Annotated in this window: 75 protein-coding genes, 1 rRNA gene and 1 pseudogene (1 of these 77 running past the window's edge); 11 read left to right on the forward strand and 66 right to left on the reverse strand. The window is 49.3% G+C overall.

Annotated features, from left to right (window positions below; genetic code table 11):
- The 3 genes in view from F456_RS0112605 to F456_RS0112615 are tightly spaced (at most 58 nt apart) and all read right to left on the reverse strand, a layout consistent with a single transcriptional unit that may run on beyond the window.
- Positions 1-679 carry the 5' portion of an ABC transporter ATP-binding protein gene (locus F456_RS0112605; RefSeq protein WP_026293859.1) on the reverse strand. The gene continues 287 nt to the left of window position 1, outside the view, so 679 of the gene's 966 nt are visible here — the first part of the coding sequence; its start codon is at positions 677-679; its stop codon lies beyond the left edge, outside the window.
- Positions 680-684: 5 nt separating this feature from the next.
- On the reverse strand, positions 685-1,797 hold the full coding sequence (locus tag F456_RS0112610) for a hypothetical protein (RefSeq protein WP_018977399.1): 1,113 nt from the start codon (positions 1,795-1,797) through the stop codon (positions 685-687).
- A 58-nt stretch (positions 1,798-1,855) separates the two neighbouring features.
- A complete protein-coding gene (locus tag F456_RS0112615; protein WP_018977400.1) occupies positions 1,856-2,383 on the reverse strand; it encodes a sigma-70 family RNA polymerase sigma factor in 528 nt (175 codons plus the stop codon).
- Between the two features lie 193 nt (positions 2,384-2,576).
- On the opposite strand from F456_RS0112615, the gene F456_RS0112620 reads away from it, so the two are divergent.
- Positions 2,577-3,587 carry an alpha/beta hydrolase family protein gene (locus F456_RS0112620; RefSeq protein ID WP_018977401.1) on the forward strand — a complete coding sequence of 337 codons (1,011 nt, stop codon included), beginning with the start codon at positions 2,577-2,579 and terminating at the stop codon, positions 3,585-3,587.
- A 141-nt stretch (positions 3,588-3,728) separates the two neighbouring features.
- On the opposite strand, the gene F456_RS0112625 is transcribed toward F456_RS0112620, so the two are convergent.
- The 5 genes and pseudogenes from F456_RS0112625 to F456_RS0112645 form a co-directional block, all read right to left on the reverse strand.
- Positions 3,729-4,175: a CBS domain-containing protein gene (locus F456_RS0112625; RefSeq protein ID WP_018977402.1), complete on the reverse strand. Its 447-nt coding sequence runs from the start codon at positions 4,173-4,175 to the stop codon at positions 3,729-3,731.
- A gap of 395 nt (positions 4,176-4,570) precedes the next feature.
- Positions 4,571-5,164, reverse strand: a pseudogene (locus tag F456_RS23645) (DUF1775 domain-containing protein); the annotation flags it as partial.
- A gap of 76 nt (positions 5,165-5,240) precedes the next feature.
- Positions 5,241-6,923 (reverse strand): copper resistance CopC/CopD family protein, encoded by a 1,683-nt coding sequence (locus F456_RS0112635; RefSeq protein ID WP_018977404.1) that lies wholly within the window; start codon positions 6,921-6,923, stop codon positions 5,241-5,243.
- A gap of 87 nt (positions 6,924-7,010) precedes the next feature.
- Positions 7,011-7,673 (reverse strand): response regulator, encoded by a 663-nt coding sequence (locus F456_RS0112640; RefSeq protein ID WP_018977405.1) that lies wholly within the window; start codon positions 7,671-7,673, stop codon positions 7,011-7,013.
- Positions 7,670-8,704 (reverse strand): sensor histidine kinase, encoded by a 1,035-nt coding sequence (locus F456_RS0112645; protein WP_018977406.1) that lies wholly within the window; start codon positions 8,702-8,704, stop codon positions 7,670-7,672. Before F456_RS0112645 ends, F456_RS0112640 begins: the two co-directional genes overlap by 4 nt.
- Before the next feature lie 216 nt (positions 8,705-8,920).
- Between F456_RS0112645 and cls the strand changes: the two genes are divergently transcribed.
- Positions 8,921-10,393, forward strand: a complete 1,473-nt coding sequence (cls, locus tag F456_RS0112650; protein ID WP_018977407.1) for a cardiolipin synthase — start codon at positions 8,921-8,923, stop codon at positions 10,391-10,393.
- A 166-nt stretch (positions 10,394-10,559) separates the two neighbouring features.
- Here the strand turns inward: cls and F456_RS0112655 are convergent, their stop codons facing one another.
- The 5 genes from F456_RS0112655 to F456_RS0112675 all read right to left on the reverse strand — a co-directional run bounded on the left by F456_RS0112655 (position 10,560) and on the right by F456_RS0112675 (position 15,267).
- The gene (locus F456_RS0112655; RefSeq protein WP_018977408.1) at positions 10,560-11,201 is read right to left on the reverse strand and encodes a flavin reductase family protein; all 642 of its coding nucleotides are present in this window, start codon (positions 11,199-11,201) and stop codon (positions 10,560-10,562) included.
- An 82-nt stretch (positions 11,202-11,283) separates the two neighbouring features.
- The gene (locus F456_RS0112660) at positions 11,284-11,895 is read right to left on the reverse strand and encodes a kinase (protein ID WP_157060087.1); all 612 of its coding nucleotides are present in this window, start codon (positions 11,893-11,895) and stop codon (positions 11,284-11,286) included.
- A 201-nt stretch (positions 11,896-12,096) separates the two neighbouring features.
- Positions 12,097-12,984, reverse strand: coding sequence for an aldo/keto reductase (locus F456_RS0112665; protein ID WP_018977410.1), 888 nt, complete (start codon positions 12,982-12,984; stop codon positions 12,097-12,099).
- 196 nt (positions 12,985-13,180) lie between these two features.
- Positions 13,181-14,212: a FecCD family ABC transporter permease gene (locus F456_RS0112670; RefSeq protein ID WP_018977411.1), complete on the reverse strand. Its 1,032-nt coding sequence runs from the start codon at positions 14,210-14,212 to the stop codon at positions 13,181-13,183.
- Positions 14,212-15,267 (reverse strand): FecCD family ABC transporter permease, encoded by a 1,056-nt coding sequence (locus F456_RS0112675; RefSeq protein WP_018977412.1) that lies wholly within the window; start codon positions 15,265-15,267, stop codon positions 14,212-14,214. Before F456_RS0112675 ends, F456_RS0112670 begins: the two co-directional genes overlap by 1 nt.
- Positions 15,268-15,772: 505 nt before the next feature.
- Between F456_RS0112675 and F456_RS0112680 the strand changes: the two genes are divergently transcribed.
- From F456_RS0112680 to F456_RS0112690, 3 genes are all read left to right on the forward strand, one after another.
- A complete protein-coding gene (locus F456_RS0112680) occupies positions 15,773-15,964 on the forward strand; it encodes a hypothetical protein (protein WP_018977413.1) in 192 nt (63 codons plus the stop codon).
- A 403-nt stretch (positions 15,965-16,367) separates the two neighbouring features.
- On the forward strand, positions 16,368-18,488 hold the full coding sequence (locus F456_RS0112685) for a methyl-accepting chemotaxis protein (RefSeq protein WP_018977414.1): 2,121 nt from the start codon (positions 16,368-16,370) through the stop codon (positions 18,486-18,488).
- A 294-nt stretch (positions 18,489-18,782) separates the two neighbouring features.
- On the forward strand, positions 18,783-19,370 hold the full coding sequence (locus tag F456_RS0112690) for a GNAT family N-acetyltransferase (RefSeq protein ID WP_018977415.1): 588 nt from the start codon (positions 18,783-18,785) through the stop codon (positions 19,368-19,370).
- A gap of 74 nt (positions 19,371-19,444) precedes the next feature.
- Here F456_RS0112690 and F456_RS0112695 read toward each other — a convergent pair whose 3' ends face one another.
- From F456_RS0112695 to F456_RS0112735, 8 genes are all read right to left on the reverse strand, one after another.
- Positions 19,445-19,720, reverse strand: coding sequence for an HPr family phosphocarrier protein (locus F456_RS0112695; RefSeq protein ID WP_018977416.1), 276 nt, complete (start codon positions 19,718-19,720; stop codon positions 19,445-19,447).
- Between the two features lie 326 nt (positions 19,721-20,046).
- Positions 20,047-20,883, reverse strand: a complete 837-nt coding sequence (locus F456_RS0112705) for a hypothetical protein (RefSeq protein WP_018977418.1) — start codon at positions 20,881-20,883, stop codon at positions 20,047-20,049.
- Positions 20,876-22,372, reverse strand: coding sequence for an aminotransferase-like domain-containing protein (locus F456_RS0112710; RefSeq protein ID WP_018977419.1), 1,497 nt, complete (start codon positions 22,370-22,372; stop codon positions 20,876-20,878). Before F456_RS0112710 ends, F456_RS0112705 begins: the two co-directional genes overlap by 8 nt.
- Before the next feature lie 134 nt (positions 22,373-22,506).
- Positions 22,507-23,343 (reverse strand): archaetidylserine decarboxylase, encoded by an 837-nt coding sequence (gene asd / locus F456_RS22520; protein WP_018977420.1) that lies wholly within the window; start codon positions 23,341-23,343, stop codon positions 22,507-22,509.
- A 123-nt stretch (positions 23,344-23,466) separates the two neighbouring features.
- Positions 23,467-24,021, reverse strand: a complete 555-nt coding sequence (gene pssA, locus F456_RS0112720; RefSeq protein ID WP_018977421.1) for a CDP-diacylglycerol--serine O-phosphatidyltransferase — start codon at positions 24,019-24,021, stop codon at positions 23,467-23,469.
- Between the two features lie 241 nt (positions 24,022-24,262).
- Positions 24,263-26,032: a sensor histidine kinase gene (locus tag F456_RS0112725; protein WP_018977422.1), complete on the reverse strand. Its 1,770-nt coding sequence runs from the start codon at positions 26,030-26,032 to the stop codon at positions 24,263-24,265.
- A complete protein-coding gene (locus tag F456_RS0112730; RefSeq protein WP_018977423.1) occupies positions 26,029-26,709 on the reverse strand; it encodes a response regulator transcription factor in 681 nt (226 codons plus the stop codon). Before F456_RS0112730 ends, F456_RS0112725 begins: the two co-directional genes overlap by 4 nt.
- A gap of 24 nt (positions 26,710-26,733) precedes the next feature.
- Positions 26,734-27,222, reverse strand: a complete 489-nt coding sequence (locus tag F456_RS0112735; RefSeq protein ID WP_018977424.1) for a DedA family protein — start codon at positions 27,220-27,222, stop codon at positions 26,734-26,736.
- A 284-nt stretch (positions 27,223-27,506) separates the two neighbouring features.
- Between F456_RS0112735 and F456_RS0112745 the strand changes: the two genes are divergently transcribed.
- Complete coding sequence (locus tag F456_RS0112745) at positions 27,507-28,418, forward strand: helix-turn-helix transcriptional regulator (protein ID WP_018977426.1); 912 nt, start codon at positions 27,507-27,509, stop codon at positions 28,416-28,418.
- A 211-nt stretch (positions 28,419-28,629) separates the two neighbouring features.
- Here F456_RS0112745 and F456_RS0112750 read toward each other — a convergent pair whose 3' ends face one another.
- Positions 28,630-30,327 carry a M3 family oligoendopeptidase gene (locus F456_RS0112750; RefSeq protein ID WP_018977427.1) on the reverse strand — a complete coding sequence of 566 codons (1,698 nt, stop codon included), beginning with the start codon at positions 30,325-30,327 and terminating at the stop codon, positions 28,630-28,632.
- Positions 30,328-30,461: 134 nt separating this feature from the next.
- Entirely contained in the window at positions 30,462-31,235 is a 774-nt protein-coding gene (locus tag F456_RS0112755) for a class I SAM-dependent methyltransferase (RefSeq protein WP_018977428.1), read from the reverse strand.
- A 233-nt stretch (positions 31,236-31,468) separates the two neighbouring features.
- On the opposite strand from F456_RS0112755, the gene F456_RS0112760 reads away from it, so the two are divergent.
- Positions 31,469-32,095 (forward strand): nitroreductase family protein, encoded by a 627-nt coding sequence (locus F456_RS0112760; RefSeq protein WP_018977429.1) that lies wholly within the window; start codon positions 31,469-31,471, stop codon positions 32,093-32,095.
- A 212-nt stretch (positions 32,096-32,307) separates the two neighbouring features.
- Here F456_RS0112760 and F456_RS0112765 read toward each other — a convergent pair whose 3' ends face one another.
- From F456_RS0112765 to F456_RS0112820, 12 genes are all read right to left on the reverse strand, one after another.
- The gene (locus F456_RS0112765; RefSeq protein WP_051086741.1) at positions 32,308-33,741 is read right to left on the reverse strand and encodes a DHA2 family efflux MFS transporter permease subunit; all 1,434 of its coding nucleotides are present in this window, start codon (positions 33,739-33,741) and stop codon (positions 32,308-32,310) included.
- A 127-nt stretch (positions 33,742-33,868) separates the two neighbouring features.
- Positions 33,869-34,453 (reverse strand): TetR/AcrR family transcriptional regulator, encoded by a 585-nt coding sequence (locus tag F456_RS0112770; RefSeq protein ID WP_018977431.1) that lies wholly within the window; start codon positions 34,451-34,453, stop codon positions 33,869-33,871.
- Positions 34,454-34,640: 187 nt separating this feature from the next.
- Positions 34,641-36,458, reverse strand: a complete 1,818-nt coding sequence (gene pepF, locus F456_RS0112775) for an oligoendopeptidase F (protein WP_018977432.1) — start codon at positions 36,456-36,458, stop codon at positions 34,641-34,643.
- A 188-nt stretch (positions 36,459-36,646) separates the two neighbouring features.
- Entirely contained in the window at positions 36,647-38,539 is a 1,893-nt protein-coding gene (locus F456_RS25015; protein ID WP_018977433.1) for a cellulase family glycosylhydrolase, read from the reverse strand.
- 215 nt (positions 38,540-38,754) lie between these two features.
- Complete coding sequence (locus F456_RS0112785) at positions 38,755-39,981, reverse strand: MFS transporter (protein WP_018977434.1); 1,227 nt, start codon at positions 39,979-39,981, stop codon at positions 38,755-38,757.
- 388 nt (positions 39,982-40,369) lie between these two features.
- Positions 40,370-40,936 (reverse strand): hypothetical protein, encoded by a 567-nt coding sequence (locus F456_RS0112790; protein WP_018977435.1) that lies wholly within the window; start codon positions 40,934-40,936, stop codon positions 40,370-40,372.
- Between the two features lie 299 nt (positions 40,937-41,235).
- Complete coding sequence (locus F456_RS0112795) at positions 41,236-41,838, reverse strand: nitroreductase family protein (protein ID WP_018977436.1); 603 nt, start codon at positions 41,836-41,838, stop codon at positions 41,236-41,238.
- Positions 41,839-41,919: 81 nt separating this feature from the next.
- Positions 41,920-42,639 carry a DUF1266 domain-containing protein gene (locus F456_RS0112800; protein WP_018977437.1) on the reverse strand — a complete coding sequence of 240 codons (720 nt, stop codon included), beginning with the start codon at positions 42,637-42,639 and terminating at the stop codon, positions 41,920-41,922.
- A 17-nt stretch (positions 42,640-42,656) separates the two neighbouring features.
- A complete protein-coding gene (locus tag F456_RS0112805; protein ID WP_018977438.1) occupies positions 42,657-45,137 on the reverse strand; it encodes a tetratricopeptide repeat protein in 2,481 nt (826 codons plus the stop codon).
- Position 45,138: 1 nt separating this feature from the next.
- Positions 45,139-46,839, reverse strand: a complete 1,701-nt coding sequence (locus F456_RS0112810) for a molecular chaperone HscC (protein ID WP_026293867.1) — start codon at positions 46,837-46,839, stop codon at positions 45,139-45,141.
- A gap of 222 nt (positions 46,840-47,061) precedes the next feature.
- On the reverse strand, positions 47,062-47,403 hold the full coding sequence (locus F456_RS0112815) for a DUF3243 domain-containing protein (RefSeq protein WP_026293868.1): 342 nt from the start codon (positions 47,401-47,403) through the stop codon (positions 47,062-47,064).
- Positions 47,404-47,525: 122 nt separating this feature from the next.
- Positions 47,526-48,443, reverse strand: coding sequence for an NAD(P)/FAD-dependent oxidoreductase (locus F456_RS0112820; RefSeq protein ID WP_018977441.1), 918 nt, complete (start codon positions 48,441-48,443; stop codon positions 47,526-47,528).
- 709 nt (positions 48,444-49,152) lie between these two features.
- On the opposite strand from F456_RS0112820, the gene F456_RS0112830 reads away from it, so the two are divergent.
- Positions 49,153-50,499, forward strand: a complete 1,347-nt coding sequence (locus tag F456_RS0112830) for a hemolysin family protein (RefSeq protein ID WP_018977443.1) — start codon at positions 49,153-49,155, stop codon at positions 50,497-50,499.
- 107 nt (positions 50,500-50,606) lie between these two features.
- On the opposite strand, the gene F456_RS0112835 is transcribed toward F456_RS0112830, so the two are convergent.
- From F456_RS0112835 to hrpB, 9 genes are all read right to left on the reverse strand, one after another.
- Positions 50,607-50,876: a hypothetical protein gene (locus tag F456_RS0112835; protein ID WP_018977444.1), complete on the reverse strand. Its 270-nt coding sequence runs from the start codon at positions 50,874-50,876 to the stop codon at positions 50,607-50,609.
- A gap of 164 nt (positions 50,877-51,040) precedes the next feature.
- Positions 51,041-51,943 (reverse strand): aldo/keto reductase, encoded by a 903-nt coding sequence (locus tag F456_RS0112840; protein ID WP_018977445.1) that lies wholly within the window; start codon positions 51,941-51,943, stop codon positions 51,041-51,043.
- Positions 51,944-51,972: 29 nt separating this feature from the next.
- Positions 51,973-52,731, reverse strand: a complete 759-nt coding sequence (locus tag F456_RS0112845) for an acyl-[acyl-carrier-protein] thioesterase (protein WP_018977446.1) — start codon at positions 52,729-52,731, stop codon at positions 51,973-51,975.
- Positions 52,732-53,001: 270 nt separating this feature from the next.
- Entirely contained in the window at positions 53,002-53,586 is a 585-nt protein-coding gene (locus tag F456_RS0112850; RefSeq protein WP_018977447.1) for a nitroreductase family protein, read from the reverse strand.
- A gap of 31 nt (positions 53,587-53,617) precedes the next feature.
- Positions 53,618-54,649, reverse strand: a complete 1,032-nt coding sequence (locus tag F456_RS0112855; RefSeq protein ID WP_018977448.1) for an aldose 1-epimerase — start codon at positions 54,647-54,649, stop codon at positions 53,618-53,620.
- Between the two features lie 167 nt (positions 54,650-54,816).
- Positions 54,817-55,818 carry a Gfo/Idh/MocA family protein gene (locus tag F456_RS0112860; RefSeq protein ID WP_018977449.1) on the reverse strand — a complete coding sequence of 334 codons (1,002 nt, stop codon included), beginning with the start codon at positions 55,816-55,818 and terminating at the stop codon, positions 54,817-54,819.
- A gap of 202 nt (positions 55,819-56,020) precedes the next feature.
- The gene (locus F456_RS0112865) at positions 56,021-56,386 is read right to left on the reverse strand and encodes a replication termination protein (protein ID WP_018977450.1); all 366 of its coding nucleotides are present in this window, start codon (positions 56,384-56,386) and stop codon (positions 56,021-56,023) included.
- Positions 56,387-56,782: 396 nt separating this feature from the next.
- Positions 56,783-57,484, reverse strand: coding sequence for a general stress protein (locus F456_RS22525; protein WP_018977451.1), 702 nt, complete (start codon positions 57,482-57,484; stop codon positions 56,783-56,785).
- Positions 57,485-57,574: 90 nt separating this feature from the next.
- Positions 57,575-60,148: an ATP-dependent helicase HrpB gene (gene hrpB, locus F456_RS0112875; protein ID WP_018977452.1), complete on the reverse strand. Its 2,574-nt coding sequence runs from the start codon at positions 60,146-60,148 to the stop codon at positions 57,575-57,577.
- A 233-nt stretch (positions 60,149-60,381) separates the two neighbouring features.
- On the opposite strand from hrpB, the gene gluQRS reads away from it, so the two are divergent.
- On the forward strand, positions 60,382-61,329 hold the full coding sequence (gluQRS, locus tag F456_RS0112880) for a tRNA glutamyl-Q(34) synthetase GluQRS (protein ID WP_018977453.1): 948 nt from the start codon (positions 60,382-60,384) through the stop codon (positions 61,327-61,329).
- Between the two features lie 147 nt (positions 61,330-61,476).
- Here gluQRS and F456_RS0112885 read toward each other — a convergent pair whose 3' ends face one another.
- On the reverse strand, positions 61,477-61,851 hold the full coding sequence (locus F456_RS0112885) for a DnaJ family domain-containing protein (protein ID WP_018977454.1): 375 nt from the start codon (positions 61,849-61,851) through the stop codon (positions 61,477-61,479).
- 200 nt (positions 61,852-62,051) lie between these two features.
- Positions 62,052-62,849 carry an SDR family oxidoreductase gene (locus tag F456_RS0112890; RefSeq protein ID WP_018977455.1) on the reverse strand — a complete coding sequence of 266 codons (798 nt, stop codon included), beginning with the start codon at positions 62,847-62,849 and terminating at the stop codon, positions 62,052-62,054.
- A 378-nt stretch (positions 62,850-63,227) separates the two neighbouring features.
- On the opposite strand from F456_RS0112890, the gene F456_RS0112895 reads away from it, so the two are divergent.
- A complete protein-coding gene (locus F456_RS0112895) occupies positions 63,228-63,467 on the forward strand; it encodes a hypothetical protein (protein WP_018977456.1) in 240 nt (79 codons plus the stop codon).
- A gap of 101 nt (positions 63,468-63,568) precedes the next feature.
- Here F456_RS0112895 and F456_RS25020 read toward each other — a convergent pair whose 3' ends face one another.
- Complete coding sequence (locus F456_RS25020) at positions 63,569-64,408, reverse strand: methyl-accepting chemotaxis protein (protein ID WP_018977457.1); 840 nt, start codon at positions 64,406-64,408, stop codon at positions 63,569-63,571.
- A gap of 185 nt (positions 64,409-64,593) precedes the next feature.
- Between F456_RS25020 and F456_RS0112905 the strand changes: the two genes are divergently transcribed.
- A complete protein-coding gene (locus F456_RS0112905) occupies positions 64,594-64,989 on the forward strand; it encodes a winged helix-turn-helix transcriptional regulator (protein ID WP_018977458.1) in 396 nt (131 codons plus the stop codon).
- A 50-nt stretch (positions 64,990-65,039) separates the two neighbouring features.
- On the opposite strand, the gene F456_RS24545 is transcribed toward F456_RS0112905, so the two are convergent.
- The 19 genes from F456_RS24545 to rrf form a co-directional block, all read right to left on the reverse strand.
- Positions 65,040-65,180, reverse strand: a complete 141-nt coding sequence (locus F456_RS24545; RefSeq protein WP_018977459.1) for a hypothetical protein — start codon at positions 65,178-65,180, stop codon at positions 65,040-65,042.
- 178 nt (positions 65,181-65,358) lie between these two features.
- The gene (locus F456_RS0112915; RefSeq protein ID WP_018977460.1) at positions 65,359-65,730 is read right to left on the reverse strand and encodes a hypothetical protein; all 372 of its coding nucleotides are present in this window, start codon (positions 65,728-65,730) and stop codon (positions 65,359-65,361) included.
- Positions 65,731-65,938: 208 nt separating this feature from the next.
- On the reverse strand, positions 65,939-67,195 hold the full coding sequence (locus F456_RS0112920; RefSeq protein WP_018977461.1) for a polysaccharide pyruvyl transferase family protein: 1,257 nt from the start codon (positions 67,193-67,195) through the stop codon (positions 65,939-65,941).
- A gap of 26 nt (positions 67,196-67,221) precedes the next feature.
- Positions 67,222-67,950 (reverse strand): PIG-L family deacetylase, encoded by a 729-nt coding sequence (locus tag F456_RS0112925; RefSeq protein WP_018977462.1) that lies wholly within the window; start codon positions 67,948-67,950, stop codon positions 67,222-67,224.
- Between the two features lie 50 nt (positions 67,951-68,000).
- On the reverse strand, positions 68,001-69,398 hold the full coding sequence (locus F456_RS0112930) for a sugar phosphate nucleotidyltransferase (RefSeq protein WP_018977463.1): 1,398 nt from the start codon (positions 69,396-69,398) through the stop codon (positions 68,001-68,003).
- Positions 69,399-69,467: 69 nt separating this feature from the next.
- Complete coding sequence (gene galU, locus F456_RS0112935; RefSeq protein WP_018977464.1) at positions 69,468-70,373, reverse strand: UTP--glucose-1-phosphate uridylyltransferase GalU; 906 nt, start codon at positions 70,371-70,373, stop codon at positions 69,468-69,470.
- Between the two features lie 48 nt (positions 70,374-70,421).
- Positions 70,422-71,888: an MOP flippase family protein gene (locus F456_RS0112940; RefSeq protein WP_018977465.1), complete on the reverse strand. Its 1,467-nt coding sequence runs from the start codon at positions 71,886-71,888 to the stop codon at positions 70,422-70,424.
- Positions 71,889-71,925: 37 nt separating this feature from the next.
- Positions 71,926-73,056, reverse strand: coding sequence for a glycosyltransferase (locus tag F456_RS0112945; protein ID WP_018977466.1), 1,131 nt, complete (start codon positions 73,054-73,056; stop codon positions 71,926-71,928).
- A gap of 37 nt (positions 73,057-73,093) precedes the next feature.
- Positions 73,094-74,236 (reverse strand): glycosyltransferase family 4 protein, encoded by a 1,143-nt coding sequence (locus F456_RS0112950; RefSeq protein ID WP_018977467.1) that lies wholly within the window; start codon positions 74,234-74,236, stop codon positions 73,094-73,096.
- Positions 74,229-75,560, reverse strand: a complete 1,332-nt coding sequence (locus F456_RS0112955; RefSeq protein WP_018977468.1) for an O-antigen polymerase — start codon at positions 75,558-75,560, stop codon at positions 74,229-74,231. Before F456_RS0112955 ends, F456_RS0112950 begins: the two co-directional genes overlap by 8 nt.
- Positions 75,561-75,599: 39 nt before the next feature.
- Positions 75,600-76,940 carry a UDP-glucose dehydrogenase family protein gene (locus F456_RS0112960; protein ID WP_018977469.1) on the reverse strand — a complete coding sequence of 447 codons (1,341 nt, stop codon included), beginning with the start codon at positions 76,938-76,940 and terminating at the stop codon, positions 75,600-75,602.
- A gap of 32 nt (positions 76,941-76,972) precedes the next feature.
- Positions 76,973-78,133, reverse strand: coding sequence for a glycosyltransferase family 4 protein (locus F456_RS0112965; RefSeq protein WP_018977470.1), 1,161 nt, complete (start codon positions 78,131-78,133; stop codon positions 76,973-76,975).
- A 75-nt stretch (positions 78,134-78,208) separates the two neighbouring features.
- On the reverse strand, positions 78,209-78,901 hold the full coding sequence (locus F456_RS0112970) for a sugar transferase (protein ID WP_018977471.1): 693 nt from the start codon (positions 78,899-78,901) through the stop codon (positions 78,209-78,211).
- A gap of 58 nt (positions 78,902-78,959) precedes the next feature.
- Complete coding sequence (locus tag F456_RS0112975) at positions 78,960-79,595, reverse strand: CpsD/CapB family tyrosine-protein kinase (protein WP_018977472.1); 636 nt, start codon at positions 79,593-79,595, stop codon at positions 78,960-78,962.
- A 43-nt stretch (positions 79,596-79,638) separates the two neighbouring features.
- Positions 79,639-80,862 carry a glycosyltransferase gene (locus F456_RS0112980; RefSeq protein ID WP_018977473.1) on the reverse strand — a complete coding sequence of 408 codons (1,224 nt, stop codon included), beginning with the start codon at positions 80,860-80,862 and terminating at the stop codon, positions 79,639-79,641.
- 12 nt (positions 80,863-80,874) lie between these two features.
- Positions 80,875-81,630, reverse strand: a complete 756-nt coding sequence (locus F456_RS0112985; RefSeq protein ID WP_018977474.1) for a YveK family protein — start codon at positions 81,628-81,630, stop codon at positions 80,875-80,877.
- 729 nt (positions 81,631-82,359) lie between these two features.
- Positions 82,360-83,547: a glycosyl hydrolase family 28-related protein gene (locus F456_RS0112990; protein WP_229675730.1), complete on the reverse strand. Its 1,188-nt coding sequence runs from the start codon at positions 83,545-83,547 to the stop codon at positions 82,360-82,362.
- Between the two features lie 276 nt (positions 83,548-83,823).
- A complete protein-coding gene (locus F456_RS0112995; RefSeq protein WP_018977476.1) occupies positions 83,824-85,479 on the reverse strand; it encodes a glycosyl hydrolase family 28-related protein in 1,656 nt (551 codons plus the stop codon).
- A 323-nt stretch (positions 85,480-85,802) separates the two neighbouring features.
- Positions 85,803-85,919: ribosomal RNA gene (rrf, locus tag F456_RS0113000) — 5S ribosomal RNA — on the reverse strand.
- Positions 85,920-85,921 lie beyond the last annotated feature (2 nt).

Below are 85,921 nucleotides of genomic sequence, written 5' to 3' on the forward strand. Positions count from 1 at the left end.
AGCGGACTTTCACTTTCAGCATTTCCTCAACAGAGCCTCCACGGATCATGTCGCCGTTCAGCATCAGCGCCATCTGATCGCATACCGTTTCGACATCTTCCATCAAGTGCGAATTGAGAAACAGCGTTTTGCCTCTCTGCTTCAGCTCCAGCAGCAGTTCCCGTACTTCGCGGCGTCCTACAGGGTCCATGGCCGACGACGGCTCATCGAGAAACAGGATATCCGGATCGCCGAGCAGCGCACAGGCAAGTCCCAGCCGCTGCTGCATGCCTTTTGAGTACTGCTTGACCCGGTCGGTTCCGCGCCTGCCGATTCCGACTTCATCAAGTCCGTTTCGAATACGCTTTTGCGCTTCTTCTCCCTTGATCCCAAGCAGACCTGCATGCATCTTCATCACTTCTTCGCCGCTGAGCCATTCCGGATAGCGGTACAGCTCCGGCAGATAACCGATCCGCTGTCTGGCTTCGAGCGAACCGATCGGATGTCCCAGAAGCGATCCGGCTCCGCCGCTCGGCTTCACCAGCCCAACCAGCGTTTTGACAAAAGTACTTTTTCCTGCCCCATTGGGACCGAGGAAGCCGAAGGCTTCCCCTTGTCCGATTGTCAATGTGATATTCCTGCAGCCGCGTCCGTTATCGTAAATTTTGCTTAATTCATGAGTTTGAATAGCAGGAGTCACTGGATTCACTGAGCAGCCAGTCCTTTCACGAAGTTAAGGAATCCTTCTTCGCCGCCTTTAAAATTCACCTGCGCGTTAAATTCGAACAGCTGTCCATCCTTCATCCAGAAAGCGGTGCGTGAATAGGAATCTCCCTGCGTATAGGTTACTTTAACGCCCGAAACGTCCATACTCTGTGCTTTGCCGTTTGCGTACAACGGCAGCGGCAGTTTGCCGCTCGATACTGCCGCCTGCTGCAGGCTTTTTTTCAGGTCCTGCGGCAGATAAGGGAAGTTGATCACAGCATTCATCGTTTCTTCTACCGGGAAAGATTCATCGAATTCGACAGAAGGCGTTTCGGATTGGCTGAGAACGGCCCAATTGTCGTCATTTTCATGGAAATCGTAGTAAACCGAAGCCGGATAGGTCAGCGTAATTGCCTTGTTGTCCGCTTCCTGCGGGAACAGATGGTCAGCGCCAAGGCGATTGAGCGTTTCGTTTACGGCTGTCACATTGAGTCTCATCTCCGTTTGGGTGCCGACGGATGCATTTAATGAGCCTTTTTCTCCGTCAGGGCCGATAATCGGTGTATATCCAAGCTCATCTCTGATTTCTTCGGCAGTAGCATCCGGCGAGAAATTGCCCACTCCCGTACTGGTGAATGTCCCATACAGACTTTCCGTGGCGGTGCTTTCGCCGGCATCATAGACCATCTGGATCATGTTATCCAGCTCCGTTTCCTGAATGAGCACAACATCCTGCATCGTGAATTTGTTCAGAATTCCGGCGAGTGCGCTGTTACCGGCCGGTGTCACCGCCGTAATTACAATAGCTGCAGCTGCCGCGGCTGCGGCCAGACGTGCCGCGATCTTCCGGTTTTTCTTAGGCATAGGCACGACCGTCGATCTCGAAGGCTGCGATACCGATTGCGCATCTGCTCCAACTGCAGCCGCAATCTTTCGATCGCTCGGCACAGCGCCTAGCGTCTTGTTATTTTCATCCAATTCTGCGCTTCGGGCATCCCATGTCGCCCATGTCGGGTTAACCGGTTCCTGACGCAGTCGCTCTTCCATCTTTGCCCAAGCTTCTTTCGCCCGTTCTTGCTCCTGCTCCTGCTCATGTCCATTGATATGTGTCATGATTTATTTCCTCCTCGTAATGTTAAAATGAAATTTCGCTTTTTCGCCTGCGCCATTTTTACAATTTCAATCCGTTCGGCTTGCCTGCAGCGCGTTTGCGGAGCTTATCAGCTGCCCGATTCAGCAGTGATCCGACTCTTGGCGGGTTGACCGAAATTTCTTCGGCAATCTCCGCATAACTGTAGCCGGAGTAACGCAGCATCAGCGCCTGACGATCACGTTCCGGAAGTTCTCCAAGCAGCTCCGTTATCTCTTCACGCTCTTCGCTGCGCACCAAAGCATCTTCGCCGCTTTCCCACGTCTTTTCCCGGTCAAAGTACTGCTCCTGTTTCTCCCGCAGCTTTCGCTGCCGGACCAACCGATCGGTATGATCGTAGGCGATGCGGGTAAGTACCCGATGCAGCCAGGCGCCGATCACTCTCGGATCATCCGGGGGGTTGCGATACAGTCTTAGAAAGACTTCCTGAGCCAGATCTTCCGCCGCTGCTTCGTCCTTGACCATTGCGATCAGTTTGCGACGTACGCCGGGATAATATTCGAGAAATACCGCGCGAAATGCGTCGGATTCCGTATTAAAATTGTCCATCTGTGAACCTCCTTCGAAGTGCGGCCGCTCTTCATCGCCGTATATACACTGGAAAGACGCGGGACGTTCAAATTTTGTATCGCTTCTCCAGAAAAAAATTGTAAAAGTCGAAATCGCCCGCTGTTACCGTTACAATAGCAAGAGTGATCCTACGACTATACTATCCGGCGCTAAAGCGCGAAAGGAGCTGCGTATGATTTATCGGGTAACTTATTTGTCGGACGGACTCCGCGTGGCTGGCTATGTAGCGCTGCCGCCGGAACTTGCAGCCACTGAAGAAGACATTGCAGCTTTTCTGCGGCGGGAGTGCGGAGACGACGGGCTGACTGCACAAGCTGTCGCTTGTATTATGCCCCAAGCGGTGGAGATGGCCCGACGGGCGATGCGCTGTGCACCAGACTATGCACGCGGCGATATTGTAACGATCGATTCGGACGAAGTTCACGAGTCCTGTGCTTATGAAGCTGATATCCAAGCGAATCCCCAATCAAAGGGCGAAGAATGGCATCATGTAAAACTGCACCATTCCGAACAACCTCTCACAAAGAAATCAACTTATCCTGTATTTGTCTACTGCCGTGGAGGAATCGGGCGAGTCGGACAGGTGCAGCTCAATTGGTTGGCTGAATTTGCTTCTTTTGGACATATTGTAATAGCTCCTTGTTACCGTGGGGGCGAAAGCGGAGTCGGGCACGACCGATTCGGCGGAGCCGATCTGGAGGATTCACGAGTTGCAGTGCGCCTTGCACGAGCCATTCCATGGGCCGATCCGCAGCGCATTGCCGTAATGGGCTTTTCGCGCGGTTCAATCAATGCGACCGATGCCGCTATCCACGAACAGGTTTCGCAGTTGATTCTGTGGGGCGGCTTGTCGGATCTTGCCCAAACCTATGAAGAACGTATCGACCTGCGGCGTATGCTGAAGCGAGTCGTCGGAGGTTCGGCTTATAAAGTGCCAGACATTTACCAGGAACGTTCACCGATTCATATGGCCCGGCAGTTAGAATGTCCGGTGCTGATCATGCACGGCACGAAGGATGTTCAAGTCCTGTATGAACATGGCAAGCATATGTACGAAGAACTGCAGCGACTCGGCAAACCGGCAGTTCTGGCCCGGCTTGAAGGGATGGAACATCATGTTCCTCATAACATTCGGCTGCGCGTGCTTGCCGGAATGTTCCGATGGCTTGATCAGGAAGCCTGACAAAAGATCAAAAAGACCTCGTTTCCCGCACAATGCGGTAATGAGGTCTTTTTTTTAATACCGGCTTGCTGCTTGTACTTTTTCTGTCCTTGTTCCTGCAATCGGATCTTCATTCGCCAAATCGATACACTCTTGAATTTCTTACAGGTCTGTTGGCTGCACGACACCAAAGAATCGGCCTTCACGCGTGACAATGATTGCCTCTTGACGCGTTCGCGCAGGGCGCGCTTCCGACCATTCACGTACAACACGAACCGACGTTTCAAAATCGACCGTCAGCGGATAAAGGCTCATCAGTCGGCTGACTGGAAGCTCATACAAATGCTCCGCTTCGTATTCCGCGTTCATCTGAATATAAAAGGCATCGCTCATCACAAGACCGACCGAACGCTGTTTGGCGTCGCAAATAACGATACAAGCTTCCTGCTGACGCTCGGAAAGCAGACGCAGCGTTTCTCCACAAGTCGCGGTATCGGACAGAACCGGGGCCGGAGCAGCCAGCATTCCGATTCCCTCCATCATCTTTCCATGATCTTCACTGCTATTTACGCCAAAAGGGCGGATCGTAGTTTCTTTGATAAAAGTCATTATGTAGAACTCCTCTCGTTTGGAGCTGCAGCGACAGTCAGCGATGCAGCACTTACGGGTTCAGTAAGTACGCTTACCTTACTTTATCCGTCATCCTACGCTCCAAGCGTAAGCGCTGTTCGAGAGGAGTGTAACTCTAGGGTAAAATCGTTGAATTTCATTCGAGAATACGGTTTAGAATACAGAAGTTACTTGCGTTTACGCATCGCCAGAGCCGCACCGGACAAAATAATTGCCAAGACCGACAGAGCCAGTGTGAGATACAGCAGTACGGAATTCGATTGTGAAGTCTGCGTATCGGAAGGCGCATCTGCAGCGACGGCAGCCGGTTCGCTGACTGCACCCGTATCCGCCACGGTCGGGCTTTCGTTAGCAGCCGCTGTGTCCGTGTCAGCCGCTGCATCTTCTGTAGAAGCTGCTGCCGGATCGGTTACCGCCGGCTCGTCATCTTGAGCCGCATCTGTTGAAACTTCCGCTTCGTCCGTGCTTACCGCATGGCCGTGTGCATCTGCAGCTGTTCCTTCGGCCTGCGCACCGATTGTAGTGATTGAGTGCGGTGTATCCGCGTCCGCATCGCCGGTCCATTCTACGATACTGCCGTCCGTATAATATTGGAAAGCATCCCAGGCGATATCGCCTGCCTGTTCCGGATTTTTCGCAACAAACGTAAAGCGCTGGAATTCGCCGGCGGCAATACCCTCATTTTCAGCTTCCCAGGTTACTTTACCTGCTGTTTTGTCGACTGTAGTTTTCCAACCCGGTATCGGTTCGTACTGCTGGATTGCCGCGCCTTCAGGCATTTTCAGGACCACTTTGTTCGTATTGACGTCTTTCTCGACCGGCACTTTCATTGTATAGGTCTCCCAAGCTCCCGTGGCCGATTCTTTCGGCAGCACGGTTACGTGAGCGCTCGCTACCGCCGCAAACATCAGCAGAGCCGCAGAGGCAGGGGCTGCAAGGGCCATCAGCTTTTTCCAAGTCTTGTTCATTTTCTTCTCTGTCGTTACCATTTTTCAATCCCGCCTTTGTTTGTTTTGAGTGTTCACCTTTAATACAGTCGGTTCCTTACTTCACTTCCATCGTAAACGTGTGGTTAACCTGCTCGAAGCTTTCGGACAACCCATGTACTTCGACGTTCCATGTACCCGGACTGCCGAAATACAGACCGGAAGCCGTATAACGACCATCTTCCTGTACTTCCGCCCGAACTTCCGTGTAATCTTGAGGCGAGGTCTGCGGCGCAATGCGCAGTGTCACCTGCTGCCAGTCGCTGCGTTCCGCTCCTTCACTATCCGTAAATCCGATCGTAAAGGTTGACGTTCCAACCTGCAGCGGACGTACATCAAGTGAGATCTGCACGTTCTCCGCCCCTTCAGCTGGCTGCCTATCGCTGAAGGCCGAGGGCGCCTCAGGCGCGAGCTGCGGAGTCGGTACGTTGGTTAATAGTCCCGCTAACACGAGCACGACAATCCCGGCTGACAATTCTGCTGCCAGCGTCAATGTTCCACGATGCCCCCCATCCCGGCGTGCTCGCCGGAAATGCAGGAAGCCCAGCACGGCCATAATGAGCAGCAGCACCGCTTTGGCGACGATCAATAGGCCGTAACGGCTTGTGAACAGATCGGACCAGGCCGGCACATGCTTCACGCTCATTACGATACCGCTCAGAATCAATGCAAGCACCGATGCGAAAGCCCATGGTGAGAAGCGGCGGAATGTCTTTTTCCAGAATGGAGGAGTGTCACCAGACGCAGATGCAGACGGCAGCGCCAGCAGGAGGATCAATAGACCCCCGACCCACACCGAAGCGCCGAGCAGATGCAGCGTGTCCGCCATTACCTGGAAGAAGACCTGATCCGTTCCCGCCGCATGTCCAGTCAGTGCCTTTGTAACGAGCAGCAGCACAAAGCCAATCAGTGCAATCGTCCAATGCCCGCCTCGTTTGCCCCAACCCATCAGATCGTTGACGATGACTGCTCCGGCAATCATCATCAACAACAGCAGCTGGAGCAGAAACATTCGTCCGGAAGACGTGCCTTCCAGCGTCTGCTTTAATATTTCTCTGCCGAACGCTTCGCTCCACGGCACGTCCGCAAACAGCTTCGCCTGCAGAGGCAGAGCGATCAAAGTGACAAGAAGCAGACCGCCTATCGAGATCCAGAGCCAGATCCGAGCCAGACGGGCCACCTTCTTCACACTCCGAAGTTCAGGCGGCAGCAGGAAACCGAGAAACAGCATGCTGCCCGCGGTTAGCGACAGCAGGGTATACAGGGCTGCACGCTGAGCTACCGTATCGGCCCCCGGCGTATAATCTGCCGCTCCTCCGGCTACACCGGCATCCGTCAGCACACCGTCCTCGCCGACACCGAAGCGGATCGTACCGCGAATCAGGTGACCGTCGGCGGAGATGACACGCCAATTCATTGTATAGATTCCATCAGGGAATTCACCTTCTACATCGGCCGTTACAAGGTGTGAGTCTTCCGGAGCCAGTCCGGCTTCTCCGACGGGCATATCCTCCCCTGCCGTATTCGTGACCGAGATCGACATAAATTCGCCTTGAATCGTTTCATTAAATGTTAATTGAATTTGCTCCGGCATCTTCGACACCGAGGTCTGGTCTTCCGGTGTTGACGACAGCAGGGTTGCATGCGCCAACGCTAGACCCGGCAAAGCGGCCATCGAGATCAACAGCGCTGCAAGCAGCGGCAGGAGCGTCAACTTGTTCCATCTGTGTCTTGCTTTCATTAATTTCTCCCTTCCCCTTTCGTTTTCGCGACGGAATCAGGAATTTGGGGTCTGCAGTTCCATTTTTAGGACAACGGCGATTCCGGTTCAGTGCTCGTCACGGAATCCGTCACGGCCAACCCAACCTTTTTCCATCGCGTAACGGGTCAGCTGTACACGATTCTGCAGCTGAAGCTTTTGCAAAATGTTTTTCAAATGATTTTTCACTGTATGCTCGGAAATCCCCAGATTCTCGGCGGCTTCCCGGTTCGTCAATCCTGATGCAACCTGTCTTAGAATTTCACGTTCTCTCACTGTCAGCGTATCGCCCTCCGGCTCGGCGGCCGGCGCAGAAAATTCCTTAAGAATCTGGAAAGCCAACTCTCGGGTAAGCGGTGCTTCCTCGCTGACGATTGCCTTGAGATATTCGATCCAGGTAGATGGCGCCAGGTTCTTGAGCAGGATGCCTTGAGCTCCCTGCTTCAGCGCTTCCAGCAAATACGAAATATCGTCGGATACGGTAATGATGACGATCTTGACATACGGATATGAGACCTTGATCCGCCCTGTCGCTTCCAATCCGTTCATCCCATTCATCCGGATATCCATCAGAATCAGATCAGGCATCCATTGTTCGGTAAAAGAGATGGCGTCCGCTCCATTCGAGACCACGCCGACAACCTCAAAGAGGGGATCGAGCGACAAAATATCACAAATTGCTTCTTGAGCATGCTTATGATCGTCTACAACCAGCACACGGCATCGGTTCATTGCGCTTCCTCCCCTCGGCCGATTCGGACCGATGTTCGGCCTGGCTTCGAATCCACTTCGAAGCGCCAGCCCATTTCCCGCGCCCGATCGGCCATAATTTTCAATCCATAACGGCCGGGCGCCGCCAGCGGGTCGCCTTCAAATCCGCGCCCATCATCTGCGATCTCTACTGCCCATGCGTCGGCATCGCCGCGTCCTGTCACTTTCGCGTGTGCGGCATGCGCATGCTTGCGTACATTGATAACTGCTTCGCGGATACACGCCAGCAGCTCTGCTTTCTCACGGCTTGCCAGCGCTTCGTCCGGCAGGCTCCAATCAACGCAAACGTCGATCATCGCTTCTTCGGCCAGCCGGCCGACGCGCGCGGACATCGATTCTTCCCCCGTATAATCGGCGGCGAATACTGCAGAAGTAGCCTTATCCGCCGATTCCGTTCCACGCTGCTGCACAGCTGTCGGCTGGCCCGCTTGCATGGAACTGTCCGCCGGCGCATTTGGTGCTTGGCCCCGCATTCTTACGCGATCTGCAGAATCGGCAGCGGGCTTCGTTTCTCTGCTTGCGCTGCTGTCTCCTCCTACGGGCTGTACAGTTGGCTTGGCCTCCGGCTTCTTCAAGTTCGCCAGCGCTTGGCGAACATAACGATCCACTTCGTGTACGGTCCGTCGTACAGCTCCAAGCTCTCCGCCAAGTCCAGCTTCGCCGGCACCTCTCTCCATCCGGTCGAGCTTCACCGATAATAGAAACAGCGACTGTGCGATACCGTCGTGCAGTTCTCTCGCCAGTTCTTCGCGCGCTTCCAAATTTGTTTTGACCGTACGGGCCTGCTCTAGCTCCCGCTGCATACGCTCAAGCATGGCGAACAAACGGCGCAGCAGTGTAACGCTGATTAGGAAAACGAGGACCGGAGTGAGCACATTACCGGCATCCATTGAGAGCACTGACATCAGAAACTGATGCCGGATATATTCCCACAGGCCGACGACAACCGTCGGCAGAAATAAAATCAGCCATTTAATTTGTCGGTAACTCATATTTCCCTGCCTCCCGTAACTCGCGGCGCGAGCTTTCCCTTAAATTTTAACCGAAAAGAATTTCCGGCAAATGGCCCGTTCGGGCTACGTTTTGAGCATTTCCTACTTTTTCGGGCCGCTGATCACTCAAATTGTTCACTTATTGCTCACAATCGGGTAAACTAATATTTTGTCTGACCGATATCAAAGATTTCATTATATAATATAGAAGACTTGATGAAGAAAGCGGAGGTCGCTGCATTGGAATTATACTGGTTTAGTCAAACCCCATGGTTCCTGCTTGTGCTGAATTTGTTGTTGGCGCTTACCGTCGTGTTTTTGGAACGGCGGGACATTGGCGTTACCTGGGCCTGGTTGATGGTCTTATTCTTTCTGCCCATTGTCGGGTTTATTCTCTATCTATTTTTCGGTCAGAACCTCAGCAGAGGCAAACGTTATCAATTCAAAGAGCAGGAGAAGATCCTGCTGCCAGGCGTTTCCGCTCAGCGACAGAAACTGCTTGACGGCGAACTGGAATTTAATGATCCCCGAACGTCACGCTACCGAGAACTGCTCCACATGAACATGGTCGGCGACTTTTCCCTCTATTCGCAGGACAACGAAGTCACCGTTTACTCTGATGGCAAAGAAAAGTTCGAAGCTCTGCTTGCCGATATTGAACAGGCGGAGAAATATATTCATGTCCAATACTATATCTGGCAGAACGACAGGCTGGGACGGCGGATGATCGATGCTCTGACTGAAAAAGCCAAGCAGGGTGTTGAAGTACGCGTGCTTTACGATGCTTGGGGCAGCAAAAAGATCGGTCGGCGCTTTCTGCGTGATTTTCGTGAAGCGGGCGGCCTGGCAGCTCCCTTTTTCCCATCGAGGATTCCTTTTATCAACTTCAAGATGAATTATCGCAACCACCGCAAACTGGTGATCATCGACGGAGGATGCGGCTACATCGGCGGCTTCAATGTTGGGGACGAATACCTCGGCGAAGTAAAAAGGTTCGGCTACTGGCGGGATACGCATCTGCGGATTGAAGGTACGGCACTGATTCAGATGCATTCGATTTTCCTTCATGACTGGAGCCTGTCCGTTCGCCAGACGATGCCTGAAAATCTGTTCCTTACGGTCGAACGACCTTTTACAGGTAATGTAGGCGCACAGATTGTTTCCAGCGGTCCGGATCAGAGCAAAGAAACGATCAAACTGTCATATATCAAGATGATGGACGAAGCGCGCGAGACAATCATGATTCAGACTCCGTATTTCATCCCTGACGAGAGTATGATGACGGCATTAAAGATGGCTATTCTGTCCGGTGTCGAAGTTCATTTAATGATTCCTAAAGTTCCTGACCATAAGATGGTATACTGGGCCTCCTATTCCTATCTCGGCGAACTGCTGGACCTGGGCGTCAACTGCTACCTGTATGAAAAAGGCTTCCTGCATGCCAAAACGATCGTCGTTGACGGACGTCTCGCTTCGGTCGGAACGGCCAATATGGACATCCGAAGCTACAAGCTGAATTTTGAGGTCAACGCAATCATTTACGACTCCGTGAAAGCTGGCGAATTGGAGGCTCTTTTCCGCAAAGATATGGATGACAGTGAAGTGCTGACTCTTGAAAAGTACAAAACGCGTCCTCTGCTGCGTAAAGCGCTGGAATCGTTTACCCGGCTGCTGTCTCCGATTCTATAGCGAATTCTTTCTTTTCCGATTATTCAATCCCTTTTCCGGCAAAAAATCCGCTCCAGCCCGCTCTCGCGGCGGTTGGAGCGGATTTTTTATTGTGAAAGACAAAGAAAAATAGAAATAAAGAAAGTCTGAGGCAAAGATACGGTCTCCGTCTCCTTCTTTCCCTTTCTTATACCCCGCCGTCCGGACGTGTCGGCCGAGGAATGGCAAACAGCCTCCCAAGTTCCGCATACTCGCTTCCGGCCAGCCGGGCGATCGGGCGCAGCTGGTCCGTCCGAATATAACCGCGCTCTTCGTCGTAGATCGACTCGTCAAGCTGAAATCGCACGATGCGCGCAATCAGTAGATCATGTGTGATGCGCCCGTCGTCCGTCTTAATCGGCACATGCGACTCTAGTCGGCATTCCAACCGCACCTTCGCTTCGGCAATCCCTGGCACACTGACCGCATCGCTCGCGGTCAGTGTAAGCTTGGTCAAGTCAATTTCGCTTTCTCCGTGGGGCAGCGGCGCTGCGGTCTTGTTCATTTCTTCAACCAACGATTCGTCACAGATCTGAACAACAAGTTCGCCCGTTTCCGTTACGTTGCGTGCTGTATCTTTCATTTCACCATTCGCCTGACGTACGACAGAAATACCGACCAGCGGTGGATCGGAACTGATCATGCCGAAATAGCTGAACGGCGCCGCATTGACGGCACCTTGTTCGCGCGACTGCGAAGTAACCCAAGCGATAGGACGCGGCACGATCGTGCCGGTCATCAGTTTATAGACTAATTTGCTGTCCAGCTTCTGTGGATCAAGGTTATACATGGTCAGACTCCTTTCCCACCTTTTTATGATAAAACTGTACAGATGATGAAGCCGAACAGGCAGCGGACCAGATGCGTCCACATCAGCCGTTCAGTACCAGATGGGCCTGCTCGGTAGGACGTTCGGTTTTCAGATAATAATCTTCTGCCTTCCAATAGCGGTTGACAAATTTATCTCTTCGAGATTGAGTAAGCTCGCCTTCCCGCTTGAAACGTTCTTCTCGCGGACAGTCCAAATAGACGACAAAGTCACAGTAACCCCGCCATTCCGAGCGTTGAAGAAATACGCCTTCCACCACGATGATTCCGCGTTCCGGCAAATGCACCGTTTGTGTCTCCAAGCTGTCTACCTGTTCGTCGTAAACGGGAAGCGTGAGCTGAGAGGCCGTTTTCAAATTTTCAAATAAATCCTTCCGCAGCTTCTCTGCGTTCCACTGAAGCGCGTAATACTCGTACCACTCTTCGTGTCCCGTATGGTATCTTTGGCTTCGTGCTGTAATGTAATCATCGATATGCAGCAGGACGAACTCTTCACCGCGCTCAACCAGCCGTCGCTTCAGCTCTGCAGTCAAAGATGTCTTGCCCGATCTGCTCAAGCCGTCGATTCCGAGCACAAATCTTCTTTCGCTTACCTTGCCTGGAAGCAGAGGGTATATCTTTTTCGCATTTGCAAAAGCAATATCTTTCACTTCCATCATCCTTTTCGCAAAAATCTTTCCTTATCATGCCGTTACTCTTCTTACTTTACGCGCAAAACTTTCCAAAGTCACGACACGACAAACAGCCGCTCTTCTTTCGAAGAAGCGGCTGTTTGGATTTCAGGGACGAAGCGCTGCACATACAGCCGATTTGAACCGTTTTCGAATTGAATCGGTTGGCACCGCATACAATACCTATTACAGTTCGAGTTCCGCTGCTCTCGCATTCGATTCTACCTGCTCGACCGATTTACAGCCGGGGATCACACAGCTGACGACCGGATTTTTTAAGCACCAGGCCAATGCCCATTCTGCCATGCCTACACCTTCTGGTACTTCGGAGCGGCGGATGTCTTCGACGAGTCTCAGCTTCTCGTCAACTTCTTGACGTTCGCGGCCTTTGCGGACGTTATCTTCAAATACCGCGCCTGGCTTATACTTTCCGCTCAAAAATCCGCTTGCGAGCGGTACACGGGCTAACACGCCCAGATCCTGCCGCTCACAGGAAGGGAATACGCGCTCCTCCGGCACTCGGTCGATGCGGTTGTACACGACCTGAATCGCTTTGGCGTTTACTTCGCTTGCCTTGTCGGTCTGATACAAGTTATCGTTGCTGCCGATGGAGATGCCCAGGCTGCGGATTTTTCCTGCCTGTACCTGCTTGTCCAGCATCGTCCACAGCTCGTCATTATCGAACTGTTCATCTGATCCCGAATGGAACTGATAGAGATCGACATAGTCGGTCTTCAACGAACGAAGCGACTCTTCGAGCTGTGTTCGGATCTGGTCGACACTCCAGGCATTTTCCCAATGATCATGCCACTGATGACCGAACTTGGTCGCCAGCACCCAGTCTTCACGCCGATCGCGGGACAGGAAATCACCGATGAAGTTTTCCGACATATGATGCGGACCATAGCATTCGGCTGTATCGATCAAGTTGATTCCCAGCTCTTTTGCACGGTGCAGAATTTCGTCGGCGTCTTTTTGCGTATAATCCTGACCCCAGTCGCCGCCGAACTGCCAAGTGCCTACGCCTACAACCGATACGTTTAATTCCGTTTGACCCAGTCTTCTGTACTTCATTTCCGTTCACCTCTTCATGATGTTTTGGGGACAATAAACGTCCCGCGTAGACAATACGTGCCGCGTCTACGAGATAGCGCTTCCATGATAGAGGATTTGAATGGTTTTTGCAAATATTCCACCAAGCTCGATCCTATATGTAAGCGCAAAAAACCGGTTCTCTTTATAAAGAGAACCGGTTTTCGTCATCAACGGCTTAAACTTTGGCTTTAGCCAACAAAAACAGAAAATACGGTGCGCCGATCACGGCAACAACCACTCCTGTCGGAATGTCCGTCGGCTGTAAAATCCAGCGTCCGAGCGTATCTGCAACCAGAACGAGCAGTGCGCCTGCCAATGCCGACACAGGCAGCAGAATCTGATGCTTCGGTCCGACAAGGCGGCGGGCCAAATGCGGTCCAATTAGCCCGACGAAACCGATTCCTCCGCTGACCGCCACGCAGGAACCTGCAAGACCGACAGCAGCGGCGAGCAGCAGCAGCCGTTCTCTCTCGATCGCCGTACCAAGACCCGTTGCCGTCTGATCGCCCATGTTCAGTACGTTCATGACTTTGGCTTTGTAGAAAATGAACGGAAGGAAAATAATGAGCCACGGCAGCAGCGCCACCACGAACTTCCAGCTTGTTCCCCATATTCTGCCGGCCAACCACGAAGCGACGAATTGGTACTCGTCGGGATTCAGCCGCAGTGTTAATACGATCATCGCCGCACTGATACCGGCCGCAACTCCGATCCCAACGAGCAGCATCCGCGTCGGAACAAGACCCTCGCCTTTTTTGTAAGACAGTATATAGATAAGCACTGCCGTCAGTCCTGCCCCGATCAGTGCCAGCACCGGCAGCAGAAAGACCGAACCCGCGGCGTTCGACGAATAAAACGAAACATACAACATAACCATGAGACCTGCGCCGGCATTGACGCCCAGAATACCCGGATCAGCCAGCGCATTGCGAGACAAGCCCTGCAGTACGCAGCCTGATACGGCCAATCCCGCTCCGATCAGAATCGAAATCACGATACGCGGCAGCCTGAACTCAAACAGAATCAAATGCTGTTGGGATGTACCGCCGCCGAATAAGGTTCGGATGACTTCAAGCGGCGAAAGACGGATAAACCCGATATTCATACTCAAAATAAACGCCATAATAATAAGTACAATGAAAATGCCCATTACCAGGAGCCCGCGGCTGCGCTTGCGACGTTCCGCTTGATGAATCATCGATCCCATTACAGGCTCCTCCTTTCTTTGACCGCCAGATACAGGAAGAACGGCACGCCGATCAATGCGACAAGTGCTCCGATTGGAGTTTCCTGAGGCGGATTGATCATTCGCGCAGCAAGGTCGGCGAACACAATCAGCAGACTGCCGAGCACAGCCGAGCATGGAATGATCCAACGATAATCGACTCCGACCAGTTTACGGGTCAGGTGCGGGATGATTAGACCGACGAAGCCGACCGAACCGACGATCGATACAGCGGTACCCGCAAGTACCAGGACGATCAGAACACCGAACAGCCGAATCAATCCCGTACGTTGACCGAGCCCGGTCGCGATATCGTCTCCCAAGCTAAGCAGCGTAATGGAACGGGACAGCCCAAACGAGGCCAGCAGTGCGATTACAACCGCAGGCAGGATGATCTCGATCTGTATCCATTGGGTACCGGCTACGCCGCCAGCATACCAGAACGCAAGGTCCTGCCCGATCTTGAAGTACAGCGCCACGCCTTCACTGAGTGCGGTGAAGAGTGCACTGACCGCCGCTCCCGCCAGTACAAGACGGATCGGCGTCAGCCCTCCTTTAGAACGTGAGCCGATACCATACACAATTCCGACTCCCGCTCCGGCTCCCAGGAAGGCGTACAGCATCAAACCAAGGAAAGACAGTCCCGGAGCAAAAGCAAAACATAATGCCAGTGCAAAGCTGGCTCCTGCATTGAGTCCAAGAAGTCCCGTATCCGCAAGCGGATTGCGGGTCATCCCCTGCATAATGGCACCCGCAACCGCAAAAGAAGCTCCTACGATTGCCGCTCCAATTACTCGAGGCAGCCGCAGCTCTCGAATAATCTGATGCTCCGTCATTTCGGGATTGAAATGAAAGATTGCATTCCATACATCCTGCAGCGCAATATCTTTTGCACCGATTGCAACGGCAGCTGCCATAGCCAGCACCAGTGCAATAACGCCGCCTATCAAAATTAGCGAAGCCGCCCATGGTCTTGAACGGACTTTTACTTTCTTAACAGCTTTCTGCGGATCTTCAGGCACAGCGGACGATTTCATCACTTTGCGTCCTCCCCGCAGCCATTTGCAATTGTTTCACAAGATCACCTTTTTCCGAATGAACACCAGAACCGAGCACTGCGTTTGTCTGATCAGATTAGATCGCCTCACAACGCCAGACTGCATCTCTGTAGGATCTGCATAATCATTCTTTCTTTATCATCAGATGGCGGACCGAATCCTATTCGGCGAATCGGAAAACATTATGTAAAAAAGGCCAAGCTCTATTACCGTCTCTACATGTCCAAGACTCAAACGATCCGCTCTATTGAGATTGATTATCAACAGTATAGCAGGCATTAAAATTTTCGTCCATAAAAAGGAAGAGCAAGAGCAGACGTGTCCAAGTAAATTCTGGTCTTCTTCATTTACAGCAAACTCGATCTAATCTTGATTTCTTTTTACAATTTTCATCAATATTGCTTACAATATGATTGATCGTTGTCTATTTAGGGTAATGTAAAATATTGAAAATAAAGATTCAGTCATTAAGGGGGCCAGCAGCATGGCAGTCCAGGAGATCAAAAAAGCTGTATTCAAAGAAGAAGTGCTGCGTCTGCATTTGATAAGCGGAGAATTTTACACTGGTCCCTGCTATCCAGTGTTGGATGATACTCGTTTTTTTACTATTAACACCTCGGACTGTCTTGTGACTCTTCCCTATTGGGCAGTCAAACGATTCGAACGCTTGCACTAAAGTGAAATGCGGCGTATTTATGATCCACTGCTCGCCGTACCTCATCATTAATTCTTATATAAAACCCGACCCCGTCGAAGCGCATACTGTGCTTACGGGGTCTTTTTGCGCGAATGAAGGATGTTATTTGTGAATGAATTCCTTTTAATAATTAAAGACAATAACAAACTCCACAACTTTTGTTAATTACACTGGGCTAAATTTTATGTTTGCCATCGCTTTATCTATATGTTTGCTCCTCGTTAACTGAATTTTGTCATGAATTGTTCTAAATTAATGAAAATTTCACCGCTTTTTCGCAGCAAAGCAATACATTTAAGTGTTTTTTTCCGATATAAAGCATACAACTAAGCATAAGGTACCGACTCACTTGATTGACCGGAACCCTACAAGGAGGATAATCATGTTTGCCAAGCTGCTGCACCCATTTACTTTTATTTTATCCCGACTGAAATATGCTCAGAAGTTTGCGCTGATCAGCATCCTGTTTGCCGCGCCACTGCTGCTTCTGTTTGGGCTGTGGTATTCGGAAATCCAGTCCAAGATTCACATTGCCGAATTGGAGAAAAAAGGCGTTGTTCAGATTGAAGCTTCCCTGCCGTTTATCCTCTCACTCCAGCAGCACCGTGGACAGACCAATGCTTACTTGAACGGAGGCGGAACGGAAAGTGCAGACAAAATGACCGAAGCCGCTGATTTGGCCGCTGATCAAATACTGTTGATTGAACAGACGATCAATGATTTGAAGCTGCCTGGCGCAGCCGAAGATTGGGAACCGATTGCCGGCGAATGGGAGAGTCTCCTTCAAGAAACCTCTTCGCTTTCTGCCGAAGAAAGCTTCTCCCGTCACAGCCAGCTGATCGACCATACGCTCGATTTCGTTGTCAGAAGTGCTGACGCTTCGGGATTATCGCTTGATACCGAGATTGATTCTTTCTATTTGATGGATATGGTGGTCAAACGGCTGCCAACGTTAATGGAACAGAGCGCCCAAATTCGCGGCATCGGCAACGGTATGCTGACCAAGAAACAGACACATCCTCAGGAATTAACGGCTGTTGCCGTTAAGGAGGGCCGCTCGGTGATCGAACTGAAAGAGATGAATAAGTCGCTCGCTCGATTTGCTGAACTTAATCCGGAAGTTGAAGCCCGAATCGATGATGCAGGTCAGACAGCATCTGCTTCAATCGAAGGCTTCCTCGCACTCATGCAGCAGCAGCTGTTTGACGATAGGACATTGTCTTCCGACCCTGCAGCATTTTTCACGGCCGGCACCTCTGCCATCGATGCTTCTTATACGTTTTTCCAGCAGTCTTCCGAAACTTTGACTCTGCTGTTGGATCAGCGAATTGACAAACTTGAAACTCAGCGTAATTTTGTCATTGTAGCTATCACTGCCGCTCTGCTGCTCGTGCTGATGTTCTATGCGGCATTCTATCGCAGTGTCAATTCCGCTGTACGCCAGCTTGGTGAGCGTTCTGCAGCAATGGCCAATGGCGATCTGTCACAACATATTGCGCTGGACACGCGGGATGAACTGGGACAGGTCGGAGAATCATTTAACCGGATGATCACAGCTCTGAACAAGACCCTGCTGGGTACCCAGGAAGCGTCCCAACATTCGGCTTCTTCTTCGCAGCAGCTCAGTGAGGTATCCCGTGAATCTTCCCTGGCTATGCGTCAAGTCGCTCAAGCCGTTCAGTCCGTTGCAGACGGATCCGAAATGCAAAGACGCATGACCGAAGATACGGCACTTGCAATGAACGAGATGGCGATCGGCATTTCCAGAATTGCCGAATCTTCGGCATCGGTCGCGGAATCGGCTGCGGAAACGAGCCGGCGCGCCGAAAACGGCGATCGGGAGCTCACTGCCGCAGTCGGTCAGATGCGCAGTATTCGTGAGTCGGTCAGCCAATCAGCAGGAACTGTATCCCGTCTTGATGAGCATTCACAGCAGATTAATGAAATTGTTACTTCCATCAAAGCAATTGCTCGTCAGACGCAGCTGCTGTCACTTAATGCCAATATCGAAGCAGCTCGCGCAGGCGAACACGGCCGAGGCTTTGCTGTCGTCGCTTCCGAAGTCGGCAAATTGGCGGAACAAACCCAGTCTTCTGTTGAAACAATCTCGCTGCGAATCGGCGATATTCGCGGTCTGATCGGCGAAACGGTTCAGATGATGCACCGGACCGATGCAGAGACGGCCGAAGGATTGACCTTTATCGATCGGGCTAGCAGTACGATTGGAGAGATTGGAGTAAGCGCCCGCCTGGTCAACGATCAAGTACAGGAAATTTCAGCCGCTTCCGAAGAAATCTCGGCCGGTGTAGAGCAGGTGACCGCTTCGGTTGCTGAGGTTGCACGTGTTGCACAGCGTTCCTCCGAAGAGTCGCAGACAATGGCCGCTGCTTCCCAACAGCAGCTCGCAGCCTTGGAAGAAATCGGAAGCGCTGCAGGCGATTTGAGCGGCGTAGCAACCGGACTGCAGGAAGACCTAAAATTCTTCAAGCTTTCGGCGGGATAATTTCAATTATACGGCGGATGCTTTTTAAGCCCCAAAAAGAAGCAGCCCTAATGCTTAAGCATCAGGGCTGCTTCTTTTTGACCGAGAAATCATCTTTGTTATACTCATTCAGACTTCCACATAACCCGCAGTTCTATCAGATAGCGCACTTTTGATCTCAACACTATCCTATTTTTCAACTCAGTCTGCAAGCAGTCCCTTCCGATTCGGTTATTTTCATCATATAGCGGATATCAGCATTTCAGAAAACGAACCGCTGCCTTCCCCTATCATTCGAGAAAGAAGGAATCCATAATGAATCCCAGCTCAAATCCAACATTCGAACTTCAAACCACAGGCATTTGGAGCGATTCGCTCTGGAGCCGGATAAGTCCCGTTTACAACGCTTCCTTTCCGGATCATATTCGTAAACCTGAACGGATCATCCGTAATATGTTTAACAAAATGGAAGTTTTTCTGCACGAAGGTACGTTGGAAGGAGACGTCTGCTCCATGGCATTAACCGGACTTAGTGCTGATCGGAATCTGCTGATTATCGATTACTTGGCCATCCTGCCGGCTTATCGACAGCAGGGCATAGGCCGGCAGACTGTCCGCGCACTGGCCAAATGGGCCTGGGAGACGTATAACGTCCGCGGATTGCTGATTGAAGCGGAAGCCGACGACAGCGAGGAAGGACGCAATCGGATGCGATTTTGGTCAAAATGCGGCTTTGAGATGACAGAGTACGTTCATTCTTACGTTTGGGTTCCAGAAAGATATAAGGCTCTGCTGCTTGATTTGCAGGAAGAGACAGACCCGAAGTATCAGAACCTACCCCGAGATGGGCAGAAACTGTTCGAATATATCGAAACCTTCCACAAAGCTAGCTTTGCACGCTGAAAAAGGCTTCCGGTGTAAATACCGGAAGCCTTTTGTTTGGACAAAACTTCGTCTCTGCTTCTTTCTGCAGGTTTTCAATGGGGAGCGCAGCCGTGCTGCTCGAATAAACCGCACATGTATTCCAGAGCCTCCAACTCATCTCGTCCGCGAGCGCTAAGTCGTACAACACTGCCGGTATGAATCGGAAGCAGCATCATGCCCAGTAAACTCTTGACGTCTACAATTCTTTGATTGTCTTCGTCTCCAAACGTGAGTTTGATGTCCGAAGCAAATTGAGAAGCCTGAGATGAGATCCGGAGCAATTCGTCACGATCGAGTTCCCCCTCGATTTTAAATTCATGCACTCTCATAGATGCGTCTCCTCTTTTCTATAGTAAGCTGATAACGCTTCCAATTATAAGGGAGAAACGGCCATTTAAGGTGCCGTTTCTCCTTCTCTATTTATCGGTTATACATGTTGTAAAGTTAGCAAGAAAGGGAATGAAAAATGCGGATTTCCGGACGTCCAAAGTTTTTTTTCGTTTGGTATCCGCTGATTTAATCAAGCGGCTGCCGTCCATTCGCATCGCTGGCGCCTCCTTCGTTCCCCGCTTCTGCGGAGCAGATTTATTGAATGTTTAGCCACTTTATCCCAACTTGAAACGAGGGATAAACGGCTTAACGTATGCTTTTCTCGCTATTCTTCGATACGCTCATCCAACTCTTCTGTCCGTTCTGTCAAACCAATCGTGATTCTGTCTTCCCAAGTCACGATTCCGCCTTCTCCGTTGCGAAAATCAATCCGGACTATTCCCGATTGATCCGCTTGATTCTCGGCATAACGGTACCCAATCCGTTGACCGTTATGATCGACGAAAAATCCTTCCATTCCCGTCTCTCCGGCTGTGACCGCCTCATAATAGGTAGACGTTATGCGCTCGTTTTCTACCGTCGGTACTTCGATCACATCGTCCTGACCCGAAACAGATCCTCCATTGCTGTCACCCGAGCTTGCCGAATCGTTCGGAGCGGCTGCTTCTTCGGTCCCTTCTGCTTGGGTTCCTTCTTCTTCCGTTTGCGCAGCTTCCGGCTGCCAGGACATACTGGACAACGAATAGCCTTTTGGCAATTGCTGCAAATTGAATACAAGGATCCGCTCTGCATCATCTCGAGTGATGGTTACTTCGACTTGATCTTCTTTGTTTTCTTTGTCCGTCTCTTCGTCAGCAGAAGACTCTTCTTCGGCGGAGCCGTCATTGGACTGCGAATCTGTTCCATCCATTGTTACAGTTGATGTTTCTTCTATACTGTCCTTCGCATTTCCCTCTTGCAAGAAAGTTTCCTCTGTTGACTTCTCTTCGCTTTCCGACTTCGCGCCTTCCGTACTCTGCTCTGTAAGGTCAGTCGTTTCTACGTTCGTATTCGCCATTTCATCCTCCTGCGGACCGAAGCGAAGACATCCGCCAAGCAGCATAACAGCCACAAGCGAAACAAGAGCCGACCAGATCTTGATCCGGCTTATGCGATTATTCATAACTTCCGCCTCCTTTGCCGGGGTCCGACAAAATCCCCGAATCCTCTAAGTGTTTGTTTACCACTTCTCCGATGATTCGAAGCCCTTCCGTTATCCGATCTTCGGGTACGCGCGAGAAGCCGATCCGCATCGTGTTCTTACCTCTTCCGTTTGTAAAGAAAATATCTCCGGGTGTAAATACGACTCCGCGCAGTCGGCAGTCTTCCAGCACTGCACGTGCATCCAGCGTCTCTTCCAACTCGACAAACACATGCAGCCCCCCTTCCCCGCTCAAATTTTTCATGGGGATATGTTCGCGGCAGCCCTGAACGGCCAGCTCGTATTTGCGTTTATACTCGGTTCTCGCTCTTTTGAGATAACGCTCGAAGTTCCCGTTATGCAGATACTGAAACAGCAGCGCTTGATCAAGCGTCGACGTGTGAATCGTTCTGGCTCGCTTAAGGCTTTCCAAGTAACCAATCAGCTTGCGATCCGCAACGATCCAGCCTACTCGGATTCCGGGAAATAAAATTTTGGAAAAACTTCCGACGTATGCGACGGAATTGCCGATACCCGCACAAGCGATTAGCGGAGCGGCATGAGCGCCGGAATAACGAAGTTCTTCGTTAAAACCGTCCTCGACGACCGGAACTTCATGCTCGCCCAACAGCCGCAGCAGTTCCATCCGTTTTTCCGGTGAAGTGACGATTCCGGTTGGGTTATGATAGGACGGGGTCAAATAAGCCAAGTCAAACCCGCCTTCGTCCAGCGTACGCCGCAGCTCATCCATATTCATACCGTCATGCTCCATGCTTACGCCGACCGGCTTAAAGCCGTGAAGCTTCATCATTTTGACCGCCGTATGATGAGTCGGATTTTCGCATAGAATACGCCCGCTGCGCTGTCCGATCGCTGTCAGCAGCAGGTCGAATCCTTCCGTGAATCCGTTCGTAATCAGAATATCCTTGCCTTCCGTTTCGACTCCCTTGCCGCGCATATAGCCTAACAGATACTCCATCAGCGGCCGATATCCCTGTGCATAACCGTAATTCATGAGCACATTTCCCTCAAGTGCCATCCGGTCGAGAAAAGCTCGCTTGACACCTGCCATGTCGAACAGCCGCTCGTCCGGAGCAATGCTGGTAAAAGCGATCATCCCTTTCTCCCATTTGATCCCATGTTTCATTAGGTCCATTTCTTCCGACAGGAAGGCTTGGGGTCCCAATCTCTCGGTCCAATCGATTATGGAAGGCGGTTCCTCCAGATGAACAGCAGCCCGCGATACAAAGTTGCCGCGTCCTTTGACCGCCTCGATCCAACCTGTACGCTCTAGCGCTTCATAAGCACTAATAACGGTAGTTCGGCTAACGCCGAGCAGGCCGGCCAGTTCGCGGGTAGAAGGCAGTTTATGATGCAGCGGCATGACTCCCTGCGTAATCAGCGTTTCTATATAAACTTTTAATTGAATATAGGCGGGACTGTCGCTTTCCGTTCTGAAATCGTTAAACATTCGCTCAACTCCTTACCTCTATCATTCCACATTCTGTGCGCAAAGAAAAGAACCGCAGAACCCAAGGTTCGCGGTGGAAGTGGATGCCGCACGGCCAAATACAAACGACGGTACGGGCATGAGCAGCATTTTATTTATATAGATTTATATTGGGATTCTGACGCCGGGTAGGATGAGGCCAGTGTGGCTATACGTTCGCCCACTCGGAAATAAGCTTCTTCCCGCAGTCCTTCGATCCATTCGACCTGTCCCTTCTCGAACAAGCACACGACTGTGGAGCCAAAGGAAAAGTAACCGACCTCTTCTCTCTTGTTCCAGGATGGACGAGGATTGCTGAATACGACAGAATTGACGTTGAGCGCTCCAACCGCGATCATCAGCATAGCTTCGCTCTGGCGCCGAATCTCGAATACAACCCTGTGGTTAAATGAAAGCAGCCGTCCGCCATATTTCCAGCCTGCTTTGTTAACCGGCAGCGAACGCTGCCCGAGCTCCGCAGCCAGCCTGCCCTCTCCAGCAAGTGGACTATGAAAACGATGATATTGCGTCGGACTCAAATACAAAATAATAAAGCGTCCTCCACCAAAGTTCGTATCCGCTGCTTTCATTGAAGTCAGTTCCTCGAATGTATACGACTTGCCTTTCACCTCAAAACGATGGTCATCCGTGATCTCACCATAGCACTGCACATAACCGTCCACCGGACTCACGACCGCCAATGGATCTTCGTCTACCGGCCTACGGTCAAGATCGATCTCCCGAATAAAAAAGTCCGTTAGTGAACGAAACTCATTCATCGGTCTCGTTATTTCTTCTTCCGCTATACCATAGCCTTTGCTAAAAGCGGGAATCAATCTCCGGCTGAACTTGGAATCACAAAATTTCTTCAGCGCGGAGCTGAGAAACCGGCCTCCCAATACCTTCATAATCGCTCGGTATAAACTTCCCTTTACACGTTCAATGGCTTGCATGTCCCAAAACCTTTCCTATGGTGATAAAGATCGCGCACCCGGGTAAATCGCCGAGCGAAGCGAACAGAACCTGTTTCTGCCTCCTATATCCGCAGTTCGACAGAAAGTCCAGTACTGCAGCCGTTAACAGTCTTCGACGACTTCCGGTTCGACTTTCTTGAGGCTTGGAAAAGAAAAATGACTGACCATCAGAAGGCCGATCAACAAGGTGCCGACCGCTACAGCCAATGGTTTGAGCGTTACCGCCAGCAGAAGAACCAGCAGAGCCGCAAGCGGTGTCGGCATTCCTATAAAACCCGAGATATGGCTCTGCTCAGCATTAAAGCGGGCGAGCCGCAGCGCGCTGCATGATACGTAAACCAGACAGCATATAATCCCGAACACAGGAATTTGATTTAACGAAAAAATATGAACCAATATCGCGGGAGCCACTCCAAAAGTCACCAGATCGGCCAGCGAGTCGAGCTCCTTACCCATCGCTGATTCGACATGCAGCTTTCTCGCACAGAATCCGTCAAAAAAATCACAAATCAAGCCCGCGATGATTAGCAGAATGGCAATCTTCATTCTATCGTTGAAAGTCATTAGAATGGCAGTGAAACCAAGCAGCAGATTGCCCAGCGTCAGCATCGACGGTATCATCTTCTTCACCATAATCACTCCAAATTTGTTCAGCATTCTTATAGAACACCATCATTTGTAAAAAGACAACTTTCTATTATTATAACAGAAAGTTGTGTGGTTCTTGTGTTTTTTCATTTTGTTCTCAAATCTATCGAAAACAATCCGTAAAACATAAAATAAAAGTATTCGATACCGCTGGGCAGGCATGAAACTAGAATAATCAAAACGACCTTGACATCTACCACAGCGCAGAAGACAAGGTCGTTTTAAGTAGAGTAAACGATTGGCCAGCAGATCAAACAGGGAATTTCAGCGTAAACGTTACACCTTCCTTCTCGTTCTCCACTTGATAGCTGCATTCGTGCAGCTCCAAGATCCTTTTTACAATCGCAAGTCCCAGTCCAGTTCCTCCGCTTTTACGATCCCTTGCAGCTTCTGCGCGGAAAAACCGTTCCCAGATCCGCGTCAAATAGGGCTCGGGAATACTTTCGCCTTTGTTATGCACGGAATACACACAACCTTCCGTACTGCCGTCAATGAAAATTTCAATCGTACTGCCAGGCTCCGCATGACGAATCGCGTTGGTCAGCAGATTCAGCAGCACCTGTTCGATTTTTCCGGCATCCGCTATTACTCTTCTCTCTTCACTGCGAACGATATGTGCGGCCAGATTTTTTTCCCGCATCCGGTATATAAGCTTTTGCAGCATTTCTTCGGTCATTTCGCTTAACAGAAGCGGCGATTTGTACAGCTTTACAGCCGGCGATTCCAGGCGGAGCAGATCAAGCATGTCTTGAACAAGCTGTTCCATCTTCTCGCTCTCTTCCAAGATGACACCTACATAATGATCCTGCCTGCCTGCGCTGATTCCGTCCCGCATCCCTTCCGCAAAGCCTCGAACGATACTAATCGGCGTCTTCAATTCATGCGAAGCATTGGCAAAAAAGTCTTTCTGCAGCTGCTCAAGCTCTTTGTTTTGTTCAATTTCCTGCTTCAGCCGAATATTCGTTGTGTTCAGTTCCTCCAGGGTAACTCCCAGCTTGCCGGACAACTCGAACAGCGTATTGGACAAATTCCCAAGTTCATCGCTGCGAGGAACCGGCTCCTCCCCGGAAAAATCCATCCTTTTCATCTTCTCCGCTTTTCGGTTCAGCATCAGCAGCGGCCGGGTAACGAGGCGAGAATACAAAATAGACAGCAGCACGATCAGCACCAGCCCCCCAGCTCCCAAATAAGCGAAAAAAACGCGAAGGGCGCTGTTGGTTTCTTTGATCTCCTGCAGGGAAGTTACAAGCAGCAGCAGTTCAATCTGGCCGCTCGAGCTTCGCAAGGGCCGAATGAAAATGCCGCTTCGACTTGCCCCAAGCGAATCACTCCATACTAATTCAACCGATTCCATGTTGTTCAGACGTTCTACATACTCTGAAGAGAGAGGGAACAGCTCATCCAGCGCCAAAAAAATAAGGCCCAGCCGTTTACCCGACTTGTCCGGATGAGGCGTCGTCTCGATTCTGCCCGTTACCGAATAGTAATCTTCCTGCGAACCTTTCTCCCCCGCTTCCTGAATATTGGAATCGGATTCTTGGGTGTTTGAAGTTTTTGCTACATAATAGGCATTCAAAACACTGCCATATTTCCCCACGTCGAACTGCCCATATACTGTTACTTCTTCGCCTGCCGTTAATTTCAAGTCTTCCAATTCGTTTTTATAAGCAATCGACAGGTAAAACAACGACGTGTCGATTCGTAAGCCGTCTTCACGGATGACCCTCATGCGGAAAGGATTGTTTGCAATCGTACTTCCTTCAAAATCGGTTAACGCAAAAGTAATATCTTCACGGTGCATCCCAAGCATGACCGGAGAATTGGGCTCCAGTCTTCCTGATGGATCTTTATTATAAATCACAGCCAATTGGGCTGCGGTTTTTTGCAAATTCGCCATTTTTCGATGTTCGTAAAATTGGGGGAATATTACCAACTGCGCCAGCAGCACAAGAATATAAAACAAAACAAAGATAGAAGCCGTAACGATAAACAGCTTGGCTGTAACTCCCAATCTCTTCATTCGAGTTCCTCATACGTATATCCAACGCCGAATACGGTTCGAATACAATCTGCTGCCGGTCCCATTTTGCTTCGCAGCTTTTTGATATGTGTGTCAACGACACGGACATCTCCTTCGTACTCCGCTCCCCAGATATAGCCGAGGATGCTGTCCCTCGACAGAACAATTCCACGATTGCGAAGCAGCAGCTGCAGAATACCCGACTCTTTGGGCGTTAAATCGATCTCGACTCTATTGTGCTCCAACCTATGACTCCGAACGTTCCACTGCACCCCGAATCCCAACGGGGTATACGCTGCGGAAATCAGCTGCCCGTCTATCCGGCGCATCAGCGCTTCGGCTTTGGAGACTAGTACATTGGGACTGAACGGTTTGGTCACATAATCGTCGGCTCCCAGCTCATAACCTTCAATTTGCCGTTCATCACCGGCGACGGCTGTCAGAATGATCACCGGTATGCTTGAACGACGCCGGATTCTGCGGCAAAGTTCCCAACCGTCCATCTTCGGCATCATTAGATCGAGAACGACCAGGTCCGGGACGTCCGTTTCAAAAACATATAGTCCTTCTTGTCCGTCCGCAGCCTGACAAACGATCCAATCCCGAGCGGAAAAATAATCTGAGATCAGCTCCCGGATTCGATGTTCATCTTCAACAATCAGCAATTTTTTCGTCAATGTACGGACCTTCCTTCTTCAAATTCAATCGATTGCGTGTGCCAACAATCTCCCTGAAAAAATAAACACTGTGCACCAGATCAAAGCACCGAGCGCCGCGAAAAATACGTATTTGCGCAGTGGCATTTGACTAATTCCGCACATATAGCAGGTAACGTGACGAAAACCGGGAATAAAGTAACCGAATACAATCGATATCGTACCGAATTTATTCATCCACTTTTCGACACGTGCAATTCGATTAGGCTTCAACCCCACCCATCTTCCGTACCGGTCAAGCAAAGGTCTTCCTGCTTTTTTCCCTATCACGTAGCTGAGCATCATCCCGCTCATGGCACCCGCAAAACTGCACAGCAGCGCATACGGAAGATACATGGTGCCGATCCGGGTTAAATAGCCTACACTCATCATCAGCAGTTCATCCGGCACCGGAAGCCCAACTATGCCTAATGTCAGAAGTCCGTAAATCGCAGCGTATCCGTAATCCGACAGAAACTGTAGAGCCGTCTCCATCAGCAGCCCTCGGCGGGTTCAAACTTATTTTTGGGGAGATTAACAAAAGATACCCGGCTTCTATTAAGCACTCTGATTATCCCTATAAATGCAGCCTTTATATTCATTTTATTCATTTTCATTCACACTCCTACTCCTACTCTTTCAATTCCGGATACTCATTTACGCATAGGCTTCTCAGCCAATCCTGCACTCACCAGACCCAGTATAAGAGACGGTTGTGTTTTTTATGTGTTGTTATGCGAAAATGTAAAAGAGAGGTTCGATCAAGGGAGGAATACAGAATGAAATTAGAGCGTCTGATTTCTATCATTTACAAGCTGCTGAATCATGAGGTTCTGTCAGCTTCCGCCCTAGCGGACGAATACGGAGTTTCGCAGCGAACGATTTACCGGGATATTGACGTTCTGTGCGCTGCCGGCTTTCCGATCGTTTCATACTTGGGACAAAGCGGCGGATACAGCATAATGGACGGCTATAAAATGGATAAAAGTTTGCTGGGATCATACGATGTCAATGCGCTGATTACCGTATTGCAAGGGTTGTCTACCGTATTCGAGGATGAGCGTGCCCAGGGTACGATTGAACGTCTGCAAACGATCAGTTCGGAAAACTGTACACCAACCCTGTCGGTCGACTTTGAAAGCCGACGAGCGGATCCGGACGCCCTGCGGCAGCTGCGCACCGGAATTGCCGCAAAGCAAATCGTAAACTTTGATTATGTGAATGCCGACAGTCAGCGGACGAATCGTCAGATTGAACCGATCCGCCTTGAATTCAAACACGCCAACTGGTATGTCTACGGCTTCTGTCTGACTAGAACGGATTACCGCGAATTTCGGCTGTCCAGAATGTTGAATGTACAATTAACATCGGACAGCTTCCCGCCGCGCGATCCAACTTCTAATTCGAGGGCTTCCCATGCAGGAATCGATATGAGTCAGGTACAAGACGTCGTTGTCCGGGTACACCCTCATGCCCTGTCCGAAGCGCTGGACCACTTTCAACAGGCTGACAAACAATTCCACAATGACGGCAGTCTAACCATTCGTATTCCGGTCTTTCAACCGCTCGAGGCCAAGTGGCTTTGTTCGATTCTGCTCAGCTTTGGCAGCGGTGCTGAAGTGCTTGAACCGATTGAGCTGCGCACCGTTGTTCAGTCACAGCTCCGAGAGGCGCTGAAGCTTTACCAATAAGATCGGACACTTCCAAATTGCCAGCAGACTTTGAAATTCAAAAATTCAATACTTCAATACTTCAATACTTCAATACTTCAATACTTCAATATTTCAACACACCAAAAAACCTATCCTTTTCGGGAATAGGCTTTTTGATGTGTCATTTAGACAGTATTTAAGCTTACCACATGCATCTTTATTTTTCACTTCGGTTTTTAGTTAACATGTTTTACAGTGCTTTGTCGTCCACGCTGTTCAACCACTCCTCAATCGTTCCAATTACAGACGACACGCAGCCGTCTTCGAACGGAGAAATGAGGCCGGCTTCTTTGACCAGTCCGACGAACGATTGCGTACCGCCGAGACCGCACAGATGCACGTAATCTTTCCAGGCAGTATCGAACTCTTCTCTTGAACGCTTCCAGAATTGGAAGGCGCAAATTTGTGCAAGCGTGTAGTCGATGTAATAAAACGGCGCGCCGTAGATATGTCCCTGCTTCTGCCAGAAACCTCCGCGCTCGAGATAATCGTTTCCTTCGTAGTTCAGATGCGGCAGGTATTTCTTCTCAATGTCTCTCCAAGCCGTTTTGCGCTCTTCCGGTGTCGCATCCGGATTCGCATATACGAAGTGCTGGTATTCGTCGACCGAAACGCCGTACGGAATAAACAGCAGACCGGAAGCCAGATGATCGAAGCGATATTTTTCCGTATCGCCTTCGAAGAACTTCTCCATCCACGGCCATGTGAAGAATTCCATACTCATGGAGTGGATCTCAGCGGATTCGTATGTCGGCCAGAGGTATTCCGGCACTTCATGACCACGGCTGGAATAGACCTGGAACGCGTGTCCCGCTTCGTGCGTCAGCACGTCGATATCGCCCGAAGTTCCATTAAAGTTCGAGAAGATGAACGGCGCTTTGTAGTCCGGCAGGTAGGTGCAGTAACCGCCGCCTGCTTTGCCTTTCTTGCTCACCAGATCCATCAGATCGTTTTTCAGCATGAACTGGAAGAACTCGTCTGTTTCCGGAGACAGCTCCTTGTACATCTCTTCGCCATTCTTCACAATCCAGTCCGGGTCGCCCTTCGGCGTCGGGTTTCCGCTCTTGAAGCTGAAGCCATTGTCATAATAGCGCAGCGTATCAACATCGATACGGGCTTCCTGACGTTTGCGCAGACGCGTCGCTGCCGGTACGATCTCTTCCAGTACCTGCTTGCGGAAGTTTGCGACCATCTCCGCATTGTAGTCGGTACGCATCATGCGATCGTAGCCCATCTCGACGAAGCTTGGATAGCCCAATTTTTTCGCCATTTTGGTCCGAACCTTAACCAGTTCGTCGTACAGACGATCAAGCTCGGCTTCTTTTTCCGCAAGGAATCCGAATCTGGCTTCGGAAGCCCGCTTGCGCATATCGCGGTCGGTCGACAGCTCGAACGGCAGCAGCTGCGGCAGCGTACGCTCTTCGCCTTCAAACGGAATTTTCGCGGACGCGATCAGCTGATCGTATTCCGTAGACAGCTTGTTCTCCAACTGAAGGTCTTCGATGATCTCCGGGCTGAATGTCCGAATGGCACTTTCAGCGAGCTTAAACAGCTGGCTGCCCCACTTCTCTTCCAACTCACTGCGGAACTTGGACGTTGTGAGTGCGCGGTAATAATCCGATATGTATTCTTGCACGACCGGTCCGACTTCATCCATGAAATCCTGTTCGGCCTTGTAAAACTCATCGGTCGTATCGATGGAGTGGCGGACGCTGACAAGCTGGTGCTGCGTATCGAAGCTGTTGCGCAGCGCATTGATCTCGTGCATGACGGACTCCTGCTCCCCGGCGCTTTCAGCGGCTTCGAACTTGGCGATCCCTTCCTTAAAATTAATCTTCAACTGGTCAATATTTGGACGTACGTATTCGAATTGCTGAAAAGTCGTCAATGCATTTCCTCCTCTGATATTGCGGATGTTTCAACCATTATAACCACTTTAGCGAATAAGCACTAGATCAAATGAAAAATTATGCATGGTTTGCGGCAGGTTAGTTGACATAACAGTTTGTTTCTAACTCAGTATTATCTTTTCCGGCAAATGCAGACGATTGAATAGCTGTCCGGAGCAAGCGGTGATCGCTCCCAATCGGCATACATTCCTTCAAGCGAAAATCCTGTCTGATCCAGCAGCCGACGCAGCTCCTGCGGATACGTATACCGAAGGCGAACTTGCGTGCGTTCTTCGAAACCGTCCTCGCTTCGGCGAATCGTCGTATAATGCTGAATCTGATTCAGCGCATCGTAGCGGGCGATCGTATACAGGTCCGTTTTCGAGCCGTCACTCCTTGTCACGGTACGCCAAAATTCCTCCGTTTCCGGCTGCATCAACTCTTCCGAGCCCGGAAACCGTGTATCGAACAGGAATACACCTCCGCTTTTCAAATTTCTCGCTGCTGCGGCGAGCAGACGATTCTGATCTTCATTGGACAAAAAGTGCTGAAAAACATTCCCTGTCATGTAGCCGAACCCAGCAGGAACAGGCAGATTTAGCATCGTAATATCGCCTGCAATCCACTCGGGCGCCACGTTCTTGGCTTCCGCTTTGCTTCGTGCCGATTCAAGCATCTCCTCTTGCAGATCGATGCCCGTTACTTTATAGCCGGACTCAGCCAGCGGTATAGCTGTGCGGCCTGTCCCGCAGCCAATTTCAAGTATCGATTCTCCTTTTGCCTGTTCGGCGTACTCTAGCAGTAGCGGCAGTTCCGGCTTCCAAGCTTCGTTTTCCAAATCGTAACGCTCGGGATCAGTGTATTCTTCGTTATTGGCGGATTGAAATGTCAGTTCGTGTCTGAGCATATGAATTTGAAATCTCCTTATTTGTAAAATTTCAGTCGATGATTTTGATTATATCGGATTCTATATTCATGTCCAACTTTCATACCATAACAAACCTCTATAATAACAAACTTCTATATTTTCATTGACTAACTTTTATAAAGCAATTATTATACATATAGATAGCGAGCATTTTAAATGCTTTCATTCTGCTTTTATAAATTTTAAATCTCATAGAAGTGTAGGTGTGCATTATGCAGGATCTAACCGCTCTTATCCAAAACCGCCATTCCGCAATCAAATTCATTCCCAATACACCGATTTCCCGCAGCGAACTGAAAGAGATGTTCGAACTGGTCAAACTCGCTCCTTCGGCGTTCAATCTGCAGCATACGCATTATACCGTCGCTGTCGACGAAGAGGTCAAAGAAAAGATATATGAAGCTTCCGGCGGCCAATATAAAGTTAAGCTTGCTTCTGCGGTCATTGCCGTATTTGGCGATACCCAAGCGTATACCCATATTGCCGAAATGAACGAAGGCTTCCTCTCACTCGGCATCATCGATCGTTCGGAGTTTGAGATGACGGTACGCAGCGTCACTGAATTTTACGAAATTCGCGGCAGCAATTTTCAGCGGGAGGAAGCGATCCGCAATGCCAGCCTATCTGCTATGATGTTCATGCTGATCGCCAAAGATAAAGGCTGGGACACCTGCCCTATGATCGGCTTTGACCCGGAAGCCGTCCGTGCAGCGGTAGGCGCTCCCGATCATATGACTCCCGTCATGCTGATTGCGATCGGCAAGGAGGAACCATCCCGGCTTCGTCCGAGAGGCTACCGCAAGCCGGTATCCGAATTTGTGACGTTTGACCGTTTCTAAGAAAAATATTGTCTTCAACTACCAGGCTATGTTTTCGAAAAGCAAAACAAAATTTTCGCATCATAAATTCCGCCCTCAACCAAACTCAAAGCTGCCCTACAATAGAACCAGTCATTAAAACTAAAAAAACCGTTTCTGCAGAAATAAGACATTCTGCAGAAACGGTTTTTTTGTTTATCAGATTTTATTCATACTGACATCCCAGCCTACAATTAATGCGGTAGTCTTTCGGCTTGAGCTTCGCCTTTCTGATGCCCTACGTTGACCCGCTTAATGAAGAAGGATACAACGAGTCCAACCAGTGCGATAATTGCGCCAAACCGGAATACGTGGCTGACGCCATGCGTTAATGCTTCAGAAGCGAACAACGGAGATGTCGGATCGCCGTCGAAAGATATAATTCCCGAGTTCATCAAACTGATTGCAAGCGCGGTACCGATCGCACCGGCTACCTGCTGCAGTGTGTTCATGATCGCCGTACCGTCGGGATAGTACTCAGGCGGCAGTTGGTTCAGACCGTTCGTCTGAGCCGGCATCATGACCATGGAAATCCCGATCATCAAGCAGGCGTGAAGGGCGATAACGAAGCCAATCGACGAAGCCGTCGTAACGCTCGAGAAGAACCACAGAGAGGCCGCAGCGATCACAAGTCCGATTGGAACGAGCCATTTCGGTCCGAAACGGTCAAACAAACGACCGGTTACAAGTGACATGGCTCCGTTAATCAAACCACCTGGCAGCATAATCAATCCGGTAGCAAGAACGCTGACGACAAGCCCTCTTTGCAGATAAACCGGAAGCAGAACGAGCGAAGACAGAATGATCATCATGGCCAGGAATACCATCAGCAGGCCAATGGTGAACATTCGGAATTTGAATACCCGCAGATTGATCATCGGCTTCTCCATTTTCATTTGTCTCCAGCTGAACAAGATCAATGCAATGACACCAACGATCAACGAAACGATAACGACCGGATTTTCCCAGCCACCGCCCGCTTCTCCTGCTCCCTCGCCGGCACTGCTGAATCCGAAAACAATTCCGCCGAAACCGAGTGTCGACAGCAGAATCGACAGCACATCGATCTTGGGCTTGCTGACTTCCGATACGTTCTGCATATACTTTATTCCAAAGCCCAAAGCGAACAGCAGGAACGGCAGACTGATCCAGAAAATCCAGTTCCAGCTCAAGTGCTCAACGATCAATCCGGCAATTGTCGGTCCGATTGCCGGAGCACTCATCATGACAAGACCGATCAAGCCCATAGCCGAACCGCGGCGTTCCGGTGGGATCACGACAAGAATCGTATTGAACATCAGCGGAATAAGCAGTGCCGTCCCGACAGCTTGAATGATTCGGCCTACGAGCAGCACAATAAATGTAGGCGCAATCGCCGCAATGAATGTACCCGAACTGATAAATACAAGAGCCGCGATAAACAGCTGCCTCGTTGTAAAACGCTGGAGCAGCAGTCCCGAAACCGGAACCAGAATACCAAGTACGAGCAGATAACCGGTCGTCAGCCATTGGATTGTGGCATACGAAACGTTCAAATCTTCTGTCAGCTGAGTCAGCGCAACGTTCAGCGCCGTTTCACTGAACATTCCGATAAATCCGCTGAGCAGCAGAGCAATCATAATCGGCATGACTTTGATCGCTTTGCCATCCAATCCTGATCGTGTTTTTCCTTGTGCGGTAACTTCCACTCTTATTGCCTCCTATAAAACTTGCTAAGTATTTTATATCAAAGCATCCCTTGTCCGCCCACAGCGGTTATTGACGGGAATGCTGTTTGATCAAATCCGGAATATACTTGGCTGCCGTTAACAACGGCGTCGCATCTCGCGTTGTGGTAGCCACCATCAAGGTGCCTTCCATCATCGTAATCAGCATAAGGGCAAGATCTTCTGCCGTTTTGCGTGCCGCACCATCCTCTTCAAGTTTGTCGGCCAATACCATCTGCCAACTGCGGAATACGTCTGTACAGGCTTCCCGAAGCGAATGGCTCACACACGAAGTCTCGACAGCAGCCCAGAAACTGAATGGCATAAAACCTCCAAACTTTTGCCTCTCCATTTCTTCCGCCAACTCGGTCATCATAATCGGCAGCGACTCGGCTGCGGTTGACTGATCGTTCAGTTTGCTCCAGAACGTATTGGCCACTTCTTTGCCGATGCGCTGAATACATTCCAATGCCAGTTCCTCCTTGCCTCCCTGGAAGTGATAATAAAGGGAGCCTTTCGGCGCTTCGCTTTCCTTAATGATCTGATTCAACCCGGTGGCATGATAACCCTGTGTAAAAAAGAGTCGGCCTGCCGTCTCTAAAATGGTATCCCGGGTATTTTTTTTTGCGGACAATCTATCACCCCCGAAAATTATAACGATTGGTCTATATAAATAAAGCAAAAAAAATCAAGAAAGTCAATTGCATTTTCAGAAATTTTACATAATGAAAACGAACAGCGCTTAATTTTCAAGCGCTGTTCGCAAAAATCAACTTTATGTTTAACTGTTCTTACATTTGTTTTAGTACGAGTTTCTGGGTTCAGCCGGCCGTTTCTTCCTCGAACAATTCGCAGAGTTCGTCAATAAGCGATCCGACATATTCGACCGCACTTCGAATTGTTGCCGGATCGGACATATCAACGCCTGCCATCCGGGCTAACTCAAGCGGTGTTTGGGAACCGCCTGCTTTGAGCGTATCCAACCAGCGATCAATGGCAGGCTGCCCTTCTTCGCGGATAATTTGCATCATTGCCGTCGACAAGGTGAGTCCTGCCGAATAGGTATATGGATACAACCCCATATAGTAGTGAGGCTGTCTCATCCAAGTGAGTTTCGCATCTTCGGTCATCTCCAGCGTATCGCCCCAGAACCCGGACAATACTTCGCCTTTTAGATCGCTCAACACTTTGGCCGTGATTGCTTCGTCGTTCATGGCACGAGAGTAAATCCGGCGCTGCAGTTCGCCTTCCAGCAGATGCGTCACGAAATTGTGATAATACGTATTCAGCAGCTGCATAATTACCCAGCGGCGCAGCCTTTTATCCTCGGAACGTGAACGTAAATGCTCGGCGAGCAGCAGTTCGTTCATCGTCGATGGTGCTTCAATGAAATAGAGCGACGGCCTGGAATTGACCATACGCTGATAGCGCTCACTCAGCATTAGATGTCCGGCATGACCGACTTCGTGCGCCAGTGTAAAAGCGCCGCGCATATTGTCGGACCAGGACATAAGAATGTAGGAATGAGTACCGTAAATCGACGCGCAGAAAGCCCCGGTCGATTTGCCGATATTGGTTGCATGATCGACCCATCGCTGCGTAAAGGCCGCTCCGACAATTTCTCCATATTCCTTGCCGAGCACGCTTAGTGATTCCTGTACCGTCCGGCAGGCTTCTTCATAGGTGATGGAAGGACTGTAATCCGGATCTAGCGGTGCTTTGAGATCACAGTAGTACAGGGTGTCCAGTCCGAGCAGCTTCTTCTTGAGTTCGGCGTATTTGCGCATATGCGGCGCCAGTTCGCTCTGAATCGTATCCAGAATGGCGCTGTACATCTTTTCGGTCACCTGCTGTGGCTTCAGCAGCATCTCTGTAACGGAGTCATAACCCCGAAGACGAGACATGACGACCTGACGCTTGACCTCCGCTGCATAAGCTTCCGCAAATGTATTGCGGTAAGCGTGAAGCCCTCGGCTGAACGAGGCGAAGGAACTGCGGCGCAGCTCGGTATCCGCATTCATCTCGTAATCGGTCTCATATGAAGCAAATGATACCGGGTAGCTGCTGCCGTTGACTTCGACACTTTCAAACGTCATGTCAGCCAGCTTGCCCCGCAAGTATGTACGGTATGGTGCTCCATGAACTTCCGCCAAGGAAGCCAGCACTTTCTCCGTTTCCGGCGACAGACTGTGCGGTTTCCGTTCCAGCAGCAGCTTCAAGCTTCGCTCGAAGTCGGCAAGCCCCGATTCTTCCTCCAAATAACGTTCGATCGTGCCGTTTTCAAGCTCCAAAATTTCGGATTCAATAAAAGTGAATTCCGACGCCAGCTTCGTCAGTGCATCGCCGGACTTTGCCGAACGAGCTTGGTTGTCCGGATTTGTTCCATCTTCCGTCTGACGAAGATATGCATAAGCGCCTACCTTACGTGCCCTTTGCATGATGTCTTCTTGTGCGTTCAGACATTCAAGCAGTATCGAAGCGCTCTCCCCGAGACGTCCCTTGAACTTCGTCACTTCGTTCGCGCTCTGCAGAACAAGTTCCAATTCCTTGTTCCAATCTTCTTCACTCAAAAACAAATGCTCCAAGTTCCATGTAGAAGATTCAGGTACCTCTGCACGCGTCAATACTTTGTCGCTCATGCTCTTCACTCCTCTTCATCAAATAAATAAGGCGCGGCGGCAGCGGGAATCTTGCACAGTCCGCTTGCCTCCGCGCCTGTCCGGCAGTTGTCCCGTCCGGGAATCCGCTTCTTTATTTTAACGCGGACACCGAATCGTTGCAAAATGCCAGAGAAGGTTAGGTTTTCCATGAAGGATGAAAGTTGTATTTAAGGTTCAATACCGTAGACACGCTCACCATTAATGTACAGAACGACACGATTCCATTCACCAAATTCCGTCTGATCGGCCTTGTACGAATAATCGTTTGTTTCGTCGTAATTGCTCCAATCGGCTTTATGAATACGTGACTGAATCTCGCCGCTCTCTCCGCCCGCCGGGATGGAACCCGAAACAAAACTCAGTTCGACGTAATCGGTCGCTCCTGCAGGAGAACCGGCTGTACGGCCAAATGCCGCTTTTACATTTTTCGCACCTACTTGAGCCCAATCGCAGAAATAATTTTGCCCGCCTGCGCCTTCGTTTGTATAGTAATAACGAATTTTAACGTTTTTAAGATCTACTGACGAAGAACCGGTGTTGTGGATGTTGAAAATGGGACGCAGTGCATTATCCGAAGCATTGGTGTCCATGATTCGATACAACAGCTTCAAATCTCCACTCCCTGTCGATGGGGGTGTTACTGGTGAACCGCCGGATGCAGCCGGCTTGGCGGATACTTCCGCAGAATCGACCCCTGCACCTTTCGCATTAACGGCCCCGACCTTATAGCGATAGGTTTTACCGTTCACTGCTGTCGAATCAATGAACGATGTTTGGGTAACTCCTTTTTGCAGAATCGAATATGTTCCGCCTCCTTCCGCGCGTTTGACCATATAGGTATCCGCGCCGGAAACGGCATTCCATTTCAACGTTACTTTAGCGCTACCGGCTGCTGCCGTCAGTCCTTGGACTTGTGCGGGAAGCTGCAGCGACGGTATCGGTGTCGGGGCTGTTCCTCCCGTATTGGCCGAACCCAGCCGCATCTGTTCGCGTACGAATTTGCCTGATGCGGTTAACTGCGCTTGCGTCCAGCCTCCTGTTAGACTTGCCCCCGGAGCCAGAGCAGCCGAAGCTTCCTGCTTATCCGCCAGCGACCAGTTTGTCCAGCTGATGCCCCGATCTGCCATGAAATCGGTCCATTCCTTGGATTGTGCCAAGAACGGACCGCCGTTACCCGACGCATCACTTGTTCCCCATTCACTGACAAATACCGCCAGCCCTTTGTTCATTGCGGCATCGACCCGATCACGCAGCCATGCACCGTGCGTTCCGGCATAGAAGTGTACCGCATACAGCACATTGGATGCTTTGAGTGGAGAAGCCGCCGCATCGTGAATGTCCTGGCTCCATGTACCTGTTCCGACGATAATCGGATTATTCGGATCTTCTGCGCGAATGGTCGCAATCACTTCTTCCGCATATGGCTTAATCTGATTCTGCCAATTCACGTTTCCGTTCGGCTCGTTGGCGATTTCATAGATGATGTTGGGTGTATCGCCATAAGTCTGAGCCATCTCTCTAAAGAAAGCTTTCGACTGCGTTTTGTACTTGTTTGGATCACCGTCCGACAAAATATGCCAGTCCACAATCACATATACGCCAAGATCAATTGCGGCATCTACTGCTTCCTTAACTTTGTTCTTCAATGCCGGATTGGAAATATAGCCGTCCGCTTCCGTATACATCGCTACCCGGAATACGTTCAATCCCCAATCGTCGCGCAGCCATTTCATGCTTTCTTTGTTCACATAGCCACCAAACCACTGAATACCGTGCGAACTCATGCCCTTTAACTGCACAGGACTGCCTAATGCATCAGTCAGCTTTCCATTTTTCACAGACAACTGTCCATGTGTATCTACGAAGCTGGATGCCTGAGCTGTGCTCGCCGCACGTACAGAAATTAGCGATTTTGTTCCCTGCTTTTGACTTGATTTCAATGGTGCCGATAATTCTTTGGCAGAAACCCGATTTCCGGATCCGGCCCCAGCAGCAAGTACAGCTATAAGCAGACAAGCTAAAAGCAGGCTGAATCCCTTGATCCACAAACGATTAGACATTTCGTTATCCCCTCCACTACAATTCTTGAATGACTTCTCTGCCCTATTACCCATCATAATCGCCATTCCTATTAAAAAATACCATATTTTTGTAAAAATTAACTGAGGCTAAAGACTGTTTGTCGCTGGCTTAGTCTTTTTCACTTTCAATTAAAAAAGCCCGATTCCCTTTGGGAACCGGACCTTGAAACCCATATTCTGATTTCACCTGCTAGTTAAGATGCTAATTCTGTACCTTTCGTCTCCTTGCCAAGGAATGCGACCGAAGCGGCGCCAATCAGGATTACCACGCAGAACATTGTAAATATTGCGGTAATCGCAACTCCTTGAGAGATGAGCCAACCGACCAAGAATGGTGCGATAATCCCACCGATCCGACCGAACGAAGCGGCAAGTCCGGCTCCTGTTGTCCGGATGCTGGTAGGATAATGCTCCGGCGTATAAGCGTACAGGCCTCCCCAGGCTCCAAGGTTGAAGAAAGACAAGCAGATGCCTGCCGCAATCAGTGAAGGCGTTGTCGTAGCAAGTCCGAACCAGATGGCGCTTCCTGCAGTCAGTACAAGATAGACGACTAGAACGAATTTGCGTCCGAACTTCTCGATGAAGTAAGCGGCGGTAAAATAACCCGGAAGCTGTGCAAGAGTCATAATCAGTACATACTCAAAACTTTTGATTAGACTGTAGTCCTTGTATACCATAACCTGCGGTAGCCACAGGAACATGCCATAGTAGGAGAAGACGACTGTAAACCAAAGGATCCAGAGCATGATCGATGCCCTGCGGTGTTCCGGAGCCCATACCTGAGCGAATCGTTCTTTAAGTTTCACTTTCACAATTTTGTTTTTCTGGGAAAGGAAACGAGGCGAATCGTCGATCTTTCTCCGAAGATACAACGCATAGAAAGCCGGTAAAGCTCCGATGACAAAAGCAATACGCCAACCGGATTCAAAATTTGGAATAATGAAGTATGCAATTAGCGCGGCAGCGATCCAACCACCGGCCCAAAAACTTTCGAGCAGAACGACGGTTCTTCCCCGTTCGTTCGCGGGTACCGATTCCGATACAAGCGTGGATGCAACCGGCAGCTCTCCGCCGAGACCGAACCCGGAAACAAATCGAAGGATGCACAGCATAATAAAACCGGTTGCGACGGCAGACAGTCCGCTCGCCAGCGAGAAAATTAACAGTGTCCAGAGAAGGACCGACTTTCGTCCGAAACGATCTGCGAGAATACCGGCACAGGCTGCTCCAACCGCCATCCCTACCGAGTTGATTGCAGTCAATACGCCCAACTGCTGTGGACCCAGCGACCATTCGACCGCAAGCGCAGCAGCAACAAAAGAAATCAATGCTACATCCATCGCGTCGAACAACCAACTCATTCCTACACTTACCAGTAAACTTCTCCGTTTCGGCTTGCTGAGTGCTTTAACATTTCCCATTCACTTTCTCCCCATTTCCTCTTGTTGGGCGCGGCCCTGGGACGATGTTGTTCATCGAGACACATCGCTTCCAAGACTAGCGTAGGAAAAAACGCAAAATGTCTTTCCATCATGCAGCCATTATTTCATATTTTGAATCTGCAGTTTTTGTGAAAAATGGCTCAATGTTAGAAAAACGTATTTGTGTTTCTTTTCACGCGCGCGCCGGGATCTCATTTCGAGTCTGAATCATTCTATATCTTCCTGTTCGACATGTAAAGAAAAATTACGTCCGCATAAAAACTGCTTTCCAGCTTGCTGAGAAGAAAAGAAATACCAGAAGTTAAAATAACAAAAAACTCCGTTAGACCCAGAAGGTCCAACGGAGTTTTCCATTTATTTGTACGATTTATGGGATATACTGCTGCACAATTTTTACAATAACGCCGTCCTTAACTGTAATGTGGTAAGGGAAAGCACTCAAGTCAAGCAGTCCGAGCGGGTTATTGTACTGAGCTTCGAATTTATCCAAAGTAATCAGTTCATCCCAATTGATTTCCATGTCTTCGTAGTTGCCTGTACGATCGTAAAGCTGCATCAGCACTTCTGCATTCGGTGCAGTCTCCATCGTAACTTCGCTAATATCTTCGTTTACGATGTAGTAGCCGTCCGGAGCTCCGCCGATTTCTTCAGCTGCATCCGGATTTTCTTCCAAGAACAATTTGTCGGCTTCTTCGCCGGTGTACCAATCAATGCGATCCGTTTCAAGCTGTAGAGCGCCTGTATCATTCTTTTCAACCGAGTTGATAAAGATCGTATATGTTTGTTCCGTCGAAGTTTCTTTAGTCGTATCGGACGCTTGTTCTGCGGGAGCGGCTGAGGCTGGAGTCAAAACGTTGGAAGCCGGAGCATATCCGAATCCAATCATTATGGCGAGAAGTCCCGTACCGATCATGCTGAGTGTTGTTTTTTTCATAGTTGCTCTCCCCTTTCGAAGGTCCCTGTTGTGCAAGTTGTAGGTATTTCTTATTACCCGAAAGCTTGCTTGCACAAACCGATTTTGCAAATTTCCTTTATATTTTCATTATAGGACCTGGTGTCAAAGAAAGAGTGTCGATTCGATAAAGAAGTTCTTACAAATTCGACTCTTTTGAAAGGAAATGCGAGGAAAAGGAGAAGACTATGCTTAGATTTCGACATAAAAAAGAACGAAGCGAAAATCGCTCCGTTCTTGAGCAAATGCAGTCGTCCTTTTGCCCTTGAATATTCTATAGATTATTTAAAAACTTTTACGCGTTCTTCGATTGGCTGAACAGCCTTCTCTCCGGCTTCAACAGTCGGACTGCCAAATGGCATCTGAGCTCTAAGCTTCCATTGTGTCGGCAAATTCCATGCTTCTTGAACACCGGCGTCGATCAGCGGGTTGTAATGTTGAAGCGTAGCGCCAAGACCTGCGTCACTCAAAGCGGTCCATACAACGAGCTGCAGCATACCCGAAGATTGATCAGCCCAAATCGGGAAGTTGTCAGCATAGAGTGCAAACTGATTTTGCAGATTCTTCACGATGTCCTGATCTTCAAAGAAAAGGACCGTGCCGTAACCGCTCTTGAAGGAGTTGATCTTGTCCGTCGTCGAAGCGAATGCTTCTTCGGATACCGCCACTTTCTTCAATTCGGCCAGTGTAATGTCCCAGAGCTTATCGTGCTGTTCGCCGAATAATACGACGGCTCGGGATGTTTGAGAATTAAACGAAGTCGGCGTGTACTTAACCGCTTCCTCTACAATCTCTTGAATTTTCGCTTCGTCGATCGAGATGTCTTTGCCGATCCCGTAAATGGAACGTCTGGCTTTAAGAGCTTCAAAAAATTCTTTCGGCACGTTAAAACTCCTCCTCACTGAATAACGAAAATATTTTAAATAACTTTTCGTAACATACTATATATCAGTTCAAATGAGGAGTCAAGCTTTCGAATTCAAGTCTGAATGAAGCGGATTTTCTGTTTCTTCCTCTATAGTATCCTTCTCTAGAGACATATCCCAAGGCAATCGACGCCACAGACTGCGTGAATCGGTCAGCAGAGTCGATACACAGTCGATATAAGGCTTGGCCGCTTCAGCGGACGGCTGATTATTCCAAATTTGACGACCCGCCAGGTAAGCAGCAGCAAATTCCGGCCAGTTTTTGTAAAGCTCCTGTGCTTTTCGGGCTGCAGCGGCAGCAAGTTCAATGGAGCGTTCCGCTTCCAGCCAGCCTGCTGATTGAGCCGTCCGACAAATGAAAACGTATTGGCCAAGATCCCAAGCGGCAATTCCCGCTCGGGAAAGCTTGCCGCTGTACATCTGGACAAGCCTAGCATGATTGAACAGGGCAGCATTGCTGTTCAGCCGATCAAAATAATGTTCGCGGTCACGGAACGACAAAGCGCTGATGAAGGATTCGGTTTTGCGGTATGACGCTTGACTGCCTTCCTCCCACAGCCAGTTCAGATGCTTCTCCAGCGATTCTTCGTCCTTTACCGACCAAGTGTGTGCCAGCAGCTTGCGCAGTTCTTCCCTGCGTGATGCTGGCCATGCGAATCCGGTTTCTTCAAGCAGACCGTTCATTCGAAACAATACGGCTCCCATTGCGAACGCACGCATGCTGCGCTTGTCCGTTTCTCGTATGCGCAGCTTTTCCACTCGCTCAGCCCCTCTCTTTACATGCTGTGAATATCGGGAAGCGGATCGCTCGACGGTTTTGGAAGGACCGGCTGCGCCTCCACTTTAGGCAGTTCGACTTCCCGTTCGCGACCGAACCACTTCCATTTGCGGGAAGAGCGACGATGCAGCAGGCGCCCAATTTCGGCCAGAACGGGGCGTTCGGCGTCTGCGGTCAGCGCTTCGTCCACAAGAGCTTCCGCTTGATCGTAATGCCCCAGCGCCGCTAGGCTTCGAATCAGGTATTCTTCCGCTTCACGCTGCAGCCCTACCTTGCATGCCGCTTCAAGAAATTCGACCGCTTGACCGTACTGCTCCAAGCGGAACAAAATATAGCCGCCGTATAGCAGCACTACAGGGTCCTGTTCCTTGGGAGGGATCTGCTCCGTATAACGAATAATGGCCGATTCAGCTGATTTCCAACTGCTTTTCGAAATGAACAAATGTATACGCTGGAGATAGGCCCATCCGCGCCGCGGATAACGTTCAATCAGCAGGGTCAATTCCCGATCAGCCTCCTCCAAACGATCCAACTGCAGCAGCATTTCGGCGGTAAGACGCAGGGGCAGATATTCGGAGGGTGCGATACGGGCTGCTTCGCCATAATATTTCAGTGCTTCTTCCAGGTGTCCTGCAGCCCGGCATAGATCTCCTTCAAACACAAGGCCGAAAGGATCTTTCGGATGTTCTCTTCGGTAACGTGCCGCAGCTTCTGCAGCCTGCTCACGGTTTCCGGCACGAAAATGTGTCTCTGCCATAAGCAGCAGAACAGCATTCGGGAAACCGCGTTCCAGCGCTTCTCCGAAGTATTCGATCGCATGTGGATAATCTCCGATACGAAGGAAGCAATAACCTGCTCGGAACCAGGCTTCGCTCAATCCGCGATCGTATTGGATTACTCGCAAATAATCCAATAGGGCTTCCGGATAACGGCCCAGCGAATACAAGGAGTCTCCTCTCGCCGAATGGTAATACCACTGCGAAGAGAGTTCCAATGCATGATTCAACAGCTGCAGTGCGTCCTCGTAGCGGCCTTCCATGCGAAGCGACTCGCCGAAGCGATACAGCGCTTCCGGATCGGATGGATGCAGCAGTAGGACGCACTTGAGATCATCCCTTGCTTCTTCGAAGCGTTTGAGAGCCATTCTGATCAGCCCCCGAAGCTTCAGCATGTCCGCCTGCTGCAGAGGATCCTTTTCTGTTTGCCGTACAGCAATAGTAAGCCTCTCTTCGCTTTCTGAGTAACGTTCAAGCTTTCCGAGAGCTTTCCCAAGCAAAAAATTCAGCTGGGCATCGAGCGACTGCCGATTTTCCATTTCCAGAAGCAGTTGAACACATTCCTGCTCCTTTCCGGTATCCAAATACAGCTCTGCCAGTATTCGAGCGTCCATCAATTCATTATGCTCATTCCTAGTCATACCGTTCGCCAGTCTGTCGTTAAGCATAAGCAAACGAATCTGCGCATCGAGGTCTTCCGGATAACGAGCACACAGAGCTTCATAAATCTGCTTGGCCTGCCACGGCTCTCCTAATTCCTCCAAGCATATCGCCATTCCGCTTAATGCATGAATGCTTCCGGGCAGCAGTGCCAGCAGAGCCTGATATTCAGTCAGCGCAAGCTTCCATTCCTGCTGACGCCGCAGCGCATCCGCCTTCATCAACAGAGCTTCCGGTTCTTCAGGTTCATCTTTTAGCCACTGTTCCACTACCTGCAGTGCTGATTCTGGCTGATCCTGCCTCATATAAAAAATCGCAATCAGCCGCAGACAGTCGGGTTCACGGTTGTTGAGCAGCGCCGCTCCCTTAAGCGCTTTCTCCGCCAATTCCAAATCGTTTAGTACCAGCGCATAATGGGCCTGTTCGCGGAATTTCAGAAATGCGTCGTAATCGTAAGGCTCGTCAGCTGCCAATCGATCATAACGCAGCTCCCAGAAGCTGGAGAAACGCTCCATCAGCAGTCCTACTTCAGTTTTGTCATAACTTTCGTGTAATCGACGCTCTCTAGTTGTCCATTCAAAATGTCCATCCAACAGATGGAGCACCTTTTTCGGAAGAAACGGATGCTTAAGCATAAATCCGAACAGCTCATATCCGATGCGTTCTCGCGTCTCAATCGGCCAGAAGAGCTCGTCGTCGAGTAGCTCCTGCCATTCTTCCGGCTTGATTCGTCGTTCGATATCGGCATAGATTTCCTCGCAGCGGCGGATGAACTGTGCAGTAGGCGATTCAGGTCCCGGCTCTGCAGCGGCAGGTTCCGGATCTCTCAGACGTTCCAGTTCCGCTCCGCTAAGAGGTGGGGAATCTCCGTTTTCGGCCAACAGTTTCGCTTCTTCGAGCGCAGCCTCATAGGATCGGCGGATCTGCTGGAAACCTTCCGGGTCATCTTCCGGATGGCATTCTTTTAATTTGCGCGCATAAGCCCGTTTGATTGTTTTGATTTCCGAGGTCGGTTCTATTCCAAGCATGGTCCAAATGTTCATATTAGTCCTCCGGCTGTTTTTCCGCCAATTCCAGCAGCTCCTTCAGCATCCCCGCTTCCTTGCGGATTTCCCGTTCGTCCTGCCGGGCCAGCGCCGTTTCGAATCGTCGTAACGCTCCTGCGATTCTGGTTCGGTTGCTGCCCAATGTTTCTTCATAAATGCGGTCGCCTCGAGCTAGAAGAAGCCGATTTTCAGCTTTGTCGCGAGGATGAATTTTAATTGCCTCAAGTTCCTGAAAGCGCTTCTCGACCTCTTCCATCGACATTCCGCTGGCATCTTCTCGGATAAGCAGACGATGCGTTTCTTTTGTGGATAAGGTTGTCACTTCCACTTCCAGAATGCCGTTGATATCGTAAGTGAAACGGACATCAACCGCCTGTTCGCCCGCCTTTCCTTCAGGAACCGGGATTTCGAGCTGACCCAATTTGATATTGTTACGGGTCAAGCGATTTTCTCCCTGGTAAATTTCGATACGGATCGTTTTCTGATCGTTGCTGACAGTATAGAAGCGCTCGACGCGGCTGGCCGGAATTACAGTGTGGCGTTCGATAATGGGGAAAAAGTGTCCACTGTCATAGCCGCCGTCACCATTTTTGACCGTAACCATTGTGCCGAGTGTATAGGGACAAACATCGGTCAATACAATTTCTTTCAATTCCTCTCTGCGCTCTTTCATAGCCGCTACAATCCCTGCACCAATCGCAATAGTTTCGTCGGGATGGATGCGTGCAGCTGGCAGTCGTCCGAACAGCCGCGCGGCAAAAGAATAAATGAGCGGCATCCGAGTGGCTCCCCCGACCATAATAATCTCTCCAAGTTCACGCGGACTTAAAGAGGCATCTTTCAGCGCTCGCTCCACCGGTTGGCGCAGCCGATTCAACAGCGGCTTGGACAAATGTTCAAACAACCCGCGATCAATCGTCCATTCGTACGCCTCTCCGGCCACCGTGCATACGAGCTTTGCATCCTGCTGCATCGTCAGCAAACGCTTGCCCTGCTCGGCTTGTTTGCGCAGCGCCGCCATTGTCCGACTATCCAAGTTTTCCTTGTCCAGCTCGCAGCGTTCGAGAAACCGTTCAATGAGCATATCCGTAAAATCTTCGCCGCCAAGAAAAGCATCGCCTGCTACCGACTTCACTTCCATCACGCCATCGAACATATCGAGAATCGATACGTCGAACGTTCCGCCGCCAAGATCAAAAACGAGAAATTGACTTTCTTCCTGCTCCAGATGCAGTCCGTACGCGACTGCCGCAGCGGTCGGCTCATTGATTAAGCGCTCAACGCGTAATCCGGCCAATTCACCGGCACGTTTGGTTGCCTTACGCTGAATATCGTTAAAGTAGGCGGGAACACTAATTACCGCCTCCTCAATTGGCTCTCCCAAAAAAACTTCTGCGTCCTGTTTAAGTGTCCGCAGGATAAAAGCGGACAGATCTTCCGGCGAAAATTCATGTTCGCCTAATTTGTAACGCCGGTCCGTGCCTATGTATCGCTTAAAAAGCGAAGCGGTTCGTTCAGGATGCGTCATCAAACGCTCCCTTGCAATCTCTCCGACCAAAATCTGTCCGTTGTCGTCTACGCCGACAACCGAAGGCGTCAATACATTTCCGAGTGCGTTCGGAATCAGCGTGCTGCCCTCCGCAGTCCGATAAGATGCTAAGCTGTTTGTTGTTCCGAGATCGATTCCGATAATCGCCAACGCTTTCACCTCACTTTTCGTTTTCCTTCTATTATAGACATTTTTTGTATAAACGAAAAAAAGGAAAACCTTCCTAATGTTCCCGGAAGGTTTCCCCCAAAATCGGTCAGCTGCTTTTGTGTGCGTCATAAGCTGGATGCAAGTACAATCCGATTTTTGTTCTTAACCAGCCGGTCTCAGTCTCCTAAAATTGCGGATCACCGAGTAACGGTCTGCTCTGAATCAGGCATTCTGCGACAGACGTACGAGCATGTGAGCCAATTGATGACGCTGTTCTTTGTCGCCTACTTTCCAAAGTTCCTGCAGCAGTTTTTCTTCGCTGTTGCGCGGATCTTCATTAGCGGCAAGATAATCAGCTACTCTCTCTGCTACTTTAGCAAGTTGCTCTTCGCCGAGGCCGATGCTTTCCCCGATTTTGATCCGTTTGTGGAGGTACTGCTTGAAAGCTTCGAAATCTTGAAGGATTTGATCCTTTTTGTCATCACCGATACGGTCGATTGTTTGTTCAACCTTATCCGTTTTGACCTCGCCGTCTTTAGTTACTGCGTGCTGTTGTTCTTTGATATCGCTCATTGTTCATTCTCCTCTCGGTTGTGTAGTTTCTCGAAAGCGGATGATGATGGAGTTACTTCAAAGGATTAAGCACCTGCTGAACTATTATTAACCCATTTGCCGAATATGAACCGTCATCTCTGCGATTTATGAATTTTGCGCAATTTTTTATGAATCCAGATAGCCGCTTGTGTGCCTTCTCCCATTGCAATAGTCGAAAGTTCGGAATGCAGTCCAATATCGCCGGCAGCCCATACTCCGTCAACGTCCGTCATTTTGGTGCGCGAATCAGTCTTGATATGCCGGTTGTCTTCCAATGTAACGCCCAACTGCTCCGCCAGCTCTACCCGAACGTGATTGCCTCCGAAAGCGATAAACCCGCATTCCGCTTCCAATACCCGTCCGTCTTCCAGCACCACGGATTGAATATCCCGGTTCTCGTCAGCATGCACTTCAGTCACTTTCTGTTCCTCATAGTCAATGCCAAGCTCACGCAAATGATCGATCAAATGCTCTTCGATCGGTTCAAGTTCGTGATTGACATAAGTCAGGTTCGGTGTGCGTTCAGCCAGCAGAACCGCCATGCCTGATCCATGTTCGCCCGAACCGATCAAAACGGTCTTCCGGTCTACAATCTCGTAGCCGTCGCAGTCCGGACAAATATAAACACTGTAGCCAAGTGCATTTCGCAGTCCCGGAATTTCCGGATACCGATCCATTACACCGGTTGCGATTAGCAGCGTATGCGCGGAAAAACGTTGGCCTTTTCCTGTTATCACAAGAAACTTTTCTCCATCGCGTGCCGTTTCTGTTACTGTTTCCTGTATAAATTCCACACCCAACTGCTCTGCCTGCTCTCGACCGGTTTTGCGCAAATAATCGCCGGTTACGCCTTCAGGCCAGCCGATAATATTATGATACGTATGGCAGACCGAAGAACGGCCGTAACCGGAATCGATCACCAAAACTTTATGCGTACTGTAGCGTCCCAATTGAATCGCAGCCTGGGTGCCCGCGATTCCTCCTCCGATGATAATGCAGTCATACAGCATAAACAGGCTCCTCTCCAGTATCTAAGCGGAACTCCCGGAACTTTCAATAAACTTCAAATTCCGGGTCCGTCTTGTTTTTGCTCGCTTTTGCATAGTAGGTTTCAAAAAATATATACACCAAAAACAGCCTTTTGAACGTTTAATCGCTATAAGCTTTATTTGACAGACACACTGCGGATTCATACAATCTATTTAGTTATGGCGTTTTTTTCTTTATGACGAAGCGCCTTGATATCAACCGGACATCTTTTACAGAAAGGAGTCGTTTCCCTTTTCGAACCGAATACGATGGCCCCTATACGTTTCTCACAGCGCGAAAAACGGGGGCCGCTTTATTTTTGTCTTTTTACTGACGCTTATTTTATGCCTATCGCCTGCTATTCTCAAAGACAAAGATCCTATCGATCTTGACGAAGCTCTGGACAATCTCAATAGTGCGGACACCGGAGTCGGACTGCTGCCTTCCGGTTTGTCGACAATGTTCTGGACACCGGCTGTCGTACCGTTCGAACCCGACCCGATACCGCCTTACGACCCTTTCTTTCCACTGCATGCAGCGGAACTGATGATTGGCTGGGCGGTGATGCTTCGCTTGAAGCGTTTGCTTCTGCGACCGCTCAAGTTTCTCTCCAATTACGTGGGCAAAACGCGATTTCACCCCATTTATTGAAATTGCGTTTGATACACGAAGGGAGAGACACTCGTTCATATGGGAGTTACAATCGCCGTTAACCTTACACTGGTCGCGCTGTTGATCGCCGCTACCGCTTATTTTGTTATTACAGAATTCGCTATTATCCGGGTCAGAAGCAGTCGAATCGACCAACTGATTATGGAAGGCAACAAGAGGGCTGTCAAAGCCAAAAATGTCATTTCCAATCTCGACGGCTCATTGTCCGCCTGCCAGCTTGGTATTACAATTACCGCGCTTGGCCTCGGTTCACTGGGCGAACCGACGATGGAACTGCTGCTGCATCCGGTATTCGAAGCTGTTCCTGCCATACCGGAAGCTGTAGCTTCCATACTGTCGTACGTTCTGGCCTTCGCAACGATTACGTATTTGCACGTTGTTGTAGGCGAATTGTTCCCAAAAACGGTAGCCATCCAGAAAGCGGAAGCCGTAACACTCGCTGTCTCGGGATCGCTGCTCGTTTTTTACAAAATTATGTATCCGTTCATTTGGCTGCTTAACGGTTCCGCCAATCAGATCGGCCGCCTAATCGGCATGAAACCGGCCAATGAACATGGAGAAGCGTTTTCGGAAGAAGAGCTGCGCCTTATCCTGAACGAGAGTTACGAAGGCGGCAAGATCAATCAGAGCGAATACGGCTATGTCAGCCGCATTTTCGCTTTTGACGAAATGCTCGCCAATGAAATCATGGTTCCTCGCACCGACATGGCATGCTTGTATCTTGACAAGTCACGCGAAGAGAACCGCCGGATTATTTTGCAGGAACAGTATACGCGTTTCCCTGTCGCCGATATGAGCAAAGATAATATTGTCGGCATGGTTAATACGAAACAGTATTTCCTGGCGCTTGAAGAAAATCCTGAGACCGATGTTGCTTCTCTCGTTCATCCGGTCATGTCCGTCTCCGAATCCATGGCAGTCAAAGACTTATTAAAAAAAATGCAAAAAGAAAATACGCATATTGCAATCCTGGTCGATGAATATGGCGGCACCTCGGGAATGGTGACAATTGAAGATATCCTTGAAGAAATTGTCGGAGACATCCGCGACGAGTTCGACACGGCCGAGGAAGCGGAGCTTGTTCAGCTTTCGGAAGATCATGTGATTGTAGACGGCAAAGTATTTATTCATCGTATTAACGAAATTCTGCTTACGGATCTCGATGATGAAGAATTGAATACGATCGGCGGATGGCTTTACGGACACAAGCCGGATTTGGTCGTCGGGCAAAAGTGGCAGTACGAAAATCTCGAATTTTCGGTACTGCGCCGCGGACCAAGGCGCTATCGCAAGCTCGAAATTGTCCGGCATCCGGTCGTTCCTGACGAAAATGCCGAACGGAATACATTGGAAGAAGAAGTGTAAGCTATCTTTCATAACCTTCGTTTTGTCACAGCATAAAGACAGCCCTTCCGGAATTCCGGAAGGGCTGTCTTTTTTCTATTCTCAAACGTCTTCATTCAGAGCAAAAATTAAAATCCGCTCTTATATTTATCGTTGCTGGAGGAGCGATCTTTGGATGTTGCATCTTTGTTTTTCTCTTCCCGCTGTTCCATGGCGATATCTTCCATCGGAAGCGGATCGACATTCATTTCACTCTCGTGCATATCGAACAAACTTTCATTCCCTGTCGGATACTGCTCGGCATGATCGTGCGGTCCTTGGCGGTTGTCGTCTTTCTGACTCTGCTGCTGGGCCGCTTCTTCTTCGCGCTGTTTGGCCTTGTGGTGTTCGTTATCCATGTCAGTTCGCCTCCTGTTATCAGCTTCTCTCCTCCTTTACCCGTAACCGGAAGCCTTCTAAACGGGAGACCCTTCAGTGTTCAAGAAGTTCAAGGCATGCCAAAAAGCCGGATCGGCAAACGGATCTCTCTGCATTTGCACGAACCGACTTCCTATTAGGAAAATTAACGATGCTGTGTATATTCGTTGGCAGGCACGCCGGAGCGGATCGCCTCCAACTCAGACGCCGTCAGCGGAGTGCTTGTGGCTGCTTTTACATTGGCGTGCAGCTGTTCCGATGTACTGGCTCCTGCCAAAACGCATCCGACAGCCGGGGAAGCCAGAGGGTAGCGCAGTGCCGTTTCGAGCATAGGGCGATTTGAAGCGGCCTTCACCGCATCTCGGAAACTGCGGAGCTCTTCTTCCTCGTAACCCAAATATCCTTTGGAAAGTTTATTTTCTCCAACATCTGTCAGTATGCCGCTGGCGACAGGGCCTCTGGCGATTACACTGATGCCTTCTGATTTCAGCAGCGGCAGCACTTCTTCTTCCGGACGCCGATCCAGAATGCTGTATTGACTCATCACGCTGACGATATTTGATCGGGAAACGTATTCGCGGATCACATTCGGCCGGATCGAAGAAATTCCGTAATAGCGAATAACGCCTTCCTGCTTCAACTGCTCGAATGCTTCGATCGTTTCGTCGATCGGATCGTCGAGTGTTCCTCCGTGCAGCTGATACAGATCGATATAGTCCGTACCAAGCCGCCGCAGACTATCCTTAACAGCGGAAAGGATATAAGTCTTCGAAGCATCCCATGTCCAGCCTTCCTGTCCGGGTATGCGACGATTACCAACCTTGGTAGCCAAAACAACATCGCTACGTCGTCCACGAATCGCTTTGCCAACCAATTCTTCATTACGGCCCTCATCATAAAGATCCGCCGTATCCAGAAAATTGATGCCGAGATCAAGCGCTTCATGCAGCAGCCTGATTGCTTTATCTTCTTCGATTCCAATCGACATGCAGCCTAATCCAATCTCTCCGACCAACAGTTCCGAACTGCCCAATTTGTTTTTTTTCATGCTAATGGCACTCCTTTGCTTCCTTGAGATTAAACTGCTTTTTTATCCTGATTTTGAGCAAGTGTCAGTACCGCTTCGAATGTTCGACGTCCCTCTTCCGATTCACCCGAAATCCATACTTGTTCACCTTGTCCTCCGCGGCGGAGTACGATGCGATCTCCAAGTGCGGCCTCACGGCTGTAAGTAATATGCAGCGAGCAAATTTCCCCGGTACGCAGTTCCTCCGGCGTTAATAGGTCCGTACACAAATCCGCATAGCGGGCATTGTTCATATGGCCGTAACAGTCTACTGCGCTGTATGGAACCGTATAAGCTCCAGCTTCGGCCCAACCGCCATCCTCGTCTGGCAGCTTTACTTTGTCTGGAGGGCCGTTCAGCGCAGGGCGACCACTAACCGGCAGCGGAAACGGAAAGGCTGTCGGCCGCAGAATGCGACGCTTTGCAATATCGACCAGCGTCCAGGCGGTCGAGGCTTTAACAAGTTCTCTGCCCGCTTCATTCAACAGCTGATATTCCCGAGTCCACAGTACTCCGGATGCACCGCAATTCCAAGTTTCCAGCGTCAGCGGTTCACCCAGACGGGGAACCTCCGCCAATTCGAGATGAGTTGTCATTAAAATCCAGGCCATGCCTTCTTCCAGCATTCGGCCAACCGTAACGCCGGCATCTTCAAGATGACGGTCCGCGGCGTTCTGCATGGCGCCAAGCAGCGCAGACAAACGAACCCGTCCGGAAAAGTCCGATTCGGTTACCGAAACGCAGAAAGGTTCTCTCCATACATCCTGCATTGTCGTTCTCTCCTTTCAGGCGGGAACTCTCCCAACCATTCATCTTTTATTATATCGCCGTGCTCGGCAAAGACCAAACTGTGCAACATGTGGGACTCCGGCGATTATGGAAGCGATCGTGTCAAAACACACGACATTCTAGCGCTTCGGCAGCTGTTAATTATTGGATATGATTAGACATGCCTGCACATTTCACAGAAAAAGCTCCGCTTCTCTAAGAGAAGCGGAGCCCAAATATCAAACAACTAACCACAGAAACTTTCCGTTCAATCAGTCTTCGGTTCCGTCAATCCAAACCGTCTTCGACTGAATTGGCTCACGCTTGCCTTCACCAGGTTCGCGGTCCGGCCACCCCAAGTAAATGAAGCCCAGCATCTGACCGTCCGCTCCAAGTCCAAAGCGTTCTGCCATAAGCGGATGGTAGCAGAGGCTTCCGCTTCTCCAGACCGCACCAAGGCCCAGAGCATGAGCTTCAAGCAGCATATTCTGGATCGCCGATCCTACTGCGAGCGTTTCCTCCAGCGGAATAACTTTGGGTCCCGATACAGGTTCGCATCCAACCGCAATAATGGCAGGTGCGCGCTGAACTTTCTTCAGTGCGGAAGCCAGCATATCCTCGTATTGCTCCGGCGGAGGGTTGATGCCTTTCTCCGCCGCTTCGGTATCCGTCATAGCCGAAGCCAGCTTGGCCCGGCCTTCTCCCTGCAGTACGAAGAACCGCCACGGTTCGGTTTTACGGTGATTGGGTGCCCACGTTCCCGCTTCCAAAATGCGCTCGATATGTTCGCGCGGCACTTCTTCATCCTTGACCGACCCAACGCTGCGCCGGGTACGAATCGCTTCCGATACGTCCATTACGATTCCTCCTTTGCCAATAATCAACCGATTAAACGCCGCTCGCCAAATCTACCGTATAGATACGACTGTTAGCCTGCCAGATCTCGCCCGGCTCAACTGCAAACAGTCCCATATTTTCGGAAGGCAGCGAGAGGTTAGGGGCATTCACAAGGTTGACCTGCGGTTCTGGGCAGATAAACGAACCGCCTGCTCCGCTGTTCCAGATCATCCAGTGACGATACGATGTTCCTACGTCATAGACCACTTTGACTCCAATTTTGGTATCGGTAATCTCCGCTCGGTTGCGTCCGCCCTGCGGTACAGCGGTATAGTGGTTGTCCATCGAATCGACATAAGGATTGACGCCGCTCTCACGCATCTCTTCTTCCCATTCTTCCAACGGCTGGAAGTCTCCGGTAGGCAGCATACGTCCATCAAGCTCTCGGCGCTGTCCGATTGTGACTTTGATGCGGCAGTCTTCCGACGAACTTTCTTCCGCGAATGGTGCATTCAATGCCGTATGGAACGCGAGCAGTGCCGGCAGCTTGCGTCCGGATTCGTTAAAGAGCGTTACGTCCTGTTCCAGACCAAGCGAACTAAGCGTATAACGAATTCGCAGGGTGAAGGCATAAGGGAAGTATTCATACATTTTGTGCCCTTCGCCGACTCGATGGGACAGCGAAACGAAGCTGCCCGCTTCGGAAGCCCCAAACGCTTCAACTTCCCAAGGCAGTGTATGCAGGTACCCGTGCAGGAAATTCCCGGTCGCTTCTTCATTGACAGGGAACTTGTATTCTTCACCGTTCCAGTTCAACTGACCGCCATCATACCGATTGGGAGGGAAAAGGGGTGGAATACCATGTGTGCCGGGATCGGCTACAAACGCATCCATTTCTTCCGGCTCGCGAAGAAAACGAAATCCGCGCTTCGTATCGCGAAAAGCGATCAGATTGCCACCAATTTCCGGAAGTGCAGCTGCTTCATAATCGCCGTATCTCAGCCAAACAGCCTCTTGTCCGTTGTAATCGCCGCGTCTTGCTTCGTACACCGGCGGGGTTCCGGCATTTGGATTCATCGACATATACAGTCTCCTTTAAATCAAAATGGAATCACACAGGGTTTATTATACCCCGCAGTGAGAGGCGCTTTCAATTTGAAAAAAAACCAGCTGCAAAAAATGCAGCTTGCTGCTCACCCTATACACTTCTAATTCGGCTTCAGCTTGAATATCTGCGGGATTGGTTTCTTCTATGTATGCGGGATGTCCACTCGGCACCCTTCCCGTGCGGACTTGAGACAAGCGTCGATCGCCCGCATATTGCGAAGAGCATCGTCAGGCGGAAAAAGAAGCGGTTCTTCACCAAATACAGCCCGGGCGAATGCATCGGCCTGCAGCATGTAGTGATCTACACAGGGCATTTTCTCCTCACGGCGTTCCCTGTTCGTATCCACGATAATTTGCGGATTCCCCCTCCAATCAAACATATAAGGCATTTCTATCCGGCCTTTGGTCCCCGTTACTTCGAAATAGGAGCGGTTGTACGACCACATCCCGCATTCGAAACTCAGCCCAACGCCTCCGGCAAAAGCCAACATGCCGGAAGCAGCCATATCTACGTCATCGTGATCCGGCGAGAAAAAGGCATGGGCGGACGCCCACAGCGGTTCACTCCCCATAATCATACGCGCGGCCGAAATTGGATATACTCCAATGTCGTAGATGGATCCGCCGCCCATTGAACGGTCAAAGCGCACATTGCCGGTATCTTCAGGCGTACAGTAATTGAAAACGCCGCGCATTGACCGCAGCTCCCCGATTTCCCCGGACTTTATGATCTCTTGCACACGCCGATGTTTTTGTCCGTGCCGATACATAAAAGCTTCCGCAAACCATACACCGTTCTCTGTGCATGCCTGCAGCATAGCCGCTGTCTCTTCCGCATCAAGTGCCGCCGGCTTTTCGCAAAGCACATGCTTGCCCGCTCGGGCCGCACGAATCGTCCATTCTTTATGTAAGTGATTCGGAAGCGGAATGTAGACGGCGTCAATCTCCGAATCTTCTAACAGCTCTTCATAACTTCCATAATAACGAGCGGCTCCGGTACGCTCCGCCATTTCGCGAGCCTTGTCTGTATTCCGACTGGCAACAGCCCACACCGCTCCTCGTTCCGAGTTTTTGACAGCCGGAATAAAAGCTCCCTCCGCAATACCCGCCGTTCCCATGATTCCCCACTTAAGCGTCCGAACCATTCAGACTCCTCCTTTTGAAACTCTGATGACATACTCAAAATTGCAGGATCATTGCAGCCCCCTTTATGATAACGTTTTCTATTCACTTCGCCAACTTTCTTTTCAGCTCAAAAAGAGGGGATCACTCCCCCCTTGATCTGCAGATGCATCGGACTGATTCCTGTTTGTACGACTTTATCAATTAAGATTCTGAACTTGAACGCTAAGTCCCGTAGTTGTCTTCGGCCGCTTTATTCAGCATGCCCAAACAGCGATCAAGATCCGTTTTCACCTGCTTTTTGTACAACTTGGCTTTTTCCGGCCCGTCTTCGGTAAAGTGATACAGAACGATTTCCTGGAAATCAACACGGGGATCGCTCCCCTTCAGTTGCTTGGTCCGATAAAAAACGCCTTCGTGCACAAGTTCATGCAGCGCACGGTAAATTTCGCTTTGTGGAGGCACATACCCGAAGGGCTTGAAGCTTTCCTTCATCTCTTCGAGCATCTGATAGCCGTATCCGCGCTGCTGTTCGACCATGGTGATCAGGTACAGTTTGATAAATGCCCGTTGGGCGATCATGAAGGCCATGTTTTTCTCCTCCTTTTCGGGTGAACGCTTGTTCCCTTTCTATTATAATCGACTTTGTGCAATTTCACATCTTTTAGAACGGATTTAAGTAAAAAAGCCTTCATCTGCTCTTTTTCTCTTTTTTCATACGGAGAACAGTAAGCATAACTTACATAAGCTGAATGAAGCGAAAACGCGATTTTTCTATTATGAATTTTTCATGTGTTGATTTTAATTTTCGTTTTCTGTCTATTCTTAAAAGTTGAATGACGTAAAAAAGAGGTGCCTTGAGGCACCTCTTTCATAATTCCATATAAATGTGTTCTCCGCATCTTTATCCTTGCAGCCGCCCAGTTTCTTTCTGTGAGTCAAACGGTTCATGCAAACAGCCGTATCTGGAAATTCATACTGCTGGAGTTACATTCTGCGGTCGCCCCGTGGAGGCAGCGCATCCGCAGGGTCGTCGAGCGTGCGGCGGCGCTCTGCCTCCGTCAATCCTGCATCCGGCCCTACATTGTCTGCAGGATTGATGCTGCCCATACTGCCGCGCGTCGTAGCCGTATTCATTCCCGTGTGCAACGTGCTTCCCGTATTCATCTCGCTGCCGTAACCCTCTTCCGTCGTTTGATAACGGTCGGCATTGAGCGAGCGGTTCTCACGGAATGAATTATATACAGTTCCGCTTCGAGCATCTTCATCAACCAGCACGAGGATATTGCCTCGATCCAGATGACTCTCGTATTCTTTGGCTTCATGTTCCGGAATGCCAAGGCCCACAAGGCCGCCTACCAGACCACCGGCGCCCGCTCCTACTGCCATCCCGGCAATCGCCGTAGCCAGAGGTCCTGCTGCCAAAATCGGACCGATGCCCGGAATAGCCAGAGCGCCTACACCCGCCAGCAGTCCAGTTACTCCACCAAGTACACCGCCTGTAGCCGCCCCTGTTGCGAGACCTTCCGGTGCTTTTGTACCTGTTTCTTCATCTATCGCTCTCAAGTCGTTCCGGTCTTTTGCTACTACCGAAATTTCATCCGAAGTAAAGCCCTGCTGCTGCAGATTCTGGATCGCACGCGAAGCTTCCTGTTCACTTTCAAATACACCTACAATTTTCTTCTCCATTGTTAAATCCTCCTTCAAAATTGAATTGGGATTTGTGCTCGCTCTTTATTACCCTGCAAGCGCTTGACGAAACCTCATGCCGATTCCGCTTCAATTTCTCGGGCGTACATGTCGTGTAGCTTGAGCTTCGTTCGGATCATCGGGCCAGTAATGCTTCGGATAGCGGCCTTTCAGGTCCTTTTTGACTTCAAAATAGGTTTCTTTCCAGAAGTTCGCCAGATCGGACGTGATCTGTACCGGTCGCCGCGCCGGAGACAGCAGCTGAACCGTAACAGGAACGCGGCCGCGCCCGATACGCGGCGTTTCCGTCTGCCCGAACATTTCCTGCAGCTTGACCGCGACAAACGGACGCTGCGGATCACTGTAATCGACAGCGATTCGGGAACCGCTCGGCACACTTAAACGAGTCGGCGCCTCCGTATCGAGCGTCTTACGCTGCTCCCAGGTCAGCCGCTGTTCCAAAAGCTGTACCAGATTCAGCTTCCTGAGCTGTGCTGCGCTGCGGATGCCTGCCACGTAAGGCCGAAGCCAATTATCCAGTTCCTCCAGCAGTGCTTCGTCGTCCGAGGCGGGAAAGTCCGGATCGGCCAGATGCATGAACATCATACGATTCTGCAGATCGCGGGCCTCCCTGCTCCAAGGCAGCAGCCGTCCTCCGCTTTCCCGAATACCTTCAAGCAGCGCAGCAGCTACGGCATCCTCATCCGGGGATGAAGCTTGAACAGCTTGGAGGACCACCGCACCGATGCGCCGTACACGCTGCGCCGATACGGCTTCTCTCTCCTTGTCCCACACTACCCGAACTTCTTCTGTGCCTTCCTCCACAGCAAAGCGTTCAAGGTCTTCAAGCTCGAGCGGAGCCGCCAGCCAGATGCGACCCTCGGTTCCCTGATCGTCAATGTCGGCAGCGACCACATACGGCTCGCGTGACAGCAGCTCCCGCTCGGGCAAATAAGCCCCGCGCCCGCCGCTGAGCAGGAAACGTCCCGATTCCCGCCGGCGGCCGACCCGATCCGGGAAAGCATAAGCAAGCAGCAGCCCTGCACGGCGGATATCGCCGGACGATCCGGCAGGTACTCCCGCTATGCGGCGCAGACGGGCCGCACGTTCCGCAGCCCGTTCGTTCGGCGTACGCAGAGCGCTTCCAGCCGCTGTTGAGACAGCGCTCAACGCCTGGAGGCGCGGAAGCAGCGAGACCGCGTCCGTTACGACTCCGCCAGCTGGCACCGGCGAAGAAGCCTGCTCCTGCAGCAGAGCTGCAAGGTCGCATGCCTCCGCTCCGAGGCCAAGATCAAGCGCCCGTCGGATCATCCGAGCCAGGCGCGGATGCACGCCCAGGGCACTCATGGCACGGCCTTCGGACGTAACGACGCCCTTATCGTCTATCGCATGCAATCGGCGCAGCAGTTCCTGCGCCTCGGCGTAGCCAGCTTCCGGAGGCGCATCAATCCATTCAAGTTCCGCCGGATGCCGAATACCCCAGGCGGCTAGTTCCAGTGCCAGCGGAGCCAGGTCGCTCTGCAGCATCTCCGGCACTCTTGCCGCCGGCATTCCCGCTTCTTCTTCTTTGCTCCATAGTCTATAGCAGATTCCGGGAGCCGTACGTCCCGCGCGCCCTCGCCGCTGATCGGCCGACTCCAAAGATTCCGTCAAAGTCACAAGCCGTGACATCCCTGTCCGGGGAGAAAATATCTGGGTTCGGATCAGGCCGCTGTCGACAACCGCCGTAACCCCTTCGACCGTAATACTGGACTCGGCAAGCGTAGTCGAAAGCACAATTTTACGCTTCCCGTCGATGGAGGCACGGACCGCGCGTCGCTGCTCTTCACGGCTTAGTCCACCATGCAGCGGCAGGATCTCTGCACCGGGCAGTCCTCCGCTGCGCATCAATTCTTCACGGGTTCGCGCGATTTCGCGTACACCAGGTAGAAACACAAGAATTCCGCCCTCTGTATCGTCCCATGCCTGCCTTACTCCCTGTGCGGTTCGACGCTCAAGCGGCAGTTCACGCGAGCCTCCCAGGTGAACCGTCTCGACCGGATACACCCGCCCTTCGCTTCGAATGACTTCCGCTCCGCCCAGCACCTGTGAGATCGGATGAGGGTCGATTGTCGCCGACATGATCAGAATGCGCAGATCTTCGCGCAGGACGGCTCGGCTCTGCAGAGCGAGGGCGAGTCCCAAATCGGCCTGTAGATTACGCTCATGGAATTCGTCGAAAATAACGAGTCCTACCTCCTCAAGCGACGGGTCGGACTGCAGCATCCGGGTCAGAATGCCTTCGGTCACTACTTCGATCCGCGTATCGGGACCTGATTTGCTGTCCAGCGCGATCCGGTAACCCACTGTACCGCCGGCCTTTTCTCCAAAAGATTCCGCCATATAATCAGCAGCCGACACTGCGGCAAGCCGGCGCGGTTCCAGCATTAGAATTTTCAACCCTTTTAGCCATGGCTCGTTTAGCAGCCCGGGAGGTACACGAGTCGTCTTGCCGGCTCCCGGCTGAGCAATTAGAATAGCGGGCCGATTTTGCGCCAATACACTTTTTAACTCCGGCAGAACCGAATCGACGGGAAGTTCCGTTTTTAACCCTCGCCGTTCCTTCCTTTGATTGCCTAAAGCAGCTTCGTTATCGCGGCCGCCTTCTTTATGATCCGAATCCATGTCTCTCAGCCCCGCTTTCTATAATCAGCCTGTCCTCTTGTTTTTATCTGTAATGCCTTTTGTATGCTTTATGGGTCGATCCGTTTTCTTCGATTTTCAATTTATCGTATAATTCGATTTATCGTATAATAAATTTCGTGACCGATCGTTGTCTGTCGATCCGGCAGCATAAGCTTTTATTTTATCAAATCTTTTATTTGATCTCTATCAAATCTGGTAAGGAAGTGAAAATGATGAGACGCGGACGTTTCGCGCCGACCCCGTCAGGCAAAATGCATCTGGGAAACGCACGTACGGCACTGCTGTCCTGGCTGCATATGCGTTCGTTGGGCGGCGAATTCATTCTCCGCATGGAGGATATCGATACTGCGCGCTCACGCAAGGAGTGGGCTGAACTGGCACTGACCGACCTGCGCTGGCTCGGTCTAGATTGGGATGAAGGCCCGGATATTGGCGGCCCTTACGCACCGTATACGCAGAGCGAACGTTTAGAGCGTTACGAGGCCGCCTTTCGGCAGCTTGAAGCAAAGGGCAGTCTCTATCCCTGCTACTGCAGCCGCGCAGACATCCTGGCCGCGGTCAGCGCTCCTCACGGCTTGTCATCCGAAGGACCGGCCTATGCAGGGACTTGTCGTCACCTGACTCCGGCCGAACGCGCGACAAGAGGACTGCACAAAGAGCCTTCTCTGCGCTTTGCGCTGCCGGAAGGCCAGGAAGTGATATTTACGGATGGAATTGCCGGTCCGCAGACCTTCCCTCCTGGCAGCGGAGGCGATTTTGTGATCCGCCGTGCCGATGGACTTTATTCGTATCAACTATCCGTTGTCGTGGATGACGCGGACATGCTCATCACCGACGTGCTGCGCGGCTCCGATCTGCTTGATTCCACGCCCAGACAAATTCTGCTCTGCGAAGCGCTGGGCTTGGAGATACCAGAATTTCTTCATGTCCCGCTGCTTAACGGTCCCGACGGTAAACGTCTTGCCAAGCGTCACGGTGGAATTGCCATTTCCGCTCATCGCGAAAGCGGTACGCCGCCAGAGCGGCTGGTCGGCTGGCTCGCTTACGTTAGCGGGCTGATCGACCGTCCCCAACCGGTATCGGCTTCCGAATTAATCGATTCGTTCGATCTGGCCCTGATTCCGAGGGAACCCATCGTTGTCGATGTGCCTCATATCTAATTTTAGATTCGAAAATTTTAGCCCATCCACTGTACGCTTCATCCGCTTTTCAAATTTGAGCAGCTCCGATATACGGGAGCTGCTTTTTTGATTTCCCTTCTTAGCAGCGAATACTCCGATTGCAAAATCGCTGTAACACCTGTAGAGTTACCTACCGTCTAGACGTTCACGGATTTTGTCCGCATACTCCGTATAGGCTCCGCCGCTCCATCCCCGTTCTTCCTCGACCATACGCAATTTGAGTTTCTTGGCCGTCAGCCGCTTGGCGATTCCTTTGCGCTCCTCATCGGATTGACAGACGGCAAGAAGATCTTCAAGCTCCAGACATTCTTTGCGCAGCATCATCTCTTCCGGCAGCATGCCGGCATTTTTCAAAATCCGATACGGAACCCGAAGCTCTTCCGGCACACCGGACAGATCGTCCAGCTCAATCGGTTTTCCTTTGCCGGGAAGATTGTCCAATTCTCCGTTTCGAATCGCTTCTTCGATTTTTTGCTCCGCCAACCACGATAACCACCCCATCTTCGTCCCTCCCTTTTCCGCAATTTGAATTTTGTTGTTTTATTATACCTTATTCTCTCATCTGAACCGACAGCTTGTTTCTTTAAATTCAATTTCTATTTCATACAAATTTCACGTAAAAAAAGCCTATCCGTAGAAGTGATTATCCCGGATAGGCTTTTAAATCATTCATATACAATCTGGATTCTCCTCAACTTCGATCAGAACAGAAGCGATTCGCCGCCATCGACTGTGATCGAAGCCCCTGTCACATGCCGGGCTTCCGAAGATGCCAAGTACACTGCCAGGTCAGCCACCTCTTCCGGCAGGCCATGACGTCCGGCAAGCGGATGATCTCCGCCGCGCGGGAACTCGAGCGGAATGGCAATCTCCTCCATCCGTTCATTTGTTTCGGTCGTCTCGTCAATATTGGTTGATATCGCACCCGGACAAATCGTATTGACACGAATTCGATAGCGTGCAAGTTCCAGTGCCGCCATTTTGGCGAAAGCAACCTGACCGGCTTTTGACGTACTGTAGGGTGACATCCCAATACTGGAGAAACGGGTATTGCCGTTTACGGAGCTAGTAATGACAATACTGCCTCCACCCCGTTTTTTCATGTATGGAATCGCGAGTTTGACTGACAGGAACATTCCGTCGAGATTCACGCTGATTGTCTTCTGGAATTCGGTCAAATCCATGTGTTCAATCGGGCCCATCGCTCCATTGATCCCGGCATTGGCGAAGACGGCATCCAATCCGCCAAACTGATCATTCACCTGTCGATAGGCCTCCTCCATCCCTTCCGGGTCGGAGACGTCGACTGTGCAGACAAGTCCCGAACCGGGCCGGATCGATTCCAGCTCTTCACGTACTTCTTCGGCACGCTCGGGATTCAATTCGAACAACCCTACATTTGCGCCTTCACTTGCAAATTTCAGCGCAGCTGCTCGGCCAATGCCGGAACCCGCGCCTGTTACAATTACAGTTCTGCCTTCAAAACGTGGTACCGACATAACGATACACTCCTTCGCATTCATTAGTATCTGCAATAACTGCGTATCCTGAGCAGTTAGACGGCTGCCCTGAACAGGATAATCATTACCCTAAATGTTCCGGAGTTTAATCATTTTCCGTTTTTTCATTCTATTTTCGAAAATTGATTAATTATTCATGCAAAAAGGTTTTCATAAATAGTCTTGATAGGGTAAACAATTATTAAATTTGATTGGCGATCGTGCCACCGAACCCAAACAAAGGAGGAATGTGACAAATTTTCGAAAACAATTTTAAAAATAGTAACCTTTACGAAGAAATTTAATTGTTTTTTAATTTGTTTTTAAGGAATGACGTTTATAATAAAATCAGGATAAAGTATAAATGAGGTGAATGTAGTGAAAACGACGATTACAGTTCAAGAAAAACTGGTTCCCGTTTACATTGACGCCGAGAACACACAACCTGCTCAAAAAATGCTTAGACTGCTGTCGAGTGCCTTGGATAATAAGTTAAGTAACGGTAAAAGAGCTTTGAAAAAATGTATTGGTTCCTTGATCAGTATTGAGATTGTAGGTTCTGAAGCCATTTTGCACTCGTACCGTGAAAGCGATACGCTGGCTCTGTCCCTCTATTGAGTTGAGTCGGCGTCTCTGCTCGGTACATAAAAAGACATTCCGGATTTCCGGAATGTCTTTTTTCTATATGCGGTTTGACAGTCTCGAACTGCACAGGTCGATTATTTCATTCGGCTGCGCTCTTCCAACAAATCCTTCGTAAACTGTGCAAACTGTTCGCTTAATCCGGCCAACCGATCCGTAAGTCCCGTAATTTCTCCAAGCAGCTGAGCCTGCTCGTTGGATGCTTCGGATACGGAAGTGATTTCTTGTTCCATGCGGATAATACTGCCTTGAACATTGTTCAGCGCTTTTTCGATATTTTGCGTTGCCTGCTTCGTATCTACGGACAGCTTGCGGACTTCGCTTGCAACGATCTGGAAACCTGCGCCCAGTTCGCCAACTCGAGCCGCTTCGATCGCCGCGTTGAGGCCCAACATATTGCTTTGCTCAGATATCTCCCGGATAAAAGCCGTCACTTTATTGACTGCCCGAGCATCGTTCACAGCGCGTCCCGAATTTTCTTTGATTTCAACCGTTGCGGCCGCAAGCTGCTGCGATTGGGCGGCAATCGACGAAACAAAATCGCTGAGCGAGCGGCTCGCTTCTTCCATCTCGTCGCGGAATCCGTTCAGAAACTGCTCTGTCTTCAATGTATAAGCGATGGCAAGCGCTCCAATGACTCGTCCGTCTTCATCAAATACCGGAATACCTTTAGCATCAATTTCAACACCGTAAGCAGCAGCCGGAATTCGTGTACTGGACATTTCGCCGGCTAAAGCTTTTTTCAGATTGACATCTTCCCGAGGAATAGGTGTTCCGGCAGACAGACCGAAGTCGAGATCCGTAGAAGGCGCATAATACAGAAACTTCTCCGTATCAGTAATTCCAACCATGAAGTCGTCTTTGGTCATTTTTTTCAAGTAAGGAATACTGAGCAAAAGCGCATCGAGAGTATTCATTGATGTCCCTTCTTTCCTATGGCAGAGTTATTGTGGAATTCATAAAAGAAAGGTTCTTCCTTATTCTCACAAACAAACACAAAATAATGAGTAAAATCTGCATTCTCTTTTGAATTCATGATATAATCAAGAAGATAAAGGAACCTGCAAGACGGCTTTCTTTTGGAAAGTTTGGAGGTGAACACATGAAAACTTCAACACTTTGTCCTCGTTTTGAACGGGGTATGCAGATTCTGTCGCAGCGTTGGAACGGTCTGATTATTTATCGCCTGCTGTCGGGCCCGCAGCGCTTCTGCAATATTCAATCGGCATTTCCGGTTAGCGGACGTCTGCTGTCCGAGCGTCTGAAAGATCTTGAGAAAGAAGGGATCGTTGTACGCCACGTGTATGCCGAGACACCGGTAAGAATCGAGTATGAACTGACGGAAAAAGGACGAGCCCTCCAGTCGACCATCGAATGCATTCAAGGCTGGTCGGATGAATGGATCGAAGAGCAGCTGCGCGAAGAAGAAACAGAACAAGCCCTTCACAGTTCAGAAGAAACATGCGAAGAAGCCGCGGCCGGCTCTAAGGCCGAATAGGAGGTTCCTCTTGGAACCTCCTTTGTGCTTTCTACGGTGTCCGTATGCCTTTAGGAGGTCAATCGGTGAACGTTTTTTTCCGCACTTTCGGCTCTACGGATGCGGATAGCCAGCAGTCTGGCCAAATTTTTTTTCGTCTGATCGTCGGTGACTCGGCTCAGCTTGGTCCAAATGAAACGGTCGATTGACATGCGTCTCATCTCCTTGGAATTGAAGAATGGAAAGTCATACTGCGTGGACAAGGTTTTATGACTGATTTGTCTCGAAGTGTATCCGTAACGTATACGCCGTAAATAACCGCATTTTTCTTATCCTAAACCCGAAAGCAAATGTAATTTTCTTGTTAAATCCATCCGTTTCCATATCACTTCAAAGTCCGTACGCGCGTTCCGCTTCCATGTATTCCGCATAAATTTCAAGAATCGGACGCATTGTCCAGGAGCCAATAAACGCATAACGAAGAATAGGGGCAGTCCGATCCGCACGACGCTCTTCCATCAACTCCGTTAAGAAAGGCTCTGCGGGCACAACCTGGATAAGCGCCACTTCCTCTATTTCCATCGACTCTACCTCTTGCCCTGCGGAATTACGGTCACGCACACCAATTACTCCCGTAAATCGAAATAAAGCCCTTCCTCCGTCCCACAACCTAAATTCGACCCTTGCGGCCCCTTCCAAAAGCATTACCGATTCAATAATGCCGTCGCTAAGCGAAATATCTCCAATAAACAGCTGCTGCATATCTAAATTTCTTCCTTTCGTGTTAGATCTTATGCACCAACGGATGGCCTTTCTATCCATTGAGATCTGTTCCGCCGAACTGTTCGCTAAGGGTAGCATAAATTTTTCTTTTTGCCTATTGGGTCTTTGCTTGCGCAAAAAAACCTTTACCGCTTCTGTTCGCGATAAAGGTTTTCCTGCGCAGCCCCCTGCGTAACTACCGATCGGTTTAACCAATTTGCAGCGTTGCTGCTTCTTCAAGCCCTTCGGATTGCTGTTGGGTTTGGCCAGCAGCGGGAAGTTCTCCGAATACTTCGTTGAAGATAGTCTGACTTTGAATCTCCGCCGTTACTGCCTTGATTTTGATTGACTCTTCCTCACGGCGTGCAATCATCAAGTCAATTTTACGTTCGATTTCGCGCTCTACATGCGCAAGATCGCGTACGTCGAACATATACTCTTTTTGTCCAAAACGTCCGAGCAGTTCCTGGTATTTGGTCGCCCATCCGAGCGCCAGCACCGGAATTCCGTCTTTATACGCATGAATGATGGAATGATAACGCGAAGCAATAATAAACTGGAACTGCTCCAGAATATGATGAATTTCAATACAATCATATTCGTTTTCGAGCAGTACAACACGGTCATCGTTCGGATAGCTCTGCTTGATCCCTTTGCAAATCTCCAGATCTTCCGTTGAATGACGCAGCAGATATACATTCTTGCCCCGACTCAACAGATGATCGGTCATTTTCCGGTAGGCCTGCAGCAGATCCTCACGCGAGCCATATTTCATCGTCTTGACGTTTGGCACGATCCCGACCGAATTGGTTTTGACGACAACTCGAGGATTCGGCTTATAAGCGCCTGGTTTGAACAGCACATCCAGATTATAGGCACTGCTGCCCTGCAGCACCAAGTCCATAGAACGTTTTAAGTTATGGGTGGTGAAACGGCTTAAGAACTGCATACCTTCATCCTCACGCGCGTATATGTAGGACGGATAAGTGATATATTTTTTGATCAGCGCCATGATGATCGACTTGTATTTGCTTTCGTAATTGAAGGGTCCGAACGACTGCGGCATCAGTACCATCGGTATTTTATAACGCTTGGCAAGCATGATGTTGACAAGATAATTGACCGAGTGACGGATCGTAAACTGGGAAGAAAGTGCAAAACCGCTAATATCGATAATCATATCGGTATCTTTCATAATGCGTTCCATTTCCGAACGCGTCACATTAACGTGATTAGCGTTTGGAACAAGTTTTCCTAAAGTCCCAAAAAGCCCGCCCAGCATTTCGATTTTTAACTTTTTGCCGATCTTGATGATGTCAAACGCATACCCGCGATCCGGGTCGATGCAGTTCACCAAAATTTCTTTGTCGGGATGACGCTTTTTGATTTCGTTAATTACGGTAAACGTCATGGCTTGTGCGCCCTTGTTTTCCATCTGCCCGCCCACGATCAATATTTTACTCATCCGTTCACAGCTCCTTTTATACTTTTTTAGTCTAGCACATAAGGCTTATGATAATAGGAAATCGGATTGGCGATTGCCGCATCGATTTCTTTTCGTACCGAATGATAACCAATGGCAAATTGTTCTCGCTGGGGGTCCCACTTTTTATATTCGCGTAGGGAAGCGACAACCGATTCGCGATTGCTCTCAGGTCGTTCTTTCAAGACCTCCAACTTTCGACGAGCCTTCTTGGCTTGGCGTAGATTGTAGGGCTCGATATACAGCCGCAGATCTGCAATTTTCTCCTGTTGGTACAAATTGAGCGCTGCTCTGCCCATGTTTGCATGGTCCCGATGGTTGCCTCCTAGATCGGTAAACGTCTTAATCCTCGCTCCATGATAACGATCCGCAAATTCACGGATCAGCGCTTCACAGGCTTCGACCGTCGTTGTCCCATCCTGCATCTCCTGCACAACATGTACATTTTGCGCCGGAAGACCCAATGCTTCGCAAGAACGCAAAAACTCATCGTTGCGGCAGCGAATCAGATCGCTTCGCCCAAGCGGCGTGTAGCCTTCTGCTTTCGGGTTCAGCAGCTTTCGATGCATACTGCTTTTCGTTTCACCATTGAGTTGACGAAAAACATTGGAAGACGAACCATCCGTATATAGAATCACATGGCATTCGTCGCCGGTATTCAAATGATTGCGAATACCTGCTCCGAATGTCAATGCTTCGTCGTCCTGATGGGGTATGAAAAATAAATTGACTGCCATCGCCGCCTGCTCCTCCGCTTCCTTATAAAATGTTGCCTTGTTTCGGCGTTTTATCGTGCACTTTGACCAGCTCCGGCCACTTTGGCTTCTCTGCCGCTGCAATGGCTTTCGATATCCTGCCAGCTGCTGAACATTTCCTCAAAGTCTTCCTCCTGTACGACTATGCCTTTTTGCACTTCAATATACTCGATATCTTGTGAGGCTTTCAGGCAGTGATACGTACCCGGCTCAATCGTTACCACATCTCCTGCCTTGACTGGAGTAATGGTTCCTTCTTTTACAAGTGTTCCTTCGCCGCTGATAATCGTCCAGACATCGGTACGGTGCATATGTTTACGGTAGCCCAGATTTTTACCTGCACCAAGACCGATACGCTTGGTCAGCACTTCTGTGCCATCATCGAACTTGGTGTAATCGAGCACTCGATACCAGCCCCAGCGGCGCTCTTCGTACATTGGACGCTGTCCGGCTTTGACCATATCCTTGACGCGCGGGCTTGCAGCTTTGTCCGATACTAAAATACCGTCCGGACTAACGGCGACAATGGCATCGGAGATTCCGATGATTGTAACCGGAATATCCAATTCATTGATTAAATGCGTATTTGAAGAGTCATCACTGAGGGTTCCTTTGCCAATTCGTTCCAGACCCATATTTTCCGTCAGCGTATTCCAAGTACCGAGATCTTTCCAGTATCCGTCGTAAGGGATGACTGCGATATGCGGCTCTTTCTCTACCACTGCATAGTCAAAGCTGATCTTCTCCAGCGATGCGTAACGCGCCAGCAGTTCTTCGTACTGAATCGGCATGCCTTCGCGCAGCAGTGTATCCATCATATAGCCCAATTTGAAAGCAAATACGCCGCAGTTCCAGAGCGCTCCCTGCTCAATCAACCGTTCTGCCTGATCTTCACTCGGTTTTTCGGTAAATCGACCAACCGTTTTATAACCGCTGCCGTCTCCTTCCGATGTCGGAACGATATAGCCGTACTTGGAAGAAGGATAAGTCGGGTTAACGCCCATCAGCGCCATCTTGGCCCCGGAATTGTGCAGTGCGCCTTCCAGATCCCGAATCCGATCGAAGAAAAGATCGTCTACATAAGGGTCAACCGGCAGAATACATACCGTTTCATCCAGGCTTACTCCTTGCGCGTATAAATACGAAGCCGCCAACGCAATTGCTGGGAATGTATCCCGGCGCTCCGGTTCGACGATAATCGGTACGCCGCCAAGCTGGTTTTGCAAAATTTCGACCTGTACCTTGCTTGTTGCGATAACGGCCGAATCGGCAAGTCCGGCTCCCTTGATCTGTCCCCAGACCCGCTGAACCATCGATTCCATTTCACCACGTTCATTTTCTAACACTTTCAGAAATTGCTTGGATCTTGCGTCGTTTGACAACGGCCATAACCGCTTACCCGAACCTCCGGACAACAGTACTAATTTCATGTTCATCCCTCCATTCTATTGATTCGAATCGATCGACTCTTCAGCTGCATACTCATGATGTTGACGGGATTAGACGATTTTAAGATTTTCTTTATGTGCCGACGCCAGATCTCCTGCCAGGCTTTCGAGCAGATACTCACGCAGTTCGTCGCCCAGTCCTTGACGTTTAAGTGCATAGTCGACATTGGCTTTCAAATAGCCAATTTTGCTGCCTACGTCGTAGAGGGTGCCTTCATAACGGAAGCTGTACATTCTGGACAGCTCAGCAAGTGTTTTCAGCGCGTCCGTCAATTGGATCTCTCCGCCAACTCCTGGTGTCTGGTGCTCCAGAATGTTCATGATTTCCGGCTCCAGAATGTAACGGCCGATCATCGCCAGGTTGGACGGTGCATCAACTTTCGGTTTTTCAACGAGATCCGTGATCAGGTTCAGGTTATCGGTCAGCTTATCACCTTTGATGACGCCGTAGCTGCTCACGTCTTTCCAAGGTACTGCTTCAACAGCGATCATATTGCCGCCTGTGCGAGCCTGTTCATCCATCATCTGCTTGAGGCAGGGAACTTCGCTGTCGATGATCATATCACCGAGCATTACGGCAAATGGCTCGTTGTGAATAAACTTGCGAGCGCACCAGATGGCGTGCCCCAGACCAAGCGGTTCTTTCTGGCGTACGCAGTGTACTTCAACCAGATTGGTCACTTCACGAACGATGCTGAGCAGCTCTTCCTTGTTCTTCTCTTCCAGATCTGCTTCCAGCTCGATATTTTTGTCGAAGTGATCTTCGATCGCTCGCTTACTGCGTCCTGTTACGATAATAATGTCTTCGATCCCCGAGGACATGGCTTCTTCCACAATATATTGAATCGTCGGTTTATCCACGATTGGAAGCATTTCTTTAGGCATAGCTTTTGTTGCAGGTAGGAATCTCGTTCCAAGGCCGGCTGCTGGGATAATCGCTTTTCTAACTCTACTCATTGTTAACGTCCTCCTTAGTGTGTGTAAGCTTATTTAACGTAATCACCGTCATTTTGCTAACTTAGTCTTACTTATAAGCCTATTCTTAACGTTTTGAAACAATTCTTTATTAAAAAGAAAAATTACGGCAAAGTAGATTAGTGCTCCAACAGCAACTTGGATAATAAAGTTTGCCTCATGCGAGAAGACGGCTACAGATAAATAATTAATGATCAGTACACCGACAACCATGATCAATCCGTAAGCAAGTCCGGGTGCCATGCTGCGAAGATACTCACGCAGACAAGGTCCGATCGTTTTCCGCATCGCGTATTGATATTGAATCACGACCATTGCGAACTGAATCAGTACGTAGGCAATGCACGTTCCCATAATCCCTCCAACATACGTACCGATCGCAAGACCCGGAACCTGGACGGACATACCCATCAGCGTATAGCGGAAGTACATATCCATCCGTCCCTTGGCCTGCAGGAGCGGTTGAATGGGAACGACTAGCGAGCGCAGGAGCATCGCTACGGCAAGTACTTGGATCAGAATAATGCTCGGCTCCCACTTGTCTCCAAATACGAATGGAACAAGTACAGGCGCCGTAACCAGCAATCCCATATAGATCGGAGCGTTCAGATAACTGACAAGGTTGACGGTCTTGATATAACCGCTTTTCAAACGTTCGAGATTGTCCTGCATCTTGGCGTAGAGAGGAAGGCTGACCGTATTGATCAACGGAGCCAATTTCAGTACCGGCATTGTGCAGAGCTGGAAAGCGAACGAATAATAACCGAGTGCCTGAGCGCTATATAAACGTCCGATAATGATATAGTCGATATTCGACATCAGCGACTGGATCACATTGGACGACATTTGATAGGCACCGAAACTCAGATAGCCTTTCAAATCTTTTGTAGCAAAATGTAGTGCGGGTCTCCATTTCTTCCAACCCTGGATAAGGAGAAGCATGGATTTGACGAAGGCATTGCCCAAATTCGACAGAACCAACGCATAAACGCCCATTCCCGCTGCCGCGCCGCCGACCGCCAGTACGAAGCCGACAAAGTAGGAAGCAATCTGAATTTTCGCGATATTATCGAATTTCAGTTCCTTGCGGAACAGCACTTCGAACTGCTGGCCGAAGGCCGGAAGCAGGCAGAGCAGCGCCATCCAACGGATTGGATTGATCAGCTCGGATTCTTGATAAAACCAGGCGACAAGCGGTGCCGAGAAAAAGATAATAACGGCGATGAAAGCTCCTGTAAACAAATTAAGTATGTACAGACTGGATAAATGATTCTTGGTTACGTCTTGACGGTGGATAATGGCGTTAGAGATTCCGGCATCGGTTAGATTGACCGCAGCTGCTACGACAACCATCGTCATGCTCATCAGTCCGTAATCGACTGGACTGAGAAGCCGGGACAATGCGACCAGCTGTAACAGCTGAATGACGATTGTAACGATGGTAGCGATACTCGACCACTTCGCCGCTTTTATCCCTTTTTTTCTTAACGAAGACATGTCGCCACTCCTTTGATTGCTTTTCTGGGTTTATCCGTTACAAGTTATCGATAAAATCCAGGAGCGTGTTTACTTTGGCATCCCAGGCATGACGCTTTGCCATATCCCGAATCGCCACACGATCCGAACCTAACGCCAGTGCTTCTTCGACCTTCTGTGGAAGATCTTCGCTGCCTTGGTAAAAATGAAGGAACTTCTCCTGACGGCGAAGCAGCTCTGGCGTTTCAGTAACGACAACCGGAAGCCCTGCAGCAGCGTACTCATACAGCTTCATAGGACTTCTTCCCGCATTGGCCGCGTGATTGCTGAGAGGCAGCAGTGCTACATGCGAATGCTGAAGATACGCCGGTACATTGGCATATTTCTTCGCTCCTAGAAAATGTACATGAGCAAACTCTGCGAAATCACGCCGGGTCTCATCGTTAACCGGTCCAATAATGACAAGACTAATGTTCGGCTTTTCTTTTGCCAGAAGCTTAAGACCTTTGAGATCGAGTCTTTCGTCTAATGCTCCTACGTAAATGGCACGTGGACCGGGAATCGATTTCAGATCGTCCGGTTCAGCCGCCGGAGCAGAAAAATGCTCGTATTCCACGCCGTTTTCCAACAGAAGCGTCGGAACTGACGGATTGTATTCATGCAGTTCGGACAGTACCGGACCTGACGTAGATACAAGACCGTCGACGACAGACATCAATGTCTGTTCCGCCGAAGCGATCGAGGCATCGCCGGTCATTTTGCTGTAGATGTCCGTCGGACGATAGATCGTCACTTTGGGCGAAACCAACTTTTCCAACCCAACGAAGCGCGGCTGGTCGATCAAGAGCAGGTCTACCGAATCCATGTTATGCTCCCGCATCACTTTTTTAATCGACGGCAGCATCCAATTTTTCTTGGTCCGCTTGAAGATCGGTCCGGCAATCTCCCAAGGCAGCATCGACATCGGAACGGAATTGACCACCGCCGAAGTATCGACACGTTTGCCCTGTAATATTTGGAAACGCGCTTGGATGTCCCTGTCTTTCCATTTAAGCAAATGGAAAGGACTAAGCGGCGTACTGACATGAATGACCGAGTGTCCCAGCTTCTCCAATTCCCTTGACAGGTGATGAGAGCCGACTACAAACGGACTGCCCATATACGTATGACTTGCAAACATAATATTCATTTCAGCTCTCTCCTTTCCGGTATCGGCAGCCAAGCCGTCAGGCCTGCGCCTTACGGCTTTCGCTCCGGGCAGCCTGACTTGCAGAGCGGCCTTCCACATGGACTTTCACTTCAGCCAGTGTTTCGTACGCACATTTCTCCCAAGAGAACTTTGCAGCCTGTGCCAACCCTTTGCTTTTCATTTCTTGTCTCAAATCCGGATCTTTCATAACGCGGGCAATCTTCTCAGCAATATCTTCCGGACGGTTCGGATCGCAGTACAGCACGGCATCTCCGCATACTTCCGGCAGCGAAGCCGTATCGGAAACAACGACCGGACATCCGCAGGCCATTGCTTCAAGGGGGGGGAATCCGAAGCCTTCATAGAAGGACGGAAATACGAAGCAAGCCGCGCTATCGTACAGCGTTCGCAGTTCGTCATCCTCGACATAACCGACATGCCGGACGTTCTCACCAAGCTCGGTATCTTCGGATTTGAAGATTTTCGGATTTGCGCCTCCGGCGATTACAAAGTCAAATCCCTGATCGCCGATCAGTTCGGCGGCCCGTACGATGGAACGAAAATTTTTGTTTGGACTTCGGCTGCTCACCGCCAGTACGAATGGTCGTTCCAAACCTTGCTTCGCCGTAAATTCTGGTGCCGTACCCGTTTGAAGAACATGCTCTTTACCGTGATAAATGACCCTAATTTTACTTTCGCGAATGCCGCAGTGACGAACAAGTTCTTCTTTCGAATTTTCCGAACAGGTTAAGATCAGCGGCGAAATACGTCCAAGCGTTCGGAACATCAGCTTATACCACAGCTTGAAGGCAGCCGAGTATGTATCAGGTACCGAATAGACGGCAGCATCATGCAATGTGACTGCCTGTTTGCGTTTCAACAGCGGAGCCGCATTACATAGATTCAGCAGAAAACCGTCTTTTGCCAACATGGGCAGCGAGAACTGTTCCCACAATTGTCCGCCAAAGCGTCCGGCTTGTCTTACTTCCATATGACGTGTACCGAGTTCGTGAATATCGCCCGTCGGTGCAAGCACGATGAACTCGTACCCGCGAACAGCCGGATCGTCCCGGGCAATCAATCGGTCTATCGTACGCAGAAGTTCGTAAGCATATCGCTGCACCCCGGTTACCGAAGCTTTCAAAAAGCGGCCATTAATGTAGATGCGCGTCTTATTCACCGGCTCCCACTCCTTTCAGCCGCCAACTGGTCAGCTTTTTGCGATTGTAATGAAGAATCAGTGTAAATGCGAGAATAATAACCCAGCACGGGAAGAAGCGTCCGCTGCCGAAATAAAAATAGCGCGGAATTTCCAATACGCCGACGAGCCAGATTGGATAAAGCATCATTCCGAACGTATGACCCTTTTTGAAATGGTTGTACAGCAGTCCTGTGAAGAAGCCGACAATTACCCAGAATATGAGTGCGCCAGTCAGACCGTAATCGTTGTACGGCTGCAGCAGCCCCGAAGGGTTATTGAATTCCGGATTGCCCATCGTCGCCAATGTATTGTTGATAAGCGCCTGCGGCTCAAAGCCGTATAGGGATTCGTAAGCATCATTCGGCACTCCCGGGAACTTCCATACAAATTCTGCGGTCGAGCTGGGAAACGGAAGCCAATGGAATCCGAGATGTTCGAAGTACAGTGTGCCCGTATTGATCGCAGTCACGTAGTAACCGAAGAATCGGGTCACGATAAATTCCCAAAAAGAAGGATAATAATTGACGTAGTAGCTCAGCCAGGAACGATAATATTCACTGACTCCAAAAAATCCGATAAGTGCAACCAAACCTATGATCGGATATACTCCCACAAAAGGTATTTTGCGGTTCATTCTGGAACGCATCGAGAAGTAGACGACAGCAGCCGGAACGATAAATTCCAAGATGGCCAGACGTTCCAAGAAGAAGATTGACCGCATCATTGTAAGCAGGAACACGGCCGCCAGCATCCATATGTAAATCTTTTTCTTGTTATAGAACAGATAGTAACCGGTCAAAATAACAAACGGGATACTGAAGTTGGTAAATGACGTAACACCCGCCACATTGTCAAAGCTTTCCTTAATCCCGTAAATGGCACCCGGTTCTCCGCTCAATACACTTATGAATAGATTAAGGCTGAAACCATTGCGAAGCATGATCAAAAACCAGACTGCATAGCCGAACATGGTAAAAGCGAACAGCAGCAATATCCACATCTTAATGAAGGAATCCTTCTTCTCCATCACTTCACCAAAAGCATTGGATGGCTTCATTCCTCGTCCTGCCAGAAGAGCGATCACACCTCCGAGTATGAAGCAGACCACCGGAAGAATTGAATAGATAATATTGGTTTCGTTAATAAATTTATTGACCCGGTAAAAGGACAGGTAGCTGCTCGACGGAATATAATAAGCGCCAATCAAAATGAATGTCATCAAAAGCGCAAAAGTCACGATCGGGTTCAGCCACCAGATCCGGATGCTTCCGTTACCGACTTTGGCTTCCCGGTTGTGTTTCATTATCTGCTCCTCCTCTCTGCCAACTTGCATGGCCTCGGATCAGTCCGAGGCCACCGAATTGCGAAATGGCGACAGGCTTTCAAGTTCCGGCCGGCCGATTGAATAATATTGGAATGTTGTTTCTGCCAATTGGTCTCTCGAATAGACATTCCGTCCGTCGATTAATACCGGCTGTTTCATTATGCCGTTCAAATGCTGCAGATCGACTTCTTTGAATTCTGCCCAGTCAGTCAACAGGCACAATGCGTCACAGCTCTCGGCCGTTTCCATAGCGGATTCACACCACTCCACATCGCCTTCGTTTGAGAAGAACTGGCGGAAGTTTGCCGTTGCAATCGGATCATAAGCTTTCACAACAGCGCCTTCTTTCAACAACGTCTTGATGATATCAAGAGCTGGTGCCTCGCGAACATCGTCCGTATTCGGCTTGAAAGCAAGTCCCCAAATGCCGATTGTCTTGCCCTGCAAATTACCGAGGGAATGATTCAGCTTGGAGATAATGTTGAAGCGCTGATCATTATTCACTTCAACTACTGATTTAAGAAGTTTGAATTCATAGTCTACGTTGCCTGCAATCTGAATCAATGCATTCGTGTCTTTCGGGAAGCAGGAACCGCCATATCCGATACCCGCTTGCAGGAACGAAGAGCCGATCCGCTTATCGTAACCCATCCCTTTTGCCACATTCGTTACATCTGCACCGACTTTCTCACAAATATTCGCAATTTCGTTTATAAACGAAATTTTGGTGGCGAGGAATGCATTTGATGCGTACTTGATCATTTCTGCGCTGCGCACTTCGGTAATCATAATTTCATCGGTTAAAGGTTTATGAAGTTCTGTCAATGTAGCCGCTGCACGTTCGCTGCTTGTCCCGATAATGATACGGTCTGGACGCAGTGTATCTTTGACCGCCGATCCTTCACGCAGAAATTCGGGAATCGATACGACATCAAAAGGATGCGGACTCAGTTGACTGACAATCGCCTTAATCTTGTCGTTTGTTCCGACCGGCACCGTACTCTTCGTTACTACGATTTTGTAGCCGTTCATTGCAAGTGCAATATCTTGGGCAACTTGCTCGACGTATTCAAGATTTGCTTCACCGCTTGGCAAGGATGGAGTACCAACGCAGATGAATACGACATCCGCTTCCTGCACCGAAGTTGTCAGATCGGAGGTGAATTTCAAATTGCCAATTCCGGTGTTTTTCTCAATCAGCTCTTGTAGACCAGGTTCATAAATCGGGACCTCGCCCTGCTTAAGACGCTCGATTTTAGCTAGATCTTTATCTACACAAGTCACTTGATTGCCGATCTCGGAAAAGCATACGCCCGATACAAGACCGACGTAGCCTGTTCCTATAAATGTAAGTTTCATAACAGCATGTCTCCTTTAATTTGAGATTCGGCTTAAAGTACCCGTGTAATCATCCGTTCAGCGCCGAAACGTCGTCCGTCCTCGTGCTGTTTGTTGTGAATATGAGTTTGCAGATTTTGCCGGAATACTTCAGGCGAGAATCTCATTGCATTTTTACGGCAGTTGGCTGGCAAAATTTTAGACTTTTCCTGTTCGAAGCGTTGTACCGCTGCTCGAATGGCCGCAGGAGATTGTTCACTGTAGAACACTCCGGTCGGTGCAATTTCATCCAACCCTTTGACTGTTTCCAAAGCTCCGCCCTTGCCGTAAGCAATAACCGGTGTGCCGCAGGCCTGCGCTTCGACCGGCGTAATACCGAAATCTTCCTCCGCTGCGAAAACAAATGCTTTGGCCCGCTGCATATGATCGACAAGTACATGGTCCGCCTGATACCCCAGAATTTGAATATTAGGCGTTTGGTGTTTTTTCACTTTTTCCATGTCCGGTCCATCACCGATAATAACGAGCTTTTTGTCAGGCATTTGCGAGAAAGCTTCCGCGATCATGTCCATTTTCTTGTAAGGAACCATACGTGAAGCCGTCAAGTAAAAGTCTTCTTTTTCCTCTTTCACCGAAAAAGCTGCCACATTTACAGGAGGATAGATGACAGATGCTTCTCTCCGATATACTTTCCAAATGCGGTTAGCAATGAACTGCGAGTTGGCCACGAAATGGTCAACGCCATTTGACGTTCGATAATCCCACATCCGGATGCGGCTGAGAATAACTTTTGCCATCGTACCTTTGATCCCTTTTTGCAAACCAGATTCTCTTAGGTACTGAGGCTGCATATCCCAGGCATAACGGATTGGCGAATGCACGTAAGAGATATGAAGTTGGTCGGGACCGGTAATGACGCCTTTTGCGACTGCATGTGAACTGGACAGGATCAAGTCGTAAGACGACAAATCGAATTGTTCGATTGCAAGCGGCATCAGCGGTAAATATTGACGATATTTTTTCTTGGCCAGCGGCATCTTTTGGATGAACGAAGTATGTACGTTCTTCCCCCGTAAAAACCCTCGGTCCTTCTCCGGCATGAAATCGACCAAACTATAGATTTCAGCTTCCGGGAAGATCAGAATCATTTGTTCCAGTACCTTCTCCGATCCAGCGTAACTGGTCAACCAATCATGAACGATTGCAACTTTCATTCGGATTCATCCTTTCCCTCTGTTTATAAAGTCTGTCCCGTTACTCCTCGATCTTTCGCTCAAGCGCACTTAAGATTAATAGGCGCCTTTTTTGAGCAGGACACTGACAACAGTCGCAAAAAGAATCCGAATGTCCAGCCAGATGGTGCGGTGGTAGACGTAATACAGTTCAAGATCGACACGTTCGGGATAACCGACATCACTGCGACCGCTAACCTGCCAATATCCGGTTACACCAGGTTTTACCGACAGCAGATCGTCTTTGCGATCTTTGTACTCTTTCAACTCTTGTGCTACGATCGGGCGTGGACCTACCAGGCTCATTTCTCCTTTGAGGACGTTAAGCAGCTGTGGCAGTTCATCAAGGCTTGTTTTGCGAAGGAAACGGCCAATTGACGTAATACGTGGATCTTCGTTTTGTTCGAGTTTGTAGTTATTGGCGACATATTTCTCATACAATGCTTTGTCTTCTTTTAATCGCTGTTCGGCATTTGTCGCCATTGAACGGAATTTGTAGATGCTGAACATATTCGAATTTCTGCCAAATCTTTTTTGTTTGAAAAAGATTGGACCTTTTGGATCTTCAATCTTAATCAGTATGGCCAAAACCAAAAATACTGGAGACAAGAGAATCAGTCCGATCAGAGAAGCCACCATATCCATACTCCGCTTGGTTGTATTGAATACGATTCCCCGATTCCAGGTTAGATTTCTAAATGCACCTTCGTTATACTTTGTTGCTTCGGCATCGTTATTGACTACACTCATGATTTCCCCTCCAATTATCTAGGATGTCTAAGAATGTCGAGAGCCGGCAGTCGTCACGTTACGCCTTGTTCAACACTACGCCCAAGATATGAGCATTGACATGTTCCATTCTTTTTTTAACTCTTTTAAGTTCCTGTTTGGTTACTTTGCCTTGATTGGCAACGAGTACAACTCCATTTGACATCGTGCCAAGAATTTGAGCATCCGACACTTTCAATGCCGCCGGCGAATCGATCACAACAACATCATAGTAAGCGGACACCTCTTGCAAAAGTTCCTGCATGCGATCAGAACCAAGAATTTCTGAAGGATTCGGCGGAATCGCCCCTGATGTAAGGACCGTCAAATTCGGGATAATTGTTGCAGAAACGGCCGCTTCAATACCGCATTGACCGCTCAGTACATCACTTAGCCCACGTTTGCTTGACCCCGGAAACACACGCTGCAGTGAAGGGTTACGCAGATTTCCATCAATCAACAGTACTTTCTTGCTCTCCTGTGCATAAGAAACGGCCAGGTTGGTTGCAGTCGTCGTCTTGCCTTCATTGCTGCCCGCCGAGGTTACCAGCAGGATTTTTGAAGAGCGGCCCGTTGCGGAGAAACGAATATTAGTCCGCAGCGTACGATATGACTCCGACGCACTTGAATTTTTGTTAGCCACTAAATACGGACTGTTGCTTATAGCTCTACTCATTGACATATCACCTTCCTCTATTGAATTTAATTTTGCCAAAAGATTATAAAATGTGTTGAGCTTCGCCTAATAAAGGAATCCTCGAATTCAATTCGGTTCGTTTACCGACAACCTTTTTGGCAATCACCATTTTGTACAGCTCCTCAATCTTGCGAGTTTGCTCGTACAGATCGAACTGCCGCACTACTCGTTCCCGACCATGTTCGTGGAATGATCGCCACAATTCAGGTTCCGACAGCAGCCGATCAATGTAAGATCCAAGCTGCTTCCAATCGCGCTCATTTGCAAGATAGCCGTTCTTCCCGTGTTCTACTGCTTCAGGAATTCCACCGGTTGCAAAGCTGGCAACAGGCAATCCCATTGCCGCCGCTTCAAGAAACACCATGCCCAATCCTTCTTCGGCTCCATTTTCGGCTCTGATACTCGGAACGCTGAATACACGCGCTTTGTTCATCCATTCCCGCACAACATTAGGAGGCTGGGTACCGAGAAACCGGTAACGCTTCAGCTGCGAAGCCGCCATTTGTTCTAACTCTCCATGCAGTGGACCATCTCCGATAATGACCAGCTCTGTTTCAGGATGATTCTCCTGAACTTTGGCCATGGCACGAATCAGATACGCACACCCTTTCACTTCGACAAGCCGCCCTACAAACAAAACCGTATTTTTCCGATTAATCGATTCATCCGGAACAAAAGTTTCCAAATTGATTCCGATATAATGCCGGACGATTTTGTTAGGTGGATAACCTTGGCTGATCAGCTTGCCGCGAATGAAATCAGATACTGCGATGAAAAGGGCGCCTTTCTTCTGCAGCCTCGGACGCTGTTTCAGATAATTTCGGTGAGTATAATACGACTTTCTTGCATACTCATCTTTGGTTGTTGCGTCATAACCGTGAAATGTGACAATCAACGGAATATCCAGCTTTTCCGCAATCGGCATAGCCAGACAACCTTCCGGGCCAAAATGAGCATGAATCAATTTGGGTTGAATTTCTTTGAGACGTCGAGTCAAACTGCGGCTCGGCCCCATCAATTTAAATTCAAGCTCTTTTCTTCGGCCCGATACGCCCCCCGTATTGATAATGATCTGCTTATCAGCTTCAATCTGCAGTCCGGGTACGAGGCGAGAGCCCATAAAATAAGAATGGAAAGACTCAAAACGTTCAGCCTGACTTTTAATAAAGGTCTCGGACGGCGGCAAAATCTGATCTCGATAGATGAGAACAGGAATTTCAGGTTGAATGATTTTCATGGTTGGCATGATTGACCTCGATTATCTCTGCTCGTTGGCAGGACGGAATACGGTGGTTTCTTCCTGCTGTTCTGAAGAATGAGTTTGCTGGTTTTTCAAATCGCTTTTCGCAATCCGATCGACTTTTGCAAGAACCGGAAATCCGGTAGCATGCTCAACGTCAAATTCACTTTTTACAGAGTCGTCTAGATATTCAAGAAGGAATATGATTCCCAATCCAAGGAGTAATCCGACGATAATACTCATAATGAGCACCATTTGTCGATGATCGTTAACAGGAGCCGGAGACAGATTAGGATCCGCTGCATTTAACACACTGACGTTGCTAACTTGCATAATTTCAGGAATTTGGTCGATAAATGCATTTCCTGTCGAACTGACAATCGTTACCGCCTTTTCGTAAGACGAGTCTTCAACAGCTACATTAAAAATTTGTGTATTTTGTGTCGAATCAACCATAAGTTTATTGCTGATTTGCGATGAAGTCATGTTCAGTTCCGGATGACGTTCGACGACCTGTTTCGTAATTGCATCGGAAGTAATGATTTTCTTGTACGTATTAATAAGTTTTAAATTCGCTTCGATCGAGTTGGAATCGACCTGAGCTTGTCCGGCTCCATTGACTGTAGGCTCATTGACAATCAGATCGATTGAAGCCCGATACATCGGCTGATACCTAGTGTTATAAGCGAATGCGGCACCAGCACATATCAGCGCGATTAAGGCTACTACCCACCATCTTCTTTTAATTACGCCTAAATATTCTTTCAACTCCATGCACGATCCCTCCGTCTTTGTAAATGGTTGGCAGCCAAAGCGGCCATAATCTAACGAGCATCAGGCGAAAGAGACCCTGCTGCAAAATAACATGCGATGAAAGTAAATTAATGATAAATTCATGCCGTTTTTTGTAAATTCTTTGTAAGAAATTTGCATTTTTCAAAAGAATAAATACAAAATTCGAACCTTCGTCGTTTGTACGACGATATTTGGGTTCGCTGCGAGAGACCAACCTATTCAATATTTTCTTTACTAACCCTTCGATTATGTAGTCTACTCAAGTCGTCATGTTCAACTCCCTTCCGGATTTGATACAGCGGACGTATTGAAAAGAGAAGGCTTAACGTACTAAATGCAAAACCTTATATGTCTCTATTTTCTTTTACTCTTTATTCCCTCCTGTCTTTCAACCCTGTCCAATCGGCCAGATCGATCATTTAAATACGAGCGGATTTACTTTTTTTGATCACTGTTAACAAAAATTCATAAACCCTCTTTCAATACTTTCGCTTGCTTGCCATCTCTTAGGGTGAGCGTTTGCGATGCCTAGTTTATAAACTCCACCTTTTCAATTGAATCAACTATATTATCCTCAGTGCTTTTTAGGTACGAATGTCCTATGAATTTTCCGCAAGCAAGCAGACTAATATACCTATTTTAAGTTAGTCAGCGAGCTAAACACACAAAAAGGAGACAGAAATTATAATCTGTCTCCTTTTTGTGTAACTAAAATCCTATATTGCCTTCAGAATGAATATTCCCATTTTTGAAGTTGGTTGAAGGTCCTTTATTGTTTTCTAACTTATTGCCATTGAAGTAAACATTACCGATCTCTCCATTGCCCCAGACACCAATGCCTCCATGTACAGAATCCATAATCATATTTCCGTTAAATTCAACTTCGTCAAGGTTCCCTTGAGAAGCATAAACCAAAATATTTGGATGATCACTTGTCAAGCGGGTACCTGTATGCCGAATTATATTTTCATTTACGATTATATTTTTAACGTTCCGTGTTCCCCATTCTTTTTCTACGGAGATATAGATGCCAGCCATTTCTGTATCGCGAATGCGATTGTTCTCAATTGTGACATCTTCTCCTCCTACCACCGATATGCCCCTTGCTTTTGAATTATAACCTACATCATTATTCCTGATCATAATGTCTCGGGTAACTTGCGAATTTTCTTCGTAGCTGACGACCGCTATGGTATCATCTCCTACTGCACGAACGTCATTGTCTTCAATGATGATGTTTGTACTGCCATTTGTAATATGTATCCCATCGGCTCCTGTATCTTGAACACTATTGCCGATAACTTTTCCTTCAGAGGACTCATAGCCTATAAAAATGCCAGCTGTACTTGCTTTTTCAATCCGTAAACTTTGAATAGTAAAATTGGTTGCACTGCGGACAGTAATGCTATTTTTATCATTTGCGCCATTGCCGCGTTCAACTGTTTTTTCATACACATGAGCAAAGCCGCTAAGAACAGCTCCATCCCCTTCAACATCGATAGAACCATTTTCCGGATTTGTAGAAGTTAAAATTGCCTCATCTGCACCATCTCCCAGCAGCTGTACTCCATTTACAGTCAAAATACCGCTTAAACGATAATTGCCTGGTGGAATATATACAGCTTTACTTTCTTCCGCCGCTCGATCAAGAGTCGATTGGATAGCAGCCAAATCATCCGATTCATCGTTTGGCGTTGCACCTTCGTCCACAATAGATAATGCATCTTCTGGAACTTTGATTGGCGGTACGGTTTGCTTTACTTCAACGGGCTCCTCTTCGATAGCTGCTTCTTTTTTTGTGAACATATCACTCCTCCATAATGCCAAGGCTGCCACTACAACCAGCACCAAGGCGAAAACGATCCACCATAATTTTTTGTTGGACTTGCTTCTCATAGGTTTCTCCTCCACTTTCTTATCTCTTTGTCTCTTATTTTCCCATCCAAGCATATAACGTTTTGATCTCTCCGTTCAAGCAGACCCTTTCCAAGTACGATCGTATTTTTTACCACTTTTGTGTTTCAGAATGCTAAAATACGGTTAAGCACGATTAGTGATATATAAACAGCTTAGTTCGTCTTTAAGCATGGTTAACAGCCAATATAAAATAAGCGGATGCCGGCTGCGCCGATATCCGCTTCTCTCTTGTATGCTCCGAGTGACAATTATCTTTTAAAATCCCACGTTTTGATTCAACTTAATCTTCCCGTTTTTAAAAGTTGTAGGTGCCCCAATTCGATTAATTAACGTATTCTTGGTGAAAGTAATGGTTCTGATCGTACCTTTTCCCCATACTCCGATTCCTCGGTGAGCTCCGTTTTTGATCGTATTGTTACTGAAAACAACGTTGTCCACGATCCCCTGTGAAGCATATACCAATACATTTGGATGATTCTGAGGTTTTGCAATTCCCGTATAATTAATCATGTTATTCGATACTGTAACTCTATCGACATTCTGCGTGTTATAAGAAGCTTCAACAGCAATATAGATCCCTGCCATATTCGTTTCTTGAACGGAGTTATCGGATATTGTGATGTCATTTCCACCAACTATCGCAATTCCGCGAGCTTTCGAACCGTAGCCTACGTTATTTTTACGAATAACAATGTGGTTGGCGGCTTGAGCATCGTTGTCGATATAGCTTACAACCGCAATTGTGTCGTCTCCCGCTTTTCGCACAGTGTTGTTCTCAATCGTAATATAACTGCTTCCGCCTGTAACATGAATGCCGTCCGCCCCGGTAGAATCCAGTACATTATCGCTTATTGTACCTTTTGTTGAACCATACGTGACCATGATTCCTGCTGTACTGGATTTACTGATATAAACATCGTTGATTTTAAAGTTTTTTGCGCCTCGCACAGTGATACTATTTTTTTCGTTTGCTCCGTTTCCACGAGGAACCGTCGTTTGATAGACGTGCTTGATCCCGCTGAGTTCGACACCATTTCCTTTGAGATCAATCGACCCCCGTTTAGGATTCGTCGAAGTCAACGTCGTCAAAAATTTCCCGGCACCCTGCAGCTTAACTCCATCAATCGTTAAAATATCACTAATCCTATAGTTTCCTGCAGGTACATAGACTGGCTTACCCGTAGATTTTGCCGCATCAACAGCTGCTACAAATGCTGGATAATCATCTTTCGTATCGTTCGGTAGCGCGCCATAATCCAATACAGAGATTACGGAAGGATTTTGACTTTTTGCGGCTGCCGCTGCTTTCGATGTTGAACCAACGGAGACCGATGTTTTTGCCAAAGTACCTACATAGGCAATATCAGGTTCCCACATGGTATGATCATGATTCGAATTCCCGGATTTGTTGACGACAAAAGTTATCTCTGTTCCAGGTTCCACCGCAATCTTGGAAACTCCAGAGGGAGTAACTGCAGTTGTTGTAGTCATTGTTGAGCTCCAAAGCTTTACCCCATCTTTTCGAATACTTGCCACAACTCCGTCGCCTTCAGCGCTTCCTTTACGCACGACTCCTGAAATAGATATCACGCCTTTTCCAGGAGAAATCCATTTGCGGACCGCATCAAAGTTCTGACCGGGATGGAGTGCAGAAGCCGAGACCCAAGGGTAACCGTTTGGTGCTGTCCAACGCTTGCTTTTTGCTTCGTAAACGAGATCCAAATAAGCGGTGCCGGATAATTTTTCATAATACCACTGATTTTCTCCCTGTTTAGTGGTACTGAATCCTTTTGAAGCTGAATAAGTTTGAGTCATTTCACCCGCCTGAGCAGCTTTTGATCCGCCAAGCAGATTCTCTCCGACTCCCAACGACAAGGTCAAAAGAACAGCTAAAACTTTATACTTCTTCAAAATGTGCCTCCTTAAATGATCAAATTTCTCTTTGAAGATCAATGTCTAAGGCATTGAACCAAAACAAGCCTACACTTTATTATCAAATCTTTTATCTTTTTTATGTATTCAACTTACGTCATTCAAGGGCTTTTTCATAAAGTTCAACTTTTATATCGGTTAGTTCAAGCGGATTAGTTAGACCTAATTGAAATTTTCCTGAAAATTCCCAAGAAAAATCTAATCGGCTCACAAATCATGTTGTTTTTTGGGAGTTCTGAATGTAATTATTGCATAAGAAAAAGAGCCTCTACCGTGTATACGGTAAAGGCTCTTTTTCATCGGCTTGGCAGCTTCCTACTCTCCCAGGACCCTGCGGTCCAAGTACCATCGGCGTTAGAGGGCTTAACGGTCGTGTTCGAGATGGGAACGTGTGGAACCCCTCTGCCATCACCACCAAACC

Origin of the sequence: Saccharibacillus kuerlensis DSM 22868, assembly GCF_000378145.1 — a bacterium.
Classification (GTDB): Bacteria; Bacillota; Bacilli; order Paenibacillales; family Paenibacillaceae; genus Saccharibacillus; species Saccharibacillus kuerlensis.

Excerpts from the sequence above, each read along its gene's own strand:
- F456_RS0112920 (WP_018977461.1), bottom strand. The coding sequence starts at position 67,195 with ATGAGTAAAATATTGATCGTGGGCGGGCAGATGGAAAACAAGGGCGCA.
- F456_RS0112820 (WP_018977441.1), bottom strand. The coding sequence starts at position 48,443 with ATGCTGTATGACTGCATTATCATCGGAGGAGGAATCGCGGGCACCCAG.
- F456_RS0112980 (WP_018977473.1), bottom strand. The coding sequence starts at position 80,862 with ATGCCAACCATGAAAATCATTCAACCTGAAATTCCTGTTCTCATCTAT.
- F456_RS25020 (WP_018977457.1), bottom strand. The coding sequence starts at position 64,408 with ATGAATACTCTCGATGCGCTTTTGCTCAGTATTCCTTACTTGAAAAAA.
- F456_RS0112865 (WP_018977450.1), bottom strand. The coding sequence starts at position 56,386 with ATGGCCTTCATGATCGCCCAACGGGCATTTATCAAACTGTACCTGATC.
- F456_RS0112975 (WP_018977472.1), bottom strand. The coding sequence starts at position 79,595 with ATGAGTAGAGCTATAAGCAACAGTCCGTATTTAGTGGCTAACAAAAAT.
- gluQRS (WP_018977453.1), top strand. The coding sequence starts at position 60,382 with ATGAGACGCGGACGTTTCGCGCCGACCCCGTCAGGCAAAATGCATCTG.
- F456_RS0112635 (WP_018977404.1), bottom strand. The coding sequence starts at position 6,923 with ATGAAAGCAAGACACAGATGGAACAAGTTGACGCTCCTGCCGCTGCTT.
- F456_RS0112830 (WP_018977443.1), top strand. The coding sequence starts at position 49,153 with ATGGGAGTTACAATCGCCGTTAACCTTACACTGGTCGCGCTGTTGATC.
- F456_RS0112765 (WP_051086741.1), bottom strand. The coding sequence starts at position 33,741 with ATGCCGATTATGATTGCTCTGCTGCTCAGCGGATTTATCGGAATGTTC.
- F456_RS0112745 (WP_018977426.1), top strand. The coding sequence starts at position 27,507 with ATGAAATTAGAGCGTCTGATTTCTATCATTTACAAGCTGCTGAATCAT.
- F456_RS0112905 (WP_018977458.1), top strand. The coding sequence starts at position 64,594 with ATGAAAACTTCAACACTTTGTCCTCGTTTTGAACGGGGTATGCAGATT.
- F456_RS0112640 (WP_018977405.1), bottom strand. The coding sequence starts at position 7,673 with ATGAACCGATGCCGTGTGCTGGTTGTAGACGATCATAAGCATGCTCAA.
- F456_RS0112890 (WP_018977455.1), bottom strand. The coding sequence starts at position 62,849 with ATGTCGGTACCACGTTTTGAAGGCAGAACTGTAATTGTAACAGGCGCG.
- F456_RS0112960 (WP_018977469.1), bottom strand. The coding sequence starts at position 76,940 with ATGAAACTTACATTTATAGGAACAGGCTACGTCGGTCTTGTATCGGGC.
- F456_RS0112835 (WP_018977444.1), bottom strand. The coding sequence starts at position 50,876 with ATGGATAACGAACACCACAAGGCCAAACAGCGCGAAGAAGAAGCGGCC.
- F456_RS0112860 (WP_018977449.1), bottom strand. The coding sequence starts at position 55,818 with ATGGTTCGGACGCTTAAGTGGGGAATCATGGGAACGGCGGGTATTGCG.
- F456_RS0112990 (WP_229675730.1), bottom strand. The coding sequence starts at position 83,547 with ATGAGAAGCAAGTCCAACAAAAAATTATGGTGGATCGTTTTCGCCTTG.
- F456_RS0112710 (WP_018977419.1), bottom strand. The coding sequence starts at position 22,372 with ATGTTTAACGATTTCAGAACGGAAAGCGACAGTCCCGCCTATATTCAA.
- F456_RS0112940 (WP_018977465.1), bottom strand. The coding sequence starts at position 71,888 with ATGTCTTCGTTAAGAAAAAAAGGGATAAAAGCGGCGAAGTGGTCGAGT.
- F456_RS0112840 (WP_018977445.1), bottom strand. The coding sequence starts at position 51,943 with ATGAAAAAAAACAAATTGGGCAGTTCGGAACTGTTGGTCGGAGAGATT.
- F456_RS0112925 (WP_018977462.1), bottom strand. The coding sequence starts at position 67,950 with ATGGCAGTCAATTTATTTTTCATACCCCATCAGGACGACGAAGCATTG.
- F456_RS0112695 (WP_018977416.1), bottom strand. The coding sequence starts at position 19,720 with ATGAGAGTGCATGAATTTAAAATCGAGGGGGAACTCGATCGTGACGAA.
- F456_RS0112725 (WP_018977422.1), bottom strand. The coding sequence starts at position 26,032 with ATGAAGAGATTGGGAGTTACAGCCAAGCTGTTTATCGTTACGGCTTCT.
- F456_RS0112885 (WP_018977454.1), bottom strand. The coding sequence starts at position 61,851 with ATGGGGTGGTTATCGTGGTTGGCGGAGCAAAAAATCGAAGAAGCGATT.
- F456_RS0112660 (WP_157060087.1), bottom strand. The coding sequence starts at position 11,895 with ATGGAAGTGAAAGATATTGCTTTTGCAAATGCGAAAAAGATATACCCT.
- F456_RS0112735 (WP_018977424.1), bottom strand. The coding sequence starts at position 27,222 with ATGGAGACGGCTCTACAGTTTCTGTCGGATTACGGATACGCTGCGATT.
- hrpB (WP_018977452.1), bottom strand. The coding sequence starts at position 60,148 with ATGGATTCGGATCATAAAGAAGGCGGCCGCGATAACGAAGCTGCTTTA.
- F456_RS0112680 (WP_018977413.1), top strand. The coding sequence starts at position 15,773 with ATGGCAGTCCAGGAGATCAAAAAAGCTGTATTCAAAGAAGAAGTGCTG.
- F456_RS0112785 (WP_018977434.1), bottom strand. The coding sequence starts at position 39,981 with ATGGGAAATGTTAAAGCACTCAGCAAGCCGAAACGGAGAAGTTTACTG.
- F456_RS0112685 (WP_018977414.1), top strand. The coding sequence starts at position 16,368 with ATGTTTGCCAAGCTGCTGCACCCATTTACTTTTATTTTATCCCGACTG.
- cls (WP_018977407.1), top strand. The coding sequence starts at position 8,921 with ATGAAGAAAGCGGAGGTCGCTGCATTGGAATTATACTGGTTTAGTCAA.
- F456_RS0112670 (WP_018977411.1), bottom strand. The coding sequence starts at position 14,212 with ATGGGATCGATGATTCATCAAGCGGAACGTCGCAAGCGCAGCCGCGGG.
- asd (WP_018977420.1), bottom strand. The coding sequence starts at position 23,343 with ATGCAAGCCATTGAACGTGTAAAGGGAAGTTTATACCGAGCGATTATG.
- F456_RS22525 (WP_018977451.1), bottom strand. The coding sequence starts at position 57,484 with ATGGAGAAGAAAATTGTAGGTGTATTTGAAAGTGAACAGGAAGCTTCG.
- F456_RS0112955 (WP_018977468.1), bottom strand. The coding sequence starts at position 75,560 with ATGAAACACAACCGGGAAGCCAAAGTCGGTAACGGAAGCATCCGGATC.
- F456_RS0112985 (WP_018977474.1), bottom strand. The coding sequence starts at position 81,630 with ATGGAGTTGAAAGAATATTTAGGCGTAATTAAAAGAAGATGGTGGGTA.
- F456_RS0112850 (WP_018977447.1), bottom strand. The coding sequence starts at position 53,586 with ATGGACGTATCGGAAGCGATTCGTACCCGGCGCAGCGTTGGGTCGGTC.
- F456_RS0112760 (WP_018977429.1), top strand. The coding sequence starts at position 31,469 with ATGCAGGATCTAACCGCTCTTATCCAAAACCGCCATTCCGCAATCAAA.
- F456_RS0112655 (WP_018977408.1), bottom strand. The coding sequence starts at position 11,201 with ATGTATAACCTTGATCCACAGAAGCTGGACAGCAAATTAGTCTATAAA.
- F456_RS0112755 (WP_018977428.1), bottom strand. The coding sequence starts at position 31,235 with ATGCTCAGACACGAACTGACATTTCAATCCGCCAATAACGAAGAATAC.
- F456_RS0112620 (WP_018977401.1), top strand. The coding sequence starts at position 2,577 with ATGATTTATCGGGTAACTTATTTGTCGGACGGACTCCGCGTGGCTGGC.
- F456_RS0112645 (WP_018977406.1), bottom strand. The coding sequence starts at position 8,704 with ATGAGTTACCGACAAATTAAATGGCTGATTTTATTTCTGCCGACGGTT.
- F456_RS0112610 (WP_018977399.1), bottom strand. The coding sequence starts at position 1,797 with ATGACACATATCAATGGACATGAGCAGGAGCAGGAGCAAGAACGGGCG.
- F456_RS0112845 (WP_018977446.1), bottom strand. The coding sequence starts at position 52,731 with ATGCAGGATGTATGGAGAGAACCTTTCTGCGTTTCGGTAACCGAATCG.
- F456_RS0112970 (WP_018977471.1), bottom strand. The coding sequence starts at position 78,901 with ATGAGTGTAGTCAATAACGATGCCGAAGCAACAAAGTATAACGAAGGT.
- F456_RS0112790 (WP_018977435.1), bottom strand. The coding sequence starts at position 40,936 with ATGAAAAAAACAACACTCAGCATGATCGGTACGGGACTTCTCGCCATA.
- galU (WP_018977464.1), bottom strand. The coding sequence starts at position 70,373 with ATGAGTAGAGTTAGAAAAGCGATTATCCCAGCAGCCGGCCTTGGAACG.
- F456_RS0112930 (WP_018977463.1), bottom strand. The coding sequence starts at position 69,398 with ATGAAATTAGTACTGTTGTCCGGAGGTTCGGGTAAGCGGTTATGGCCG.
- pepF (WP_018977432.1), bottom strand. The coding sequence starts at position 36,458 with ATGAGCGACAAAGTATTGACGCGTGCAGAGGTACCTGAATCTTCTACA.
- F456_RS0112690 (WP_018977415.1), top strand. The coding sequence starts at position 18,783 with ATGAATCCCAGCTCAAATCCAACATTCGAACTTCAAACCACAGGCATT.
- F456_RS25015 (WP_018977433.1), bottom strand. The coding sequence starts at position 38,539 with ATGTCTAATCGTTTGTGGATCAAGGGATTCAGCCTGCTTTTAGCTTGT.
- F456_RS0112665 (WP_018977410.1), bottom strand. The coding sequence starts at position 12,984 with ATGAAGTACAGAAGACTGGGTCAAACGGAATTAAACGTATCGGTTGTA.
- F456_RS0112675 (WP_018977412.1), bottom strand. The coding sequence starts at position 15,267 with ATGAAATCGTCCGCTGTGCCTGAAGATCCGCAGAAAGCTGTTAAGAAA.
- F456_RS0112965 (WP_018977470.1), bottom strand. The coding sequence starts at position 78,133 with ATGAAAGTTGCAATCGTTCATGATTGGTTGACCAGTTACGCTGGATCG.
- F456_RS0112805 (WP_018977438.1), bottom strand. The coding sequence starts at position 45,137 with ATGAACATTTGGACCATGCTTGGAATAGAACCGACCTCGGAAATCAAA.
- F456_RS0112705 (WP_018977418.1), bottom strand. The coding sequence starts at position 20,883 with ATGAATAATCGCATAAGCCGGATCAAGATCTGGTCGGCTCTTGTTTCG.
- F456_RS0112855 (WP_018977448.1), bottom strand. The coding sequence starts at position 54,649 with ATGTCGATGAATCCAAATGCCGGAACCCCGCCGGTGTACGAAGCAAGA.
- F456_RS0112625 (WP_018977402.1), bottom strand. The coding sequence starts at position 4,175 with ATGACTTTTATCAAAGAAACTACGATCCGCCCTTTTGGCGTAAATAGC.
- F456_RS0112615 (WP_018977400.1), bottom strand. The coding sequence starts at position 2,383 with ATGGACAATTTTAATACGGAATCCGACGCATTTCGCGCGGTATTTCTC.
- F456_RS0112915 (WP_018977460.1), bottom strand. The coding sequence starts at position 65,730 with ATGCAGCAGCTGTTTATTGGAGATATTTCGCTTAGCGACGGCATTATT.
- pssA (WP_018977421.1), bottom strand. The coding sequence starts at position 24,021 with ATGCTGAACAAATTTGGAGTGATTATGGTGAAGAAGATGATACCGTCG.
- F456_RS24545 (WP_018977459.1), bottom strand. The coding sequence starts at position 65,180 with ATGTCAATCGACCGTTTCATTTGGACCAAGCTGAGCCGAGTCACCGAC.
- F456_RS0112945 (WP_018977466.1), bottom strand. The coding sequence starts at position 73,056 with ATGAATATTATGTTTGCAAGTCATACGTATATGGGCAGTCCGTTTGTA.